99 protein-coding genes and 10 pseudogenes (1 of these 109 running past the window's edge) are annotated in these 113,352 nt (G+C 66.8%); 54 read left to right on the top strand and 55 right to left on the bottom strand.

Features of this window, described 5'->3' with window-relative positions:
* The 7 genes from DL544_RS11690 to DL544_RS11660 all read left to right on the top strand — a co-directional run.
* A protein-coding gene (locus DL544_RS11690) for a Slam-dependent surface lipoprotein (protein ID WP_065186511.1) crosses the window boundary here: on the top strand, positions 1–481 show its 3' portion. Its footprint begins 284 nt before the window's first position; the window shows 481 of its 765 coding nt (coding positions 285–765); its start codon lies beyond the left edge, outside the window; it ends in the stop codon at positions 479–481.
* A 90-nt stretch (positions 482–571) separates the two neighbouring features.
* Complete coding sequence (locus DL544_RS11685) at positions 572–2,026, top strand: surface lipoprotein assembly modifier (RefSeq protein WP_065186510.1); 1,455 nt, start codon at positions 572–574, stop codon at positions 2,024–2,026.
* Positions 2,027–2,162: 136 nt separating this feature from the next.
* Complete coding sequence (locus tag DL544_RS11680) at positions 2,163–2,567, top strand: response regulator (RefSeq protein ID WP_005416747.1); 405 nt, start codon at positions 2,163–2,165, stop codon at positions 2,565–2,567.
* A 9-nt stretch (positions 2,568–2,576) separates the two neighbouring features.
* Positions 2,577–4,163 carry a sensor histidine kinase gene (locus DL544_RS11675; protein ID WP_065177687.1) on the top strand — a complete coding sequence of 529 codons (1,587 nt, stop codon included), beginning with the start codon at positions 2,577–2,579 and terminating at the stop codon, positions 4,161–4,163.
* 70 nt (positions 4,164–4,233) lie between these two features.
* A complete protein-coding gene (locus DL544_RS11670) occupies positions 4,234–4,575 on the top strand; it encodes a type II toxin-antitoxin system prevent-host-death family antitoxin (RefSeq protein WP_065177688.1) in 342 nt (113 codons plus the stop codon).
* 3 nt (positions 4,576–4,578) lie between these two features.
* Complete coding sequence (locus tag DL544_RS11665; RefSeq protein WP_065196383.1) at positions 4,579–5,205, top strand: ATPase; 627 nt, start codon at positions 4,579–4,581, stop codon at positions 5,203–5,205.
* Between the two features lie 63 nt (positions 5,206–5,268).
* Entirely contained in the window at positions 5,269–5,886 is a 618-nt protein-coding gene (locus tag DL544_RS11660; protein WP_065186509.1) for a hypothetical protein, read from the top strand.
* 84 nt (positions 5,887–5,970) lie between these two features.
* On the opposite strand, the gene proP is transcribed toward DL544_RS11660, so the two are convergent.
* Positions 5,971–7,458 (bottom strand): glycine betaine/L-proline transporter ProP, encoded by a 1,488-nt coding sequence (gene proP / locus DL544_RS11655; protein ID WP_139727176.1) that lies wholly within the window; start codon positions 7,456–7,458, stop codon positions 5,971–5,973.
* Positions 7,459–8,026: 568 nt separating this feature from the next.
* Here proP and DL544_RS11650 point away from each other — a divergent pair.
* Together DL544_RS11650 and DL544_RS11645 are read left to right on the top strand one after the other, a co-directional pair.
* A complete protein-coding gene (locus DL544_RS11650; protein ID WP_139727175.1) occupies positions 8,027–8,446 on the top strand; it encodes a host attachment family protein in 420 nt (139 codons plus the stop codon).
* A gap of 5 nt (positions 8,447–8,451) precedes the next feature.
* Complete coding sequence (locus tag DL544_RS11645; RefSeq protein ID WP_065186506.1) at positions 8,452–8,775, top strand: thioredoxin family protein; 324 nt, start codon at positions 8,452–8,454, stop codon at positions 8,773–8,775.
* 59 nt (positions 8,776–8,834) lie between these two features.
* Here DL544_RS11645 and DL544_RS11640 read toward each other — a convergent pair whose 3' ends face one another.
* Complete coding sequence (locus DL544_RS11640) at positions 8,835–9,080, bottom strand: hypothetical protein (RefSeq protein WP_065177694.1); 246 nt, start codon at positions 9,078–9,080, stop codon at positions 8,835–8,837.
* Between the two features lie 460 nt (positions 9,081–9,540).
* On the opposite strand from DL544_RS11640, the gene DL544_RS11635 reads away from it, so the two are divergent.
* On the top strand, positions 9,541–11,892 hold the full coding sequence (locus DL544_RS11635) for a GH92 family glycosyl hydrolase (RefSeq protein WP_139727174.1): 2,352 nt from the start codon (positions 9,541–9,543) through the stop codon (positions 11,890–11,892).
* A 143-nt stretch (positions 11,893–12,035) separates the two neighbouring features.
* Here the strand turns inward: DL544_RS11635 and DL544_RS11630 are convergent, their stop codons facing one another.
* Entirely contained in the window at positions 12,036–13,409 is a 1,374-nt protein-coding gene (locus DL544_RS11630; RefSeq protein ID WP_095377509.1) for a sensor histidine kinase, read from the bottom strand.
* Positions 13,402–14,076 carry a response regulator gene (locus DL544_RS11625; RefSeq protein WP_065177697.1) on the bottom strand — a complete coding sequence of 225 codons (675 nt, stop codon included), beginning with the start codon at positions 14,074–14,076 and terminating at the stop codon, positions 13,402–13,404. Before DL544_RS11625 ends, DL544_RS11630 begins: the two co-directional genes overlap by 8 nt.
* Positions 14,077–14,138: 62 nt before the next feature.
* Here DL544_RS11625 and DL544_RS11620 point away from each other — a divergent pair, with 62 nt between their 5' ends.
* The 3 genes and pseudogenes from DL544_RS11620 (at position 14,139) to DL544_RS11610 (ending at position 19,628) form a co-directional block, all read left to right on the top strand.
* The gene (locus DL544_RS11620; protein ID WP_065177698.1) at positions 14,139–15,386 is read left to right on the top strand and encodes a TolC family protein; all 1,248 of its coding nucleotides are present in this window, start codon (positions 14,139–14,141) and stop codon (positions 15,384–15,386) included.
* Positions 15,383–16,554: pseudogene (locus DL544_RS22475) on the top strand (efflux RND transporter periplasmic adaptor subunit). Before DL544_RS11620 ends, DL544_RS22475 begins: the two are co-directional and overlap by 4 nt.
* On the top strand, positions 16,551–19,628 hold the full coding sequence (locus DL544_RS11610) for an efflux RND transporter permease subunit (protein WP_139727173.1): 3,078 nt from the start codon (positions 16,551–16,553) through the stop codon (positions 19,626–19,628). The pseudogene DL544_RS22475 and the gene DL544_RS11610 overlap by 4 nt, the downstream one beginning before the upstream one ends.
* Before the next feature lie 165 nt (positions 19,629–19,793).
* Here the strand turns inward: DL544_RS11610 and DL544_RS11605 are convergent, their stop codons facing one another.
* Complete coding sequence (locus DL544_RS11605) at positions 19,794–20,537, bottom strand: SDR family oxidoreductase (RefSeq protein ID WP_139727172.1); 744 nt, start codon at positions 20,535–20,537, stop codon at positions 19,794–19,796.
* A gap of 106 nt (positions 20,538–20,643) precedes the next feature.
* Between DL544_RS11605 and DL544_RS11600 the strand changes: the two genes are divergently transcribed.
* Positions 20,644–21,597: a LysR family transcriptional regulator gene (locus DL544_RS11600; RefSeq protein ID WP_139727171.1), complete on the top strand. Its 954-nt coding sequence runs from the start codon at positions 20,644–20,646 to the stop codon at positions 21,595–21,597.
* A 19-nt stretch (positions 21,598–21,616) separates the two neighbouring features.
* Here the strand turns inward: DL544_RS11600 and DL544_RS11595 are convergent, their stop codons facing one another.
* From DL544_RS11595 to dkgB, 4 genes and pseudogenes are all read right to left on the bottom strand, one after another.
* Complete coding sequence (locus DL544_RS11595; RefSeq protein ID WP_065177703.1) at positions 21,617–21,940, bottom strand: MoaF-related domain-containing protein; 324 nt, start codon at positions 21,938–21,940, stop codon at positions 21,617–21,619.
* The gene (locus tag DL544_RS11590) at positions 21,937–22,875 is read right to left on the bottom strand and encodes a cyclase family protein (RefSeq protein ID WP_111176457.1); all 939 of its coding nucleotides are present in this window, start codon (positions 22,873–22,875) and stop codon (positions 21,937–21,939) included. The genes DL544_RS11595 and DL544_RS11590 overlap by 4 nt, the downstream gene beginning before the upstream one ends.
* Positions 22,876–22,894: 19 nt before the next feature.
* Entirely contained in the window at positions 22,895–23,869 is a 975-nt protein-coding gene (locus tag DL544_RS11585) for a TIGR03571 family LLM class oxidoreductase (RefSeq protein WP_139727170.1), read from the bottom strand.
* 11 nt (positions 23,870–23,880) lie between these two features.
* Positions 23,881–24,684, bottom strand: a pseudogene (dkgB, locus tag DL544_RS11580) (2,5-didehydrogluconate reductase DkgB).
* A gap of 117 nt (positions 24,685–24,801) precedes the next feature.
* On the opposite strand from dkgB, the gene DL544_RS11575 reads away from it, so the two are divergent.
* Positions 24,802–25,704 (top strand): LysR family transcriptional regulator, encoded by a 903-nt coding sequence (locus DL544_RS11575; RefSeq protein ID WP_139727169.1) that lies wholly within the window; start codon positions 24,802–24,804, stop codon positions 25,702–25,704.
* A gap of 175 nt (positions 25,705–25,879) precedes the next feature.
* On the opposite strand, the gene DL544_RS11570 is transcribed toward DL544_RS11575, so the two are convergent.
* On the bottom strand, positions 25,880–26,353 hold the full coding sequence (locus DL544_RS11570) for a MerC domain-containing protein (protein ID WP_005416722.1): 474 nt from the start codon (positions 26,351–26,353) through the stop codon (positions 25,880–25,882).
* Between the two features lie 32 nt (positions 26,354–26,385).
* On the opposite strand from DL544_RS11570, the gene DL544_RS11565 reads away from it, so the two are divergent.
* From DL544_RS11565 to DL544_RS11530, 8 genes and pseudogenes are all read left to right on the top strand, one after another.
* The gene (locus tag DL544_RS11565; protein ID WP_095377519.1) at positions 26,386–26,919 is read left to right on the top strand and encodes a ZrgA family zinc uptake protein; all 534 of its coding nucleotides are present in this window, start codon (positions 26,386–26,388) and stop codon (positions 26,917–26,919) included.
* Positions 26,916–27,611 carry an ATP-binding cassette domain-containing protein gene (locus DL544_RS11560; protein WP_139727168.1) on the top strand — a complete coding sequence of 232 codons (696 nt, stop codon included), beginning with the start codon at positions 26,916–26,918 and terminating at the stop codon, positions 27,609–27,611. The genes DL544_RS11565 and DL544_RS11560 overlap by 4 nt, the downstream gene beginning before the upstream one ends.
* On the top strand, positions 27,604–28,857 hold the full coding sequence (locus DL544_RS11555; RefSeq protein ID WP_139727167.1) for an ABC transporter permease: 1,254 nt from the start codon (positions 27,604–27,606) through the stop codon (positions 28,855–28,857). Before DL544_RS11560 ends, DL544_RS11555 begins: the two co-directional genes overlap by 8 nt.
* A gap of 2 nt (positions 28,858–28,859) precedes the next feature.
* Positions 28,860–29,411 (top strand): DUF3299 domain-containing protein, encoded by a 552-nt coding sequence (locus tag DL544_RS11550; RefSeq protein ID WP_139727166.1) that lies wholly within the window; start codon positions 28,860–28,862, stop codon positions 29,409–29,411.
* Entirely contained in the window at positions 29,401–30,021 is a 621-nt protein-coding gene (locus tag DL544_RS11545; RefSeq protein ID WP_065177710.1) for a DUF3299 domain-containing protein, read from the top strand. Before DL544_RS11550 ends, DL544_RS11545 begins: the two co-directional genes overlap by 11 nt.
* Positions 30,021–30,763: pseudogene (locus DL544_RS11540) on the top strand (hypothetical protein). Before DL544_RS11545 ends, DL544_RS11540 begins: the two are co-directional and overlap by 1 nt.
* Before the next feature lie 150 nt (positions 30,764–30,913).
* Positions 30,914–32,446, top strand: a complete 1,533-nt coding sequence (locus DL544_RS11535) for an MFS transporter (RefSeq protein WP_065186497.1) — start codon at positions 30,914–30,916, stop codon at positions 32,444–32,446.
* Between the two features lie 4 nt (positions 32,447–32,450).
* Complete coding sequence (locus DL544_RS11530; RefSeq protein WP_065177713.1) at positions 32,451–33,008, top strand: TetR/AcrR family transcriptional regulator; 558 nt, start codon at positions 32,451–32,453, stop codon at positions 33,006–33,008.
* A gap of 251 nt (positions 33,009–33,259) precedes the next feature.
* Here the strand turns inward: DL544_RS11530 and DL544_RS11525 are convergent, their stop codons facing one another.
* Positions 33,260–34,141 carry an AraC family transcriptional regulator gene (locus DL544_RS11525; RefSeq protein ID WP_139727165.1) on the bottom strand — a complete coding sequence of 294 codons (882 nt, stop codon included), beginning with the start codon at positions 34,139–34,141 and terminating at the stop codon, positions 33,260–33,262.
* A 106-nt stretch (positions 34,142–34,247) separates the two neighbouring features.
* Between DL544_RS11525 and DL544_RS11520 the strand changes: the two genes are divergently transcribed.
* Positions 34,248–34,784, top strand: a complete 537-nt coding sequence (locus DL544_RS11520; RefSeq protein ID WP_065177715.1) for a carboxymuconolactone decarboxylase family protein — start codon at positions 34,248–34,250, stop codon at positions 34,782–34,784.
* 55 nt (positions 34,785–34,839) lie between these two features.
* On the opposite strand, the gene DL544_RS11515 is transcribed toward DL544_RS11520, so the two are convergent.
* A complete protein-coding gene (locus DL544_RS11515) occupies positions 34,840–35,838 on the bottom strand; it encodes a TraB/GumN family protein (protein WP_164229117.1) in 999 nt (332 codons plus the stop codon).
* Positions 35,839–36,042: 204 nt separating this feature from the next.
* Complete coding sequence (fdhD, locus tag DL544_RS11510; RefSeq protein ID WP_139727164.1) at positions 36,043–36,882, bottom strand: formate dehydrogenase accessory sulfurtransferase FdhD; 840 nt, start codon at positions 36,880–36,882, stop codon at positions 36,043–36,045.
* 244 nt (positions 36,883–37,126) lie between these two features.
* Between fdhD and DL544_RS11505 the strand changes: the two genes are divergently transcribed.
* From DL544_RS11505 to DL544_RS11495, 3 genes are all read left to right on the top strand, one after another.
* Positions 37,127–39,412, top strand: coding sequence for an FdhF/YdeP family oxidoreductase (locus DL544_RS11505; RefSeq protein ID WP_065186494.1), 2,286 nt, complete (start codon positions 37,127–37,129; stop codon positions 39,410–39,412).
* Between the two features lie 25 nt (positions 39,413–39,437).
* Positions 39,438–39,779: a hypothetical protein gene (locus DL544_RS11500; RefSeq protein ID WP_065177793.1), complete on the top strand. Its 342-nt coding sequence runs from the start codon at positions 39,438–39,440 to the stop codon at positions 39,777–39,779.
* A 114-nt stretch (positions 39,780–39,893) separates the two neighbouring features.
* Positions 39,894–40,433, top strand: a complete 540-nt coding sequence (locus DL544_RS11495; protein WP_081275831.1) for a DUF411 domain-containing protein — start codon at positions 39,894–39,896, stop codon at positions 40,431–40,433.
* A 116-nt stretch (positions 40,434–40,549) separates the two neighbouring features.
* Here the strand turns inward: DL544_RS11495 and blaL1 are convergent, their stop codons facing one another.
* Positions 40,550–41,419, bottom strand: coding sequence for a L1 family subclass B3 metallo-beta-lactamase (blaL1, locus tag DL544_RS11490; protein ID WP_065186493.1), 870 nt, complete (start codon positions 41,417–41,419; stop codon positions 40,550–40,552).
* 203 nt (positions 41,420–41,622) lie between these two features.
* Between blaL1 and DL544_RS11485 the strand changes: the two genes are divergently transcribed.
* Together DL544_RS11485 and DL544_RS11480 are read left to right on the top strand one after the other, a co-directional pair.
* Positions 41,623–41,889 carry a hypothetical protein gene (locus tag DL544_RS11485; RefSeq protein ID WP_005416705.1) on the top strand — a complete coding sequence of 89 codons (267 nt, stop codon included), beginning with the start codon at positions 41,623–41,625 and terminating at the stop codon, positions 41,887–41,889.
* 9 nt (positions 41,890–41,898) lie between these two features.
* Entirely contained in the window at positions 41,899–43,077 is a 1,179-nt protein-coding gene (locus tag DL544_RS11480; RefSeq protein WP_139727163.1) for a low temperature requirement protein A, read from the top strand.
* On the opposite strand, the gene DL544_RS11475 is transcribed toward DL544_RS11480, so the two are convergent.
* The 3 genes from DL544_RS11475 to DL544_RS11465 are packed head-to-tail and all read right to left on the bottom strand — an operon-like array spanning position 43,074 to position 47,221.
* Positions 43,074–44,507, bottom strand: a complete 1,434-nt coding sequence (locus DL544_RS11475) for a hypothetical protein (protein WP_139727162.1) — start codon at positions 44,505–44,507, stop codon at positions 43,074–43,076. The genes DL544_RS11480 and DL544_RS11475 overlap by 4 nt on opposite strands.
* A 16-nt stretch (positions 44,508–44,523) precedes the next feature.
* Positions 44,524–46,011, bottom strand: a complete 1,488-nt coding sequence (locus DL544_RS11470) for a DUF6384 family protein (protein ID WP_139727161.1) — start codon at positions 46,009–46,011, stop codon at positions 44,524–44,526.
* Positions 46,012–46,024: 13 nt separating this feature from the next.
* Positions 46,025–47,221 (bottom strand): cell surface protein, encoded by a 1,197-nt coding sequence (locus DL544_RS11465; protein WP_139727160.1) that lies wholly within the window; start codon positions 47,219–47,221, stop codon positions 46,025–46,027.
* Positions 47,222–47,467: 246 nt separating this feature from the next.
* Between DL544_RS11465 and DL544_RS11460 the strand changes: the two genes are divergently transcribed.
* Together DL544_RS11460 and DL544_RS11455 are read left to right on the top strand one after the other, a co-directional pair.
* On the top strand, positions 47,468–47,959 hold the full coding sequence (locus tag DL544_RS11460) for an EamA family transporter (protein ID WP_255312937.1): 492 nt from the start codon (positions 47,468–47,470) through the stop codon (positions 47,957–47,959).
* A gap of 31 nt (positions 47,960–47,990) precedes the next feature.
* A complete protein-coding gene (locus tag DL544_RS11455) occupies positions 47,991–48,383 on the top strand; it encodes a DUF3224 domain-containing protein (protein ID WP_065177726.1) in 393 nt (130 codons plus the stop codon).
* On the opposite strand, the gene DL544_RS11450 is transcribed toward DL544_RS11455, so the two are convergent.
* The 8 genes and pseudogenes from DL544_RS11450 to pip form a co-directional block, all read right to left on the bottom strand.
* Positions 48,380–48,892 (bottom strand): DUF1697 domain-containing protein, encoded by a 513-nt coding sequence (locus DL544_RS11450; protein ID WP_139727158.1) that lies wholly within the window; start codon positions 48,890–48,892, stop codon positions 48,380–48,382. The genes DL544_RS11455 and DL544_RS11450 overlap by 4 nt on opposite strands.
* A complete protein-coding gene (locus tag DL544_RS11445; protein WP_065186490.1) occupies positions 48,889–49,530 on the bottom strand; it encodes a response regulator transcription factor in 642 nt (213 codons plus the stop codon). The genes DL544_RS11450 and DL544_RS11445 overlap by 4 nt, the downstream gene beginning before the upstream one ends.
* Positions 49,523–50,578 (bottom strand): sensor histidine kinase, encoded by a 1,056-nt coding sequence (locus DL544_RS11440; protein WP_138951462.1) that lies wholly within the window; start codon positions 50,576–50,578, stop codon positions 49,523–49,525. The genes DL544_RS11445 and DL544_RS11440 overlap by 8 nt, the downstream gene beginning before the upstream one ends.
* Before the next feature lie 162 nt (positions 50,579–50,740).
* Positions 50,741–51,476, bottom strand: a pseudogene (locus DL544_RS11435) (MgtC/SapB family protein).
* A gap of 31 nt (positions 51,477–51,507) precedes the next feature.
* Positions 51,508–54,267, bottom strand: a complete 2,760-nt coding sequence (gene mgtA / locus DL544_RS11430) for a magnesium-translocating P-type ATPase (RefSeq protein ID WP_139727157.1) — start codon at positions 54,265–54,267, stop codon at positions 51,508–51,510.
* Positions 54,268–54,331: 64 nt separating this feature from the next.
* Positions 54,332–54,631: a hypothetical protein gene (locus DL544_RS11425; protein ID WP_005416698.1), complete on the bottom strand. Its 300-nt coding sequence runs from the start codon at positions 54,629–54,631 to the stop codon at positions 54,332–54,334.
* 291 nt (positions 54,632–54,922) lie between these two features.
* Positions 54,923–55,222 carry an EF-hand domain-containing protein gene (locus DL544_RS11420; protein ID WP_065177732.1) on the bottom strand — a complete coding sequence of 100 codons (300 nt, stop codon included), beginning with the start codon at positions 55,220–55,222 and terminating at the stop codon, positions 54,923–54,925.
* 206 nt (positions 55,223–55,428) lie between these two features.
* A complete protein-coding gene (gene pip, locus DL544_RS11415; protein WP_065177733.1) occupies positions 55,429–56,376 on the bottom strand; it encodes a prolyl aminopeptidase in 948 nt (315 codons plus the stop codon).
* 114 nt (positions 56,377–56,490) lie between these two features.
* On the opposite strand from pip, the gene DL544_RS11410 reads away from it, so the two are divergent.
* Both DL544_RS11410 and DL544_RS11405 read left to right on the top strand, forming a co-directional pair.
* Entirely contained in the window at positions 56,491–57,156 is a 666-nt protein-coding gene (locus DL544_RS11410; protein ID WP_139727156.1) for a TraX family protein, read from the top strand.
* A 460-nt stretch (positions 57,157–57,616) separates the two neighbouring features.
* On the top strand, positions 57,617–57,988 hold the full coding sequence (locus DL544_RS11405) for a hypothetical protein (RefSeq protein WP_139727155.1): 372 nt from the start codon (positions 57,617–57,619) through the stop codon (positions 57,986–57,988).
* Positions 57,989–58,067: 79 nt separating this feature from the next.
* Here the strand turns inward: DL544_RS11405 and DL544_RS11400 are convergent, their stop codons facing one another.
* The gene (locus tag DL544_RS11400; RefSeq protein WP_139727154.1) at positions 58,068–59,456 is read right to left on the bottom strand and encodes a phosphatase PAP2 family protein; all 1,389 of its coding nucleotides are present in this window, start codon (positions 59,454–59,456) and stop codon (positions 58,068–58,070) included.
* Positions 59,457–59,829: 373 nt separating this feature from the next.
* Here DL544_RS11400 and DL544_RS11395 point away from each other — a divergent pair, with 373 nt between their 5' ends.
* Positions 59,830–62,490: an autotransporter family protein gene (locus tag DL544_RS11395; RefSeq protein ID WP_176556921.1), complete on the top strand. Its 2,661-nt coding sequence runs from the start codon at positions 59,830–59,832 to the stop codon at positions 62,488–62,490.
* Between the two features lie 190 nt (positions 62,491–62,680).
* Positions 62,681–66,184, top strand: a complete 3,504-nt coding sequence (locus DL544_RS11390; RefSeq protein WP_235648672.1) for an autotransporter outer membrane beta-barrel domain-containing protein — start codon at positions 62,681–62,683, stop codon at positions 66,182–66,184.
* A 121-nt stretch (positions 66,185–66,305) separates the two neighbouring features.
* Here DL544_RS11390 and DL544_RS11385 read toward each other — a convergent pair whose 3' ends face one another.
* Positions 66,306–68,501 carry a TonB-dependent receptor gene (locus DL544_RS11385; protein WP_139727152.1) on the bottom strand — a complete coding sequence of 732 codons (2,196 nt, stop codon included), beginning with the start codon at positions 68,499–68,501 and terminating at the stop codon, positions 66,306–66,308.
* 254 nt (positions 68,502–68,755) lie between these two features.
* Here DL544_RS11385 and DL544_RS11380 point away from each other — a divergent pair, with 254 nt between their 5' ends.
* The 3 genes from DL544_RS11380 (at position 68,756) to DL544_RS11370 (ending at position 71,299) form a co-directional block, all read left to right on the top strand.
* Complete coding sequence (locus tag DL544_RS11380; protein WP_139727151.1) at positions 68,756–69,349, top strand: TetR/AcrR family transcriptional regulator; 594 nt, start codon at positions 68,756–68,758, stop codon at positions 69,347–69,349.
* 139 nt (positions 69,350–69,488) lie between these two features.
* Positions 69,489–70,115, top strand: coding sequence for a signal peptidase I (gene lepB, locus DL544_RS11375; protein ID WP_139727150.1), 627 nt, complete (start codon positions 69,489–69,491; stop codon positions 70,113–70,115).
* A 71-nt stretch (positions 70,116–70,186) separates the two neighbouring features.
* Complete coding sequence (locus DL544_RS11370) at positions 70,187–71,299, top strand: DNA glycosylase AlkZ-like family protein (RefSeq protein WP_235646138.1); 1,113 nt, start codon at positions 70,187–70,189, stop codon at positions 71,297–71,299.
* A gap of 128 nt (positions 71,300–71,427) precedes the next feature.
* Here DL544_RS11370 and DL544_RS11365 read toward each other — a convergent pair whose 3' ends face one another.
* The 5 genes from DL544_RS11365 to DL544_RS21915 all read right to left on the bottom strand — a co-directional run bounded on the left by DL544_RS11365 (position 71,428) and on the right by DL544_RS21915 (position 74,949).
* A complete protein-coding gene (locus DL544_RS11365; RefSeq protein WP_139727149.1) occupies positions 71,428–72,354 on the bottom strand; it encodes an ABC transporter six-transmembrane domain-containing protein in 927 nt (308 codons plus the stop codon).
* A 191-nt stretch (positions 72,355–72,545) separates the two neighbouring features.
* Complete coding sequence (locus tag DL544_RS11360; protein WP_005416672.1) at positions 72,546–73,622, bottom strand: ATP-binding protein; 1,077 nt, start codon at positions 73,620–73,622, stop codon at positions 72,546–72,548.
* Between the two features lie 3 nt (positions 73,623–73,625).
* The gene (locus DL544_RS11355) at positions 73,626–74,387 is read right to left on the bottom strand and encodes a response regulator (protein WP_176556920.1); all 762 of its coding nucleotides are present in this window, start codon (positions 74,385–74,387) and stop codon (positions 73,626–73,628) included.
* Complete coding sequence (locus DL544_RS21920; protein ID WP_255312936.1) at positions 74,384–74,515, bottom strand: hypothetical protein; 132 nt, start codon at positions 74,513–74,515, stop codon at positions 74,384–74,386. The genes DL544_RS11355 and DL544_RS21920 overlap by 4 nt, the downstream gene beginning before the upstream one ends.
* A complete protein-coding gene (locus tag DL544_RS21915) occupies positions 74,503–74,949 on the bottom strand; it encodes a hypothetical protein (protein WP_255312935.1) in 447 nt (148 codons plus the stop codon). The genes DL544_RS21920 and DL544_RS21915 overlap by 13 nt, the downstream gene beginning before the upstream one ends.
* A 237-nt stretch (positions 74,950–75,186) precedes the next feature.
* Between DL544_RS21915 and DL544_RS11345 the strand changes: the two genes are divergently transcribed.
* The 3 genes from DL544_RS11345 to xth all read left to right on the top strand — a co-directional run bounded on the left by DL544_RS11345 (position 75,187) and on the right by xth (position 79,329).
* Positions 75,187–76,368 (top strand): efflux RND transporter periplasmic adaptor subunit, encoded by a 1,182-nt coding sequence (locus tag DL544_RS11345; RefSeq protein ID WP_139727148.1) that lies wholly within the window; start codon positions 75,187–75,189, stop codon positions 76,366–76,368.
* 2 nt (positions 76,369–76,370) lie between these two features.
* Positions 76,371–78,314, top strand: coding sequence for a MacB family efflux pump subunit (locus DL544_RS11340; protein ID WP_139727147.1), 1,944 nt, complete (start codon positions 76,371–76,373; stop codon positions 78,312–78,314).
* 223 nt (positions 78,315–78,537) lie between these two features.
* Positions 78,538–79,329: an exodeoxyribonuclease III gene (gene xth / locus DL544_RS11335; RefSeq protein ID WP_139727146.1), complete on the top strand. Its 792-nt coding sequence runs from the start codon at positions 78,538–78,540 to the stop codon at positions 79,327–79,329.
* Here xth and DL544_RS22470 read toward each other — a convergent pair.
* The 13 genes and pseudogenes from DL544_RS22470 to DL544_RS22465 all read right to left on the bottom strand — a co-directional run bounded on the left by DL544_RS22470 (position 79,330) and on the right by DL544_RS22465 (position 91,983).
* Positions 79,330–81,049, bottom strand: a pseudogene (locus DL544_RS22470) (sensor domain-containing diguanylate cyclase).
* A gap of 115 nt (positions 81,050–81,164) precedes the next feature.
* Positions 81,165–81,791, bottom strand: coding sequence for a DNA-3-methyladenine glycosylase (locus tag DL544_RS11325; RefSeq protein WP_095377542.1), 627 nt, complete (start codon positions 81,789–81,791; stop codon positions 81,165–81,167).
* Between the two features lie 72 nt (positions 81,792–81,863).
* On the bottom strand, positions 81,864–82,823 hold the full coding sequence (locus DL544_RS11320; protein ID WP_095377543.1) for a cation diffusion facilitator family transporter: 960 nt from the start codon (positions 82,821–82,823) through the stop codon (positions 81,864–81,866).
* A 69-nt stretch (positions 82,824–82,892) separates the two neighbouring features.
* Positions 82,893–83,477: an AprI/Inh family metalloprotease inhibitor gene (locus DL544_RS11315; protein ID WP_095377544.1), complete on the bottom strand. Its 585-nt coding sequence runs from the start codon at positions 83,475–83,477 to the stop codon at positions 82,893–82,895.
* A gap of 189 nt (positions 83,478–83,666) precedes the next feature.
* Positions 83,667–83,924: a hypothetical protein gene (locus tag DL544_RS11310; RefSeq protein WP_005416661.1), complete on the bottom strand. Its 258-nt coding sequence runs from the start codon at positions 83,922–83,924 to the stop codon at positions 83,667–83,669.
* On the bottom strand, positions 83,921–85,273 hold the full coding sequence (locus DL544_RS11305; protein WP_095377545.1) for a hypothetical protein: 1,353 nt from the start codon (positions 85,271–85,273) through the stop codon (positions 83,921–83,923). Before DL544_RS11305 ends, DL544_RS11310 begins: the two co-directional genes overlap by 4 nt.
* 20 nt (positions 85,274–85,293) lie before the next feature.
* The gene (locus DL544_RS11300) at positions 85,294–86,433 is read right to left on the bottom strand and encodes an SPFH domain-containing protein (RefSeq protein ID WP_139727145.1); all 1,140 of its coding nucleotides are present in this window, start codon (positions 86,431–86,433) and stop codon (positions 85,294–85,296) included.
* A 138-nt stretch (positions 86,434–86,571) separates the two neighbouring features.
* Positions 86,572–87,864 (bottom strand): transporter, encoded by a 1,293-nt coding sequence (locus DL544_RS11295; RefSeq protein ID WP_065196332.1) that lies wholly within the window; start codon positions 87,862–87,864, stop codon positions 86,572–86,574.
* A gap of 49 nt (positions 87,865–87,913) precedes the next feature.
* Entirely contained in the window at positions 87,914–88,663 is a 750-nt protein-coding gene (locus DL544_RS11290) for a hypothetical protein (RefSeq protein ID WP_139727144.1), read from the bottom strand.
* A 13-nt stretch (positions 88,664–88,676) separates the two neighbouring features.
* A complete protein-coding gene (locus DL544_RS11285) occupies positions 88,677–89,381 on the bottom strand; it encodes a C39 family peptidase (RefSeq protein WP_069138471.1) in 705 nt (234 codons plus the stop codon).
* A gap of 99 nt (positions 89,382–89,480) precedes the next feature.
* A pseudogene (locus DL544_RS11280) lies at positions 89,481–90,796 on the bottom strand (adhesin).
* 43 nt (positions 90,797–90,839) lie between these two features.
* Positions 90,840–91,457, bottom strand: a complete 618-nt coding sequence (locus DL544_RS11275; protein WP_095377550.1) for a hypothetical protein — start codon at positions 91,455–91,457, stop codon at positions 90,840–90,842.
* Positions 91,454–91,983: pseudogene (locus tag DL544_RS22465) on the bottom strand (hypothetical protein). The gene DL544_RS11275 and the pseudogene DL544_RS22465 overlap by 4 nt, the downstream one beginning before the upstream one ends.
* Before the next feature lie 397 nt (positions 91,984–92,380).
* Here DL544_RS22465 and DL544_RS11265 point away from each other — a divergent pair.
* On the top strand, positions 92,381–93,736 hold the full coding sequence (locus DL544_RS11265; RefSeq protein WP_139727143.1) for a sigma-54 interaction domain-containing protein: 1,356 nt from the start codon (positions 92,381–92,383) through the stop codon (positions 93,734–93,736).
* A 7-nt stretch (positions 93,737–93,743) separates the two neighbouring features.
* Here DL544_RS11265 and DL544_RS11260 read toward each other — a convergent pair whose 3' ends face one another.
* Both DL544_RS11260 and DL544_RS11255 read right to left on the bottom strand, forming a co-directional pair.
* Complete coding sequence (locus tag DL544_RS11260; RefSeq protein ID WP_139727142.1) at positions 93,744–94,625, bottom strand: TolB family protein; 882 nt, start codon at positions 94,623–94,625, stop codon at positions 93,744–93,746.
* Positions 94,622–95,662: a hypothetical protein gene (locus tag DL544_RS11255; RefSeq protein ID WP_139727141.1), complete on the bottom strand. Its 1,041-nt coding sequence runs from the start codon at positions 95,660–95,662 to the stop codon at positions 94,622–94,624. Before DL544_RS11255 ends, DL544_RS11260 begins: the two co-directional genes overlap by 4 nt.
* Before the next feature lie 91 nt (positions 95,663–95,753).
* Between DL544_RS11255 and DL544_RS11250 the strand changes: the two genes are divergently transcribed.
* Genes DL544_RS11250 through DL544_RS11235 form a run of 4 tightly spaced genes read left to right on the top strand, consistent with a single transcriptional unit; the run spans position 95,754 to position 97,801 of the window.
* Positions 95,754–96,680, top strand: coding sequence for a LysR substrate-binding domain-containing protein (locus tag DL544_RS11250; protein WP_139727140.1), 927 nt, complete (start codon positions 95,754–95,756; stop codon positions 96,678–96,680).
* Entirely contained in the window at positions 96,677–97,138 is a 462-nt protein-coding gene (locus DL544_RS11245) for a helix-turn-helix domain-containing protein (RefSeq protein WP_095377555.1), read from the top strand. Before DL544_RS11250 ends, DL544_RS11245 begins: the two co-directional genes overlap by 4 nt.
* 10 nt (positions 97,139–97,148) lie before the next feature.
* Complete coding sequence (locus DL544_RS11240; protein WP_065186428.1) at positions 97,149–97,574, top strand: VOC family protein; 426 nt, start codon at positions 97,149–97,151, stop codon at positions 97,572–97,574.
* Positions 97,571–97,801 (top strand): hypothetical protein, encoded by a 231-nt coding sequence (locus DL544_RS11235; RefSeq protein ID WP_139727139.1) that lies wholly within the window; start codon positions 97,571–97,573, stop codon positions 97,799–97,801. The genes DL544_RS11240 and DL544_RS11235 overlap by 4 nt, the downstream gene beginning before the upstream one ends.
* Before the next feature lie 7 nt (positions 97,802–97,808).
* On the opposite strand, the gene DL544_RS11230 is transcribed toward DL544_RS11235, so the two are convergent.
* The gene (locus DL544_RS11230) at positions 97,809–98,504 is read right to left on the bottom strand and encodes an HAD family hydrolase (protein WP_139727138.1); all 696 of its coding nucleotides are present in this window, start codon (positions 98,502–98,504) and stop codon (positions 97,809–97,811) included.
* 140 nt (positions 98,505–98,644) lie between these two features.
* On the opposite strand from DL544_RS11230, the gene DL544_RS11225 reads away from it, so the two are divergent.
* Positions 98,645–99,106, top strand: a complete 462-nt coding sequence (locus tag DL544_RS11225) for a hypothetical protein (protein ID WP_231109113.1) — start codon at positions 98,645–98,647, stop codon at positions 99,104–99,106.
* 18 nt (positions 99,107–99,124) lie between these two features.
* Here the strand turns inward: DL544_RS11225 and DL544_RS11220 are convergent.
* Positions 99,125–99,864: pseudogene (locus DL544_RS11220) on the bottom strand (DNA/RNA non-specific endonuclease).
* A gap of 311 nt (positions 99,865–100,175) precedes the next feature.
* Complete coding sequence (locus DL544_RS11215) at positions 100,176–101,330, bottom strand: hypothetical protein (protein ID WP_255312932.1); 1,155 nt, start codon at positions 101,328–101,330, stop codon at positions 100,176–100,178.
* 18 nt (positions 101,331–101,348) lie between these two features.
* Here DL544_RS11215 and DL544_RS11210 point away from each other — a divergent pair.
* Positions 101,349–102,922: pseudogene (locus DL544_RS11210) on the top strand (S15 peptidase family protein).
* Positions 102,923–103,066: 144 nt separating this feature from the next.
* Here DL544_RS11210 and DL544_RS11205 read toward each other — a convergent pair.
* Entirely contained in the window at positions 103,067–104,911 is a 1,845-nt protein-coding gene (locus DL544_RS11205; RefSeq protein WP_139727137.1) for a hypothetical protein, read from the bottom strand.
* Positions 104,912–104,959: 48 nt separating this feature from the next.
* Positions 104,960–105,823, bottom strand: coding sequence for an NUDIX domain-containing protein (locus DL544_RS11200; protein ID WP_197703075.1), 864 nt, complete (start codon positions 105,821–105,823; stop codon positions 104,960–104,962).
* 330 nt (positions 105,824–106,153) lie between these two features.
* Between DL544_RS11200 and DL544_RS22460 the strand changes: the two are divergent.
* From DL544_RS22460 to DL544_RS11180, 4 genes and pseudogenes are all read left to right on the top strand, one after another.
* Positions 106,154–106,285, top strand: a pseudogene (locus DL544_RS22460) (extracellular catalytic domain type 1 short-chain-length polyhydroxyalkanoate depolymerase); the annotation flags it as partial.
* Positions 106,286–106,450: 165 nt separating this feature from the next.
* Positions 106,451–107,059, top strand: a complete 609-nt coding sequence (locus DL544_RS11190) for a hypothetical protein (RefSeq protein WP_139727136.1) — start codon at positions 106,451–106,453, stop codon at positions 107,057–107,059.
* Between the two features lie 173 nt (positions 107,060–107,232).
* On the top strand, positions 107,233–108,036 hold the full coding sequence (locus tag DL544_RS11185; RefSeq protein WP_139728112.1) for a S1 family peptidase: 804 nt from the start codon (positions 107,233–107,235) through the stop codon (positions 108,034–108,036).
* A gap of 78 nt (positions 108,037–108,114) precedes the next feature.
* Positions 108,115–108,750, top strand: a complete 636-nt coding sequence (locus DL544_RS11180) for a hypothetical protein (RefSeq protein ID WP_065186419.1) — start codon at positions 108,115–108,117, stop codon at positions 108,748–108,750.
* Here DL544_RS11180 and DL544_RS11175 read toward each other — a convergent pair.
* The 3 genes from DL544_RS11175 to msuE are packed head-to-tail and all read right to left on the bottom strand — an operon-like array spanning position 108,707 to position 111,407.
* Complete coding sequence (locus tag DL544_RS11175; protein ID WP_139727135.1) at positions 108,707–109,741, bottom strand: methionine synthase; 1,035 nt, start codon at positions 109,739–109,741, stop codon at positions 108,707–108,709. The two genes, DL544_RS11180 and DL544_RS11175, sit on opposite strands and share 44 nt — an antisense overlap.
* 39 nt (positions 109,742–109,780) lie before the next feature.
* Positions 109,781–110,758, bottom strand: coding sequence for a DUF1852 domain-containing protein (locus tag DL544_RS11170; protein ID WP_139727134.1), 978 nt, complete (start codon positions 110,756–110,758; stop codon positions 109,781–109,783).
* A gap of 55 nt (positions 110,759–110,813) precedes the next feature.
* The gene (msuE, locus tag DL544_RS11165) at positions 110,814–111,407 is read right to left on the bottom strand and encodes an FMN reductase (protein WP_139727133.1); all 594 of its coding nucleotides are present in this window, start codon (positions 111,405–111,407) and stop codon (positions 110,814–110,816) included.
* A gap of 75 nt (positions 111,408–111,482) precedes the next feature.
* Between msuE and DL544_RS11160 the strand changes: the two genes are divergently transcribed.
* The gene (locus DL544_RS11160; protein WP_139727132.1) at positions 111,483–112,397 is read left to right on the top strand and encodes a LysR family transcriptional regulator; all 915 of its coding nucleotides are present in this window, start codon (positions 111,483–111,485) and stop codon (positions 112,395–112,397) included.
* The gene (locus DL544_RS11155) at positions 112,397–113,281 is read left to right on the top strand and encodes a methylenetetrahydrofolate reductase (RefSeq protein WP_139727131.1); all 885 of its coding nucleotides are present in this window, start codon (positions 112,397–112,399) and stop codon (positions 113,279–113,281) included. The genes DL544_RS11160 and DL544_RS11155 overlap by 1 nt, the downstream gene beginning before the upstream one ends.
* Positions 113,282–113,352 lie beyond the last annotated feature (71 nt).

Below are 113,352 nucleotides of genomic sequence, written 5' to 3'. Positions count from 1 at the left end.
GATCACCGGCACCCCGGGCAATCATGCCGGCATGGGCCACTTCAACTTCGTCAAGGTGGGCAGTGGCGATGTCTGGTTCGGTGAATGGTCCAAGGATGGCGCCGCAGGCGGCTTCAACAATCGCCAGGTGTACTTCGCTGGCGACCGTGCGGGCACCACGTTGCCCAGCGGCACCGCCACGTACGCGGTGGCTGGCCTGAACAAGTTCAACGGCAGCAACCTGCTCAGCGGCACCTTCGCCGCGAACTTCGGTACCGGCAAGCTGACCGGCGGCCTGACCGGTGGTGGCCAGACTCTGGCGATCAGCGCCAACATCAACAGCGCCGATGCGTCCTTCGCCGGCACCGCTGTGGCCAACGGTTCGGTCACCGGCAACAGCCAGGGCCAGTTCTTCGGCGCCAACGCCGCCACCCTGGCCGGTATCGCTACGTTCGCCGGCAACAGCCAGTACGACACCGCCTTCGGCGGCAGCAAGAACTGATTGCCACGCCCTTGACGGGGCAGGGCAGGGACAAGCCGCGATCCGCCAGTCCCTGCTTCGGCCCGCTGCATGCACCGCCACGGATCGACCATGCGCCACCCCATTTCCCTTGTGTTCCTGCTGCTTGTTGCCGCCGACGTGCGCGCCCAGCAGGACGATCTGCGCCGCGTGCTCGAACAGGGCAGTGAACTGCGCCACCAGCAGCAGGACCAGCAGCGCCTGCAGCAGGCCGAATCGCAACGGCCGACGCTCACCATCGATGGCCAGACCGTGCGGGTGGAGCGCACCGTCGATGATCTCGGCCAGGCCCTCTACCTGTCATTGCAGCATCAGCAGTGGCCGGCCGCTGCGGCGTTCCTGGCCGAATACCTCGAGCTTCCGGGGCACGATCCGCTGCTGCGCCACTACGCGCAGGGTGCGTTGGCCCGCGTGGCCGGTGACCATCCGCGCGCTGCACAGGAGTACGAAGCGCTGCTGGCAGCGCAGCCGGACTTCCTGCCCGCCCGCCTTGAACTGGCGCGCGTCTATGCCGAAGACCAGCGCGACCGCGAGGCGGTGGCATTGTTCGGTGCAATCAAGGCCGGTATCGACAGCAACGATCCGGCCACCGCGGGTGTGCGCGCACGCGTGGACAGCTATCTGGACGCGTTGCAGGCACGCGGGCGCTGGAAGGGTGCGGTCGCCGCGGGGCCTGCATGGAGCGACAACATCAACCGCAGTTCGGCCAGCCGCACCTGCCTGTTCGGTGTCGGCGACACCTGCCTGATCGAACGCACGCTGCCCGAAGCGCAGCGCGCCACCGGCCTGGACTACGACGCCAGCCTGGAACGGCGCTGGGCGTTGGCAGGCCATCATGGCCTGTACGTGCGTGGGCTGGCGTTCGGCCAGGCCTGGCGTGGCTACAGCGCATACAACGAGCTCAACGCCAGCGTGCAGGCCGGCTACAGCTGGCGCAGTGCACGGCACACCCTGCAGCTGGCGCCGAGCCATGACTACCAGGCGCTGGGCAACCACGCCCTGCAGGGCGGCAGTGGTGTGCACGGCGAATGGCAGTACGCCCTGGACGCGCGCAGCCTGCTCAAGCTGGAGGCCGACTGGAAACGCCAGCGCTACCGGCAGCCGGGCCTGGCCGACAACTACGATGGCGAACTGGCCGCGCTGTATGCCACCTGGTTCCGCGCGCTCAACCCGCGCTGGACCCTGTTCGCGGGCGTGGACCTGACCGACAGCAGCGCAGCCGACCCGGCCAACGGCTACCGCCAGCACGGCCTGCGGCTGGGCGCGGCACGGCAGTGGAGTGGCACCACGGCCACGGTGTTCGTGTCGTTGCGTCACCGTGACTATGGTGCCTGGAGTCCTTTGCTGGAGGCGCGCAGGCAGGACGACGAACAGAACCTGATCGCCATCGTGCGCAGCGAGCGGCTGGCGGTGGGCGGGCTGGTGCCCAGCCTGAGCCTGCGCTACGCCTGCATCGACAGCAACGTCGGTTGGCTGTACAGCCATGACCGCAGCCTGCTCAGCCTGAAATGGGAGCGTGCGTTCTGAACGCACCGCTGCCATGCCGGAGTGAATGCGCCGCGGCTGCGATCTTCATCGATCATCACGCGCCCTTGTAGCCCGGTTCGCGCATCCTACGGCCGTTGCGGCGGAGGTGGGCCGCGTGTATCGAGGAGCGCCGGTCGTGCTGGAAGCGGGCAACAAACCAGAAGGCCTGAAAGGGTTGAGAGTACTGGTGGCGGAAGATGAATTCGCCATCGCGATGTTCCTGGTGGACTACCTGGAGCTGAAGGGCGCGCAGGTGGTGGGGCCGGCCGGGGATCTGCAGGCACTCGGCCGGCTGCTGGATGACAACCCCATCGATGTGGCCCTGCTGGACATCAACCTGGGCGGTGAACAGGTGTATCCGCTGGCCGACCGGCTGGCCGAAGCGGGTACGCCGTTCATGCTGACCTCTGGCTACGATGACAACCTGCCCAGCCGCTTCGCGGATGCGCCACGCTGCACCAAGCCCTATCACATCGAGGCCCTGGTCCAGCAGCTGGCGGGACTGGTGGCGACGCCGCAGGCCCCTGCGGGCATCGCCTGATTGCGCGGCATGTCGCGCCACACCGAAGGCCTCCGGGCCGTTGAGCGCCCGGCGGGCATGCCGCCGTCGCTGCAGGCGCATGCGCGCCATGACGGCATGGCCGCCCGTATTGCCCGGCACGACTGGTCAGGCACGCCACTGGGTGCGATCGAGCAATGGCCGCCGCACCTGCGCGCCACCGTCGACCTGATGCTTGCGCACGGCTTTCCGATGATCGTGCTGTGGGGCGAGCAGCTGGTGCAGCTCTACAACGATGGCTATGCCGAGATCCTGGCTGACAAGCATCCTGGCGGACTGGGCCAGCCGACGCGCGAGTGCTGGCCCGAGGTCTGGCACATCAACGGCCCGATCTACCAGCGTGTGTGGCAGGGCGAGACCATCACCTATGAGGACAAGCTCTATCCGCTGGCGCGGCGTGGGCGCTTGGAGGATGTCTGGTTCACCATCACCTACAGCCCCATACGCGGGGAGGACGGGTGCATCAACGGCGTGCTGGTGACCATGTTCGAAACGACCGCTGCGCACGTCGCGCAGGCGGCCCGCGAACGCGAGGAACAGAAGCGCCGTGAGAGCGACCGCCGGTTGGCGCTGGCCTTTAAGGTGCTGCCGGTGGGTGTCTGCATTGTCGACGCCGACGGCAACCTGCAGCTGTCCAACGACCAGATGCGGACCTATCTTCCCACCGGCAAGGTGCCCTCCACGGATCGCCCCAACCACTATCGGTGGCAGGGGGTGCATCCCGATGGCTCGCGCATCGAACCCCACGATTTCGCCATCGCCCGCGCCCTGCGGGGGGAGACGATGGTCCCGGGCCTGGAGTTCCAGTTCATCCATGACGACGGGCGCGCGCGCTGGACACGCGTCGCCGCCGCACCGCTGCGTGATGCCGATGGCGCGGTGAGTGGCGTGTTCGCGATCGCAGTGGACATCGACGATCTCAAGCGTGCCACCGAGCGCCAGTCGGTGCTGCTGGCCGAACTGCAGCATCGGGTGCGCAACATCATGTCGACCATCCATGCCATTGCCTGGCGGACCCGCGTATCGGTCGGCAGCGTGGACGAGTATGCCGAGCGCCTGTGCGCGCGGCTGATGTCACTGGCGCGCACGCAGAGCCTGTTGACCCGCGGCGCCAATGTAGGGGTCTGCCTGCGCGGCATGCTCGAGGAGGAGATCGCGGCGCAGGCACCGGCGGCCGCCGCCTGTCACCTGCAGGGCGAGGATGTGCTGTTGCCACCGAAGGCGGCCGAAGTACTGTCGCTGGCCATCCATGAGCTGGCCGCCAATGCGCTCCGGCACGGCGCGTTGGCCCACGAGGACGGGCGGGTCGATGTCTGCTGGCACCTGCAGGTGCAGGACGGGCAGCCGTGGCTGGGCCTGCACTGGTGCGAGCGCCATGCCGAGGTGGAGGGGTGGGAGATGCCACGCCAGCGTGGCCTGGGCCGGGTCCTGATCGAGCAGCGGGTGCCCTATGAACTGGCCGGCAGCGGCGAGCTGCGCTTTACCCCGCAAGGCCTGGATGCCTGGATCCGCTTCCCGCTGCGCGATCGCGACAGCCTGCTGCAGACCGACGCCCCGGACACCGGGCTGCCTGGGTAAAAGGGCATTTATCTCCAATTTGGCCAAATTGGGTATAGTGGTTCCCATCCGCCCCGCCTGGAGCCGTGCCATGACCCTGCCGCTGGATCTGCCTGGCCTCGAAAAGGCCCCGGCCTCGTCGGTGAAGACCCGCGGCTGGCCGAGCCTGATGCGCACCGTGCGCGAAAAGCAGGCGCTGGTCATCACCAACCACAATCACCCGGAAGCGGTGATCGTGGACATCCGCACCTACCAGGAACTGCTGGCCAAGGCCGCTGGCGGCGATGCCGGTGAGCGCAACGAGGAACTGCAGCGCCTGCGCAACGAGTTCGACCAGACCCTGGCCGGGCTGCAGCGCGGTGAAGGGCTGGGCAAGGTGCTGGGCCAGCCGATCCGGCGCGGCCGCAAGGTCACCCTCGGCCGCCCGCTCTGATCGATGGGACGCATCCTGGCGCTGGCCGGTGTCAATGGCGCCGGCAAGAGTTCGCTGCTGGGCACCTGGCTGGACGCCGAAGGGCTGAGCTGGTTCAACCCGGACGCGTTCACCCGTCGCCTGGTCGACGCCGGCTGGTCGCTGCCGGAGGCCAACGCCGAGGCATGGCAGGAAGGCACCCGCCGCCTGCGCCAGACCATGGCCGATGGCACCGACTTCGCCTTCGAGACGACGCTCGGCGGCAACACCATTGCGCGCCTGCTGCGTGAGGCCTGCGAACGGCATCAGGTGGCGATCTGGTTCTGTGGGCTGGCCGATGTTGAGCTGCATATCGCCCGTGTTGCTGCGCGGGTGGCCGCCGGTGGCCATGACATTCCAGTCGAGAAGATCCGCGCGCGTTTCGATTCCGCGCGCGCGAACCTGCTGGAGCTGCTGCCGCACCTGGCCGAGTTGCACGTCTACGACAACAGCGCACCGGCCGACGCGCAGGGTTGCGTGGTGCCGCTGCCGGTATTGGCCATGGCTGCAGGCGAACTGCAGTACCCGATTGCCGTAGCCGACCTGCTGCACACGCCCGGCTGGGCCAAGCCCATCGTGATGCGTGCAATGGAATCGAACACCCCGCGCTAGATCCACGCCATGCGGGGATGCCTTGGCTGTGGTTAGACTGGCCGCACACCCAAGGAGGATGACATGCACGGACCTGCGATGTTCCGCTCCGCTTCGACCTGCCTGGCGCTTGCTGCGCTGGCGCTGTCCAGCCTGACGGCGATGGCCGCGCCGGCCGCGTCCAAGCGGGTGGTGGCGCCGCCCAGCCTGGTACAGGCGTATCGGGCCGCCGAAGCCAATCTGCGGCTGATTCCCGGCGATGACATTGAATCCGAGTTCCGTCCGGTGTGGACCGCTGTTGCCGATCTCGATGGCGATGGCCGTGCCGAGGTCGTGTATTTCTACACGTCCACCTACACCGGCGGCAGCTTCGCGCAGAGCAATGTGGTGGCGGTGATGACGGCGCTGACAGCGAACGATCCGCGTGGCCAGGAGAACCCGAAGAGCCTGTCGCCGGTGGAGGCAGAGGACTATGCCGCCATCCGCAGGTATGGCTATGGCGATGATGCCGGCATCCAGATTCCGGGCGCGGTGCAGTCGATCCGAATCGAAGGCAACCGGATCATCGTTGCCTTCACCGTTACCGCAGGCGCAACGGTCTGCGAAATTCCCCGCGATTTCCGCCACGTCTGTCCGCCGGACGGAAACTACACCTGGACGCTGCGTTGGACGCCGGGGAAGCTGACCCGCATCAAGACGTAGCGCCATGCAGCGCCGGGCGTATCCACCCGGCGCCACTTGGCCCATCGATCCACGCCATGCGTGGATCGCATTCTGCACCCGGCCTCAGGCAGGCTTCACCTGCTCGGGCTCGGCAACATCCGGCAGCGGCGGCAAGGTCGGGTCCACCGTCACCGGCACATCGCTCTTCAACAGCGCGGCCGCTTCCTTGTCGCTGCCGACGGCCGGCGGTGAACCGCGCAGCGGCAGGCCGGCGGTTTCCTTCACGAACAGCATGGTCACCAGGCCGATCACCGCCGCGCCCATCAGGTAATAGGCCGGCACCAGCGGGTCGCCGGTACGCTCCACCAGCCACGCGGTCACCAGCGGCGTGGTGCCACCGAACAGCGACACCGACACATTGAAGGCGATCGACAGCGCGCTGTAGCGCACCGGGGTGTAGAACAGCGCCGGCAGCGTGGACGGCATCGAGCTGGTGAAGCACACGAGCGCCAGCCCCAGCAGCATCAGGCCCAGGAAGATCAGTCCGTCATTGCCGCTGCCCACCAGCAGCAGGCAGGGCACCGCCAACACCAGCAGCGCGATGCAGGCGCCAATGATCATCGGCCGGCGGCCCAGCCGGTCACTGAACAATCCGCCGACGATGTTCAGCGGCATCATCACCAGCATCACGATGATGATCAGCAGCAGGCCCTTGCTCTCGGCATAGCCCATGGTGACGCTGAGGTAGCTGGGCATGTAGGTCAGCAGCATGTAGTCGGTCACGTTGAACACCAGTACCAGGCCCATGCACACCAGCAGCTGGCGGCCATGCACCTGGAACAGCGCGCCCAGCCCGGGCCGGTCGTGCTCGCGCTTCTCGGCTTCCTCGGCGAAGGCGCGGAACGCCGGGGTTTCCTCCAGCTTCATGCGCATGTACAGGCCGAGCAGGCCCAGCGGGCCGGCCACCAGGAACGGAATGCGCCAGCCCCAGTCCAGCATCTGTTCGCTGCTCAACACCATGTGCAGCGCGGTCACGGTACCGGCGCCGGCGATATAGCCGCCCAGCGTGCCGAACTCCAGCCAGCTGCCCATCAGGCCGCGGTTGCGGTCGGTGGAGTATTCGGCGATGAAGGTCGCCGCGCCGCCATATTCACCGCCGGTGGAAAAGCCCTGCACCACGCGTGCGAGCAGCAACAGCACCGGTGCCCAGATGCCGATGCGCTCGTAGGCGGGAATCAGGCCGATCGAAAAGGTGCCCAGCGCCATCAGGACCATGGTGAACGCCAGCACTTTCTGGCGGCCGTAGCGATCACCCAGCGGGCCGAACACCAGGCCGCCCAGCGGCCGTACCAGGAACGCTACGGTGAACGTGGCGAACGCGGCGATCACCTGCGCGGTGGGATTGCTGGAGGGGAAGAACACCTGGCCGATGGTGACCGCCAGATAGCCGTAGACACCGAAGTCGAACCACTCCATGGCATTGCCAAGTGCGGCCGCGCCGACGGCGCGCTTGAGCATGGGCTTGTCGACGACGGTGATCTCATCGACCTTCAGGTGGCGGCGGCGTTTGAACCAGCCGAAGTGGGCGTGTGCATCGGGGGTGTCCTGCATGGGGCTCCCTTGTAAGTGGAAGAGGTGAATAGACGGTGGGCTAGGTCCCGGAAATCGGAAACGGCGATGCAGGCGCAGGTGGCGCAGGGGCATCGGTGAGTGGCGTGGGGGCCGGGGAATGTGTGCAGGCACGACGCCACGCGCACGGCAACGCACCGCCGCAACGGCGGAAACGCAGCAACAGGATCACTGCGGTCGCGCAGTCAGCGGCCGGAGGTCACAGCAGCGTAGGGAGGGCAGGCCAGAGCGCCTGCGGGCGTCATCCGCCAGGATCCAGCGCGAGGCGGTGGAAGGGCAGGGCGGGAGCCATCGTGGCAAGCGAAGCGCCGGTCGGCAGTGCTTTCCACGTAACAGGTGCGCCCGTCACGTAGTGGGTCATGTCGATCATCCGTTCATCATAACGGCATCGGCGTGAGCATGCAGAGAAGCGGCCTGATCTGCACGCTGTGTTCCATCACGCCTGTTCATCCGCGCAGCGTGCAATGACATGCGTTGAACGAACTCTGGCCGCAGCGCTCACGCAACGCTGTCTACGGTAGCGCTGAACGCAATCGAGAAGGAGCATCGCATGACCCGTCGCATTCCCGAAGGTACGCTGATCATCGTCGCCGATGGTGGTTCGGCCCGCGTGTTCACCAACGTCGGCAACGAACATCAACTGGCGTTGAAGCAGGAAGGCGAACTGCGCCTGCAGGACATCAGCGAGCAGGGTGTCTCCGGGCAGGGGCCGGCGGCCGGTGCGGTGCCGAAAGACATGTCCATTTCGCAGCTCAACGAGGCGACGTTCGCCAAGCAGGTGGCGGAGCAGTTGAACGAAGATGCGCTCAACAACCGCTTTGCACACCTGGTGCTGGTGGCAGACCCCACCACCCTGGGCCGTATCCGCCCGCTGCTGCACAAGGAGGTCCAGGCCCGCCTGCTGGGCGACATTGCCAAGGACCTGACAAACGCCCCGCTGGCGGATATCCAGAAAGCGTTGGCGGCGTAACCGGCATGCCGTTCATGCGTGACTACCTGGCGGCGGAGCCCGCTGGCGCGGACGTGGACGCGCAGGCGGGCTGGCTGCTGCTCGAGTTCGGTGCACCCTGGTGTGGTCACTGCCAGGCCGCGCAGCCCGCACTCCAGGCGTTTGTCGACGCCCACGATCCGGTGCATTGGAAGATCGAGGATGGCAAGGGAAAGCCGCTGGGGCGTGCTTTCAAGGTAAAACTGTGGCCCACCGTGGTGCTGTTGCATGACGGCCAGGAGGTGGCGCGGGTGGTGAGGCCGATCGACAGCGCCGACCTCGCCACCTTGCAGGGCGCATTGCCGGGCTGAGGGCAGCAATCGCTGCGTGCGGTGCGCACGGCGCCGAGCAGGTTCGGCTGCGTCGCGGTCTAGTGATAGGTCACCTTTTCCGCTTCCGCACGCGGCTTCTGCAGCAACGACCGACCATGCTGGCTCAGCATGACCATCGCGTCGGCGATCTCTTTGGCGTTGTAGCCCATCGGTGCGGGTGGCTTCGGCTCGGGGCCGTACTGCTCACCGATGAGGATGGCCATGCCTTCGGCACTGTTGAGGGCATGTTCGATACGCTGGAACAGCGATTCCATGGCCGGGCTGAGCGGACGCGTGTGTTTCATGCGGAAACTCCTTGGGAAGCGAGGGCCACCGCAAGGGTGGCGGGCGATGCGTGCTTGGAACTCCCGGAAGGAACAGAGAATACCGGAGGGCCTGACGGCCACACGCAGCGCCCGCCGCAGTTACGACGAGCTATCTCTGTCCTTCTTTTCGGGGTTCCAATCCCGGCAGCGGGATGTCCGCTGCGGCGCCATTCTGGGCAGATCGAGGCGCTGCGCACCAATTGATGGTTCGTCTCGCTTTGTCCCGCTCCGAAGGCGCGGTCTTTCAGAAGTGCATGTGTGGACATCCACTGCCGTATTGGCACCGATCTGGAAGCGGGAAGCCGGAAGCCTATGAGGCGATTCGTCGTCCGGCCATGCAATTATGTGCAAATCATCGTGCCGGTTCCGGCGGCCGCACTGCAGCATGCGACAGGGCAGGGCCGGTGCTACTCTCTGACCACCACCTGAATCGATCCAAATGCCGATGCCCACGCTGGACCGTCGTCTCCTGATCGCTGTCGCCGCCACGGCGATGTTCGCTTCCGGCCTGGCCAGTGCGGCCCCAGCCAGAACCGCCGCCGACAAGGCATACGCCTCGGTCGATCCGTTCATCGGCACCGGTGGCGAGGGCCACACCTACCCCGGCGCCACGGTGCCGTTCGGCATGGTCCAGCTCAGCCCGGACACGCGTATCCAGCCGCGTGAAAAGGCCTATGGCTGGGCGGCGGGCTACCGCTATGACGACAGCAGCATCGTCGGTTTCTCGCATACGCATTTTTCCGGCACCGGTCATTCGGACCTGGGTGACGTCCTGCTGATGCCGTTCACCGGCAATCCCGGGCTGGAGCGCGGCGATCCGGAGAAGCCGCGCAGCGGTTACGCCTCACGGTTCCGCCACGCTGACGAGAAGGCCGAGCCGGGCTACTACGCAGTCACCCTGGATGACTACAAGGTGCGTGCCGAGCTGACCACCAGTGCGCGCGTGGGCGTGCATCGCTACGCCTTCCCCAAGGGCACCGACGCCAAGGTGCTGCTGGACATGCGTACCAGCATGTACGACTACCCGGGCAAGGTGCTGTGGTCGCGGGTGCGGGTGCGCGCCGATGGCACGGTGACCGGCTTCCGCGAAACCCGGGGCTGGGCGCCGGGCCGCCAGCTGTACTTTGCGATGCGCTTCTCACGCCCGCTGGCCGGGCATGAGCTGCACAACACCGAGCAGGACATCGTCTACAAGGGCTTTCCGCCGCCGGGCGAAAAGGACCCGGCACAGCGCGCCCAGATCGAGGGTCGTCAGCTGGTTGGTACGTTCGCTTTCGGCAAGCTCGATGCACCGCTGGTGGTGAAGGTGGCGATCTCGCCGGTCAGTGAAGCCGGTGCCATCGCCAACCTCGACGCGGAAGTGGCCGACTTCGATTTCGACCGCGTGCGTGCACAGGCGAAGCAGGAGTGGACGCAGGCACTGTCCGTGCTGGACATTGACGCGCCGGAACATGCGCGGCGCAGTGCCTATACCGCGCTGTACCACACGATGCTGGGGCCGACGCTGTTCATGGATGCCGATGGCCAGTACCGCGGCGCGGACAATGCCGTGCACAAGGCCGATGGCTTCACGCACTATTCGACGTTCTCGCTGTGGGACACCTACCGCGCGCTGCACCCGCTGCTGACCTTGGTGCAGCCGGGAAAGCGCAACAGCGACTTCATCAACTCCATGCTGGCCCACCACGAGCACAGCCCCTACGGCATGCTGCCGGTGTGGTCGTTCCACGGCCTGGAGGACTGGTGCATGATCGGCTACCACGCCGTGCCGGTGATCGCCGATGCCTACGTGAAGGGCATTCGTGGCTTCGATGCGGACAAGGCTTTGAACGCGATGGTCGAGACCGCGAACTACGGCCCGTATGATGGCATCGCGCAGTACCGCGAGCTGGGCTATGTGCCGATCGACGAGGAAGGTGAAGCGGCCAGCAAGACGCTGGAGTACGCCTTCGACGACTGGACCATCGCACGCATGGCGCAGGCCATGGGCAAGGCCGATATCGCGGCGACCTTCGACAAGCGCGCAGGCAACTGGCGCAATGCCTTCGACAAGGACACCGGCTTCATGCGCGCGCGCAAGCGCGATGGCAGCTTCCGCACGCCGTTCGACCCCAGCGCCAGCGGCTACGGCACCGACTACACCGAAGGCAACGCCTGGCAGTACTCGTGGTACGTGCCGCAGGACGTCGCCGGCCTGGCCGCCGCGCACGGGGGCAGCGACAAGCTGCTCGCGCGCCTGGACGAGGTGTTCAACGCCAAGGTGGATCCATCGATCTTCGAGCACATGGAAGACATCACCGGCCTGATCGGCTGGTATGCGCACGGCAACGAGCCCAGCCACCACGTGGCCTACCTGTATTCGTATGCCGGCCAGCCGTGGCGCACGCAGGCGCGGCTGAAGCAGATCATGGATACCCAGTATGCCGACCGTCCCGATGGCCTGGCCGGCAATGATGACGTTGGCCAGATGTCGGCTTGGTATGTGTTCACCGCGCTGGGCTTCTACCCAGTGGCGCCGGGCTCGGGCGAGTACATCCTGGGCCGTCCGTTCCTGCCGAAGACCGCGATGCGTCTTCCGAACGGCAAGACGTTCACCATCGTGGCCGAGGGTCTGGATGACAAGCACACCTATGTGGGCAGCGTGACGTTGAATGGCAAGCCGCTGCAGCGTGCCTTCCTGCGCCACGACGAGATCCTGGCCGGTGGCGAACTGCGCTTCAGCATGCAGGCCGAGCCGAACAAGGACTGGCCGGGGCAGGGCGCGCAGGCGCCGTATTCGATGAGCCGGTGATGCGCACGTGGTAGGTACCGACCTTGGTCGGCACGCTTCACGGGTGACCTGATACCTGTAGAGCCGAGCCCATGCTCGGCTCAGGCACCGTGCCAAAAGCAGCCGAGCATGGGCTCGGCTCTACAAGGGCAATTCGACAAAGGTCAACGAAACCGCAACCCCACCCGCGCACCGCCGATCGGGGCGGTATCAATCATCAAGGTCGCGCCATGTCGCTGCGCGATCTCGGCCACAATCGCCAGCCCCAGCCCGCAACCGTCGCCCTCGCTGCTGGCCCGGTAGAAGCGTTCTGTGACGCGCGCGCGTTCGGCTTCGGCGATGCCGGCGCCGTCATCGTCCACCCATACCTGCACGCCGTCGGTTCCCTGCCGAACGCCGAGGGTGATGACTCCGGGCGTGGCGCCATAGCGCAGCGCGTTGTCCAGCAGGTTGCCCAGCGCCTCGCGCAGCAACTGCGCATCGCCCTGTAGCTGCACGCCGTCGTCGGGTCCGTCGTAACCCAGGTCCACGCCCGCCACCAATGCGCGGTCGGCATAGCGCTCGACCACGCCACGCGCCAGCGCGGCCAGATCCAGAGGCTGCAGCGGCAGTGCGCTGCCCTGTGGATCTTCCGAGCGGCTGAGCATCAGCAGCTGGTTGACCAGGTGCTGCAGCCGTGCCAGCCCGGCCAGCGTGCCGGACAACGCCAGTTGCTGGGCCTGCGGATCCTGGTGGCGGAGTGAGCTCTCCAGCTCCACCTGCATTGCCGCCAGCGGCGTGCGCAGCTGGTGCGCGGCATTGCTGACGAAGCGCCGTTGCGCGGCCTGCATGGCGTCCAGTCGTTGCAACAGCGCGTTGTAGGCCTCCACCGCCGGCCACAGCTCGCGTGGCGCCTCCTGCGCGGGTTCCAGGGGCGCCAGTGGGTCCGGGCGGGGGCTGGCCAAGCGCCGCGCCACCTGGTTGGCATGGCGTGCGGCCGCGCCGGTCCCGGACCAGGCCAGCCACGCGGCAAGCGTGAGGATCGCAGCCTGGAACGGGATGCTGGTCAGCAGCAGCTTGCGCTCCAGCCGGTGGCGCTTGCGCAGCGTCTCGGCTACGCGCAGCCGGATATCGTGGCCCGGTCCGGCACTGACGAGGACTTCGACCATGCGCACCGGCTGCCCGCGCAGGCGCGCATCGTAATAAACCGCGTCGTCGCTTGATGCGGCGGTGGCCGGGCGCGGCAGCGCTTCGGCCAAGTCGCCATACAAGCGTCCACCCGCAGCATCGACCACTTCGCCATGCACTTCGTCGGCGGTGTCCCAGCTGAACATACGTGACACCGCGGGCGTGATCTCGATTGATGCATGACCCTCCTGTACCGTCACCAGCTCGGACAGGGACATCGCCGAGTCCAGCAGCCAGCGGTCATAGACCTGACCGGCGTAGAAGCGCGCCAGCGCGAAGGAACCCACCGCGCTGCACATCAGCAGCACCAGCAGCGGCAGCCACAGGCGGCGCAGCAGCAGGCTCCGCAGGCTGTGCACGCGCTCAGTCACCGCTGGCCTCCAGGCGATAACCCAGGCCACGCAGCATGCGGATGCCGACGCCGGCACGCGCGTGTTCCAGCTTGCGGCGCAGGCGACTGACATGCACTTCGATCACCGACAAGCTGGCCTCGTGGTCCCAGCTGTACAAAGCGTCGAACAGGCGCTGCTTGGTGACGGTGCGGCCGGGATGCTGCATCAGTGCTTCGACCAGCGACAGCTCGCGGGCGGTCAGTTCGATGCGCTGGCCGTCCACCTGCGCCTCATTGCGGATGCTGTCGAAGCACAAACGGCCCAACCGCTTCTGCGCCGGTGCGTCGCTGCGGCGACGCGACAGCGCACGCAGGCGGGCTTCCAGTTCCCCCAGTGCAAATGGCTTGGCGAGATAGTCGTCGCCACCCCGGTCGAGGCCGAGGATGCGGTCCTCCACGCCATCGCGCGCCGTGAGGATCAGCACCGGCAGGGTGACACCGTCGTTGCGCAGGCGCGAGAGCAGGTCGAGGCCATCGACGTCGGGCAATGAAAGGTCGAGCACCATCACGTCATATGGCGCGCTGGCCAGTGCAGCGGGTGCATGCAGCCCGCGCGAGAGGTGGTCGCACAGATGACCCGCGCCCTGCAGGGCACGGATCAGTCCATCGGCCAGGGCGGCGTCGTCTTCGATCAGCAGGATTCGCATTGCAAGCTTCGTGCAAGGTTGGGGCAAGTTTGGCGCAAGTGCGTCACCTTACCGTGACGCGCATGAACTTCTTCCCTTGCCTTGCGGCTGTGTTGGCCGCCCTCCTGTGCGCACCTGCGGCGTCGGCACTTTCCCTGCAGGAGGCGCAGCGCGCCATGGAAGCACACAACCCGGACCTGCGTGTGGCGGCACTGGCGCTGCGTGGCGTGCAGGGCGACGCGCAGACGGCGGCGCTGCGTCCAGCGACCGAGCTGTCGATCGGCACCAGCAAGCTCAGCCCCAGGCACGGCGTCGGCCCGGGCCGCTGGCAGGACAAGCGGATGGACAGCACCGTGGGCCTGGGCTGGACCTGGGAACGCGGTGGCAAGCGCGCGTTGCGTATCCGCCAGGCCGATGCGCTGCTGGAGGTGGCCGGGCTGGAGATGCTCGATGCGCGGCGTCGCCAGCAGGTGGCGCTGCATGAGGCCTACTTCGGCCTGAAGCGCGCGCAGGAGCGGGTGCAGATTGCCGAGGCCAACCGCCAGAGTTCGGCCGAACAGATGGCGGCAGCCGACAAGCAGGTTGCCACCGGGGCGATGGCGCCGGTCGACCGCGCGCGGCTGGCGGTGGACGACCTGGCGGTGGCCGACGCGGCGCGCGAGGCGGCCCTGGATCTGCGCGATGCACGGCATGCGCTGGGCCTCCTGCTCGGGCGTGACGACAGCGGTGACCTCAGCGCCGATGATCCCTGGCCGGACCTCGCAGGCGTTGCCGCAACGCGCGCGTTCGATCCGCAGCAGCGTGCCGATCTGCGCGCAGCGCGTTCGCGCCTGGCCGCGGCCGATGCCGGTGTAGCACTGGCGCGCAGCGAGCGCCATCGCGATGTCCAGCTGGGTGTGGAAGCCGAACGCGAGCCGACCGACATCAGCGGTGTGACCTGGGGCGTGTCGTTGACCATTCCACTCGGTGGCCCATCGCGTGCACGCGGCGCGATGCAGCGTGCCGAGGCCGACCGTGATAGTGCGGCGCTGGAACTGCAGGTGCTGCAGCGCGAAGCGCGCGCCGAACTTGACCTGCTGCAGGCCAGCGCGCAGTCCGCCGCGCAGCGCCGCAGCGACTACGAAGGACTGCAGTCCGACGCTGCGCGCAAGGCGGTACAGGGCATCGAACTGGCCTACCGGCGCGGCGCCGCCAGCCTGACCGATCTGCTGGATGCGCGCCGCAGCTGGCGCGAATTCGAAGCCGCGCTGATCGAAGCGCGTGCCGACCATGCCATTGCCCTGGCGCGCTGGGAAGCGGCCACATCCGTTGTTGAAGGAGAGTCCCGATGAAGTCCACCGTCGCCCGTCGCCTGCGTGCGCGACATGCCGTGCTGCCGGCCCTGCTGGTGCTGGCCCTGCTGGGCGGCTGCGGCCGCGAACCGGCGTCGTATACCGAGGACGCGCCGCAGGTCAGTGCCGGCCAGATCCAGTTTCCAGCCGGCAGCCGCCAGCTGGACGTGCTGCGCAGCGAGGCGGTGACCGCCGGCGCCAGCGCCAGCCTGCAGCTGCCGGGCCGGGTGGCCTGGGACGAGACACGCTCCAGTGCACTGCGCACGCCGTTGCCGGGTCAGGTGGCGCGCATCGAGGCGCAGCCGGGGCAGAGAGTGAAGGCAGGGCAGGTGATCGCCTGGATCACCTCGCCGGAGTTCGGCCAGGCCCAGGCCGAGGGCGCGCGTGGCCGTGCCGAACTGCAGCAGGCACGCAAGGAGCTGGAGCGCACCCGCGAGCTGCACGCCGCGGGAGTGGCGTCGGGCCGTGAACTGGATGAAGCCGAAGCGAGCTTTGCCGGCAGCCAGGCCGATCATGCGCGCGCGACTGCATTCGCCCGGGCCTATGGCAATGGCCAGCGCGTGGACCAGCGCCTGCCGCTGCGCGCCCCATCGATGGCGTGCTGGTGGAGCGGCGGATGAACCCGGGCATGTCGGTCAGTCCCGACAGCGAGCAGCCATTGGCAGTGATCGGCGATCCGGACCGCCTGTGGCTGCTGCTGGATGTTCCTGAAAGCCTGGCAGGGCGGTTGAAGGCCGGCATGCAGGTGAGCGTGCCCGGCGCCGATGGACAGCCGCTGCAGGCGACGCTGCAGCACGTGGATGACTTCATCGACAGCGAACGCCGGGTGGTGCAGGCGCGTGCCGAGCTGGACAACCGCGCACGTGGCTTCAAGGCCGGGCAGTACGTGCGCGCCCAGGTGGCGTTGCCGTCCGAGGGCGGTGTCTCGCTGCCCGACGCCGCGGTGTTGCTGATCGACGGAAAGCAGGTGGTGTTCGTGGAGGAAGGCAAGGGCCGCTTCGTGCGCCACGCGGTGCACGCCGAGGAGCTGGGTGACGGCCGCCTGTGGGTGCGTGAAGGCCTGGCGCCGGGCAGCAGAGTGGCCGTCGAGGGTGGCCTGCTGCTGCAACAGCTGGTGGACAGCGCGCCGGCAGCCGCCAGCACCGGCACGGGGCGCGCCGCGCCATGATCGATCGCCTGATTGCCTATTGCCTGCGCCAGCCGCTGATGGTGATGCTGGCGCTGCTGCTGTTCATCGGCGCTGGCATCGCCGCGTTCCGCGTGCTGCCGGTGGAAGCCTTCCCGGATGTGTCCGACACCCAGGTGACGGTGGTGTCGCTGCACCCGGGCCGTGCCGCCGAAGAGGTCGAGCGCGAGGTGACGATGCCGCTGGAAGTGGCGCTGTCTGGCATTCCGCATTCGGTGCGGGTGTTCTCGCACACCCAGTTCGGCCTGTCGATGATCATCCTGACCTTCGACGACAAGGCCGATGACTACTTCGCACGCCAGCAGGTGCTGGAGCGCCTGCAGGGCGTGGAGCTGCCAGAAGGGGTGACCCCGGAGCTGGAGGCGATGAGCTCGGCGGTGGGCGAGATCTACCGCTATGTGCTGAAAGGCCCGCACCTGACCCCGACCCAGCTGCGCACCGTGCAGGAATGGACGATGGAGCGTAGCCTGCGCACCGTTCCTGGAGTGGCCGATGTGATCAGCTTCGGTGGCTTTGCGCGCACCTTCCAGGTCAAACCGGATTTGGACAAGCTGCGTGACCGCGGCATCAGCCTCGGTGAGTTCGCCGAGGCGCTGGAGAAGGGGAGTTCGAACGCGGGCGGCGGCTATGTGGAACGCGGCCAGCAGCAGTTCCTGATCCGCGGCGTCGGTCTGATGCGTTCGCCGGCCGACATCGGCAACGTGGTGGTCGCGCAGCGCAGTGGCACGCCGATCCTGGTGCGCGACCTGGCCGGCATCGCCGATACCGGCCTGCCCCGGCAGGGCCTGGTCGGCCAGGATGACAATGACGATGCGGTGTTCGGCATGGTGCTGATGCGCAAGGGCGAGAACCCGTCCGACGTGCTCGACGCCCTGCACGCGCGCATCGCCGAGATCGAAGCGAACCAGCTACCGGCCGGGGTCAGCATCGAGCCGTTCTACGACCGCTCGTGGCTGGTCTCAACCACGCTGAAAACCGTGTTCCGCAACCTGCTTGAAGGCGCGGTGCTGGTGTTCCTGGTGCTGTGGTTGTTCCTGTACAACGCCCGCGCCGCGCTGATCGTGGCGGCGATGATGCCGCTGGCCCTGCTGTCGACCTTCCTTGGCCTGCATCTGTGGGGCGTACCGGCCAACCTGTTGTCGCTGGGTGCGATGGACTTCGGCATCATCATCGATGGCGCGGTGATCGTGACCGAACACATCGTGTCGCGGCTGTCGAAGCTGCCGCCGAACGCTGACAGGAAGACGCGCTTCTCTACCGTACTCTCGGCAGCCTCCGAAGTGGGGCGCCCAACGTTCTTCTCGATGCTGATCATCATCGCCGCACACATCCCGATCTTCACCCTGCAGCGCCAGGAGGGCCGAATGTTCGCGCCGATGGCGTACTCGGTGACCTCGGCGTTGATCGGTGCGTTGATCCTCGCACTGACCGTGGTGCCACTGTTCTGCTACTGGTGGCTGCGCCGCGACCGCATGCGCGATGGCAATCCGCTGATGGACCGCCTGACCGGCTGGTACAAGCCGATCCTGGAGCGTGCATTGGCCCGCCCGCGTGCGGTGGTACTGACCGCAGTTGCGCTGCTGGTCGGCACGCTGGCATTGGGCACCCGGTTGGGTTCGGAGTTCCTGCCCGAGCTGGACGAAGGCTCGATCTGGTTGACCGCCACGCTCGACCCGAGCACCAGCCTGGCCGAGGCGCAGCAGCAGTCGCGGCGCATCCGTGAGCTGGTCGGCACTTTCCCGCAGGTATCGACCGTGGTGGCCAAGTTGGGGCGCCCGGAAGACGGATCCGATGCCAAGGGCGCCAACCAGATCGAGGCGCTGGTGGCGTTGAAGCCTGAGAAGGAATGGCCGAAGGGCGTGGACAAGCGCCAGCTGGTGAGCGATCTGCAGCGCACCTTGGAGCAGCGGATTCCCGGGCCGGAGTTCTCGATCTCGCAGCCGGTGCGCGACAACATCCTGGAGAGCATCTCGCAGATCAAGGGCCAGGTGGTGATCAAGGTCAGCGGCTCGGACCTGGATGTACTGAACCAGCACGCGCAGGCGATCCTGGGGCAGGTGCGTGGCGTGGAGGGCGTAGAGAGTGCCTTCATTGATCGTGACGGCTCATTGCCGCAGCTGCAGATCGAGATCGACCGCGATCGTGCGGCACGCTATGGACTGAATGTGCGCGACATCGACGAGGTGATCGAGACCGCACTGGGCGGGCGCCAGGTTGGTGAACTGTGGGAAGGTGACCGCAGGTTCCCGATCACGCTGCGCCTGGACGACGCCGACCGTGACCTGCAACGGTTGCGCACGGTGCCGGTGGGCATTGGCGATGGCCACACCGTGACGCTGTCCGACGTGGCCGAGTTCCGCATGGCCAGTGGCGCGATCAACATCTCGCGTGAGAACGCACAGCGGGTGAAGGCGGTGAGCATCTTCATCGCCGGCCGCGACATGGGCAGCGTGGTGGCCGACATGCGCAAGCGCGTGGACGCCAGCGTGCAGCTGCCGGACGGCTACCGGCTGGAGTGGTCTGGCGAGTTCGAGAACCAGCAGCGTGCGATGGAGCGGCTGGGCTGGGTGATTCCGCTGTCGGTGCTGATCATCTTCGTGCTGCTGTTCGATGCCTTCAAGGACATCAGCAGCGCTGCGCTGATCCTGGCCAACGTGCCACTGGCAATGATCGGCGGCATCCTGGCCCTGTGGCTCACTGGCATCGCGCTGTCAGTGTCGGCGGCGATCGGTTTCATCGCGTTGTTCGGGCAAGCAGTGCTGAACGGGGTGGTGATGCTCAGTCGCTTCGCCCAGCTGCGCGAGCAGGGCATGGACCTGCTGCAGGCGGTGGTACAGGGTTCGCTGCAGCGCCTGCGCACGGTGCTGATGACCGCACTACTGGCGATGTTCGGCCTGCTGCCGATGGCCACCTCGCATGCGATCGGTGCTGAGACCCAGAAGCCGCTGGCGGTGGTGGTGATCGGTGGTCTGCTGTCGGCGATGCTGCTGACCCTGCTGGTGCTGCCGACACTGTACTACTGGGTGCATCGCCGCCGCGAGGCGCGCATCGCCTGACCTACCTGTAGAGCCGAGCCCACGCTCGGCTGCTTCTGGCCTTCGCGCGAAGAGCAGCCGAGCATGGGCTCGGCTCTACACCGGCTTCGCGTCCTGCGTGGATTCGATCAACCGCCACGGGTTCCCAAGCAGATCCACGCCATGCGTGGATGCCGTCCGCGCGACCTAGACCATCCCACCGTTGGCGCGCAGCACCTGGCCGTTGATCCATCCGCCATCGGCACTGGCCAGGAACGCCACCGCGCCGGCGATGTCTTCCGGCGTACCCAGCCGCTCCAGAGGATTCATCTTCGCCAACCGCTCGATCAGTTCCGGTGACTTGCCGTCCAGGAACAGGTCGGTGGCGGTCGGGCCCGGCGCCACCGCGTTGACGGTGATGTTGCGCCCGCGCAGCTCCTTGCTGAGGATCGCGCCCATCGTTTCCACCGCCGCCTTGCTGGCCGCGTACACGCTGTAGTTCTCCAGCCGGATGCCGACCACGCTGGTGGACAGGGTGATCAACCGGCCACCGTCGCGCACCCGTCGTGCACTTTCGCGCAGCACATTGAAGGCGCCCTTGAGGTTGATGCCGATCACCCGATCGAACAGGGCGTCGTCGGTGTCGGCCAGCGGCGCCAGCTGCAGTACGCCCGCGCTGTTGACCACCACGTCGATGCCGCCGAAGCGGGCTTCGATGGCATCGAACAGCTGCCGCACTGCCTGCGGATCGGCGACATCGGCCTGCAGCGCGATGGCCTGCGCGCCGGCTGCGTTGAGTTCGGCCGGCAGCGCTTCGGCGTCGTCGCGGCGCCCTGCATAGTTGATGGCGACAGCGTGGCCATCGGCGGCGAGCCGGCGGGAAATGGCGGCGCCGATGCCACGGGAGCCGCCGGTGACCAGAGCGACAGGGCGGGCGGGGGAGAGGGTCATGGTGGCTTCCAGTGGGGCACGCCGGAGTGGCGCAGAGCCATCTTCGCGACATTGCCCGTTCGGATAATCCTGCATAATCCGCCAACATCATCCGGATCACCGAACAATGGATCGCTTCACGGCCATGCGCGCCTTCGTCCGTATCGTCGAGCGCCGCAGCTTCACCCGGGCCTCCGATGACCTCGGCCTGCCACGGGCCACGGTGACCGACGCGATCAAGGCACTGGAACAGCGGCTGGGCGTGCGCCTGCTGCACCGGACCACGCGGCGGGTGGTGCCAACACTGGAAGGCGAGGCCTTCTATGGCCGTTGCCTGCGCCTGATCGCCGACATGGACGATGCCGAGGCCGCCTTCCGTGACGTGCCGCCACGCGGCCCGCTGCGCATTGAAGTGCATGGCACGCTGGGCCGGCACCTGCTGTTCCCGCACTTGCCGGAATTCCTGCAGCGCTACCCCGAGATCGAACTGGAGGTCAGCGAAGGCGACCGCTATGTCGATCTGCTGCGCGAAGGCGTGGATGCGGCGTTGCGGGTCGGGACGCTGGCCGACAGCGATCTGGCGGCGCGCCGGTTGACGATGCTGCGCGAGGTGACGGTCGCCTCGCCTGGCTACGTGCAGGCCAGGGGCGTGCCGGGCAGCATCGATGCCCTGCAGGACGGCCACCAGATGGTCGGCTTCCGCTCCAGCGCCAGCGGCCAGCTGATTCCGCTGGAGTTCCAGCAGGGCGGGCAGGTGCGCTACCTGCCGCTGCCGGCGCGGGTGCGTGTGTCGGGTGCGGATGCGTTCCTCGGCGCTGCGCTGGCGGGCCTGGGCATCATCCAGGCACCGCGCTACCGGATGGACCCGTATATCGCGCGCCGGCAGCTGGTGGAGCTGCTGCCGGAGGCGCCGCCGACGCCGAGTCCGTTGAGCCTGGTCTACCCGCGCAATCGCACGCCGTCGCCCCGGTTTCGGGTGTTCATCGACTGGGTGGCCGGAGTGTTCGACTCGTTCGAGGATGCCGGCCAGCGGCCGGCTCTACCGACACAGTACGCGAAGCTGTCCGACCGGAGGGGGTAGTGCCGGCCGCTGGCCGGCATCACAGCGCTGCCAACGGCCCCTGCATGCGATGGAAGCTGCCATCGGTGGCGGTGAACCAGGCCAGCGAACGCCCGCCCACGAAATCGTCGACATGCACGACCGTAGCGCCATCGGCTTCCTGCCACGAAATGGCATAGACCCCGTCGCTGATCCGCTGCCACTCGCAGGCGGCTTCGCCCTGCGCACCGGCATGGGCGCCGGAGACGATGGCGTACTGCACGTGGCGGCCATCGGCGCTGTAGACATTGTCGGCGGCCAGGCCGTCATAGCTGACGCGGAAGCGGCGGCCGGCGAACACGGGAAGGTCAGCGGCGGTGTTCATCGGATCGCCACCGGGTTGATGTTCACCTGGGTCGAGCCGACGTACAGCGGCTGGCCGAGCACGAACAGGAATTCCCAGGCCTTGTCGCGCACCAGCGCCCGGCTGTCGATCAGCTCCAGGTTGTAGATGCCGCGCTTGGCCAGCATGTACTGGTTGATCGGAAACTCCTCGGCACCGTCCGGGTTCGGGTAGACCTCCGAGGCCCAGGTGTCGCCACCGAAGGCGACGATGCCCTGGTCGGCCAGCCACTTCGCCGCCTCCATGCCGATGCCCGGTTCCACTTCCAGGAACTGTTTGTCGTCCTTGCCGATCAGTTCCAGCCAGCCGGTGTTGAACAGCACCACGTCGCCCTTGCGCAGGCTCAGGCCCTGCTTCTTCAGCACGGCCTGGATGTCGGCCACGGTGAACTCGGTGCCACCGGGCACGATCGCCTTGCCGTAGTACGCGGTCATGTCCAGCACGACGCCGCGGGTGACCATTGGCGGCACCTTCTCGACGCCGAGCTTGCGCACACCGTCCACGGTGACGAAGTCGGCGGCCTTGTTGCCGTTGTAGTAGACGTTGTCGATGCCGATATGGCCGATACCGTTGAGCTGGGTGCCAACGCCGGTCCAGGCGTTCACCAGTTCATCGTTGAAGGTGAACCTGTTGGGGCCCAGCGATTTGCCGGCCTGCTGGCCGACCTGAACGTTGTACAGGCGGAAGCTGCGGTGGCGGAACGCGGGCAGGTTCTTGTCCACCGGCACCGCCAGCGGATAGGTCTTGCCGGTCCTGACCAGCGAGACCGCGTGCTTGACCACGTCCGCGGTCAGCAGGTTGGCCGCGCCGATCTCGTCGTCGGCGCCGTAGGCGGAGGGATACCAGTCCTCGGCGGTGGCCTGGAAGGACAGCGGCAGGGTGGCCAGCGCAAGCGCGGCCAGGGTCTTCATCTTCATGGCAAAGCTCCGGTAACTGTCAGGCCGTCGCGGCGGCGGCAAGCGGGGCATGCGGCGCAGCGGCGCCGGCATGGGCCGGGAAGTGCGGCAGCACGTACTCGGCGATTTCGTGGAAGGTTTCGGCCAACGGCCGTTCATTGCGGCGGAACTGCAGGCCGATGTGGTCGACACCGGCTGCCTGCATGGCGTGCAGCTCGGCCAAAAGGGCGTTGCGGCCGCCACGCAGGCCGAAGCGCCAGCGCTGCAAGGGGGCATCAGCATCGGCCACCAGGTCCAGGTGGATGAAGCTGGCATACGGCTTGTTGCCGGCCACGGCGCGCCAGGCCGCCACGCGCTGCGCATGGTCCTGTGGCGTGCCCGGGTAGGCCAGGCAACCCTCCATGTGCTGGCCGATCCATGCCGGTTGCTGCTGGGCCAGGCCGGCCACGAACAACGGCAGGGCCGTGCCACCTGCGGGCAGCACGTCCAAGCCCTGCGGCAGGTGCGCAGCGGCGCCTTCGCGCAGCAGTGCGATCTGCTCGCGGAAGCGGCGGCCACGGCTGTCGAAGTCGCGGCCGAACAGCGGGTACTCCACCGGGCGGTCGCCACTGGCTACGCCCAGCAGCAGGCGGTCGCCGCTGAGCCGCTGCACGCTGCGCGCCGACTTCAGGGTCAGCAACGGCTCCCGGATCGGCAACACCACCGCACCGGTGCCCAGCAGGATGTGCTCGGTGATGCCGGCCAGGTAGCCGAGGTAACTGAATACCTCGAACACCTGCGCCGCATCACCGAAGGCCGGGTCGTACACCGGCACGTCGCGTACCCAGAGCGCACGGAAGCCGAGGCGGTCGGCCAGCCGTGCCAGTTCCGCATGGCGCTGCAGGTCCGGTTCGCCGGGCAGGCGTCGCGCGGCGCGTCGTGCCTGTTCGCCCAGCGGCGTCCAGTCATTGTCCAGCGGTGCCTCGATGCCGATGCTGAAGCCACCGGCCTGCAGACGCGTCAACGCACTGCCCATGGCGAGGCGCCTCAGTCCCAGTCCGGGGCCAGGCCCGGCGGATCGACTTCGCGGCCGTTGCGGTCAAGCGCGGCGATCGCGGCCATGTCATCGGCATCCAGGTGCAGGTCCTGGGCGAGCAGGTTGCTGGCCAGGTTCTCGCGCTTGGTCGAGGACGGAATGACCGAGTAACCCCGCTGCAGGGCCCACGCCAGCGCGACCTGGGCCACGGTGGCCTGGTGCTTGTCGGCGATGCCGGCCAGCACCGGGTCCTTCAGCACCTTGCCGTAGGCCAGGGTCATGTAGGAGGTGACCGCGATGCCCTGCTCCTGCAGGAAGGCGGTCAGCGCCGGGTTCTGCAGGTAGGGGCTCAGTTCGATCTGGTTGGTGGCGATCTCGCCGGTGCCGACCACCTCGATGGCCTGCCGTGTCAGTTCGATGTTGAAGTTGGACACACCGATCTGGCGGGTCAGGCCCAGCGTCTTGGCTTCAGCCAGTGCGGTCATGTATTCGCGCAGCTCAACGCCATTGCCCGGCGCCGGCCAGTGGATCAGCAGCAGGTCGACGTACTCGGTGCGCAGCTTGGCCAGGCTGTCGCGCAGGCTCGGGACCAGTTTGTCGGCAGCGTAGTTGTCGACCCAGATCTTGGTGGTCAGGAACAGCTAGTCGCGTGGCACGCCGGATTCGGCGATGGCCTGGCCGACCTCGGCTTCGTTGCCGTAGATCTGCGCCGTGTCGACGGCACGGTAGCCGACGTCAAGCGCGTTGCGTACCGAGTCGATGACGGTCTGGCCGCTCAGGCGGAAGGTGCCGACGCCAAAGGAAGGAACGCTCATGATGGACTCCAGGGATTTCGTTGCGAGCCGGCGGCTCGGGACAGGGCGAAGTGTGGGCGCTTTACATTTGTTGATTAAGCCGTGTATATGGGAAATGCTTTTGCGGCGAGGTAAATAATGAAAACCACCCTGGATGAGCTGAAGGCCTTCGTGGCGGTGGTCGATGGTGGCTCCATCACGGCGGCGGCCGAGGCGCTGGAGCTGACCATCTCGGCCACCAGCCGCACCCTGGCGCGGCTGGAAGACAAGCTGCAGACCACCCTGCTGCGGCGGACCACGCGGCGGCTGGAACTGACCGAGGAGGGCGCGGCGTTCCTGGAGTACGCGCGCACGATCCTGGCCACGGTGGACGAGGCCGAGGAACAGATGGCGGCGCGGCGGCTGCAGCCGGTCGGGCGCCTGCGCGTGGACGCGGCCACGCCGTTCATGCTGCACGTGATCGTGCCGCTGCTGGAGGGCTTCCGTGATCGCTACCCGCAGGTGGAGCTGGAGTTGAATTCCAACGAGGGCATCACCGACCTGATCGAAAAGCGCACCGATGTGGCGTTCCGCATCGGCGTGCTGCGCGATTCCACCCTGCATGCGCGACCGATCGGTCACAGCCGCATCCGCGTGGTGGCCAGCCCCGAGTACCTGCGACGGCACGGCACGCCGACGCGCGTGGAGCAGTTGCGCGAGCACGACCTGCTGGGTTTTACCCAGCCCAGTTCGTTGAACGAATGGCCACTACACGATGCCGATGGCGGGCCTTTCGTGATCGAGCCGGCGATCGCTTCATCCAGCGGCGAGACGCTGCGGCAGATGGCGGTGGCCGGGTTGGGCATCGCCTGCCTGTCCGACTTCCTGACCCGTCAGGACCGGCGTGATGGCCGCCTGGTGCAGCTGTTGGCCAGGCAGACGCAGGAGGCGCGGCAGCCAATCAACGCGGTGTACTACCGCAACACCGCGCTGGCTGCGCGCATCACCTGCTTCGTCGACCATGTGACGCAGACGCTGGGGCAGCGTCCGTTTGACGAATAAGGAGGGGTAGAGCCGGCCGCTGGCCGGCTGCCGGGAGTGCATCAGTAGATCCACGCCATGCGTGGATGGTGTTTTCCGTCCGGCCAGCGGCCGGCACTACCGTTGGCTGTGTTGCATGTTTCAGTAGATCCACGCCATGCGTGGATGGCGTGTTCCAACCGACCCGCAGCCGGTGTTAGCGGTTGTGCAGCGCCCGCCGATTGCCGATGTGTGCTGCCGCCAGCATCATGCCGCCGCACGCGGTGGTGACGCCATGCCAGAGCAGTGATTCCTTCAGCGGCAGGTACAGCGAGGCTGACAGTAGAAGGATCGCGCCGACGCACGCCAGCCGCAGAGGCCGCCCGCGCCCGTGCCGGTGCAGCCCGGCCGAGGTGCTCGCCAAGGCCAGCGACGAGGCCAGCAGCGCGAACAGCCATTCCCAGCGCGACATCATCAGCAGCACGGTCATCGCGCCATGGCCGGGGTGCTGGAACGAACGCAGCGCCATCATCGCTGCCGGCACGAAGGCCAGCAGCAGGGGCAGGGCGATGCAATGGGCGGCGCAGGCCAGGGACAGCCAGGCACCGGCAAGATCGAAGCGGGGGTGCCAGCGTGCCGAAGTTGGCGGCTGGGCCAGGGCCCTTGCGGGCGTCGTGGGGATGTGGTCCATAATGTTACATAGTAACACTTGGAGTGTCCCCCATGAAGCTTTCTGCTGCTCTTTTCCTGCTGCTGGCCGCCAGCGCCGCGCAGGCCCACGATATCCGCCAGCACGCACCGCACGTGCACGGCCAGGCCAGCGTCGATGTTGCGCTTGACCAGCAGACGCTGGAATTCGCCCTGCAGGCCCCCGGCATCGGCATCCTTGATTTCGAGCGGCCGCCGGCCAATGCGGCCGAGCAGTCCGCGCTGGCGCGTGCGACTGCGCTGCTGCAGGGCGGCAGCTGGGTCACCTTGCCTACCGCCGCGGGCTGCCGCCTTTCAGGCAACGATGCCAAGGCCGAGGGATTCGATGCGACGGCTGCCGCACCGCCATCAGGTCAGCATCGGCACGCGGGGTTCAGCGCAACGCTGCAGTACCACTGCGCCAAGCCTGCCGAGCTGCGGGCCATTGTCGTGCGCCTGCCCGCATTGTTCCCGGGCCTGCACGAAGTAATCGTCAACAGTGCCACCGCCCATGGCCAGAACCGCAGCGTGCTGACCCCGGACAACCTGCGCGTGGTGCTGGCTCCGTGAGCATGCGACCGGTGATCGCGCTGGATGGCGTGCAGTTCGGCTACGGCCGGCAGCTGGTGCTGGACGTGCCGCGGCTGTGGATCGAGCAGGGCAGCAGCGTGCTGCTGCGCGGGATCAGTGGCGGTGGCAAGAGCACGCTGCTGGGCCTGCTCGCGGGCGTGCTGCTGCCCTGCAAGGGCAGCATCGAGGTCGCCGGTCACGCGCTGCAGGCGATGCGTGGTGCCGCGCGGGACCGCTTCCGCGCCGACCACCTGGGTGTGATCTTCCAGCAGTTCAACCTGCTGCCGTTCCTCACCGTGCGCGACAACATCGCACTGGGCCTGCGCTTCTCGCGCCTGCGCAGCGCACGCATCAGTGGCCCGTTGGATGCCGAGATCGCCCGTCTGCTGCAGGCCCTGCAGCTGGACCCGGCGCTGATGCAGCGGCGCGCAGGCACGCTCAGTGTCGGCCAGCAACAACGCGTGGCGGCAGCACGCGCCCTGATCGGTCGTCCGGCATTGCTGCTGGCCGATGAGCCCACCTCGGCGCTTGACCGCGACGCGGCAACCGCGTTCCTGAAGCTGATGTCCGCGCAGTGCCAGGCGGCCGGCACCACAGTGCTGGTGGTCAGTCATGACGACAGCCTGCAGCCCTTGTTCGACCGCGCCATTTCACTGTCCGAGATCAACCAGGCGGGTGCCGGCCATGCTTGAGCTTGCCTGGGCGAGCCTGCGCAGCCGTGCGTTGAGCGTGGGCCTGACCGTGCTGGTCATCACCCTCAGCGTGGTGTTGCTGCTGGGCGTCGAACGTGTGCGCATGCAGGCACACGAAGGCTTCGCCAGCACGGTGTCGGGCACCGACCTGATCGTCGGTGCGCGTTCGGGGCCGGTGAACCTGCTGCTGTACTCGGTGTTCCATATCGGCGACCCGACCAACAACGTGTCCTGGCAGTCCTACCAGGAGCTGTCCGCGTTGCCGCAGGTGAAGTGGGCGGTGCCGTTGTCGCTGGGCGATTCCTGGCGCGGCTACCGCGTGGTCGGTACCAGCGATGGCTATTTCGAGCACTGCCGCTACGGCGCCGGGCACGCGCTTGCGTTTGCGAGCGGACGGCCGTTCGATGACCTGTATGACGTGGTGATCGGCGCGGAGGTGGCACAGGCACAGAAGGTTGGTCTCGGTGACCAGATCGTGCTGGCGCATGGCACCGGCGCGGTCACCCTGGCCACGCATGCCGACAAGCCGTTCCGTGTTGCCGGCATCCTGCAGCGCACCGGCACGCCGGTGGATTCGTCGCTGCTGGTCTCGCTGGCGGCCATCGAGGCGATCCACGTCGACTGGCGCTCGGGCGTGCGGCTGCGCAGCCAGCGCGTCAGCGCCGAGCAGGCGCGTCATCTGGATCTGACCCCGACCAGCATCACCGCCTTCATGCTCGGCCTGAACTCGCGCATTGCCACGTTTTCGGTGCAGCGCAGGATCAACGAGTATCCCGACGAGGCGATGCTGGCGATCCTGCCCGGCGTCACGCTGCAGCAGTTGTGGCAGTCGCTGGGCATGGCCGAACGGGCGCTGCAGCTGATCAGCGCGATGGTGGTGGCACTCGGCATGGTCTCGCTGGTGACGCTGCTGGTCTCGACCCTGCAGGAGCGGCGGCGCGAGATGGCGATCCTGCGTGCCACCGGAGCACGGCCGGGTTACATCGCTGCCCTGCTGGTGGTGGAGGCGGTGGCGACCAGCGCGGTGGCCTGCGCGCTGGCGCTGGTGCTTCTGGTTGCCGCCAGCATTGCCGGGCGCGGCTGGGCGCTGGCCAACTTTGGCCTGTCGATCACCCATGTCTGGCCGGACGGCCGCGAGCTGGCCTGGGTGGCAGGCGTGCTGGCGATCAGCGCTGTGGCCGGGCTGGTGCCGGCGTTGCTGGCCTACCGGCGCACGCTGGCCGATGGCCTGTCGCCGGGAGGCTGAGCATGCGCTGGATGCTGTCGCTGCCGATGTTGTTGGCCCTGGCCGCCTGCGAGCGGCCGGTGGATACCGGTGTGCAGGCCTTGCCACCCTCGCCGGTTGTCGACCGCGCTGACGCTGCGGATGCGGCAGAGCAGGAACTGGACTGGTTGCAGATGATGCCGAAGGACGAGCTGGCCGCGCTGGAGCGGGGCGAGGGCCCGGAGGTCGAGCACAACGGCAACCGGCGCATGCCGCAGTTCGGTACGTTCCGTACGGTGGATACGGTGCTGCAGCGACCGGTTCGCCTGCCGGGTTACGTGGTACCGCTGGCCAACGCGCAGGACGGGCGGCTGACTGAATTCCTGTTCGTGCCGTACTACGGCGCCTGCATCCACGTGCCACCCCCGCCGCCGAACCAGATCGTGCACGTGGTGCTGCCACGCCCGATCGACATGCCCGACATGTACTCGCCGTTCTTCCTGGCCGGCACACTGCGTGCCGAACGGTTGGATGACGATCTGGCCGGTTCGGCCTACACCATGCGTGATGCACAGCTGAGGCCCTATGAACCGTAGCCACCTGCTGCTCATGCTGGGATGCCTGTGGCTGGCGGGCTGTACGGCGCCGGGCAGCGACGCCGTGGTGGTCACGCCGCAGGACAGAGCGGCACCCTCGGCCACGGGCGAAGCCCCCATCGACCGTTGGGACGCGTTGCGGCCCGACGAAGTGACCTACCAGCGACCGCCCCCTCAGATCGGCCTGTCACGCAATGGGATGGAGGGCGTGGGTGGCCTGATCGACGACACCGGCTCGGGCACGCCGCCGGGGCAGGAGATCGACCATTCCAGCCCGGATCGCGCCAAGCAGTTCGGCTCTTCGCGGGTGGTCGATGCTGTCGATGGTCGCGCGGTGGATCTGGATGGCTACGTGGTGCCGCTCGGCACCAACGATGCAGGATTGGTGGATGAACTGCTGTTCGTGCCGTTCTACGGCGCGTGCATCCACGTGCCGCCGCCGCCACCGAACCAGATCATCCACGTGACCCTGGCCACGCCGATCGCGCTGGGCGATCTGTGGGATCCGTACCGGCTTGCCGGCCGCCTGCAGGTGAAGCGTTTCGACGCGGACATCGCCAGCGCGTCCTACGATGCCGCGGCGGCCACGCTGACGGCGATCCGCAACTGATGCGCAGGCGATGGATCATGGCTGCCGGGGTGCTGCTGGGCGCGGGGTGCTGCTGTGGTGGCAGCGGCAGCGCGCACCCATCGCGCCGCCTGCGGTCGCGTTTCCGGCGCCGACGTCCAATGCCAGCCAGCGCATCGAACAGCGCCTGGGTGACGACCACGCATTCCGCAACGACGTGCTGTTCCTGCTCGCGGCAACATTGCGCGACCGCTGCCAGCCGGCGCAGGCGGGAGTGTTGGCGCGCATGGCCAATCGTGCATCGCTGCCTGTGCTGGCGGCAGTCAGCGCGGTGACCCAGCAGGATCCATCGCTGGACCGGCCGATCTACCAGTACATCCAGCATCGCGCCGACGCGACGCCGTGCGGGCAGACGCTGCAGATGCCGTTGGCCGGTGGACGCCGCATGGCCGTGGACATCGAACAGTACGCGCGCACGTTCCCGGACAGCTACTTCGACCCGCAACGCAGCAGCGAACCGCGGGATTTCGGCGGGCTTTCGTTGCAGCAGCGCGCCGGCAATGCCTGCAACAGCGTGGTGTACTCGGTGTTGCCTTTGGGCGGCACCGATTGGCGGTGCAGCAGCCTGCGCGCACAGGCCCGTGCGCGGGTGCGCGGGCTGTGCGAGGACGAACTGCGGCGCCAGCATGGCGGAACTAGCGGGGAACTGGACATGGCTGTGGGGAAGGGCATGCAGGCGGCGGTGGTATCGGCGGTTGCCGCGCTGCCGGAAGACTGTCGGTGATGATCCCTGACACCGGGCACGACCCGGCATGAGGGCACGACAACATGAACATTGCCCGGGCCCCAATCTGAATCGGCGGCGCTGTTTTCATAACTATACAGGACATCCTGTATAGTTATGGCCGTTTTCCGCTCCCCATCAGGTTTCCCCATGGCTTTGTCCCAGCCCCTGGCCGGTGCTCCGGCCCTGTCGCGTGCCCGTCGCTGGGCGCTGTTGTTTACCGTCGCCGCCGGCCTGCTGCTGGTCACGCTCGACAACTCAGTGCTCTACACCGCACTGCCTACGCTGACCGAGGAACTCTCGGCCAGTGCCGGCCAGGCGCTGTGGATCGTCAACGCCTATCCGCTGGTGATGGCCGGCCTGCTGCTGGGTGCGGGCACGCTGGGCGACCGCATCGGTCATCGCCGCATGTTCCTGATCGGCCTGGTGGTGTTCGGCGTCGCCTCGCTGGCCGCGGCGTTCGCCGACACCGCAGCTCAGCTGATTGCCGCACGAGCCCTCCTGGCAGTCGGTGCCGCAGCGATGATGCCAGCCACGTTGGCGCTGATCGGCCTGAGCTTCCACGAAGAGCGCGAACGCAACATCGCCATCGCCATTTGGGGTTCGGTGGCCATCGTCGGTGCGGCGCTCGGGCCGATCATCGGCGGCTGGCTGCTGCAGCACTTCTGGTGGGGCTCGGTGTTCCTGATCAACGTGCCGGTGGTGGTGGTCGCGTTCGTGGCCACGCTGCTGCTGGCGCCGGAAGGACAGCGTGACACCTCGCGGCCATGGGACCTTGTGTCCTCGGTGCTGGCATTGGCCGCACTGTCCGGCGTGGTGCTGGCGATCAAGTCGCTGATCGCTACGCCGCCGTCGTACGCGCTGGGCGCAGGCGCGCTGCTGTTGGCCGTCATCAGCGGTGCGGCGTTCGCGCGCCGCCAGCAACAGCTGCCGTACCCGCTGCTGGACTTTGCGATTTTCCGCAATCCTGCGTTCCTGGCCGGCACGCTGTCGGCAGTGTTCACCCTGTTCGCGATGGCCGGCCTGCAGCTGGTCACCACCCAGCGCTTCCAGCTGGTGGCAGGCTTCACGCCGCTGCAGGCGGGTCTGCTGGTCTCGGTGGCGGCAATGGGCAGCCTTCCGAGCGCGCTTCTGGGCGGCAGCATCCTGCACCGGGTGGGCCTGCGCCCGCTGATCTGTGGTGGCCTGGCCGCAGGTGCGCTGGGCGTCGGCATGGTGGCGTTCGGCTTCCCGCACGGCCTTGGCTGGGTGGTGGCTGGTATGGCCATCACCGGCTTCGGCATGGGCTCGGCCATCTCGGTGGCATCCACCGCCATCCTCAACAATGTGCCGGCACACCGCGCAGGCATGGCCTCGTCGGTCGAAGAGGTATCCTACGAATTCGGTGGCCTGCTGGCGGTGGCGATGCTGGGCAGCTTGAGCGCGGCGATGTACAGCGCGTTCCTGCCGGTCTCGGCCGATATGCCGGTGCTTGCCCGCGAGGGTTTCACCCAGGCGCTGCATGTCGCGCGCGAGAGCGGGCAGGGTGAGTGGTTCGCACTGGCTGCGGCCGCGTATGACCGTGGCTACCAGATCGTGCTGCTGGTGATCACGACGGTATTGGCAGTGGGCGCGGCGATCATCGCGCGCCTGCTGCGCGGCCGCATCGGCGGCCGCGAGGGCGCGGCCGATCGCGTAAAATGAAACGATGAGAACCAGCAAACGCGACCGCATCCTCGACGCCGCCGTCAACGTGATCAATCGTGATGGCGTGCGAGCGGTGACCTTCGAGTCGGTGGCGGCCGAGGCCAAGCTGACCCGCGGCGGCCTGCTGTACCACTTCCCGTCGCGCGAGGCACTGCTGCGCGGCATCGACGAGCACCTGGTGCAGGCCTGGGAGTCGTCGATGGAAACGCTGCTGGGCAAGCGTGCGGACGAAGCCTCGGCGCTGGAGCGTTACCAGACCTTCGTGCGCGTCTCGGCGCAGAGCGCTACCCGTGCCGAGCTGATGTTCATGCTCGAATCGGCCGACCCGGACGCCGATGAGCGCCCGTGGGGCCCGGCGGTACGCCGCTGGGCGCCGTTGCCGCCGTCGGCCGGGCTGAATGACCCGGCCGCGCTCGACAATTTCGTAGCACGGCTGGCCGCCGACGGCCTGTGGATCTACGAGGCGATGTACGAAGGGCAGCTGGATGAAGGCGTGCGCGCCCAGGTGGCCGAGCGCATCGCCGGGCTGCTGGCGAAGTCTGACGGCACGTCCCGTTGAGCGGCCGGTCGGCGCGCAGACATCGCCCGTGGTAGAGCCGACCGCTGGTCGGCTGCCCTTCGGTCAGGCCATGAAAATGCCGCTTCGATCGTCCGTGGTAGAGCCGACCGCTGGTCGGCTGCTCTTCGGTCAGATCACGAAAATGCCACATCGGTAGAGTCGATCGTTAGTCGACTGCCCTTCGGTCGGACAACGAACATCCCGCGCGTCGCGCGATAGTCGACCAGCGGCCGACTCTACCCCCTCACCCTTTACCCAGCCTGGGCGGCGCTCGCGGCCAACCAGGCCCTGGGCGACGCCCCCAACCGCTTGCGGAACGCCTTCGACAACGACGCGGTATCGGCAAACCCCACCTCGACCGCCACCTGCTTGACTGCCACGCCGGCCCGCAGCTGCGCGCAGGCCAGGCTCAGCCGCCAGTCCAGCAGATAGGCGGCCGGCGTCGCCTTCATCACCTCCTTGAACACTGCCGCGAATGCGCTGCGCGACATGCCGGCGATCGCGGCCATACGGGGCAGCGTCCATTCGTCCTGCGGTGCCTGGTGCATCGCCACCAGCGTGCGTGCCAGCCTCGCGTCGGACAGCCCGCGCATCAGTCCATGACTGACACCCGCTGCATCCGGGTGGTCGACCACCCAGCGCAGGATCTGGATCAGCGCCACCTCGAACAGGCGATTGGTCAGCAGCCGTGAACCACAGCGCTGGCGATCGGCCTCGGCAAACAGCAGCTGCAGGGTTTCATCCAGTTCGCCGATCGCGGCCAGTGGCACCACCATCACCGGCGGCAGCGACTGCACGATCGGATTACGCGCGCCGCCATCGAAATCCAGCGTGGCGCAGGTGAAATCCGGGCCTTCCAGCGGTGCATTGAAGAACACATGGTGCAGCGGTTGCGGATACAGCAGCAGGCTGGGTGTGTCGATCTTCAACCGGGGCAGCGCGATATCGCCGTCGGGATGACGGACCTCCATTTCACCCTGGCGCAGGATGTGCAGGAAGGCACGACCGGGCTGCGGCTCGAAGACATGGCGCCCGCACAGCGGACCACTGTGGAACAGCGCGGCCTGCACCCGGAAGCGCTCCAGCAGGGAGGAGAGACGGTCGGGTGGGGAGGTGTCGGTGGGCGTGCTCATGGATGAATGGACAACATGTGTGGCTGATTGCGCCTGAAGCGTCCAGCGAGTCTACCTAGGATGAGCGGGTCGTCCAATCCCGGGCGCTTTCCCAAGGAGATCCACCATGTCCCGTGTCCCCCTGATCGATGCCGCCAACACCACCGCCGACCGCCAGGCCCTGCTGGGTCAGGTCCACGCCGCTTTCGGCGCCACCCCGGCCATGTTCCGCGCCGTGGCCAACTCGCCAGCCGCCCTGCAGAGCATGTGGGGTTCGTTCGGCGCGCTGGGCGGCGGTCGCCTGTCGCCGCTGCTGGGCGAGCAGATCGCCGTGGCCATCGCCAACCGCAACGCCTGCGAGTACTGCCTGGCCGCGCACACGGCATTGGGCCGCAAGGCCGGCGCCAGCAGCGAGCAGATGACCGCCGCGCAGATCGGCCAGTCCAGCGACCCGGCCACTGCGGCGGCGCTCGACTTCGCGTTGAAGGTGGTCGAGCAGCGTGCGCAGATCGCCGACGGCGACGTGCAGGCGCTGCGCGCGGCTGGCTTCGATGATGAGCAGATCGTGGAGATCCTCGCGCATGTGGCGCTCAACCTGTTCACCAACTACGTCAACGTGGCGTTCGACGTGCCGGTGGACTTCCCGAAGGTCGCGCTGCGCTGAGTGCAATTGCTCCGGCAGCAGAGTGCTGCCCGGACTCAGGCCCGCAGCTCAGTGGCTACGCCGGCTGGAAGCTGAAACCGCGTTCGCGCAGCGCTCTGATGTAGCCGTTCCCGTCGAACGCATCTGCAATATCGAGCATCGCAAGCGTGGTTGATCTTCCCGCAGTTACGGCTTCCACTGCGCTGAGCCAGGCCTCGCGTCGAAGCGTGTCCAGCTCGTTGCTGCCAGTCGCTGTCACGTGCATATCCATAGGCACGTCATGCCCACCCATGCCAAGGGCATCGCCATGCGCCCAGGCCTTGGACTGAACACGGGCGGTATCGTGAAGGCGACGGAGTCGTTCGACCTGCACCGCAAACCGTGTCGTGTCATCCAGTGCAGGATGCGGTTTGCCGCAGTCGTCAGCTGCCGCGATGTCGATAGCCAGTTCAGTGCGCGGCACGAAGTAGCGGGCTCCACCCGCGCGTCCTATCCTGCGCAGCTCCTTGCAGAATGCCTTCGGCGACTCCAGCTGATGCCTGGCCATGACGGCCTTGCGCAGCGCTCTGGCCGCGAAGTGGGGACGCAGGCGTTCCAGCTCGATTGGATCGATTCCGCACTCATTCAATGCCGCTTGCCATTCTGCATGGACGTCCGCCGGCAGAACATCCTTCAGGGTCAGGTTGTCGGGATTGTGGTGGATGGTTTCGGCTTCAGACACCGCACGGGCCAGTGTGAACAACGCGCTCAGTCCCGAGCCCTCCCATCTGCCGGTGATGTCCACCTTCGGCCGGCCCAGAATGGTGTGCGCAACCGCGGCAATGCGTCCTGCTTCGCCCGTCACGCATCGCATCGATCCGGGTAGCGCGGTGGGGACGGGCAGGATCCACAGGTGGGCCTCTTCACGCCTTGCCTGCCAGAGCGCCGGACCTTCTGCACGGATCGTGGGGGGAGGCAGGGCATCCGTTACCTTGGTTCCGCGGCTTCCGGAAGCCGGCGCACCTGCCAACGTACGGTGCACGGAAACATCAAGGGAAACCGACAGCAGTGAACGTGGTTGCCGGGCAGCCGACATGGGAACTCCAGAAAGGACCATGATGAGTGTCCTCGATGGTGCGTGGCGCGCCGATTGCTGGCTATCGAACTACGACGATTTCGCCTTGGCTGGGCGAGGGGCCCGGAAGCCGTTGCGGTAGAGTCGACAGTTAATCGACTGCTCGTCCTTCAGGTGCCCGGAAACCTCGCGCCACGAGTGATAGTCGACCCTACGCAGCGGAGATTACCGGTCGTCCGCCTGCAACCGGTCCGGATGGGTATACACATTGAACCCGCTCTCCCGCGCGAACCCGACCAGGCACAGGCCGGCACTGCGGGCCAGGTCGATCGCCAGCGCGGTCGGTGCCGAGACTGCAGCCAGTACGCTGGCACCGGCGCGCACCGCCTTGCTGACCATTTCGTAGCTGGCCCGGCTGGAAATCACCAGCAGGCTGCCTTCGATGGCGTGTTCGTTGTGGTGCAGCGCACCGATCAGCTTGTCCAGTGCATTGTGGCGTCCGACATCCTCCCGCACCCAGCCGATGCGTCCACTGGCATCGGCCCAGGCCGCGGCGTGGGTGGAGCCGCTTGCCGCATTCATCGGCTGGTGCTGCGTCAGCGTGGCCAGCGCGCGCTGCAGAGCGGCGGGCGAGTAGCTGCGTCGCTCGCGGATCTGCGGCAGTGGGCGCAGCACTTCTTCCAGCTGGCGCGTGCCGCACAGGCCACAGCCACCACGACCGGGCAGCAGGCGTCCATTGGACGGGTCCAGGTCGGCACCGGGTGCCTCCTCAGCCACGGTCATCTGTAACCCGATGCCTTCCAGCTGCGGGCGGATCTCGATCGACAGCAGCTGCGAGGGGGTGTCGATCAGGCCTTCGCTGAGCGAGAAGCCGAGCGCGAAGTCTTCCAGGTCGCACGGTGTGGCCATCATCACCGCAAAGGCGGCGCCGTTGTAGCGCAGCGCCACCGGCACTTCTTCGGCCACCACATCGACCTGCTGCTGTTGCCCCTCGTTGCGCCAGCGCTGCAGCGGGCGTTGGGCGGTGCCGGCAGGTGGGGTGTGCGGCGGGATCGAATCAGGCATGCAGCGCGTCCGGACAAGGGAGAAACGCGGGCGGGCCACCGCCTGCGGTTTCGAGGATAGCGCAGTGGTCGCGCGCAGACGCGGCTGTAACCGTTGCCATGGCAGGTTGTGCTGAAAACCGCCTGTACCCTCTGGCGAAGCCGCGCAGGCCGTGCTTGACTGTGCGGCTGGTCGTGCCATTGACTGCGCCGCCGGACCGCGTTGTGCCGATTGTTGCTGCGTTCCTTCCGTAAGGTTCCCGAACATGTCCGAGCAGAAACCGCCGCGTTACAAGCCCTACAACCAGCCTGCCGGCGGCTGGGGTGCCGCCGGTGCCACCGCCAAGGTGCTGCTGCAGCAGAGTGTGATCGGCAAGGGGTCGAAGGCGCTGCTGGCGATGAACCAGCCCGGTGGCTTCAAGTGCCCCAGCTGCGCGTTCCCCGATGCCGACGAACGCAGGAAGCTGGAGTTCTGCGAGAACGGCGCGAAGGCACTGGCCTGGGAGGCTACGGAGTTCCGGGCCGGCCGCGAGTTGTTCGCCCGCCACACCGTCACGGAGCTGATGGCGCAGACCGACTACTGGTTGGAGATGCAGGGCCGGCTGACCGAGCCGATGCGCTACGACGCAGCCACCGACCACTACGTGCCGTGCAGCTGGGACGATGCCTTTGCACTGATCGGTCGCCACCTGCAGGCGCTGGACAGCCCACACCAGGCCGAGTTCTACACCTCCGGGCGCACGCCCAACGAAGCGGCGTTCCTGTATTCGATCTTCGTGCGCGAGTTTGGTACCAACAACTTCCCGGACTGCTCGAACATGTGCCACGAGCCGACCAGCCGCGGGCTGCCGCCGGCCATCGGGGTGGGCAAGGGCACCATCGTGCTGCAGGATTTCGAGCACGCCGAGGCGATCTTCGTGATCGGCCAGAACACCGGCACCAATTCACCGCGGATGATGAGCAACCTGGTCGATGCGCGCAAACGCGGCATCCCGATTGTGGCGGTCAATCCGATGCCCGAGCGCGCGCTGATCCGCTTTGCCGAGCCGCAGGACGTGGTGCAGATGGCCACGTTCGGTTCGACCGAGATCACCAGCGAGTTCGTGCACATCCGCATCGGCGGCGACCTGGCCCTGATCAAGGGCATGATGAAGGTGATGTTCGAGCGCGAGGCGCAGGGCGAGCGCGTGCTCGACCATGATTTCCTGTCAGAACACACAGTGGGCCTGGAGGCGCTGCGCGAGGATGTGTTGGCGCAGGACTGGGACCAGATCGTGCAGGTATCCGGCATCTCGCAGGCGCAGATACACCGCTGTGCGGAGATCTACATCCGCTCCAAGGCCACCGTGATCTGCTACGGCATGGGCCTGACCCAGCATCAGTACGGCTCGCGCCTGCTGCAGCAGGTCGCCAACCTGCTGATGCTGCGTGGCAACTTCGGCAAGCCCGGTGCTGGCATAGGGCCGATCCGTGGTCATTCCAATGTGCAGGGCGACCGCACCGTCGGCATCGACGAGAAGCCCAAGCCGGCCTACCTGGACCGCGTGCAGCAGGTGTTCGGCTTCGATCCGCCGCGTGAGCATGGCCACCATGTGGTCGAGTCCATCGAGGCGATGCTGGACGGCAGCGCCAAGGTGTTCATCGGCCTGGGGGGCAACTTCATCCATGCGGTGCCCGATACGCCTCGCGCGTATGAAGCGATGCGTGGGCTGGACCTGACCGTGGGCATCGCCACCAAGCTCAATCGAGGTCATCTGGTTCATGGCCGCGATGCGCTGATCCTGCCGGTAGTGGCGCGCTCGGAGCGCATCGTCACGCCGGCCGGCGAGCAGTTCGTCACCATCGAAGACGCGATGTCGAACGTGACCGCCTCGCGCGGCGTGCTCGAACCGGTCAGCACGGAGGTGCTGCCCGAGGTCGAGATCGTCTGCCGCATGGCGATGGCTGCGCTGCCGCACAGCAAGGTCGACTGGGCGCGCTGCATGCACGACTATGCACCTATTCGCGAACTCATCGCTGCCGTGTACCCGGAGATCTACACCGGCTTCAACGCGCGCATCCAGCAGCCGCACGGTTTCCATCTGGACATTCCGCCGCGCCGCCGCGTGTGGCCCACGCCCAATGGCAAGGCCAACATCCTGGTGATGCCCGGCCTGGACGTGGACGATCCGGTGCACGATCCGGACATGTTGCGGTTGGCCACCGTGCGCTCGCATGATCAGTACAACACCACCATCTACAGCTACAATGATCGCTATCGCGGCGTGTACAACGATCGCATGGTGCTGTTCATGAACATCGAGGACCGGCTGGCGCGCGGTCTGGAGAAGGAGGCGCTGGTCAGCCTGGAGACGATCAGCCGCGATGGCGTGCAGCGGCGCGTCGAGGGCCTGACCGTACTGGACTACCCGATGCCGCGCGGCGCGCTGGCCGGGTACTACCCGGAACTGAACCCGTTGTTGCCACTGGACTACTACGACCGCATCAGCGGCACGCCCGCTGCCAAGTCGATTCCGGTGCGGATGAGTGCAATGGCGGCGGCGACTGCGTGACACGCGCATCGGCTATCATCGGCAGGTGAACCTGCCTGGCCTGCTGCTGCGATGGATGCTGCTTGTCGCCCTGGTGCTGAATGCACCGGCGCTCGCGCTTGCCTCATCTTCGTACAGCGGGTCGGCCAACCAGGATCACTGCGCTGCACCGCACTCGGCCGCGATGGCGGCAGCCGGCTGCTGCGATGATGCGGCCCCGGCGGCCTGCCAGAGTGGTGAGTGTGAATGCCCGCCGGCCTGCCTTGGCATGCTGGCCATGTCGAGCGGTATGCCCGCCTCGCCGTGGCGCGAGGCGCCGGTAGCCGCCAGTACCCGGCAACGCGCACCGCCGCCGATGCCGGACCCGTTGCGGCCCCCTATCGCGTGATTCCCTGCAGGCCTCAAGCGCCTGCCGTAGTTGCTCGACTTTTCTCGACTCTGCCTGTGCCTTCGATGCGCGGGCGACGGGCCGCGTTGCCCGCCTCTGCAAAGGAATCACGCAATGAACCGTACTCTCTCCCTCGGCCTGCTGCTGGGTACCGTGTTGGCCACGACCGCCTGTGCACGTGCCGCCGAAGAATCCGCCGCCGCACCGATCGCCAGCGCAGCACCGGTGGCACCGATCCAGGCCAGCCCGGCCAAGGTCGATCCGGCCTTGCCGGTGGCCATCGTGCACAAGACCGCCAGCTGCGGCTGCTGTGGCATCTGGGTCGACCACCTGAAGGCCGCCGGCTTCCAGGTGGAGGTGCATGACACCGACGACATGAACCCGATCAAGGTTCGCCTGGGCGTGCCGGTCGGCAAGGCGTCCTGCCATACCGCTGAGATCGGCGGGTATGTGGTCGAGGGCCACGTTCCGGCCGAGGACATCAAGCGCCTGCTGGCCGAACGCCCGGCCGCGCGCGGGCTGGTGCTGCCCGGCATGCCGGCCGGTTCGCCGGGCATGGAAATGCCGGATGGCTACGTGCAGCCGTACACCGTCGAGCTGGTGCGCACCGACGGCAGCACCGAGCCGTTCGCCCAGCACGGACAGGGTGGCTGATGGACGGCGGGTGCCGGTCGTTCTGACCGGCACTCTTCGACGCATCCTGTGTAGAGCCGAGCCCACGCTCGGCTGTGTTTGGCCGGCAAGCCGAGCATGGGCTCGGCTCTACGGGATCAGCGTGCTGCGGCCGTTTCCTTGGCCAACTGCGCGTCGAACTTCTTCTCGGCCGCATCCGCGTAGGCCTTGCAGTTCAGTGCCTTGTCGCTGGCCTTGCTGCCAGCGGCATAGTTCCAGTTGCTGGCGCCCGGATGCGGGGTCAGCAACAGGTCGCAGGGCAGGCCGCGCACCGTAGCGAAGCTGCGCCGGTAGTCCTCGACCAGGTGGGGATAGCGGGCGTTGCCCTGCAGCTGGTAGCCCGGCGCACTCAGGCTGTCGGCGTAGGCGATGCGCACCGGCTTGCCATCGCGGGTATCGGTCCAGGTCCAGGCGGTGCTGCCCGGGGTGTGCCCCGGCATGAAGTGTGCAGTGAACGCGATGCCACCCACCGTGACCACTTCGCCATCCATGATGATGCGGTCGGTGCTGGCCGGCGGAAAGGTGATGCTGTCGCCAAAGTGCAGGTCGTTGCTGCCGCCGCGCGCCAGCAGCACCGCTGATTCGGCGTTGGCTACCACCATCGCACCGGTACGGCGCTTCAGTTCTGCCACCGGGCCCGCATGGTCGGCATGCGCATGGCTGAGCAGGATCAAGCGCAGGTCCTGCGGCGCCACGTCGCGCACCTTCATGTTGCTGATGAGGTGGCTGGCCATCTGCGGCATGCCGCCGTCGAGCAGCACCGCGCCGTCGGCGGTCTGCACCAGTAGCGCGGTCAGGTCCTCAGTGCCGATCTGCCAGGTATGGTCGGCGATCTGCAGCGGCGCCATCGGCTGCAGCCAGGATGGGTCTACGGTGTAGGCCTGCAGCTGTGGCAGCGGTGTGTCGGCGGCAGTGACATCAAAGGCAAGTGTGGCAGTCAGGGCAAGGGTCGTCAGGCAACGGCGCATGGCGGAGAGGGGTCTGGATAGGGTCGGATGAAGCTAGCACGTACCCTGGACGGCCCGTTTCGCGAATAACTCATGGCTGCCATAAGGTTCGCCGCAGCCGATGCCGGGATTGTTCGCTTGCTCTGGACTGTGAATCCATCTCCACGGGCTGTTGCGCACAATCGGCCGGGGCTAGCCTGTTCCCAGGCTCAAGGAGGTGGACCATGCATGTGCTCATGGTGATGCTCGGCGGCGTGCTCCTGCTGGGCGTGTTCCTGCTGTTTGGCCGTCTCTGGAGCGTGGGCACCTCGCAGCTGCCCACGGCACTGATCGCCTTCATCGCTACCTGGCTGCTGGTGGCCGTGGCCAACATGTGGGTGGGGGTCAGCAAGGCCGGTTACGCGGTACGCGAGGAGTTGCCGATCCTGTTGCTGGTGTTTGCCGCGCCGGCGTTGCTGGCCGGTTTCCTGTACTGGCGCCTGGCGCGCTGAAGGAGTTCCATGCGTACCCGACTGCGCTTGCCCGCGCTGCGCCACCGCGACGGCCACCATGCCCGCGTGACCTACGAAGAACTGTTCTTCGATCTGGTCTACGTATTCGCGGTCACCCAGCTCAGCCACCATCTGCTGCACCACCTGGACCTGGCCGGTGTACTGCAGACGCTGGTGCTGTGGTTCGCGGTCTGGCTCGGCTGGCAGTACGCGTGCTGGGTCAGCAACTGGTTCGACCCGGAGGTGCCGCGCATCCGCGGCCTGCTGTTCGCCACCATGCTGCTGGCGTTGTTGATGTCCTCGTCCATTCCCGAGGCGTTTGCCGATCGTGCGTGGATCTTCGCCGGGGCGTACGCCACGATGCAGGTCGGACGCACCGCGTTCGTGCTGCTGGAGGTCGGCCGGAGCCATCCGTTGGCACCGAACTTCCGCCGCATGCTGGCCTGGGTCAGCGTGTCGGCCTGCTTCTGGCTGGCCGGCGCGGCGGCCGAGGGCAACCTCCGCCTGGCATTGTGGGCGGTGGCGGTGGCCTGCGAATACATCTCGCCGATGTTCGGCTTCGCGTTCCCGGGCATGGGCCGTTCGCACACCCGCGACTGGACCATCGAGGGCGGACACCTGGCCGAACGCTGCCAGCTGTTCGTCATCGTCGCACTGGGCGAGACGTTGCTGGCAACCGGGGGCGTGCTCAGCGACGTCGAGCATTGGAGCCTGGAAGTGGTTTCAGCGGTGTTGGCCACCTTCGCCGGCACGATTGCCATGTGGTGGCTGTACTTCGGCATCTCCAGCCGCGATGCCACAGAGGCCATCACCCACGCCGAAGACCCCGGGCGGATGGGCGCCAACTTCCACTACGTGCATGCATTGCTGATCGCCGGCATCATCGCCACGGCGGTGGGCAATGATCTGGTCATGGACCATCCGGGGGTGGCCGTCACCCCGGTTTACGTGACCGTGATGGTGGCAGGCCCGCTGATCTATCTGCTGGGCAGTGCCCTGTACAAGCGCGTGGTCTATGGGCACGCGCCGCGCTCGCATCTGCTGGGCGCTGCCGCGCTGCTGGTGCTGTGCCTGGTGTTGCCATGGACGCACCTGCTGGCCGCCGGATGGCTGACCAGCCTGGTGCTGCTGGGCGTGGGCGTGCTGGATGCGCGGCTGAAGCGGCGCACCCGGTCGTTGCCGGGCTAGAACCCGCCGCCGGTCTTGAAGCCACCGCCGCCGCTGATACCGCCGCCGCTGTGGAAGCTGCTGCCGCTGGAACTGGAACCGGAACTGGAGCTTGAGCTGGAACTCGAACGCGAGCTTGACCTCGAGCTGGAACTGCTGGAACCGCCCGAAAGCAGGTCGAACAGGCTGCCAGAGGAGCGGGTGGTGCTTTGGCCGCGGGTGGTGCTGAAGAAGGATGCGGCGACGGTGGCCGGCGCGGCGGACCGGTAGCTCGGCGCCTCGTAGGCCTGGCGTTCGATGTCTGCTGCTGCCTGGTAGCTCCTGCGCGCAGCCTGCAGGCTGTCCAGGCGCTTCTTCAGCACGGCCATTTCACGGGTGTGCTCAGCCACCATGCCGTCGATCTCGCCCAGGCGCAGGCGACTGCCATGGATGCGTTCGAGCACGGCATCGTCCTCGCCGGAGGCGGTGGCGGCGACGCGGCGGTACAGGTCGTCCATGCTCTTGGCAGACAGCGTGCGCGCCAGCGCGGTGAGCAGGGCGCCGCCTTCGGCATCGGTCCAGCTGCGGAAGCCATCGATCTGTGCCTGCTTGGCATCCACGGTCTGCCGATGCAGCTGCTCGGCCAACAGTGCCTGCGCCACTGCGCTCTGTGCCGCCTGCAGTTGCTGGCGCAGCGGGTCGCCACCGGCATGGGCGAGAGCGGCGTCGCGGGCCTGCTGTACCGGCTGGCGGGCCGCCTCGATGTCGGCACGGGCCTGTCCGGCATGTTCCTGCAGATAGGGCGGAAGCTCCACCAGCGTGGCGTACTCGCGGCGGGCACGGTCGAAGCCGCACAGCTCGGCCAACCAGCCATCGACGGTGCGCACCAGCGGCCAACCGCGATAGGCCGTGCTGCCGAAGCCGCGTCGATGCAGGTACATGAAGATCGGGTCGGCCTGGTAGGCGCCGGCCTTGGCGTCACGCTCCGACTGCGCGGAGGCGGCCATCCGCTCCACCGTGGCAGCGCGCGCCACGGCCAGCTGCAGATCGTCCTGCAGGGCCCTGTAGGTGGGTTCCGCTTGCAGCGCGGTGTCCACCTGATCCTGCAGGGCCTGCCAGCGTCCACCGGCGGCGTCGCGCGCGGTAACGGCCTCCTGCGACCGCTGCTGCAGCGACTGCTCGATGTCCAGCAGCGCCTGCAGTTCGTCGGCCAGCACCGCCGCTTTGCGGTCACGGCGCTGCAGATCGGCGCTGGACTGCTGCAGCAGGTCCCGGGCCAGCATCGGCGGCGCATCGGTAGCGGCCTCGGCCTGCAGGCGGGCCAAGGTGTTGAAGTCGTCGCGGACCCCGCCGTGCAGCGCTTCCTGTTCCTTGATCAGTTCCCGGCACTGGTCGCCACGCGCGGCCAGTTGTGCCTGCACCTGGCCGATATCGGCTTCGACATCAGCAATGGCCTCGTTCAGATCTCTCATGTCAGTTCCTTACCCATCACCATTCGGTGATGTAGCCGCCGGTGGTGGGCATGCGGAACCGCGGCGACAGGCTGCCGCGCGGCTTGCTGCCGATCTGGTCGTCTTCGATGATGCCGTTGTCCTGCTTGTCGGCGGCAACGCGGTTGTAGGTGGCCTCGGGCACGCGCACGGCGAACAGCGAGGTCCATTCGTCCTTGCCGGTTTCCTCGTTGCGGATCAGCAGTTCGGTGGCCTTGCCGGCCTCGTCCAGTGCTTCGGTCACCAGGTAGTAATTGCGGCCACCGTTGGCCTTTTCGTTGTAGCGCCAGACGCCGGTGCGTTCATCGTCGCGGTTGACGATGCGGTAGACCAGGGTCTGCGACAGCAGCGCCACCAGCTGGCTGGCCTCGTCCAGGGCCGGCCCGGCTTCGGCCAGCGTCTCGACCCGGATCAGGCGGGCGGCCTGCTCCAGCGCACGCTCGAAGCGCTTGCGGTCTTCGCCGGTGACGCCGGTGGCGAGGCCATCGGCCTTGAGCTGGGCCAGGCGCTCGCTGAGCGCGGCCAGTTTGTCGGCGCTGCCGATCAGGTCCTTCAGGGTCGCTACCGCCTGCCCGGCTGCGGCGATGTCGCCCGCGCGCAGTGCCACGTCGCCGCCGGTGTAGGCGCGTGCGCGCACCTGCTCGGCATCCGGCGCGAGGCGTGCTGCCTTTGCAGCGGCGTTGGTGGTATCCAGCAGCTCGCTGGCCTCGATCGCCTGGCCGAGGGTGTTCACCCGCTCGGTCAGCGGAGGCAGGGTGTCCTTGGCCTGCGCCAGCAGTTGCGCCGCTGCCAGTCGGTGCTGTTCCACCTGCGCGGCCGCCTGCTCGCCGGTGGCGCTGCCACCGCTGCTGAGCCGGGTGAGCTTGTCTTTGCGCACAAGGGTCGGCAGCGTTGCCATCGCGGCGGGAACGTCGGCAAAGCGCCGCTGTGCTTCGGCCAGCGCGGTCTGTGCACCTTCGGTCAGCGGCTGCAGGCGCTCGCCGCTGGCGGTGGCACGTGGCAGCAGTCCCTGCAGGGCCTGTTCCTGTGAGGCCAGCAGGGCGCGCGCTGCGGCAGCCTCCCGTTGCTGCGCGGCCACCTTGTCGTTCAGCAGCTGCACGTTCTTCTGCACGTTGCTCTCGTGCACGAACGCGCCGAAGCTGCGCGCCATCACCAGCAGGACACCGAGCATCAGCAGCACCAGGGCTACCATCAGCGCCCATTTCAGCAGCCGGCTGCGGTCGATCCAGCGCCGCGCCAGCCAGGCCTTCCAGCCTCGCGGCGCGGTGTAGAGGTAGCGCTGCTCACGCTGGGCCTGGATGCCGGCCTCGAGGATCTCGTCGGAGACCTCGATGCCCTGCGAGCGGTACAACTCAAGCAGGCGCTGCTTCAGCGTCGCCTTGTCATGGCCGCTGTCGGCCAGCGCCTTCATTTCGGCATTGCGGTAACGCAGCTGGTCGACCACATCCATGGTCAGCAGCGCATCCTGCAGCTCGGCAGGGGCCATCGTCGCACTCACCTCAGCGCGACTCCGGGCTCGGCGGTGCCTGCAGCAGGGCAGCGAAACGCTGCTTGCCCTGTTCGACATACTCGGCGATCTCCGCCGAATCGCGCGTGGCCTGTCCACGCAGCTGCTCGATCTCCTGCAGCGAGGTCTCCTGGAAGCGCACCACCGCATCGACCAGCTTGCGCACCGAATCGACGCCGATGGTGGCGCCGTAGCCGGCCTTCAGGCCCTCGTGCAGCACGTCGTCGCCAATGTTGGCCACCGCTTCCAGGCCCTTTGAGGTGCCCTCGGTCATCGCATTGAGCGCCTGCGTGGACTCATGCAGGCCCATCTGCGTGGTGAATGCCAGGTTCAAGGCGGTGAAGCTGGTCTCATTGGTGGAGAAGAACACCACCGAGCGCTCGTTGACGCGGCGCTTGACCTCATGCGACTGGTGCACGCGCAGCATGATCGCCTCGGAGGTGGCGTAGTTCACCTGCAGGTTCTCGGCCAGGTCCTTGGCCAGCTGGTAGCGCGACTCCTCGGCCTGGTTGTTGCGCAGGGCCTCGTCGCGGGCCATGACCAGGCGGCCGGTGTCGGCGGCATCGGCGGACGGGTCGGCCGATTCCACGCGCTGCTGCGCCTGCTTCAGCGCCTCGCGCGCATCGGCCAGCGCCTGCTCCTGCAGCTTCAACAGCTCATGGGCCTGGATCTCGGCATCCTTGATCGACAGGCGGAAGTCGCCGTACATCTCCAGCACTCGCGACTCACGCTGCAGCTGCTCGGCCGAATCGCGGCTGACGTCCAGGAACGTACGGCGGATCTTCTCGAACCGACTCGGAATGTCGCCGCGGGTGACCTTCATCCACAGGTTCTGCAGGCGCTCGCCCATGTCGATCTTGCCGTCACGCACCTGCTCGACCATGGTGCTGGCGTCATCACGGATGCTGTCGAAGGCGCGGATGATCTCGGTATAGCGGTCGGACACCTTGGCCGAGCTGATTTCATCACGCATCACGGCATTGAAATGGCCGGACTGCTGCAGCACGCGGGCAATGGCCACCACGCGGCCCTGGTCGAGGGTGGACAGCTGCGAGACCAGCGCGATGGCCGGTGCGTTGTTGTCCTGGGGGGCGGCCAGGCCCAGGCTGCGCAGCGTGGCCATGGCGCGGTCGAGGTACTTGATCGGCGCGGTGGCGGCCGGCGTGGCAAGGAGGGTGTTCTCGGGCATTTCGACGGCTCCGGTCAGGGCAAGCGATGAGGAACCTGCCATGCGGAACGGGCAGGTTGCTGCGAAACGAAGGGGAGGGGAAGCAGCAGCCGTGCGGTGCACGGCAGGCGGGCCCGGTCAAGGGACGACGGCCCGGCAAGGGCGAGGGTGGTGTCCTGTTCACGCATGGCGCATTCCCTGCAGATCGCCCCCCTGGCGATTCCTCACCCATTGTAGCGGTGGTGATGGGCAGGTGAAGCCCCACCGATGGCAGGGTGGAGTAGCGTTGGCGCACGCTCATCCGTTCCGGCAAGCGAGGGCTTCGTGCAGAACGTACCGCAGTGGTTGATATGGGCTGGACTGTCTGCCGCCTTCGCGGCGATGACCGCGCTGTTCGCCAAAGTCGGCGTCAAGGGCGTCGACTCGGACCTGGCCATGGCCATCCGCACCCTGGTGGTGGCAGCGGTAGTCCTGCCGCTGGTGGTGGTCACCGGCAAATGGTCCAACCCGTTGCTGCTGCCGGGGCGCACCCGGCTGTTCCTGGTGCTGTCGGCGCTGGCCACCGGAGCGTCGTGGCTGTTCTACTTCCGCGCATTGCAGAGCGGTGAGCTTGCCAAGGTGGCGGTGGTGGACAAGTTCAGCGTGGTACTGGTGATCGTGCTGGCCTATCTTCTGCTGGGCGAGCGGCCCAGCCTGCGGGAGTGGAGCGGCATCGGCCTGGTGCTGACCGGGGTGATCGTGCTGGCCACGAAGAAGTAGCAGCGTTCAAGCGACCAGAGGGGAGAGCAGGATGCAGGGTGAAGCACACGGTACGTTTGAAGTGGATCTGCGAGCGATCGGTGGCAATGACGGCCCGATCGCGGTGATGTCGATCAACAAGACCTTTGCCGGCGACCTGCACGGCAGCAGCGTCGGCCAGATGCTGGCCTTCCGCACACCGGTGCAGGGCTCGGCCGGCTACGTGGCGATGGAGCGGGTGACGGCCACGCTGGCCGGGCGCCACGGCGCGTTCACCCTGCAGCACAATGGGTTGATGACCCGTGGCACGCCACAGCTGAGCGTGGTGGTGGTGCCTGATTCCGGCAGTGACGGCTTGCTGGGCCTGGTCGGCACGCTGGAGATCACCATCAGCGAGGGTCGCCATGACTACCGGCTCCTGTACAGCCTGCCGGAAGAGCGCTAGCGCAGTTCCGCTGCCATCGCCGCGAGCCGGGCGACGGTGTTGAGATTGCGTGCCGTGCCCTGTGCCGAACCGGGAATACGCAAGCGCGAGTCGGCCATGCCGGCACCGTAGTGGATGAAGATCTCGCGCGTGCCGAGTGCGAGCTGTTCATCGCGCCGGCCGGTCACGCCGTCCAGCGGATCGGCAGGCAGGCTGCCGTCGAGGAACAGCGCGACCACACGGTTGCCGGTGGCCTGCGCAAACGGGTTGCGTGCCACCACGCCTACGATCTCGTTGGCCGAGCGCACCAGCACGCCCACCGGCTTGCCGGCGTACGCCTGCAGCCGTTGGGCGAGGGCCTCCCGTACGGTGGATTCATCAAGCCCGCTGCGGAACACCACATTGCCGCTGGCGATGTAGGTGCGGACATCGGCGAAGCCTGCGTCCTCGCACATCGCCAGTTCGCGCATCGGCAGCTTGCCGGTGCCGCCGACGTTGACCGCGCGCAGCAGCGCGACGTGGACGTTCATGGCGTACCCGCCTGCAGGCGGTCGTACATGCGCACCAGGTCAACCAGGGTGCGTGCGCCCATCTTGCGCATCACCTGCGCACGGCGCACCTTCACCGTGATCTCGCTGACGCCCAGGTCGCCGGCGATCTGCTTGTTGAGGCGGCCGCGCACCACGCCATCGACCACCTCGCGCTCGCCGGCATTGAGGGTGTCCCAGCGCAGCTGCAGCGCGCCGAGTGCCTCGCCCTCGCGGCGGCGCTGGCGGTCGATCTCGATGCCCTTGTGGATGGCATCGAGCAGTTCCTGATCACGGAAGGGCTTGGTGAGGAATTCGATGGCGCCGTCCTTGATCGCGTTGACGCCCATCGCGATGTCGCCGTGGCCGGTGATGAACACCACCGGCAGCTGCAGGCCGTGGCTGCCCATCGTGCGATGGAATTCAAGACCGCTCTGGCCGGGCATGCGCACGTCCAGCACGAGACATGCCGGTGCGTCTTCCAGCGCGTGTTCGAGGAAGGCCTGGGTGGAGGCGAAGGCCCGCACCTGCAGGCCCATCGAGGCCAGCAGGTCTTCCAGTGCCGCGCGCACCGACGGATCGTCGTCGACCACATAGACGATGGGTGCCGGATCGGGGTTGGCGGCAGTGGGCTTACGCATGGTGGGCGTCCGTGGCAATGGGCAGGTCGAACACAAAGCAGGCACCGCCGCCTGCCGGTCGTTCGGCACGGATCTGGCCGTCGTTGGCTTCGATCATCGAGCGGCTCAGGCTGAGACCCAGCCCCAGACCGTGCGACTTGGTGGTCCAGAAGGCATCGAAGACGCGTTCGGGATGGTCGGCGGGCAGGCCGACACCGCGATCACGGACGCTGAGGCTGACCCGCTGGCCGTCGCGCCGGGTCAGCAGGGACAAGCGCCGGTCGGCGGTGGGCACGGTCTCCATCGCGTCCACCGCATTGAGGATCAGGTTGCCGATCACCTGCTGCACCTGCACGCGGTCGGCCTGCACCGGTGGCAGTTCGGCGTCCAGCAGCAGCGCCACGGCCACGCCATGCCGGTCCAGCTCGCTGCGCGACAGCGCCAGCATTTCCTCCACCGCCTCGTTCAGATCGAAGGCGCGTCGCTGCGGTGCCGCGCCCTGGGTCAGGCCGCGGATGCGGGCGATCACGTCACCGGCACGATGTGCATCGGCCAGGATGCGGGCCACGGTCTGCCGGGCCTTGTCCACGTTCGGTGGGTCCTGCGCGAGCCAACGCTGGCAGGCTTCGGCGCTGCTGGCGATGGCCGCCAGCGGCTGGTTCACTTCATGCGCGATGGAGGTGGTGAGCTCGCCCACGGTGGAGGCGCGCGCCACGCGCAGCAGGCGGCCCTGTGCTTCCTGCACGGCGGCCTTGGCCGCTTCCATGTTCAGGGCAAGGTAGGTGGTGATGCCGATCACCAGCATGCCAATGACCGAATTGACCAGGCCGATGCGATAGGTGCCGAAGCGGGTCAGGAAGAAGCTCAGCCCGGTCAGCGCGATGCAGGTAATGGCCAGGGTGATCAACCCGCGTGCGCCCAGCACGCGCGATGCGGCCAGGATGACCGCCGCGTAGAAGCAGGCAGCGGCAACTGCGTAATCGGTGACGGTGTCGATCAGGAAGATCGCCGCCATCACGACGATCAGGGCCAGCAGCACCAGTGGGCGGCGGGGCGACAGCGATGGCATCGGGGAAGCTCCCTGGCGTGGGGTGAAAGGATAGCAAAGCCGCCATCGGTGGATACCGGCCTTGGTCGGCACCGGTCAAAGCGATGCCTGGTAGTGCCGGCCGCTGGCCGGCATCTGCAGGGTGCTTCCGGAGATCATCAGGTTGCCGGCCAGCCGCCGGCACTACTCCTCCAGGCTGGCGTTCCAGAACCCCTGCAGCACGCCGGGCGTGGTCGCCAGCGTCGCCAGTACCGCATCCAGTTCGCCGGCATCCACCGTGGTGGCATACAGCACCGCTTCGATTTCCACGTCGCGCTCGCCGAACGGGCGCTGGTCCACCGCGCACCGGGTACTGCGCCTGCTCAAGCAGCAGCAACAGCTGGTCCAGTACCTCGGCCTGCTGCTCGCGCTGGCAGACCACGTTGATCGCATAGGTTGCCTCGCTGAACGCTTCCGGCAGCGGCTGCCGCTGGATGCGGTTCACCACCGGCCGCAGCAGGGTGTTGGCGGCCAGCACGAACACCGCGGCAAGCACTGCTTCGGGCAGCAGCTTGATACCGGCACATGCTCCCACCGCCGCCGATCCCCACAGGGTGGCGGCGGTGTTCAGGCCGGACACTTGCGCGCCGTCCTTCATGATCGCGCCGGCACCAAGGAAGCCGACGCCGGAGATCACATAGGCCACCACATGCAGCGGTGACGGTGGACCGCCGTACAGGTCATGGAAGCGCACGGCCAGATCGACGAACACCGCCGCTCCCACCGCCACCAGCGTGTTGGTACGCAGGCCCGCGGTGCGTTGCCGCAGCTGGCGTTCCAGGCCGATGACCGTGCCCAGCACGAACGCCACCGACAGGCTGATCAGCGAGCTGAGCGTGGCACCGGCGTCGAACGCCGGCAGGTTCGGATTGATGTCCATTGTGTTTCTCCCTGGACAAAGCGGCGGGCGCTTACTGCCAGCCGTAACGACGGATGTAGAACCGCTTCAGCGCAGTGGTCAGCACCGCGTAGCCGAACAGGATCGCCACCAGGAACGGCCAGTAGCCGGCCGGCAGCGCCTGCAGCTTGAAGTAGCCGGCCAGCGGGCTCATCGGCAGGGCCACGCCAATGGCCATGATCAGGCCGGTCATCAGCAGCAGTGGCGGCGCGGCGATGCTCTGCAGGAACGGCAGCTTCGGCGTGCGGATCATGTGCACGATCAGGGTCTGGGTCAGCAGGCCGACCACGAACCAGCCGGACTGGAACAGGCCCTGGTCGGCCGGCGTGCGTGCATCGAACACGTACCACATCAGCGCGAAGCAGCTCAGGTCGAAGATCGAGCTGATCGGCCCGAAGAACACCATGAAGCGGCCGATGTCCGCCGGGTTCCACTTCAGCGGCTTGCGCACCAGCTCCTCGTCCACGTTGTCGAACGGAATGGCGATCTGCGAGATGTCGTACAGCAGGTTCTGCACCAGCAGCTGCAGCGGCAGCATCGGCAGGAACGGCAGGAAGGCCGAGGCCACCAGCACCGAGAACACATTGCCGAAGTTGGAGCTGGCGGTCATGCGGATGTACTTCAGCATGTTGTTGAACGTGCGCCGGCCCTGGATGACGCCTTCCTCCAGCACCATCAGGTTCTTTTCCAGCAGGATGATGTCGGCGGCCTCCTTGGCGATGTCCACCGCACTGTCCACGCTGATGCCGATATCGGCTGCGCGCAGCGCCGGTGCATCATTGATGCCGTCGCCGAGGAAGCCGACCACCTTGCCCTGAGCACGCAGCTCGCGCACCAGGCGCTCCTTGTGCAGCGGCGTCAGCCGGGCGAACACGCAATGGTGGTGCAGCGCCCGCGACAGCGCGCCGTCATCCATGCGCTCGATCTGCGGCCCGGTCAGGATGGTGTCGGCGTCCAGCCCCACCTGCGCGCAGACACGCGCGGTCACCAGTTCGTTGTCGCCGGTGAAGACCTTGACCTCCACGCCATGCGCGGCAAGCGCCTGCAGCGCCTGCGCGGCCGATTCCTTCGGCGGGTCGAGGAACGCCACGTAGCCGATCAGGGTCAGGCTACATTCGTCGGCCTGCGAATAGGTGGTCTGGCTGGCAGCGGTCTCCTTCATCGCCACCGCCACCACGCGCAGGCCCTGCTCGTTCAGTTCCTCGGTGGTCTGCCGCACGCGGGCCAGGCGGTGCTCGTCCAGTGGCATGTCCTGGCCGTTCTCGCGCACGGTGCTGCACACCGCCAGCATTTCTTCCACTGCCCCCTTGCAGATCAGCTCATGATGGTCCTCGCGCTCGGAGACCACCACCGACATGCGGCGGCGCTCGAAGTCGAACGGAATCTCGTCCACCTTGTGGTAGTCCTGCGACAGCCGCAGCGAGCTCTGCAGCTCCACGTGCTCCAGCACCGCGCGATCCAGAAGGTTGATCAGCCCGGTCTGGAAGTGGCTGTTGAGATAGGCGAACTTCAGTACGTCTTCCGAATCGTGGCCGAACACATCGGTGTGACGCTCCAGTGCGATCCTGTCTTGGGTGAGGGTGCCGGTCTTGTCGGTGCACAGGACTTCCATCGCGCCGAAGTTCTGGATCGCATCCAGGCGCTTGACGATCACCTTGCGCCGCGACAGCAGCACCGCACCCTTGGCCAGGGTGGAGGTGACGATCATCGGCAGCATTTCCGGCGTCAGGCCCACCGCCACCGACAGCGCGAACAGAAACGCCTCGGTCCAGTCACCCTTGGTCCAGCCGTTGATCAGCAGCACGAACGGCACCATCACCAGCGCGAAGCGGATCAGCAGCCAGCTGACACTGTTGACGCCGGCCTGGAATGCGGTCGGCGCACGGTCGGTGGCGGTGCTGCGCTGGGCCAACGTGCCGAAGTAGGTGCGGTTGCCGGTGGCCAGCACAATGGCGGTGGCGGTGCCGGACACCACATTGGTACCCATGAACAGCAGGTTGTGCTGCTCCAGCAGACCGGCCAGGCCGTCGCCCGGGTGCGCGAACTTCTCTACCGGCAGCGATTCGCCGGTCATCGCGGCCTGGGCGACGAACAGGTCCTTGGCATTCAGCACGCGGCAATCGGCCGGAATCATGTCGCCTGCCGACAGCACGATGTGGTCGCCGGGCACCAGTTCACGGATCGGCAGGTCCAGCAGGCGTGCAGGGCGACGGCTGTGCAGGCGCGCGCCGAAGTACTGGTCTGCCACATCCGCAGCCTCGGTGCCGGGATTGCGGCGCAGCACGCGCGCAGTGTTGCCGACCAGTGCCTTCAGCCGCTCGGCGGCACGGTTCGAACGCCCCTCCTGTACGAAGCGGATGAGCGTGGACAGCAATACCATCGCACCGATCACCACGGTGGCCTTGATGTCCTCGGTCAGCCAGGACACCGCCGCCAGCACGGTCAGCAGCAGGTTGAACGGATTGCGGTAGCACTGCCACAGATGGCGCCACCACGGCAGCGGCTTTTCGTGATCCACCTCGTTGGGACCGAGCGTGGCCAGCCGCTCCTCGGCCTCATGCGGGCTGAGGCCGTCGGCGTGCGATTCCAGCGTCGCCAGCAGCTCGGCTTCCTCCTGCTGGGCGAGGGTGACCAGGCCGGTGGTGAGCGCGAACGGCGCTGCTTCGGCGCTGCCCGGGCCGAACCCGGCTTCGGGCATCGCACGGCGACGGAACAGGTTGCCTGCGCGACGGCTGCGCAGGAAGGCGTTGAACCAGGCGTTGAGCAGGCTCATGGGACTCTCCTCGAATGTCAGAGCCGGCCGCGGCCGGAACACGAACGGAACAGTTGGAACAAGGTCAGGCGTGGCGCATCGCCAGCACCGCCGGTGACCATGGCTGCATGTGCAGCCGCTGGCTGCCACCGATGCACAGCGGCTTCATCGCATCGCGCAGGGGATAGGGCAGATGACGCAGCACAGTGATGCGCTCGCTGATCGGCAGCAGCGACAAGGCGTCGGCCACCACGCGCGGCGAACCGAGCGACAGCGAACGGGCAAACATGACCGGGCCGTATTGCAGCAGCTGGCTGCGCAGGGCGGCAACATCGCGCTCGCCGATCAGGCGGCGCAGGGTGATGTAGAGGATCTTGTAGGACATGGGGGATCTCCAGGCAGGCGGCGCCTGGCGGTCCCCCGTCACTCAGGCAGGCAGGGACCGGCGGGCAGGCGCCAGGAACAGGCAACAGGCGGTGATCCGGGGTGCGGCGCACCCGGCAGGGTCGGGGTCCATCTGCGTCTCCATGAGGGGAAGTTGGCAGCCAGGGTTGCCCTGGCCAGTGGTGCTATTGTCCGCCCCTGAATGGGACAGGCCTAGAGACTCGTGGGTTAGCCCGGCTATACCTTGGTATAGCCGGGCATGCACAGCGCCAATCGAGGGTTCAGTGATGGATCAATGCGAAGCGCTGGTCTGCTTGCACACGTCGTACTCGCCACGGGTCAACGTCTTGTCACGGTCGGTATCGCAGGCATGCAGCCGTTCGGCCCAGTCCGGTGCTACCGCATCGACTTCCGCCAGGGTGACGATGCCGTCCTTGTCCTTGTCCAGCGATTCGTAGGCAGGGATGAGCCTTACTTCTGTCACGTCCTCGGCGGCGGTGGCCTTGCTGGCCTCCTGGGGATTGGAACAGGCGCCCAGCAGCAGGCCCGCGGATAGCGAGAGAGCGATGGGAAGGCAGCGATAACCGGTCATGGCGTGCTCCTGGGGAAAGGGCGAACCACCGGTGCGGTGGTCACCGCCGGATCTTCTGCGCGGAGCTGTAAGCGGGCTGCGAAGAATGGGGCCGTGGACCGTTGCCGGTGGGTCGCCATTCACCTGGCCGCGCAGCAGCGATTGCGCGGAGTCGAAGCTACCCTCGAACGGTGGGATGCCGGCCAGCGGCCGGCACTACCATCTGCTCAGAAACGGTCGGCAAAGGCGTCCGTGGCCCGCACCAGCGCATCCACCGTGGCCGGCTCGTTCGCGCTGTGGCCGGAGGTCACCATCTCCAGCCGGGCTTCCGGCCAGGCCTTGGCCAGATCCCACGCACTGCGCGGCGGGCAGATGATGTCGTAGCGCCCCTGCACGATCACGCAGGGCAGGTGGCGGATGTGATCGATATCGCGCAGCAGCTGGTCCGGCTCCAGGAAGATGCTGTTGCGGAAGTAATGCGCTTCAATGCGGGCCTTTGCCAATGTGTCCAGCGGGTCGTCGGTGGATTGCGCATCCACGTCGTGCTGCAGGGTGGCCGCGTTGTCCTCCCAGCCCAGCCAGGCCTGCGCGGCTTCGATCCGGATCGCCACATCCGGGCTGTCCATGCGGCTCCAGTAGGCTGCGATCATGTCGCCGCGCTCGGCTTCCGGAATGTAGGCCTCATAGCGGTCCCAGCGCTCCGGGAAGATCCAGCGCGCACCGCCGTTGGCTTCGGCGAACCAGCGGTTTTCCATTTCGCGGCCGAGGAATACGCCGCGCACGATCAGGCCGGTGGCGCGCTCGGGATGTGCCTGTGCGTAGGCCAGTGACAGGGTCGACCCCCAGGAGCCGCCATAGACCAGCCAACGCTCGATGCCCAGGTGCTCACGCACCTTCTCGATGTCGGCCACCAGGTCCTGCGTGGTGTTGTCGCGCAGCTCGCCGAACGGGGTGGAGCGGCCGCTGCCACGCTGGTCGATCAACACAATGCGGTAGCGTGCCGGATCGAAGAAACGGCGATGGGTGGGTGAAATGCCCGCGCCTGGGCCGCCGTGCAGGTACACCACCGGAATGCCGTCCGGTGTGCCGCACTCTTCGACATGCAGCGTGTGCAGATCGCTCACCGGAAGGGTGAACTCGCGGTAGGGTTCGATGGCGGGGTACAGGGTACGCATGGCAGGTGTCTCACAAGCTGGGGCGGCCAGCATAGCGCCGCCACCTGCGGGCTGCAGCGACGGACTCCTGCGCGGCGCTGGAAATGGGTTGGCCGATGCGCATAAGCTTCCGCGATGCAAGCGACCACGACCGGGACGTCAACCTTCAACTTCACCCTTGGCAGCGGCGCGCGCGAGCTGCTGAAGTGGATCGCACTGCTGGCCATGACCGGTGATCACGTGGCCAAGGTGGTCTTTGGCGGCTACGTACCGGTGGTCAGCGAACTGGGGCGCATTGCCTTCCCGCTGTTCGCGCTGGTGATGGCCTGCAACCTGGCCCAGCCCGGGGCCGACCTGCGCAAGTCGATGCGTCGGCTCGCGCTGTGGGGGCTGATCGCGCAGCCAGTGCACGCATTCGCGTTTGGTTCCTGGCTGCCGCTCAACATCCTGCTGACCTTTGCCCTGGCTGCGGTGGCCGTTCATGCGCTGGCGAACCATCGGCCCGTTCAGCTGTTGCTGGCTGCCGGCGTGCTGCCGATGTTCGTGGATTACCAGTGGGCGGGTGTCGGCTGCGTGCTGCTGGGATGGATCGCGTTCCGGCATCGCGCGTGGTGGCTGCTGCTGGTCGGGCTCGCAGCGGTGTGCTGGGCGAACCACAACGGCTGGGCATTGCTGGCCGTACCGGTGGTGCTGCTGGCCGCGCGGGTGACATGGCCACTGCCGCGCTGGCGGTGGGTGTTCTACGGGTACTACGTGGGACATCTGGCGGTGCTGGCGTTGATTGCACATCTGCTTGCGTAATGTCGGAACTGGCGTGTCGCGCGTCTTGAAAGCCGGATGCGGTCAAGGAACGCATGGTGCCGATGCAGGTGAAGCCAGGCGCCATCGGCATGGTGCAAGTTGTTGAATTTCGGCTCGATTGTCGATATGCGACAATGCTGCCACTGCGTGAACGTTGCTGTCTTTGCACGTGGGTTGTTGGCGCCTGCCACCCCGTTGTGCACATGATGGGGTGCCGCCGGAAAAGGGTGGCCGGGGCCTGGAAACCCCGTTGGTCGCGTGTAGTTTGCGCACGCCAGCCGGCGCCGCTTTGTGCGGTGCCGGCTGGCAATTCGCCCGTGCTTTATGGCGGGCGGTGCGTGGAGGTGGGCGATAGCCCACCTGCCGGTTAGTGCTTACGCGACCGCCGGATTTCCAGCCACGTACCGTCCGCCGCCTTTGTTAAGGGCGGTGGCACCGTAGCCTTGTACGGAGACTTGCCATGAACCCTTCGGACATTCCCCCTCTGCGCACCCAGTACGCCCCGGCCAACGCCGATGAAGGCGAGGAAGCGAGCGCAACGCCCGACCCCAACAACCTGATCGCGCTGCTGCACCAGATCGGCCGCGGCGTGGCCGCGGACGGCCAGCCTTGGCCCGAGCGTCACCAGCTGCCGGGCCGTTGCCTGGCGCTGGCCGACAGCGATGGCGCCCTGGCCGGCCTGCGCATCATCAACGAGATCCTGCTGGCCGCCGAGCGCGCCCGCCAGAACGGCGGCCCGGAGCACTACGTGGGCGACCGCGTGATGGAAGGGCTGAAGCTGGCCGTGCTGGCGCTGACCAACCACGCCATCTTCCGGCTGCACCCCGAGTAGATCCACGCCATGCGCGGATGCTGTTCATATAGAGCCGGACAAAACGCAGCCGAGCATGGCTCGGCGCCATGCGTGGACGCTACCGCGGGTACCTCAGCGGCCACCACGCGGCAGCCGCACTGGCACCCCACGCCACCCACGCGCCCAGCCCCACGTAGTCCAGCGCCTGCAGGCCGGCCGCAAGCACGAACGGTTCGGCGCGCTGTGCCATCGGCAGGCATACGCCACCCAGCACCAGCAGGCCGGCCAGCAGCCATGCTGCCGAGCCCATCGACGCTCGCTCCCGGGTTGCACGCGGCAGCACCGCGCAGGCGGCTGCTACGCAGAACGGCAATAGCAGCGGCAGGGCCTGCCAGGCCACACCCACGGCCAGGCTGACGCAGGCAATGGCAGCCCAGCAGATCCGCTCGCGCACCGCCGGGTGTTCGTGGCGTGCCAGCGATGTCCCCAGCGCATGGATTCCCGCCGCGATCGCACTACCCAACAGCAACCCTGCAGCAACATCGCTCCAATAGTGAACCCCCAGCCAGACCCGGGCCATTCCAGCGATCACCCCGGCCAGCAGCGCGATACCCAGCACTGCCGAGCGTTTGAACCTTCCGGTGATGTGTTGGCGTGCCAACAACCACAGCGCGACCAGCACGAAGAAGCAGGTGGCGCTGGTGGTGTGTCCGCTGGGCAGGGAAGGGCCGGCGGCACCGGCCAGGCTGAGCGTGGCGTCGAAGCTGAAGGGGCGTGGCACCGGTGCGAAGACCTTGATGCTCTGCACGGCCAGCGTGACCACCATCAACGCCATCAGCATCAGGCGGGATGCCTGCGCGCCGAACGCAACCCACAACACGGGCATTGCCAGCAGATAGAACCAGAATTCGCCCAGGACGTTGCCAATCATCGCCAGCCCGCGCACCGGCCACTGCTGGGTGCGCTGCACGCAATCCAGTTCCGCTTGGCGGAAGGCCGAGGCGGCCCCGAAGCGCGCGACGGGGCGTACTTCACTCTCGGCTACTGCGTGCAGCCGCTGATACGCGCGCTCCAACTGCTGCGGGAAACGCGTGCGCAGTGTACGCACCTCGTCGCGGCTGACCCAGCGCGCCTGGATGATCTCCCGCCCGAGGTGCGGCGCATCCAGCACATTCACCGCATTGCCGTGCACCTGGACGGGTTCGAGGGCACGGCAGGCGAATACATGCACACCCAACTTGTCGTCCAGCAGGTCGGTGGTGGCGACGGCAAGCCCGGTTTCTTCCAGCGCTTCGCGGGCAGCGGTCTGTTGCGGCAATTCACCGTGTTCTGCCGTTCCGCCAGGCAGCTGCCAGCGCGAGGTGACATCCTGCACCAGCAGCAGGCGCTCACCCGAGCGCATGACACAGATCGAGGCGGCGGTTGCCAGCGAGGGTACGAGAAGGAGTGTTGCGAGCAGCACATGTCGCAACGACGTGGTGAACGAAGGAAAGGCTGGAAGGCGCATGGCACCACCGCGTGAGGAGGGTCACGCCGATGGTGGAGTCCGGCCGGGAAGGACACTATCGGATTCGTACGAACCCGACAGTGCGCTTTTGTAGATCTACGCCCTGCGTGGATGCCTATCGCGGATTGCCTGACGATCCGTAGAGCCGTGCCCGCGCTCGGCTCCTCGGACCAGACGGAACCTTGCATGGCTCAGCGCTACAGGAACAGCGCTGTGCGGGCGTACTGCGAGAAAAGACAATCGCGATGGCGCATGTCTTGTTTGGCTGGTTGCAGCTTTCGTACTGCGGATGGATTTGCAACAAGTTGCATGGCATTCGGTGGCGTACGGGGCGAAAGTTCCTGCCTATACCACCTTTCGATTCCTGGACGCCATGAACAACCTCACCCGACAGCCTCTGGCGGCAGCATTGATGCTGGCCCTGGTTCTACCCGCAGCATCGGTTGCCGCCGCTCCTCCCGGCGTGCCCTGCCCGAGCATTCCGCGCCCGGCTGATCCGGGTGATCCTGCTGTAGAGGTGTCCTACCTGTGTGGCGTTGAAATCGCCGCCCACGATCTCTGGTTCGATCGGTCGCTGGAGGTCTACGACGCCACCGTGATCGGCAGTCGCGATCGCTGGCCAGGCGTGGAGATGGATATCAATCAGCGTGGTTATCTGGTGATGGAAGACAGCCTGGTCGAGACTGCAGGGACGATGTCCGACGCCTTGGTGATGACCAGCAACCATGTGGACGGCGCAAGGATCAGCCGGTCGCACCTGCGGACCTCCGGCGAGGCTTCGACGGGGCTGTACGTAGGCAATATTTCGCCGGACGCGTCAGGATTCATCGCCAAGGCGAATACGACCACCGTGATCGACAGCTCGATCTTCACGCAGGGCCAGGATAGTGCGGGCGTCGCGCTCAATCCCAGTGCGTGGCTGCAGCTGCGCAACGTGGACATCGCGACCCAGGGTGACAGGGCGTTCGGCCTCTGGAACTATCGATCGGATGTGGCCATGCAGGGCGGCAGCATTCGCACAGCGGGGGAAGACAGTACGGGGCTCTACGTCGAGTCGGGTCACATTGGTTTCGGAGGCCCGTCGTACGCCTACGTGGGTCGTGCCCAGCTGTACGGTGTGCAGGTTCGCGTTGAGGGCAATGGTAGCAATGGCATCGTTGCAGGCTATCGCGGCGCTGACGCGGGCCGTGCAGGCATGGGCGCCGAACTGATGCTGCAGGACAGCCAGGTACAGGCGCTGCAGGGCGATGCAGTGCGCTTCCTCGATGGCGATGCCAATCGATTGGAGATGGTCAACAGCGTGGCAGAGGGCAGCGACGCGGCGCTGCGCATGGCGGTTGGGCATGGTCAGGTGCGGGTGAACCTGCACGCATCCAAGCTGCTTGGCGGAGGGGCTGCGGCGATCGTCCTGGAGGCACCCGATACCCGGGTGCAGCTGCGCGCGCAGGCGGGCAGCGTACTGGCGAACGAGCGCGGAGCACTGTTCGATATCGGCCGCTTCGCCGAGGCCGATGTCCAGGTGCACGGCAGCCTGATGCAAGGGTGCGCCCGCGTCGCCGATGTTGGCCGGCTCGATGTCGCATTGCGCGAGCGCAGCATCTGGCAGGTGGACGGCAACGCCATGGTCGATCAGTTGAGTGTGCAACGCAGCGAAGTGTCGCTGGCCAACGGCCATGCAGGCGATCGCTTCGTCGTGCGCGGGGATTTGACCCTTGACGAAGGTCACCTGCGCCTGGATACGGTGCTGGGCGGGGACGCCGCAGCCAGTGATCGCTTCGACGTCCAGGGCGATTTCCTGGGCAACGGTACGGTCTCGGTGGTCGGCGTTGGCGACGGGGCCGCAACCGACAAGGGAATCCCTTTGATCACCGTGGGCGGGCAGTCGCTGGCGACGCTGGCCCTGTCCGGTCGTGCGGTCGGCGGCATGTATGAGTACTTCCTGCATCACGATGGCGCCGATGGTGACTGGTACCTGCGCTCGCAGTTGTCCGCCGTTGACCCATGCGATGACGATCCGACGCTACCCGGCTGCGGTGCGGATCCAGTTCCCGATCCCGACCCCGACCCGGCACCGGAGCCGGGCCCTGATCCAACCCCGGAAGTTCCATCACTGCCTGACCCGGCAGGCGTGCTGCGACCGGAAGCGGGTGCCTATCTGGCCAACCGGTGGGTGCGACAGGCGCTGCTGCAGCCACGCCAGCCTCTGGCCACGAATGAGGGAACGCAGGGCGTACGCGGGTGGACCCATGTCGAGAGCGGCCAGGCACAGCTGCCGGGACTGGTCGATCAGCTGCAGCAGTCCGCGCAGTGGAACAGCCTGCAGCTGGGCGCCGACCTGGGCGTGTTCGACGCCGGGCGTGGCCGCGCTGGCGTGCTGCTGTCGTCCGGGCGTGCCGATGCGCAGTCGCGCTCGTCCCTGACCGGCTATGCCGCCCGCGGCCGGGTGCAGTCCAATGCCCTCGGCGTGTACGCCGGTTGGCAGGGTGAGGCCGCTTATGTGGATGCTGCAGTTGTGCATGCCCGCTTCCGCAATCGCGTGCAGGGTGATGCGCTGGCGCCAGAGCACTACCGGTCGCGCGCACGCCAGGCATCGCTTCAGGCCGGCTACCGCCTGCCGCTGGGCACGCTTGGCGGCACCGCGTTGACCTTGCAACCGGATGTACAGATCGTCCAGTTCCGCGATCGCGGCAACCTGCACGTGGAGACAACCGGCACCTCGATCGCACATCCAACCAGTACCGCGTGGTCACGGCGTCTGGGGTTGCGCCTGGAGGGGCAGGGTGCCGGAGGACAGGGCGCAGTGGTCAATCCATGGCTGGCCGTCCACGGGTATCGCGATACTGGCCGATCCGAGCTCGGTTTCGGCAACGAGACAATCCCCGGTATTGCACCGCGCAGCCGCTACGAAATGGGAGGTGGGGTACGCATCCAGTTCCGGAGCGGCCTGTCCGCCTGGGGCGGCCTCAACGTCTCGCGTGGTGATCACGGCTACCGCCAGACGAGCGCACAGCTGGGCGTGGCACGGCGCTGGTAGTACAGCATCGATGTAGCGCCGGGCCTACGCCCGGCGGCGTTCCTGGCCGCCAGCGCGGGTCTGCAATGCGGGCCGCGCAACGCCAGATGAACTCACCGACCCCTGTACTGCCTGATTGCAACAAGTTGCATGGATGAGCTCTGCGACAGAAAGGACCATTTGCGACATTACCTTTCGTTGGAGCGCTTTCATGTGTCGCAATCATCGTGTCGTCCCCTCTTTGGGACTGCTTGCTGGCGTGCTCGCCGGCTTCCCGGTGCTGGCGCAGCAGGTCATCGCCGATGGCAATGAGCAGACGCCTGCAGCCGGTGACTATCGGGCCTACAGCAGTGACGCTGCGCCGGTATTCCACGCGCTCAACGGCGGTTCGATCATTCCCCTAGGAGCGGTGAATCTCTACCAGTGGGGCGACGACGTTCCAGCCGTCCGGGTCGAAGGCTCGGGAAGCCGCGTCGCGCTGGAAGGGGGCAGTATCTTCTCTGGGGGGAGCGGCGCGCCCGGCATCTCTGTTGGCACGGGAGGATACGCGCGTCTTTCTGGCGTGCATCTGGAAACCCGCTCTTCGAAGGCCGTGGCGGTCGATGGTGAAGGGAGCCGGATCGTGATCGAGGGCGGCAGCATCCAGACCAACGGCAGCGATGCACACGGCATTTCCGCGAGGTCAGCGGCATCGGTGCATGTCTCGAACATGGACATTTCGGTGGGAGGTTGGCGAAGCACCGGAGTTTCGGTGGACGGAGGGGACGTCATCCTCGAGAACGTCGGTATCACGACGGCCGAAAGCAGTGGCGCTGGTATCTCGGTACAGGACGGCAGCCTGCAGATGCGGGGCGGGAAGATCACCTCGAACAACGACACGGCCTTCGTAGCGACCGGTGGGACGTCGCTGCTGGAGGGGGTGCAGGTGGACCTGCAGGGGAGTTCGCGCACCGGCATCCTGGCCACGGGAACATCGGAGGTCGTGCTGCGGAATGTCCGCATCGTTGAACAACCGGCTGCACCGGGGGCGTTTTCCGAACCCGATGGCATCGTCGTGCGCGAAAGCGCACGGGTGGCGCTGCATGGCGTTGAGATTGTCTTGAGTGACCAGGAGAAATTCTTCAATCCGGCGGGCCTGTCGCTGGCCGACGGAGGGATGGCACAGGTCTACGCCAGCCGGATTCATGCTGGAGGCGGCACGGCGGCACGTATCTACAAGGGGCAGCTGGATATCGCCGGCAGCGAGCTGAGCGGGGTCATCGCGTTGGACCTCAACAGTGGCATGGGCACGGTATCCGGCAGCCAGCTGAGCGCTACCTACACAGCGGTCCAGGTCCGCGGCGAGGGAAGCCAGCTCACCCTTGGAAACAGCATTGTTTCTTCCAGCGGGAGCGATGCAGCATCGATAACCGGTACTGACCATACCGTCCTGGTCGGCGAGAGCCGGCTTGAGGCTGCTGCAGGCGTAGAAGGCGCCAGATCCGGCACAGGCCTCTCCATCACCGGAGAGCGCAATACGGCCAAGGTTGAATCGAGTTTCATCAGTGGCGGGAACGGTATTCGCTCGTCGGGCAACAACGCGCTGGAGGTGCGCGGTTCCAGCCTCAGCGCGCTGGCCGATTCCGGTGTGGCCCTGTGGTTGGAAGGTGGAAAGGCCACGGTCCACGAGAGTGCGTTGCAGGCATCGGGCCACGGAGCAACGGCCCTCCTGGCTGATGGCAGCCGTGTCGGCGCAACGCCTCCCACGGTAGACATGGTGGGTTCCTGGATCACGACCGAGGGCGACCAGGCTTCGGCGGTGGTTGCGCGACAGGGCGGTACTATCCGTTTGGACGGCTCGGTGGTGCGTACCACCGGTACAGACGCGACCGGCGTGATGGCCGGTGGCACCGGCGACGTTGTGCTGCACGACACCCACGTATTGACCGAAGGCGAGGGCTCGTGGGCGACAGTGGTCAACGATGGCGGCCGCCTGCAGATCGATGGCGGATCGCTGGTAAGCCAGCAGCACGGCGGCGCCTGGATCCGTTCCACGCGTGATGCCGGACTGGCGCTGGGCAAGGGCGCGGTGCTGTACGGTGGCAACGGCATCGCCGTGCAGCTGGATGCGGCCGTGGCCGGTCGCTTCGACGTGGCCTTGGCGGAGGGCGCGCGGATGCAGGGCGACATCGTCATTAATCCCGACGATCTGGCGGCGGGCCGGGTGCCGCAGTCGGAACTGCACGTGCACTTGACGGAGGGCTCGCTGTGGGTGGGCCGCTCGGATCGGTTGCACGGCGTCTCGCTGGACAGTGGCAGCCAATGGACGTTGACCGGCGATACTGCGGTCGAATCGCTGCAGGTCAACGGCAGTGGCCTTGCACTGTCCGACGGGCGCGGTTTCAACACGTTGACCGTGGCCGGTGATCTGGATACGACCGCTGCGACGTTCCTGTTCAACGGTGCATTGCAGGGGGACGATTCGGCCATCGACCGCCTTTACGTGCATGGCGACGCGCGGGGCGATGCGCAGGTGGTGGTAAACAACGTCGGTGGCCTCGGTGCGCAAACGCTGGACGGGATCGAACTGATCCGGGTTGATGGCGCGTCGCTGGCCCGCTACACGCTGGCCGGACGTGCCGTGGCCGGTACGTATGAGTACTTCCTGCACAAGGGTGGTGTGGCTGGTGGCGAGGGCAACTGGTACCTGCGTTCCGAACTGCCGACGACGCCCGACCCGTGCCAGGTCGATCCGTCGCTGCCGGGCTGTGCGCCGATTGACCCGATCGATCCGGTTGACCCCATCACTCCGCCTCGGCTGCTGCGCCCGGAAGCCGGTGCGTACTTGGCAAACCAGTCGGCAGCCATCAACATGTTTTCCCATCGTATGAACGACCGCATCGGTACCGTCCCGCTGGATGAAGGCCGTGCCGCGTGGGCGCTCGTGGGCCGGCAGCAGGCGGACTTCAGCGCGGTCGGCGGTCAGCTGTCGATCGATGGCAACACCTCGGTGCTGCAGATCGGCAGTGACCTTGTTCGCCGAGGCAACGCTGCATTCGGCGTGATGTTGAGTACGGGGCGTGCCGACAGCAGCGCAGTGTCCGATCTGACCGGCTACAGCGCCAAGGGTCGGGTGCGTGGCAGCGCGCTAGGTGTGTACGGCACCTGGTTGCAGGCGGCTGACGGCACGCAGGGTGCATACATCGATGCGGCCCTGCAGTACGGCCGTTTCGATAACCGCGTGCAGGGCGTGGGCCTGGCGCCGGAGCACTACGACTCCCGCATGGCCAGTGCGTCGCTGGAGACCGGCTACACCTTCAACGTGTGGCAGGGCAACGCCAGCGCGCTGTACGTGCAGCCGCAGCTGCAGCTGGGCCATGTCGATTTCCGCGCTGATCGCCACGTGGAGAGCAATGGCACGGTGATTGACCATGCCGATGCCGGTGGCCTGAGCGGGCGCCTGGGCGTGCGCGTGTTTGGTCATGCGACTGCAGCGGGCAACACGGTGCAGCCCTACCTCAGCGTAAACTGGCTGCGTGACAGCGGCGCCAGCACGTTGCAGTTCAACGGTGACACGCCGGGTGCGGACGTGCCGCGCAACCGCTACGAGGTGCAGGCCGGTGCCGAGCTGAAGCTGGGCCAGCGCTGGGGTGCGTGGGGTGGCGTGAGCGTGCAGCGCGGTGACCGCGGCTATCGGAACGTGGGTGGCCAAGTGGGCTTGCGCATGGCCTGGTAGGTGAGCCTGCATCGGGGTCTCATCCTCTTGGCTCGGCAACGGAATCCGGCCCCAACTTCTGCTGTGGAGCCGAGCCTATGCTCGGCTCCACATTAGATCCACGCCATGCGTGGATGCCTTCTCAGAAATCCATCGTTGCCGACAGCAGCACCGTCCTCGGTGCACCCAGTGCCAGGCTGGACAATAACGGCATGCCCCAATAAGACTTGTTGGTCACGTTGTTCACGGTGGCCCGCAGCGCAAGGGGCCGCCCGGCTAGCGTGGTGCTGTAGCGCGCGCCCACGTCGAACAACGTGCGCCCCGGCACCGACAGGCGGTTGTCGGCACTGATGTACTGCTTCGACATCGACGTGGCATTACCTGTCAGGGTCAGGCCTTCCAGCGCAGGCACATCCCACTCCACGCCCAGCTTGGCCTGCCGCTGCGCCACGGCGGTGGCGATGCGTCCTTCATTCACGCCGCCTGCCGTGCGGGTCAGCTTCGGCTGCACGTAGGCCACGCCACCCAGCAGACGCACGCCGTCGATGGGTGTGCCGAAGAAGCCCCATTCCACACCGCGGTTACGTTGCTCGCCGCCAAACGAGAAGATATTCGTGACCGGGTCGGTGTAGCTGCTCGGCCGCTTGATCTCGTACACGCTGAAGGTGTGCGCGAAGCGGCCCAGGTCCAGCTTCAGGCCCAGCTCCTTCTGCCTGGTGCGGAACGGTGCGAACACTTCACCGGCATTGGCAGCGGTCATCGGCGCGGTGGCGCCCTGGCTGAGGCCTTCGATGTAGTTGGTGTAGAGGGAGACCGTGTCGGTCGCCTTCACCAGCAGCGCCGCTGCCGGGGTAGTGGCGCTCTCGTCGTAGCGTGAGGTGCGTGCACCCGTGGCCACGTTGAAGGTCTCGCTGACCACCTGCTGGCGGCGCACACCCAGCGTCAGCTGCACACGTTCATCGGCAAAGGACAAGGTGTCGGCGAAGCCGATGCTGTCCAGCCGCAGTTCGGTATGCGAGATGTGTGGTGCTACGAACGGCGCGGCCGGGCCCCACACCGGGTTGTACAGGTTGGTGGTCCAGTCCCAGCCCGGCACGCTGCGGCGGCCGTAGTCGTTCTGGGTATGCTGATAGTGGGTCACGTTGGCGGCCCATTGGTGGCCCACGCTGCCGGTACGGAAGCTGCCGCGCAGGCCGGCGTCACCGGATTGCTTCTTGATGTCGAACGCGAGCTGGCCGATCACGGTGGTGAAGTCACCCGCCGGGTTGAGGATCTGCGCGCTGATCGAGCCGTTGTAGCGGTAGTCGGTCCTGCTGGTGCCGTACGCGAGGTAGGCCATCAGGCTATCGTTGATGTCCAGTTCGCCGCGCAGCATCGCGCCCTTGTCCTGGCTGTCCACGTAGGCCCAGTCCGGGTTGATCAGCGTATCGCCACGCGGCGGCCGCGGAATGGCGACGCCGGGCGCCAGGCCGACGCCACGTGCAGGGCCATCAACACGGTCATCGGCGCTGTACAGATCGGCCGACAGCCGCGCACGCTCGCCGCGCCAGTCCAGTGCCAGCGAACCGAGCTGCACCTTCTTGCGCTGCTTGCCGACCGCGCCATCGCCATCACGGTACGCGCCGTTGAAGCGGATGCCGAACTGTTTGTCGGCGCCGAGCCGACGGCCCATGTCCACATGGGTGCCGAACTGCGCATCGGAGGCGAAGTTGGCGCTGACCCGCAACAGCGGCTGCTCGCCAGCGCGCTTGGGCACCAGGTTCACCGCGCCGCCCACCGAGCCGCCCGGCGGCATGCCATTGAGCAGCGCGGAGGGGCCTTTCAGCACCTCGATGCGTTCGAACATCTCCGGCGAGGTACGGTAGTACGGCGCCATGCCGCTGAGGCCGTTGAAGGTGGTGTCGCTGGTGCTGGAGGCGAAGCCGCGGATCGCGTAGTTCTCGCTCCATGCGCCGGTGACGCCGTTGCTGAAGACGGTGGGGTCGGTGGCGGCGATGACGTCGGTCAGGTCCTTGGCCTGGCGGTCGCGGATGAAGGACTCGGTATAGCTGACCGTACTGAACGGCGTGTCCATGAAATCCTTGTCGCCGAGCAGGCCGATACGGCCGCCGGCGGCCACCTGACCGCCGGCATAGTCTGCGGTGACCCGGCGCTGTTCCTGCACCTGCACCGAGGGCAGGGTGGACGGCGCGGTTTCGGCCAGCGCGGCGCACGATGCCATCAGGCCAAGCGCGAGCGCCGATGCGCGGTAGCGCCGGGCCAGGCCGTGTGGGAGTGGCTGGCTGCAGGACGCGGCGGCAGCTCGGGTTTGTGGAGAGGAGAAGGGGTACACGGTCATGCCAGAGTCCTGTGAATCGCGAGGGCGAGCGCGCCTGGCGCGCTGCCTTCGGCAAGCACGGGAAGAGCGCGCAGCGCAGGGTTGTCGGCTGGGTGGGGACCTGGCGGGAAGTGAGCCTGGGGCTCGGTTCGGGCGGCGCCATGAGTGCGAACCAGACGCATTCCGAATTAGTTGAGTAAATTAAACTAAATAGACCGAAGCGGACAAGAGGGTCCCTTTGCTGGCACCCTCGGCAGGGTATGAACACGCACCGTATGAGCCCGCACCCCGATCCAACGGCGCCGACCCGTGGCCGCCCGCCCACCATCACCCCCGAGCGCCTGGCCGACATCGGCATCCGCCTGGGCCTGCCCAACCTGACCATGGCCAACGTGGCCGCCGAACTGGCGGTGACCCAGGCCGCGCTGTACAAGCGCGTGGCCAACCTGGAGGCGCTGAAGCGCCTGGTGGCCGAGGCGGTGTTCCAGCGCTGGCAGATTCCGCGCGCCTCGGCCGATGCGGCGGGCGGCCTGCAGGGCTATCTGATGGTGTTCGTGGAATCGTTGTGCGAGGTGGTGAAGGCGCATCCCGGGCTGCCGCCGTACCTGCTGCGGCGCACGGTGGCGACCGCGCCGATGCTGGAGAAGATCGCCTCCCACCAGGCGCACGTGGCCGAAGTCTTCGGCCTGCCGATGGACAAGGCACGCTGGCTGCTGGCCACAATCGCGTTCTACTGCATCGCCGGCGCCGACACCATCTACGCGATTGCGGATGACGAAGAGGGCCAGGTGATCACCGAGTTCAAGCAGGGCATGCGGGCGCTGGTGATCGGGTCGTTGCAGATGCTGGATGCGGACGGCGCGCTGTAACGTCGAGCCAGGCCGGACAGCCCTCCGGATGGGCACTTCATGCGCCCAGGGAGGACATCTGGAATTTGTCCTATGCATGGCCCAGAGCCGTACGTCTAGGCTGGGGGCTGGACCCTTCCATCATCTTCCGGAGCCCTCAATGCATGCCCCTTCCCGCGCGCCGTTGCCCCAGCGAGCGCTGCTGTGGCTGAAGAAGCAGGCTTTGCCGCTGCTGATGCTGCTGAGCCTGTTCCTGGCTGCACGCGACACCTTGGCAAATCACTACGTGGTGCCAACCGGTTCAATGCAGCCGACCCTGCAGCCGGGTGATCGTGTGGTTGTCGACATGCGGGCGCACGGCCTGCGCCTGCCTTTCACCGGGCTGAAGCTGATGGGCGACAACGTGCCGCAACGCGGGGAGGTGGTGGTGTTCGCTTCCCCGGCCGATGGCGTGCGCATGATCAAGCGCGTGGTCGCAGTAGCCGGGGACCGCGTGCGCTTGCAGGAGGGACGATTGACCATCAATGGCCAGCCTTTGCAGATGACTGCCATGACTGACGTGGAACGGTTCGGCAAGCGGCAGGCCCGACTGGATCTAACGCATGGCGGAGGCCCGGACATTGCCGATCTGCGGGTACCTGCCGGCAAGGTGCTGGTGCTGGGCGATCACCGTGGCAACAGCCTGGACGGCCGCTTCTTCGGCTGGGTCGATGCGGACCGGATCTACGGCCGCGCCGTGGCGGTGTACTTTCGCCGCGGTGAAGGCGTGGTCTGGCAGCGCCTGTAGTTGGGCCCGGTGAAGTGTCCGGGTGCGATGAGCGCTAGCCCTCGGGGGAATTGCCGTGTTCCCATCCACGCATGGCGTGGATCTACAATGCGGCCATGCCAGCTACGCCCACCCTCGATGACCTTCGCCGCTATGCAGTGGCGCGCACCCTGTTCAGGCCGACCACGCTGCTGACCGCGATTCGGCGGTTGGGCTTCGTGCAGGCCGACCCGATCCGGGCACCGGCACGCGCGCAGGACCTGACCCTGCGGCACCGTGTGAAGGACTACCGCTCAGGCGATCTTGAGCGGCGCTACAGCCGCTTGCCGGTGGAAGAGGACTGCTTGGTGAACTACGGCTTCCTGCCGCGCGAGCATCTGGCGTTGATGCACCCGCGCGCTCCCAAGCGCGAGTGGGACGCCGAGACCCATCGCCGCGCTGCCGAGGTGCTGGCGTTCGTGCGAGAGCGCGGCAGTGTGCACCCCCGCGAGGTTGACCAGGCGTTTGCGCATGGCCGGGTGACCAACTACTGGGGCGGCACCAGCAATGCCAGCACGCACCTGCTGGACGGCATGCACTACCGCGGCCTGCTGCGCGTACAGCGGCGCGACAGTGGCACCCGCATCTATGCAGTGGCCGCGCATGCCGAGCCAGATGCCAGCGAACAAGCGCAGGTTGAGCGCGCGGCCGCGCTGATCGACCTGGTGGTGCGCAAGTACGCGCCGCTGCCATCGGCCAGCCTGACCTATCTGGTGCGCCTGCTGGGCTATGGTGCACCGCATCTGGCCGAGCAGACCCGCAAGGCACTGGCGCTGGCCAAGCAGCAGCTGGCCAGCTGCACGCTGGAGGGCACCACCTGGTACTGGCCGGCGGACGAGAATCCGCGTTCGCGCAGGCACGCGCCAGACGATCAGGTGCGCCTGCTGGCGCCGTTCGACCCGGTGGTGTGGGACCGGCGCCGTTTCGAGTTGCTGTGGGATTGGGTCTACAGGTTCGAAGCGTACACGCCTGCGCCGAAACGCCAGTACGGCTACTACGCACTGCCGGTGTTGTGGCACGACCAGGTGGTGGGCTGGGCCAATCTCAGCGTGCGCGAGGGTGAGTTGGTGTCCAGCGTGGGCTATGCCGGCAAGTCGCTGGCCCGCGACAAGGTGTTTCGTGGCGCGCTTGAAGACGAACTGCAGCGAATGGCAGCTTTTCTGTAGAGCCGAGCCATGCTCGGCTGTTCTTCGCGCGGGCCAGAAAATCGAAGCAACGTTCATCGCTCCTGTCAGCCGCCAACCTTGGTTGGCGCTGGCTTCCACCGGTACCCACCAAGGTGGGCATCTACCGGTCAAGCGGCGTCCTTGCGCTCCGCATCCTCCATGCCGGGGCTGACGCGGCGGCCGATGTCCTTCAACCGTGCCAGCTGATCCACCATCGACGGTGCATCATCCAGGCTGCCGACGAACGTCCACAGGTAGGTCATCACCGCGTACACATGGCCCGGGGTAACTCCGTCGGTGGTGGCAAGGCGGCCGATGGTCAGCGCGAACAATGCCGCAGCAGCCAGCCCGATCACCACATAGGCGCCGGCTTCGCGATCGGACAGCAGGATGCGCAGGCGCGACAGCGTGGTGTAGTGGCGGCGCAGTACCGAGGGGCTGACCCGGTCGACCAGGCGGATCTCGTGTTCCAGGCGGTTGTTCAGCCGGCCATGCAATTGCTCGTTGCGGCGTGCGAACGACGGCAGTACCAGCAGGGCCCCGAGCAGGGTGACCAGGCCAGCGGCACCGACCATCGGTTCGATCGCCAGCAGCATGGCCACCGCACCGAACATGGATGCCAGCGCGGTGGCGATGATCGGGACGTGCTTTTCAAAGAAGTCGACGAACTCGCGTGCCAGCACCACGCGTGCCGCCGAGGTGGACGTGGCCTGGCCCAGGCGGCGCTGTGCCTGCACCACGCTCACTGCCAGATCGGCATAGATGCGGGTGAAGGTGCGGGTATCGACCGCTCGACGGGCGGCGCCGACCAACCAGAACAACAGCACCACGCCGGCATAGGAAACGGCATGGCCGATGTTGCCGCTGATGATCGCGTCCACCGCGAAGCCGGCGAACAACGGATAGGCCAGCAGCAGGGTGTTCTCCAGCGCCACCAGCGAGAACGTGCCGGTGAGCTGCCAGGGATAGGTGCGCCGGATCGCCTTCAGAGTGGCGGCCGCACTCTGCTGCCCGATGCTGCCGGCGGCTGCCGCTGGATCGTTGGGGTGTTTCATGGGATGCCTGGGTGGGTCGGGGACAGGGCAGGGGACGGATGCCTGCCATCTCCCGGGTTGCGCCCAGTATCTGCGGCCCTTTGGAGCGGGCATGGAGGATCGATGGAGATTGCGTGGAGAAACCGGCGCCGTTCAGCGAAGCGAATGCCCATCAAAGGTGGGCCGCTACCAGGGCAGCGTCTGCCGCGTCCTCAACGACGCGCATGCACCGGCCAACGGAGCTCGAACGCGCTGCCGCCGCGTTCGGTCGGGCGGCACTGCGCCGTTCCGTGATGGGCCACGGCAATCGCCCGCACCACGGCCAGGCCTAGGCCGGAGCCTCCGCTCTGTCGCGATCGCGAGACATCGGTGCGCTGGAACGCCTCGAAGATGCTGTCGCGAAGCTCGTCGGGCACGCCGGGGCCGCCGTCTTCCACTGTCACGGTGCAATGGCCTTCGGCCAGCGTGACACGAACCCGCAGTGGGCAGGGGACGGCATGGCGTCGTGCGTTTTCCAGCAGCGCCAGCACCGCCTGGCGGATGCGGGCCGGATCGCAGTCCGCCAGTGACGGCCGTGCCTCCAGGGTCACCGAAAACCCGCTTTCGGCCAGTGCGTCGGACATTGCTTCCACCACCGCGGCCACCTGCACGCTGACGTCGCTGCGCTGCAGGCGCAGATCAAGGTGACCGCTCTCGGCCAGGCTGACCACGCGCAGGTCTTCGATGATGCGGGTGAGTCCTTCGAGCTGGGTGAGCATGCTGTTGAACTGCTCGGGGCCCGGCTCGAACACACCCTCGGCAATACCCTGCAGGCGGCCGCGCAGGATGGTCATCGGCGTGCGCAGTTCGTGCGCGATCGCCGCGTTCCAGAACACACGGTTCTCGGACATCCGGCTGAGCCGTTCGGCCATCGAGTTGAAATCACTGACCAGCGTGGCCGCTTCGGCCATCGTGGTGTTGCCGCCACGTGCACGCGCTTCCAGATCCCCGCTGGCCACCCGGCGCAGGCTCTCGGCCACCGAGTTCAACGGGGTGATGATGCGCCGGGTCAGGCGCGAGGCGACCAGCGTGGCAAAGATGACCACCACGGTGGCGGTCAAGCCGATCCACAGCCATTCCAGCCCGGACGGCATGATCGTTTCCGGCGCGTCGTACCAGCGCGGATAGAACACCTCCAGCAGGTAATAGAACAGGTAGAAGCCACTGATCGAGAGCACCGTCGAACACAACGAGGCGACCGTGATGGAGAGGGTGATCTGGCGGCCGATGCTCTTGCCTTTGGGATTCATCGATCAGTCCAGGAAACGGTAGCCGACGCCACGGATGGTGGCGGGAATGCCGATCACGCCCACCTCTTCAAGCTTGCGCCGCAGCTTGCTGACGTGGCTGTCGACGGTACGTTCCTGCGCATCACCTTCGGGCAGGCAGGCATGCAGCAGGTCCGCGCGCGCATGCACCTGGCGCGGCGCGCGCGCCATATGCACCAGCAGCCGGAACTCGGTGAGGGTGACGCTCAGTGCGTGCACCTGCTCGCCGGTGCGCACCGTCACCTCGTGGCTGCGCAGATCGATCTCGAACGGCCCCTGGCGGATCAACCCGTTGGGTTCTTCGGCGGCGGTGGGGGCACTGCGGCGCAGCACGGCCTGGATGCGTGCAACGATCTCAGCGGGATTGAATGGTTTGGCCACGTAGTCGTCGGCACCCACGCGCAGGCCGGTCAGCCTGTCTACGTCCTGGTCGAGCGCGGTGAGCATGATCACTGGCGTGTTGCCGCGCCGCCGCAGTTCGCTTAATACCTGCCAGCCATCGAGCCTGGGCATCTGCACGTCCAGCAGCACCAGGTCCGGGCGCAGCTGGCGATGGCTGGCGAGCGCCGCCTCGCCGTCGGCGGCGCGTGCGCTGCGCAGGCCGGAACGGGCCAGGTAGGCACCGAGGATATCGGCGATTTCGCCTTCATCTTCGGCAATCAGGACCAGGGGCGCGGGTCGGCTACGGAGTTCATGTCTCATTGCGTGCTGCAGGTTCGAGGGCAGGGCGGGAAGGGGCTGGGTCATCGGCGGCGCTCCATGGCCTGTGCTTCCTCGTTGGCTGCCCAGGCCAGTGTGGCCAGCACCAGCGTGCGCTGCAGGCTGGGTTCCACCGCAGCCGCGCCGCGCAGCTGCTGCTGCATCAGGGTGGACACCGCCGAGGGTAGCTTGCTCCAGCGCGAGGCCATGGGGTGGCGTCCACCCGGGCCTGCAGCCGTGCAGCCATGCGCGCGATGGTGTGCAGGCGCACTGCCAGCAGGGCGGCCACCACGGTGGTGGCAAGGGCAAGCAGCAGATGCAGGTTGACGTTGGCGGCCGGGTGCATTGCCGCCCAGACCGCCAGGCCGATCAAGGCCAGCGATGCGAGGGACCCGGTGCGGCGGGTGCGGCCGGGCCCATCACTGCCGAACCCCACCAGTGCGGCGGCCCCGAAGCCGGCCAGCAATGGCAGGCCCGGATACGGCGCGACCCACATCCACGTGCTGGTCGATGCCAGCACCAGTGCTATCAACCATGGCGAAGGCGCACACCATGCCAGGTAGGCACGGCGCACATCGATGGGTGGCAGGTCCGGGTAGGAAAGGGACACGGCAAACAGGCGGTCGGCGAGGCCGACGAGGCTAGCGACCGTTGATGGAGATTCGGTCGAGATTGTGTCGAGATTGCGTGGACGCGGAGCTATCGCGTTCAGGCGTGGCGCTGGTGCCTGAACGGCCGCGGCGCCTCCATGCAATCTCCACGGTGGCTCCAAGAAACGTCCATCAGTGTCTTCCAGACTGCGGCTCCGGCGGTCGCATTGGGTGACTGCCCGCAACCGGGCGTTTCGATGAGCAACCGCAGGACCTGGATGATTGCTGCCGCCGTGGCCACGTTGGCCGCCGGTGCTGGATGGTGGACGTTTGCAGGCGGCGATGATGCCGCGCTGATCACCGCGCCGGCAAGGGTGGCGGATCTGGAGAAGACCGTACAGGCGGTCGGCCGGGTCCATCCGAAGGAGCTGGTGGCGGTGGGCGCGCAGGTGTCCGGCCAGGTCAAGCGCCTTCATGTGGTGCTGGGCCAGCGCGTGCGGGCCGGCGATCTGATCGCCGAGGTCGATTCACAACCGCAGCGGATCGCGCTGCGAAGCGCCGAGGCGGCCACCAATACGCTGCGTGCCCAGCATGCGGCCAGCCTGGCGCGCTATGCGCAGGCCAGTCGTGCTTACCAGCGCCAGTCGCAGCTGGTGGCATCGCGCCTGGTGTCGCAGGAAGGCTTCGAAGCCGCGCGCGTGGCACGCGATGCGGCGCGTTCGGAGGTGGCCTCGTTGCAGGCGCAGATCGACCAGGCTGTGACCCAGGTCGAAACTGCACGGATCAATCTGGGCTATACCCGCATCGTCTCGCCCAGCGACGGCTACATCGTGGCCATCGTCACCAAGGCCGGGCAGACGTTGAACTCGATGCAGACCACGCCAACCATCGTGATGCTGGCGCAGATGGATACGATGACCGTGCGTGCCGAGATCGCCGAGGCGGATGTGGAACTGGTCGCACCTGGCCTGCCGTTGTGGTTCTCGACGCTGGGGCCGAGCGGGCGCCGTTATGAATCCCATCTGCAGCAGCTGGAGCCAGCGCCGACCTCGATTGCCGAGGCCGCTTCCGGCAATGCGGGCGGCTCTGCGCAGACGCCGAAAGCGGTGTACTACGCCGGGCTGTTCGATGTAGCCAATCCTGGCCTGAAGCTGAAGCCTTCGATGACGGTGAAAGTGACCCTGCAGCTGGCGCGGGTCGCCAACGCGCTGCAGGTGCCATTGACGGCACTGGCCGAGCCGGATGACAAGGATGGCAACCGCGGCACCGTGCGCGTGGTCGATGCCAAGGGCCGCGCTGAGGAACGTGCGGTGACGACCGGCCTGCGCACCGCCACCGCCGTGCAGATCCTGTCTGGCCTGAAAGCGGGCGATAACGTGGTGGTTGGCCAGGCGCCCAGCGGTGGCGACGCCGAACCCGCCAGCCTGCTGGGGATGTGAGCATGGCCCATGCACTGCTGGAACTGGAGGGCGTATCGCGCGCCTATCGCTCGGCCGCCGGCGAGGTGGTGGTGCTGAAGGAGGTCTCGCTGCGCATCAACGCCGGCGAGTTCATCGCCATCATTGGCCCCTCGGGTTCGGGCAAGTCCACGCTGATGAACATCCTGGGCTGCCTGGACCGGCCGACCGAGGGCAGCTATCGCGTGAACGGCGAGGCCACCGAACAGATGGCGCCGGACGCCCTGGCACGCCTGCGCCGTGAGCATTTCGGCTTCATCTTCCAGCGCTACAACCTGATGGAGAACCTGAGTGCCACCGAGAACGTAGCGCTGCCGGCAGTCTATGCGGGCGTGGACGCACAGACGCGCACTGCGCGCGCACGCACGCTGCTGGAAGCGCTGGGGCTGGGCGAACGCACCGGGAACCGGCCGGGTCAGCTGTCCGGTGGCCAGCAGCAGCGCGTGTCCATTGCCCGCTCGCTGATGAACGGCGGCGCGATCGTGCTGGCCGACGAGCCGACCGGTGCGCTCGATCACGCCAGTGGCCAGCAGGTGATGGCCGAGCTGAAGCGCCTGCACGCGCAGGGCCACACGGTGATCCTGGTGACGCATGATGCGGCGATCGCCGCCAACGCGGCGCGGGTGATCGAGATCGCCGACGGCCGGATGGTGGCCGACCGCGCCGAGCCGGGATTGCTGGCTGCGGCCGCAGGATGCGGGACCGAACGCGGCACGTCGCCGGTCGCCGAGCGCCGCGCACGCAGGGACGCGGTCCGCGAAGCGGCACGCATGGCCGCGCGTTCGATGCTGGCCCATCGCCTGCGCACGCTGTTGACCATGCTCGGCATCATCATCGGCGTGGCCGCGGTGGTGACCGTGGTTGCGCTGGGCAAGGGCGCACAAGCGCAGGTTGAATCCCAGATCAACGCGCTGGGCGCCAGCACCCTGGAGATCTTCCCGGGCGCAGATTTCGGTGACCCGCGCTCGGCGGAAGTCGAAACGCTGGTGGTGGCCGACGCGGACCATCTTGCGGCGTTGAGTTATGTGGACAGCGCCAGTCCGAACCTGACGGGATCGGTGGCGGCACTGCAGGGCAGCCGTCGTGCCAACACCCAGGTGCTGGGCGTAGGGGCCGACATGCCGCGCGTGCGGGGGCTGCGGCTGAAGGCCGGCCGCTTCTTCACCGACGCCGAAGTCGATGCGCACCGCGCAGTGGGCGTGGTCGACCAGAAGGCGGCGAAGGCGCTGTTCACTGGCAATCCCATCGGCAGCACGGTGCTGCTGGGTGGCATGCCGGTCGAGGTGATCGGCGCGGTCGGTCCCAATGCGTTCGCCGGTGGTGCAACCCCCACGGTCTACGTGCCGTACACCTCGGCGGCTTCCCGGCTGCTGGGCAGCCAACGCCTGGAGAGCATCACCGTGCGCGTACGCGACAACGTACCCACCAATGCCGCCGAAGCCTCGCTGGGCGTCGAGCTGGAGCGCCTGCATGGCCGTCGTGACTTCTTCATCTACAACGCCGACCAGATCCGCAAGGCGGTGATGAAGTCCAGCCAGACCCTGGCCGCGTTGGTTTCGGCGATCGCGGCGGTGGCGCTGGTGGTGGGCGGCGTAGGCGTGATGAACATCATGCTGGTGTCGGTGAAGGAGCGCGTACGCGAGATTGGCGTGCGACTGGCGGTGGGGGCGCGGCAGAACGACATCCTGCGCCAGTTCCTGATCGAGGCGGTGCTGATCTGCCTGTTCGGCGGTGTGCTGGGGGTGTTGCTCGCGTTCGCTGTGGGTGCGCTGTCGAGCCTGTTGTCGCTGGGCGTGCCGTTCCTGTTCTCGCCGGGGCCGGTGCTCGCCGCACTGGCGTGCTCTTCGGCCATCGGGCTGGGCTTTGGCTACTTTCCGGCACGCACTGCCGCGCAGCTGGACCCGATCCAGGCATTGGCGGCGGAGTAGGGGCGCACCCGGTGACATCGTAGCCGCCATCACGGCCGGCGTTGCGGTAGAACGGCAGCAGCCACAGGTGGCTGATGCCGGGTTCACGGTGACCAGCCTGCTGCGCGGCAAGGCAGCGGTCGGTGAACCGGATGGCACCGCATCATTACGCGGCATCCACGGTCCTTGGATGCCTGGGCGCGCACACTGAACGCTCACCCGATGCGCCGAGGAGACTTCCCGCATGGCCCGTCGCAAGATGCTTCGCATTGCCACGTTCAACGTCAACGGCATCGGCACACGCCTGCCGCAGCTGTTGGACTGGCTGCACAGGGAATCGCCGGATGTGGTTGCCCTGCAGGAACTGAAGGCGACCGACGCCGCGTTTCCGGCTTCGGCATTGGAAGAGGCTGGCTACGGCGCGCTCTGGCAGGGCGAGGCGCGGTGGAACGGCGTGGCGCTGCTGGCACGAGGGACCACGCCGGTCGAGAGCCGCCGCCGATTGCCGGGCGAGCCCAAGGACACCCAGAGCCGCTACCTGGAGGCGGCGGCGCATGGCATTGTGGTGGGTGCACTCTACCTGCCCAACGGCAACCCGCAGCCCGGGCCCAGGTTCGACTACAAGCTACGCTGGATGGAGCGCCTGATCCGGCATGCGCGCAGCCTGGTCGAGCTGCCGCACCCTGCGCTGCTGCTGGGTGATTTCAACGTGATTCCCACCGACGCCGACGTCTACGAGCCCAAGGCCTGGCGCCGCGATGCGCTGTTCCAGCCAGAGGTGCGCGAGGCCTTTGAACGACTGCTGGCGCAGGGCTGGACCGATGCGTTGCGGGAGGTGCACGGCGACGCCACGATCTACACCTTCTGGGATTATTTCCGCCAGCATGCCGAGCGCGACCGTGGGTTACGCATCGATCATCTGCTGTTGAACCCCGTACTGGCGGAGCGACTGAAGGACGCTGGCGTCGACCGCTGGGTACGCCTGCAGGAAAAGGCCAGCGACCACGCGCCGGCCTGGGTGACGGTAAGCGCGTGATCAACGCGCGGCTGGGTCCTCGCGTCGCTCGCGGCGTACCCGTGCGCGGGTGCGGTACAGGCGGCTGTCCGCTTTCTGGATGGTGTCGGCCACCGGCTCGCCGGGCGTGTTGATGGCCGCACCCATCGAGAACGCGCTGGGCGCGAGCGCGGCGTGGTCCTGGTACCAATGCTCCAGTTCGCTCAACCGGCCGTCGGCAGGCGCGACCAGTACCACCATGAATTCGTCGCCGCCCAGTCGTACCACCGTCTCATCTTTGCCCAGCGGTGAGCGCAGGAACGTCGCGAACTCGACCAGGACGGCGTCGCCACGCCGGTGGCCCTGAGTGTCGTTGATGTGCTTGAAGTGGTCCAGGTCGAACATCACGCATGCCCAGCGCTCGTCAATGAGTTCATCCAGCCGGTGCAGGTAGCGCCGGTTGTAGCACTGGGTGAGGGGATCCTTGAAGGACATTTCGCGCAGCTGCTGCTCCTGCATCCGCAGCGCGGTGACGTCCTGAGCATGTCCCAGCACGTAGGGCGGGCTGGCTTCGTTGTCGAGCACGTTGTGATACGCCCAGTAGTGGCGCGTTCCGTCCGCGGCGATCAGCTCGATCACACCAGCGTCGGTGTGGTTTGCCTGGATTCGAGCGAGGTAGGCATTGAAGCCCGCGCGTTTTTCCGGCGGCATCAGGTCACACAGGCTGCGCCCGATCATCTGGCTTTCTTCGAAACCCAGCGATTGCACGGCCGCCGGATTCACCGAGGTCAATGTTCCGTCCAGCGTGTGGGTGCAGATCAGGCCCAGGCTGTAGTGGAACAATCGGCGGTAACGGGTTTCGCTCGCTTCCAGCGCGTCCAGCGCGGCTCGTTCGTCCGTGATGTCCTGGATCGCCCCGACCAGGCGCGGGTGGCCGTCGACCTGTTGCCGGCTGCCGACCACGCGGGTCCAGATCGCGCGCCCGTCGGCCGTGGTCATCGGCAGCTGCACTTCCCAGGACGTGCCTTCGTCGATGCAACGCTGCACTGCTGCCCGGATGATGTTTGCGGCTGTCTTCGCGATAGAACGACAGCGCGGTGTCGAGCGTCGGTTCAAAGTTGCCGCGCACGCCGTGCAACTGCTTGGTCTCGCGGGTCCAGCGCACTTCGTTGGTGACCAGGTCCATCTCCCAGCCGCCCACCCGGGCGGCACGGTTGGTGCGCTCCAGGAAGTCCTCGCTGCGTTTCAGCTCACGATGCAGCGCCTTGGCCTGGCCCACCTGCGCCATCAGCGTGCTGCGCTGCTCCAGCACCTGGGTGGTGACCCGGGCAAGGTGCACCATCAGCTCGCGCTGGGACGGAGACAGCACGCCGGGCATCGGATCGAGCAGGCACAGCGTGCCGATACGTGCCCCGTGCGCCGAGCCCAGAGGGATGCCAGCGTAGTGCCGGATGCGCGGCCCACCCGTCACCAGTGGATTGGTGGAAAAACGCGGGTCCTGGCGCGCATCGGGTATCTCGAACAGCTCGTCCTGGCGTATGGCATGGGTGCAGAAGGAAATTTCGCGGGCCGTTTCGCTGACGCCTTCAAGGCCGATGTTGGCCTTGAACCACTGGCGGTCTTCGGCCACCACGCTGATCAGGCCCATGGTCATGCCGGTTGCGGCGCGGGCGGCGGCGACGATGGCATCGAACACCGGCTCCGGGGGCGTATCCAACAGGTGCAGTCGTTCGATTTCGAGCAGTCGTTCGGCTTCGTCCATGGCGCTTTTCAGGGCTGGGTGGCGAGGGCGGTTGCGGCGGCTGTCTGAGACCACGGTAATGCATGCGGCGTTATGTATCGCCATGGCAGGGTGATGCCGGCGTGACGCATCGCGGTCAGAGTTTGCGGGGCCCGCGCGAGGGCCGCACTGAAACGTGACGGTGGTGGCGAACATGCCAGCGCCAGGGGAAGTCCACCGCGCGGGTGATGCCGATGCGGGGCCCGATCACCGGATCTGCCGGAGGCGGCACGCCATCGCTGGCGATGACAATGCCGTGGCTGCCTGTCACCAGATCGGCGCCGTCGAAACTGCGGTCCAGCCCGAAGGCCTGCGAGAGCTTGCCGGGGCCGCTGGCCAGATCGTGGTCGCGGCGTGCGGCGGGACGCCGCGCCCGCATCTGGTCCAGCCCCTCGAGAGGTTCGATGGCGCGAAGCAGTACGGCGACGCCTTCGCCGATCTCTCCGCAGACAACGTTGCTGCCCCAGTGCATACCGTACGTGAAGTAGACATAGAGATGGCCCGCCTCACCGAACATGCTGACCGTGCGCGGCGTTGCCCCGCGATAAGAGTGCGCGGCCGGATCGTCGCTGCCGGCATAGGCTTCAACCTCGACGATGCGGCCGACGCGACCATCGTTGCGCACCAGCAGCTTGTTGAGCAGCTCCGGGGCGAGCTCGGTTGGCGGGCGCCGGTAGAAGCCGCGCGGGAGGCTCTGCAGGGAAACGGGCAACCAGTCCGGCACGAGAGTGGCAGGTTCGGGCGAGAGAGCTTGGCACTGTGGCACTGGCGAGGTGAAACGTGCGCAGACGCCACGTCATTCCGGTGCAGGCGGAGCGGCCAGTGCCGCGCGGCGGGAGGCATAGATCTCGGGCGTCTGCGGCTTGATGAACAGTGCCACCAGTTCCGGATGCTCGCGCTTCACCGCCATTTCGATGCGGGTGATGCAGGCTTCGATCTGCGGGGTCCGCCGATCGTCCTCGAACTCGGCGCTGAGCATGGCCACCACCTGTTCCGGGCCCATCTGCATGGTGGTCACCCCGTTCGCGCGGCGCAGATCCGGATCGGTTTCGGCCACCGCCATGATCCGCTCGGCTACTGCCGGATGTGCAGGCTCTCCGACCAGCAGGCCCTTGGTTTCACGGGCCAGGAGGAAGGCGGTGGCGGCCAGCACGCCGGCGATGCAAAGGGAGGCGACCCCATCAAGCACCGGCATGTCCAGCACCTGCGCGGCCACCAGGCCGATCAACGCGAAGCCCAGCCCGAGCAATGCAGCGCTGTCTTCCAGCAGTACGGTGAAGGTGGAAGGATCCTTGCTGCGGCGGAAGGCTTCGAAGTAGCCAAGCTTGCCTTTGGTACGCCGGAACTCGCGCAGCGCCACCCACCAGGAAGCACCCTCGAACAGGATGGAAATGCCCAGCACGCTGTAGCTCAACGCATGGTTGGTGGCCGGCTCCGGCCGGCGGATGTGCTGGATGCCCTCGTAGGCCGAGACGCCGGCACCAGCGGCGAACACCAGCAGGGCGACGATGAAGCTCCAGAAGTACAGCTCGCGGCCATAGCCGAAGGGATGTACCGGGTCCGGCGCCTTGCCGGCGCGGCGCAGGCCGTACAGCAGCAGGAGTTCATTCAATGTGTCGACCAGAGAATGCACGCCTTCGCTGAGCATGGCCGAGCTGCCGGAGATGCCGGCAGCGACGAACTTGGCGATGGCAATGGCGAGGTTACCCGCGAGGGCGGCATAGATGACCAGACGGGAACCGGTGGGAGCGGACATTTCGGCGGCGGGGCGGGGCGGACGCCTGATCTTCCCGATCAGCGCGTGCCCATTGCGTGCACGGCGCGATCAGTGCCCCTTGGGATTGAGGTACAAACGCGCCCCATCCGATTCACGGTAGCCCGTCCAGCGCCCACCGCCTGACGCGCGGAAGCGCCCGAACACGGTGTTGCTGGTGTCGGTAAGCAGCAGCTGATTGCCCGACAGTACCCAACGGTTGGCCGAGAAGAAGCCATCCGGGCAGCCGGCGGGCACGTAAGCACTGTAGCCGCCGAACCACTCGATACTCTTCAGCTCGATGGAGCAGGTGTTGCCGTTCTCCTGGCCCAGCGTCCAGCTGCCGAACAGATCGCTGTCGCGCACATCGCGGCCGCCACGGTGGCGGTCGTGGCCCCAGTCGTCGTTGTCGTCGTGGAAACCGAAGCCCACGTCGATCTCTTTGCTTTCGCTGCGTGACCCGGACTGCGAGCTGCCGCTGGTGGTGGCCTGGGTGGTCACCGCGCCACTGCTCTGGGTTTGGGTGCTGCTGGATTGCGTGGTCTGGTCGGTGTGGGTGATCTGTTCGCCGAAGCCGAACGAGGCGTCCTGAGCCAGGGCGGGCAGGGCCAGGCAGCACAACGCGGACAGGCAGGTACGGGCGAGCACGGCAGCCATTGCAGCATCCTCGGGAGGGTGAACCGCGCGAGTATCGAACCGGTGGGGCGGGAGACGGTGTGAGGGTGTGCGCTGGCGCAGCCCAGCGAAGGGAAGTGCCGGCCGCTGGCCGGCTCCCACTTGGCGCCCAGAAACCGAAGGAATGCCGGCCAGCGGCCGGCACTTCCCGCAGCCAGGCATCGCCTGGCGCTACTGATCCGGCTTCACCCTTGCCACCCGTTTCCGGTACTCATACACGTTGTCACCGCGGATACGCTTGTCCTCGGTGCCGGTGATCCGGCCGACCTGCTGGTCCGAGCCGGTGACCGGTTTGGCCTCGATCTCGGTCTCATGTTCGAAGGAGTGCGATTTGTCGGTGTTGCGGTAATAGCGGTACAGCGCCCAGTACAGCGCGGTTGCGCCGGCTGGACCTGCCGCCAACAGCCAGAGGCCACTGTCGTCGCTCATGTCGATGCCACCAGGAAGGCAATTGCGAGGGCTTCAATGACGGTGCCGGTGGCCAGGGCCGCCAGCAGCATCTTCCATTGCTGCACGGGCACGCTGCCCATGGTTTCGCCGGTACGGCCGTTCACTGCGATGTAGTGCAGCATGCCGCCGTTCTTTCCGGGCTGGTGATACGAGTACAGCCACACCGGCAGGTACATCGACACCCAGCGCGTTCCATGCACCTCCAGCTGCTCCTGTTCCCAACGCACGCCACGGTTGTAGCGCCTCACCGAACCTTCCACCTGCGCGCGGGCGATCGACAGCAGCTGGTCTTCCAGCCGCGGCCGCAGCTTCTCCACGTCCAGGTTGCGCTTCTCAGAGGTGAAGCCGGCCAGGTATGAGGCGTTCCATTTCATCGCGTTCTTGGTGTCGAACGGCAAGATGGTGTTGATGATGTTGTTGGTGTTGGCGCGGGTATCCAGATTGCCGCGCTCGGCCGAGGATTCCAGGGGCAGGTCATCAACCGTGAAATCCACTTGGCGTTCGACCTGGTAGACATCTGCGTCGTACAGGGTGCGTTTGTTCTTCTCGCTGCCGACCGTGTATTGCCGGGTCTGGATCTCGCCCTTGCCGGCCACGGCCGCGCTGACATTGCTGTCCACGATCATGTAGGGCAGGAACACGCCCACCACGTTTTCCGGGGTGAACTGCTCCTTGAACGCCTTCAGCGCGAACATGCGGCGCTTGTCGACGAACTGGCGGATGCGCGCGACCGCATCGTCCTTCTTGATGTGGAAGGGCAGCACCGCATCGGGCACCGCACCATTGCTGATCTGTTCGTTGACGCCGAAGACGTGGCGGCACCAGTGGCAGCGCGCCGTCATCGTGCTTTCGGTATTGACCGTGACTTCGGCACCGCAGCCCGTGCACTTGAACGTCATCAGCGCCGAGGTGTCGGCGTCGATGTCACGCGCGCCGGAGGCGATGACCGTACCGCGCAGCTGGTCGATGGCCTCGCCCAGCCCGAATTCCTCCTCGACGCGCGCGCCATGCCATTCGTGACGGCAGTACAGGCAGACGAGGATATCGGTGCCGGCCTTGGGCCGGATGTCGGTGGCGCCGCACTTCGGGCAGCGGTTAAGGCCGTCCTTCAGCTCGCTGGCTGAGGTATCGATGGCTACAGGATCGGGCGCTTCCACTTCATCGCGGATGGCCTGGGGCAGCTTCGAGGTGTCCAGCGGGAAGCTGCCGGGCAGGGGAGGGACGTCCTGCGGCGAACCGGGCCCATCCAACGACGCCGCCGGCAAGGGCGGCGGCGTCGCGGGCGCGGATCCGGGCAGCGGCGGTGGGCCGTTTCGGGGATCGGACATGTTCGTTGTGCGTCCTGCTGTTACAGGCCCAGTGCCTTTGCTTTCAGGGCGTCGTAGTCGCCCTGGGTGATCAGGCCCAGGTCCAGCATTTCCTTGGCCTTCTTCAGCTTGGCCACCGGATCGTCGGCAGCCGGCGTGACCGGCTGCTGCATGCCGCCGACACCGAACATGCCCGAGGCCATGCCGACACCGACCAGGCCAGCCGCACCGCCGTTCTCGCCGGCCGCCTGGATGCCCTGGGCGACGCTCGCCTGCAGGTTGGAATTACCGCGCGAGCCGGACAGCGCATCTGCGCGCTGGACGGTCTTCAGCAGTTCGCGGGTGTTGGCGTCGTACTCGATCGAGACAATGGCGGTCTTGACGATGGCCAGGCCGCGATCGGACTTCCACTGGTAGCCCTGCTCGACGGCGGCCGACAGGCTCTGTGCAAAGCCCAGCGAGTCCTGCTGCAGCTTGGTGATGCGGTTGCCCTTGCCCGGATCGTTCGTGTACAGGCTGAAGGCCGGTGCCAGCGAACCGACCACTTCATTGAACAGCTGGCTGGCGGCGGCGTTGTCCAGGTCGGTGAAGTCGAACACCTGGCCCGGCTGCAGGTAGCTGGCCGGCACGAAGTTCTTCACGAACAGGATCGGGTCGACGATCTTCAGCGTGTACGAGCCGCGCGTGACCGCGCCCACCTGGGTATTGAGGAAGCCATCGTCCCAGTAGATTTCCGACTGGGTACCGAAGCGGTTGTCCGGCAGCTCCTTCAGCGAGACGAAATAAGCCGCCTGCTGCGAACCGGGCTGGCCGCCGAACTTGAAGCGTTCCCAGCTCTGCTTGATGAAGGTGCTGACCAGACCGTCGCCGTCGAAGATCGACTGCGAGTTGGGATCGTCCGAACGCCACTCGTAGCCGCCCGGTTCGGCGACGAACGCGGTGATCGCGCCGTCCTGGAACAGCAGCAGGCCGTAGCCCTCCGGCACGATGATCTTCGAGCCGTTGGTGATGATGTTGGACGAGCCACTGGTGTTGGAGCCGCGGCCGGCGTTGGTGCCGCGCGGCACCGCGGCGAACAGGGCCGCCGTCGAGGGCAGGCCTGTGGGCACGGTGTAGAAGTCCTTCCACTGGTCGGCCAGCACACCACCGACTGCACCCTTCACCGCCTGTACCAGACCCATGTCCAACTCCCTGTGATTCGAGGGCAGGCACCATGCCTGCCGAGCTGGACTGAATATAGCAGCGGGCAGGGACCGCTGTGGTGCCGGAAGATGAATCCAGGCCCTGCCCGGGGCGCAGAGCCGTGCCTGGCGCTGTCTCTACAACATGTACGGGATCTTGAAGGCGAGAGTGAAGTCCGGTGCATCCGGGGTCAGCCCGATGCCGAGCAGGGTCACCAGTGTGGTGTGCTGGTTGAGCGCGTAGGTCACGCCCAGATTCAGTGATGCCGCGTTGGCGTCGCTGCCGATCACTTTCATCCACTTCCCGCCTTGGAAACGGGTGGAAGCGCGGGCGCTGATGCGGTCGCTGAAGGACAGGCTGAGACTGGTGCGCTCGTTGAACGCAAAGGCCACGCCAGCGCCGAAGTAGACCGCGCCGCCGAGCTTCACGTCACCCGGGTTGACCGTGTCGGGGTTGCTGTCGATGTCGCTGAAACCACGCGGGAACGAATGCACATAGCCGACGTTGGCGAACAGGATCGCCGGATCGGCGGTCTTGACCATCGACAGGCCCACATTGGCCTGCCACACGCCATTGCCGGTGGGCTGTTCCCTGGGTACGGCGAAGCGGATGTAGTCATCGTCGTCTCGCTCGATCACCTTCCAGTCCAGACCGTAAGGTGCGCGCCCGGTAGGGGCGGTCACGCCGGCAGTGAGAACGGTCTCCGGGCGCCAGCCGCGTTCGCCGAACAAGCGGTAATTCGCACTCAGGCCGATATCGCCCAGCCCGTTGCCATTGGTTTCTTCCTGCGCGATCGCGGCCGCCGCACCGCCGGCGCCGCCCTTCTGGTAGACGGTGCGCCGCGCCAGGTAAGGCACGTCCAGGTTGAGCGTCAGGTTCGGGCTGACACCCCAACGTGCGGCCAGGTTGTAGGTGAGCGAATCGGATTCAACGTTCTCGATGGCGATGTTGCCGAGGAAGATCGCGTCCAGCGCCAGGAAACCATTGAGGGTGAGCTGCTTGCGGTCATAGCGGGCGTAGGTGAGGCTGTTCTCGACGGTGAAGCGGCGCGAGAACAGCGCCGACTGCTGTTGTTTCACATCATCCACGCTGCGCCGCGATTCCTGCTTCGCCTGCTGTGCCTCGGCGGCGGTACTGGCGTAGCCTTCGCCACCCGACGAAGTCTGTAGAGTCGCGCCACGCTCGACTGCCGTAGCCGTAGACAGGGCCATCGGGCCAACCTTCCCACTCAGCCGCGCCTGCATGGCCTGCACCTGCATGTCCAGTTCGCGCAGCCGCCGCACTTCCTGCGCATAGTTGGATTTGAGCTGCTCCAGCTGGTTGGCCAGTGCCTGCACGTCGGCGCCATCGTCCGCCGCGGGTGGCGCGGCGAAGGCGGTGCCCGCCAGCGCCGCCAGCGCCAACGGTGTGATCCTCATCAGGGTGTGCATGTTCGTGTCCTGCGTTGTGGAACGCTTCCCCCAACGCCGTGCCGTGGTGCTACCGGCCCGGCCCCATGCCGCGGTTCATCGCAATCGCCTGGGCCACGTTCTGGCTCAACGGCAGGTTGCCGCCCGCGGTATCCCGCACCAGCTCCAGCCGCAGCTGGTTGCTGGCGATCTGGCCGTCACCGTTCAGGGCGATGCCCTGGCCGACGCTGCCGTTGCGTATCCATTGCTGGACCAGGCCCTGGCCATCCACCTGCAACTGCAGGCGTGCCTGGTTGCCGTCCAGCACCGCGGAGGCCGAGACGCCTGCACCCTGCGCACTGAGCGAATGGGCACCGTCATACGAACGGGTCGGCACCGTGCCGTTGCGCACCACCAGCGTGGTCGCATTGCGGGCGACGTTGCCATCGCCGGCCACCTGCACGCTCTGCACCAGGCCGCTGGCGTTGGCCAGGCCACTGCTGTCGATGTGGCGACCCTGCGTGTCAGGCAGCGGCGCGTCTGCGGCGGTCACGTGCACGCTGGGCTGGAAGCTCAATTTCGGGCTGCCGCCGCCGCGGAAGTCCATGCCCAGGGTCAACGCACCCTGCAGCACGCTTCCGTTGCTGGCCTGCCACTGCGAGACCATCGTCACTCCGAACCAGGCCACGGTATTGCCACCTACGGTGTAGCGGCCGCGCATCAGGTTCAGTTCGGGATCCGGAATTTCCTTCAGGCCACGCCCGGGCGCCGCGTCCGCTGCCTGCAGGGGCAGGGCGGGGCAGGCCAGCAGCAGGGCCATCAACAGTCGGTGGCGGAACATGGCGGAACCTCCTTCAGAACAGGTCGGCGTGGCTGAAGCCGAAGTCGACCAGTTCGGCATCGGTGATCGGCCCCTGTCGCGCGTAGAGCGCGCGGGCACTGGGTCGTTCGCTGGGTTGCAGCAGGACTGTGTTGCGATCGAAATCGCTGCCGATCACCACGAATACGGCGCGCGATGGCCACGCAGCGAGGAATTCAGGCAGCGCCAGGCTGCGGTTGCCAAGGATGGGATCAGCCACCTCGACCACACCGCCGCGCACCTGCTTGAGCACCACGAAGTGGCGGAAGCCGCGCACGTCCATCAGCACAAGGCCGGGAACGCGAAGCGTGCGCAGGCGTGCCTCATCGATGCGATAGCCGCGCCCACGCATGCCCAGCGATTCCACATAGCGCTTGATGTCGAGCAGTGAAAAACCGCGCTCTGCCACCAGCGCCGGGTCGGACACCCCCATCATCCCTTCGATCACCGTCGCCTCGTCGGTGTCCAGGTGGTAGGCATGGCGCAGGATGGTCGCCAGTGCGGCCGCTCCGCAGCTGTAATCGGTGTGCTGGCGTACCACGTTGCGGTAGCGCCGTTCCTGCATGCTCTCCACCTTCTGCTGCAGCAGCGCGCCATTGGGCAGTACGCCGGCGAAGCCGACGTCGCCCGCCCGCGCGGACGCGCCGCCCAGCAACAGCAGGCAGGCCAGCAGGCGTATCGAGAGACGGTGGCCGAACATCGCATTCTCCGGCAGCAAGGGGGAGCTCCTGTCCCAAGGGGGAGGAGGAACAGGAGCTCCCGGGAACCCGGCCGTTGGCGGACGGCCGGGGTGTTGCGCTTACTCGCCGCTGCCACCACCGCCGCCGGTGCTGGGCTGGGCGACTGCCAGGGCCAGGCTGTTGGCCTGCAGGTTGCCGGTGCCCGCGGCCACGTTCACGCCGATGTTGCCCGAGGCGCCGGAGAAGGCGCTGCCCGACAAGGCTGAGGTGTTGGTCGCGTTGACGTTCACCCAGCGCGTGGTGCTGACCGTGCCGCTGAGGCTGGCATACAGGTCGGCCACGCCCAGTTCGACGAACTGGCTGGTGCCACTCTCACGCGTATCGAAGCCCAGGCCACCCACCCCGGCCGGTTGGGGTTCATCGTGGCGTTCTGGATTTCGTCGTCCAGGTCGATGTGGCCGGTGCTGCTGCCACCCGGGTGTGGCAGCTCGCCACTCCAGGTATCCAGATAGTAGTTGGCCATCTGGTAGGCGTTGCCGGTACCGCGGTAGGTGCCGGCGCCATAGGCCAGGGTCAGGCCGCTGACGCCGCCACGCATGTCGACCTGCACGGTATCGGTGTAGGACTGCACGAAGCCGGCGTTGCTGACCGTGTTGCCGGTGGAGACCTGGTTGGAGCTGATGCTCGACTGCGCCACTGCGGTGGTCGCGACCGAGGCGGCGAGCGCATTCTTCTGCTCGTTGTTGTTGCCCGAGGCGATGTTCACGCCGATGTTGCCGGACGCACCGCCGAAGGCATTGCCACTGAGACCCGCGGCATTGGTGACGCCGGAGTTCATGGTGGCGTTGCCGAAGCCGGCCTGGTTGACGAACACCTCGGCGTCGGCCATGCCGAAGCTGAAGGACGCGTCGGCGGCGGACAACGAGGCGGCATTGTCCTGGGCGTTGTTGTCGCCCGATACCACGTTGAAGCCCAGGTTGCCGGAGGCACCTGCACCCACGCTGTCACCGATGGAGGCACTGTTGGTGATCAGGCTGTTGCTGGTGGCGTTGTTGCTGATCGACTGGCGGTTGTCGATCACGGCAATGGCCGCAGAATCGAGGTCGATGTCGCCGGTGATGTTCGGGTCGCCGGAGAAATTGATGTCGGTGCTCAGTCGCAGGTCCTTCTCCAGGTTCACGTCGACGCCGTGGTTGTTCTTTTCCTTGCGTTCGTCGGCCTGGATGGTGCTGTGCTTCTGCACATTGACGTTGACGGTGCGGTTGCGCACGTCGTTGTCGGTGTGGTTGTGCGTCTCGTTGCGGGTTTCGCTGACGGTGTGGGTGTGGTTGATGTTCGCGTTGGCGTTCTGGTTGTCCCAGCCATTGGCCGCAGCGGCGGTCGAGGCAGTGGCAATCGCCATGGCGAGCATGGTCCGTTTGACGGTCGCTTTCATGGTGCCCTCTCTCTCATCGGGTGGTGCATCGGTTGGGTGGTTGTCACGGGCGGTCCTGCACGACCAGGCCGAGTACATTGGCCGTGTCATTGCCGCTGCCCGCGATCTGATTGAGTTGCAGGACCCCGTCGAATCCCCGCAGCGCGGTGCTGGTGACACCGGCGCTGCGGGTGCCCGCCGCGACGCCGCGACCGGCGTCGTCCCGCCCCCCTGCCAACGCGGAACCCTCGGCGGCCAAGGCCGTATCGTCGGTTTCGCGTATGCCCTGTCGGGCCAGCGTCGCGCTGACGACGTTGAGCGTCGTGTTGGCGATGCCGCTGGCCTGGTTGATGGATGCGATGCCGCTGGCACCGGCCAGCGCCTTGCCATCGATGACGGCAGTGGCGTGCATCGGTGCACCCAGCACGCGGTTGCCACCGCGCAGTTGTCGGTTGCCGATCGAGACGTCGGCATGTTCGCCCGTGGCGATGCCGCGCAGGTTGGCCTGCAGATTGAGGTCGCCGGCCGCCTGGTTGACCGCGATGGCGCCGTTCGCGCCGGCCAGTGCACGGCCGTCGATGCGGGCAACGTCGAGGTAGGCGAGCATGCCGCTGTAGTCATCGGCCTGCGCGATCAACGGCGTGGCAGGCAGGATCAGCAGCAGCCAGTGCGCCCGCCTCACTTGCCACCTGCCGGGGCCATGCCCTGCAGCGGGAACTGGCCGAGCGCGCCGCGCACGGTCTCGCCGATGCCGCGGGTACTGTTGCCGACCGCGCCGAGCGGCCCGCTCATGGCGCCACCGAGACTGCTGCCGACCATGCCGTCACCGTTGCGGCCGAGCGTACCGCGCAATGCCTGCTGCGTCACACGTTCGACCGTGGTGCCTGCGGGTGCGGTGGCTGTGGCGGCCTGACCTGCCCCCATGTCTGCGTAGTCCTCATCGCTCAGCTCGTCCATCCCGTTTGCCGGGGCACCCGCACCGAGGGCCGCCGCGATCTCGCGCTGGGTTTCGGGTCGGCGATCAGCGCCATGCCGGGCGGCGCCATGCGATAGGCCGGGCGTGCGGACACATCACGCAACAGGACGATTTCGCCCGGTTGAGCCTTCACGCCCTGGCGTGCACCGGAGGCAGAGGCGCTCGCGCCAACCGACAGCAGGGCCACAGCCAGCGTTGCCAGCAGGCCGCGAATGGGGGTGATGCCGTCCATGCCGATCTCCCGTGGTGGGTGCGGCGGAAGCACGCATCAACCGTGCCAACCCTGCAAGGCTTGGCTGCCCTGGCGCCAGGCGCTGGCAGGCGCAGGGGGCTGCTGCCGCGCTGTTACAGCGGCGTCGGAAAAATGTTGGGATCGCGCTGTACCACGCGCCGCAGGGCAAGGCGGGCGCCCGACTGTCACACGGGTGTTACAGGTGCCGTCGCGGACTGTAACGATGCCGCTTCAGCCGGTGGTCTCTTGACGCGGCGCTTATTGCGCCGCCGTTTAGCGCAGCGCTAGGATCCGCCCATCAAAGGCCGCTGCGGTGGCCGTAGAGGGTCCCGGCGGAGGGCGGCACGCCGGTGATTGCCTGACAGTCCGCCGACGGTGTCCGGATGCTGGGGGAAGCATGGCGGCGGTCCCGGAGGCTTCTACATCACGTTGCGTGCTCTGGTTCGGCGAGCCGCTGGCGAACGAGCGCAGCGCGCTGGCGGCCGCAGGCTGGTACGTGCGCCGCATCCATCCCGACCCGGCGATGGCGATCGGGCTGCGCGGGCGTGATCGGCTGGTCGCTGTGCTGGATCTTCGCCATCTGGATACGCCCGCGCTGCAGTTGCTGGCGCCATGGATCGAACAGCACGTGCATCTGCCCTGGCTTGCGGTGCTGCCACCCGGCGCAGGGCCCACGCCTGCAGCGTGGCTGCCCTTGCTGCAGCGTTGCATCTCGCGGTTCACGCTGCCTTTCGGCCTGCAGGACCTGGTGGCTGCGATGCGCCAGCAGTTCGACGCGGATGATCCTTCTGCCAGCGAGGTATGCGGCGGCCAGGGACCACGCGCACTGATCGGCGAGAGTACTGCGTTGCATGCGGTGCGCACCGTGCTGCACAAGTTCGCGCCGGTCGAACTGCCGGTGCTGGTCACCGGCGAAACCGGTACCGGCAAGGAGCTGGCGGCTCACGCGCTGCATGCGTTGTCTGGCCGTGCGGGCAAGCCGTTCATCGCGATCAACTGCGGTGCCATTCCGGCCAGCCTGGTGCAGTCGGAGCTGTTCGGCCACGAGCGTGGCTCGTTCACCGGCGCCGACAAGCGCCAGATAGGCGTATTCGAAGCCGCACACGGCGGCACCGTGTTCCTCGACGAGGTGGGCGACCTGCCGGCGGAGGCGCAGACCAGCCTGCTGCGCGTGCTGCAGGAAGGCACCTTCGAGCGCGTCGGCAGCAGCCAGCCGTTGCGGGCCGACGTGCGTGTACTCGCGGCCACCCACGTCGAACTGGAGCACGCGGTGGCGCAGGGGCAGTTCCGCAGCGATCTTTACTATCGGCTCAATGTGCTGCGCCTGCTGATGCCGCCCTTGCGCGAGCGTGGCGCCGATGTGCAGCTGCTGGCCGAGCACTTCCTGCGCTGCTTCCGCCTGCGCCACAGCGTGCGTGCACGTGGCTTTGCGCCCGCTGCGCTGCAGGCGATGCGGCGCTTCGGTTGGCCCGGCAACGTGCGTGAACTGCTCAACCGGGTGCAGCGGGCGGCGATCATGGCCGAAGGCGAGCTGATCAACGAGCGTGACCTTGAACTGGGTGGGGCCGAGCATGCGCCGCCGGGCGCGATGCTGCAGGATGCCCGCGGCCAGGCCGAGCGCGATGTGCTGCTGCAGACCCTGCGCCAGACCGGCTACAACGTCTCCGAGTGCGCACGGCAGATGCAGATCTCGCGGGTGACCGTGTATCGGCTGTGCCGCAAGCATCGTCTGGAACTGCCGACGCAGCGTTGAGTGCGGATCATGGTTCGCCCGAACGGTAGCGGATGCGGTACAGGTCCAACCCCGCACCGTCTGCGCGCCGCGCCGAATAGGTCAAAGTGTCAGGTTGCGAGCCATCCAGCATCGCACCGTAGCTGTCGCCGGAGGCTTCGTTCACCGGGGAGGGCAATGCATGGCCCGCGTCATAACGGCCTCCACGCTCGTAGGCAATGAACTGGCGGACCGGTGCAGTGGCGAAGTCCAGGGCGCGGGCAAACACCACCGTTCGGCCGTCGCCGAGGAAAGTGGCATCGAACTCCTGCGCGGCGGTATTGATGCCACCGACCAGCGGCCGCGCCAGCTGCGCCACGCCGCCGATCATCGTGGCGCTGTAGAGGTCATGGCCGCCGGCACCGCCCGCGCGATCGCTGGAGAACAACAGCGTACGACCGTCCGGCGAGAGCATCGGTGCGAACTCGTCGGCCGCACTGTTCACCGCGGGGCCCAGATTCTCCGGTTCGCCGAATCGACCGTCGCGTCCAATGCTGACCCGGTACAGATCGTCGCCGCCCTGGCCGCCTGCGCGGTCCGAGCAGAAATACACGACGCGCCCATCTGCGGAGAACGCGGGATCGAAGTCTCGTCCCGGCGTGTTGAACGAGACCGGCGTCGCCGGCCGCCAGCGCTGCCCATCGTGGCGGGAGACCCAGATGTCATACCCGCCCGGACCGCCGGGACGGTTGCGGCTGAACCACAGCGCGGTGTTTCCGTCCGGGCTCAGGGTCAGTCGAATCTCGTCGTACTGCGTGGATGCAACGCCCGGCGCAAAGCGTTCAGCGGAGCCGACGATCTGCAGCACGCTTGAGGGAGTCGCGGGGGGCGACGCAGCAACCAGCAGCATCACGGCCAGCCGCGCTTTCATGCCTGCCGCTCGAAGTCGCTGACCCAGTTGGTTTCCCAGCTGCGCCCGCCATCGGTCGATGCCGCCTGTTCCCAGCGCGCCGAGCGCGGGGTAATGCGTGACCAGATCACCCGCGTCTGGATTGATCGACCGTCGTGCTGGTCTTCGCCGAAGAAGCGGCCGACGCCGGCCTCGAAACCACCGCGCAGCGGCGCGCCGATCCGGGTCGGCTCCCGGCCATCCAGCCACCAGATCAGCCAATGCCGCTCAGCGGCGTTCCAGGCGCGGATACCCATGCCGCGCAGCGGTGCTCCCGGCACGTCCATCAGGTTGTCGCCCACGTTGCCGAATCCTCCCAGTACCGGCCAGTTGTGCAGGGTGCCGTTGAACGCGTCCCACGCATCACTGCCTGCCAGCCGAGCGCGCAGGCGACGATGGCGCACGTTCCAATGGCCCACCAGGAAATCGAAATCGCGCGGTGCATCCGGCAGCTTCGGAAGCGGAGAGGGGGCTGCCGCAGTGCGGCGGAACCAGTTGCGCCAGTTCACTTCCCAGCGCGCGCCGGCATCGTCGGAGAACGCCTGCTCCCACCACGGCTCCTCGCCATGGATGTCATGCCAGCGGAACCAGACGTCGATGGGGCGTCCCTTGAAGTGATCACGACCACGGAAGCTGCCGCCATCGCCTTCGAAGACGCCGCGCACGGGCGCTTCGATATGGGCAGGGTTGCGTCCATCGATCCACCAGATCGACCACGTGGAAGACACCGGATCAAACGCACGCACGCCCAGGCCCCTGTAGGGACCCGAAGGCAGCGCCATGACGTTGTCATCGATGGTGCCGAGTCCGCCCAGGGTGAGCCAGACCGCGCTGGCGCCGCTGAAGGCTTCCCAGCGGGTATCGCCCAGCAGGCGCTCCTTCAGCCGTTGGTGCCGGACCCGCCAGTTGCCCTGCAACCATTTCCAGTCTTCGCTGTGGCTGGACAGGGGCCGCCCCGAGGGTAGGGCGCTTGAGGCTGCCACTGCGGCCAAGGTGGCCAGGAACTGCCGTCGATCCATGTGCGTGACCCCTTGCCGGAAGTGCCTCCATCGTTGCGGGTGCGAGGGGGATTGACCACGCAGATATCCGGGCTCAGGCTAAGCCAGACTTATGGTGACCCAACGCCAGCTTCCATCGCTTGCCGCCATCCGCGCCTTCGAAGCGGCGGCGCGGCTGGGCAGTTTCGCCCGTGCTGCCGAGGAGCTCGACACCAGTGCGGCATCGGTGAGTTACCACGTGCGCCGGCTGGAGGCCCAGACCGGTACCTGCCTGTTCCTGCGCCATGCACAGCATGTGGAGCTGACGGAAGCGGGTGCCAGCGTCGCGCAGGAGGCCACCCGGGCCTTCGACGCGCTTCGTGCCAGTTTCATGCGTGCCGCTGACATGGATGCGGCGCGATTGCGTCTGTCCGTATTGCCCACGCTGGGCACCAGCTGGTTGACGCCGCGGCTGGGCAGCTTTCGTGCCCGCCATCGGAACATCGTGCTGGAACTGGACCTGTCGGCAGAGCCCCAGGACCTGGCCGCCGGGCGTTTCGATGCCGCCATCCGCAATGGGCATGGCGGGTGGCCCGGGCTGCAGGCCACGCCCCTGTTCCCCAGCATTTTCACCCCGTTGTGCGCGCCAGCGCTGCTGCCGGCGGCAGACGGGCTCGGTCGCCGGGCGTTGGACGTTCCGCTGCTCGGCAGGCCCGACTGGTGGGCACTGTGGTTCTCCGCACATGGCGCGGTTCCGCCGCCGGCCGCAGAGAGCTTCATCACCCCCTTTGCGGTAGAGCATCTGGACGTGGGCGCGGCCATTGCCGGGCAGGGCATCGCCATTGCTTCGCCAATCCTGTTCCAGGCCGAACTGGACAGCGGGCGCCTGGTGCAGGCACATCCCGGTGTGGCCAGCGACGGGCGGGGTTTCTGGTTCGTCGCACCGACGGCGCGCAGCCGGTGCGCCAAGGTCATTGCATTCGGTGACTGGCTGGGCGAGCAGGCCGCGCAGGCCAGGCATGCGGCGCGACACCATCTGGCGCGCACGGTGGCGGCATGAACCAGAGCCCCGAACTGCTGCGACGCCTGCTGCGTGCCAAGGACCGGATGGACCATGCCAGCCACGAGGACTGGCCGGTGGCCCGCCTGGCCGAAGTGAGTGCCGTATCCGCGGCGCATTTCGCGCGTTCGTTCAAGCAGGCATTCGGGCTGCCGCCGCACCGCTACCTGCTCAGCCGTCGCATCGAACGGGCCGTGGCGTTGTTGCGTGACACCGACCTGCCGGTCACCGAGATCGCCGCGCAGACCGGCTGGAGCAGCCTGGGCACCTTCGGCCGCATCTTCCGTGACATCACCGGCGACAGCCCGGGCAACGTGCGCGCACGCGAGCGCGCTGGCCAGGTGACCCCGGCCAGCGTGCCGGAATGCCATGCGCGTGCCGCGCAGCGACCGGACCTGAACATCGCAGTTTTGGAGAAGCGCCGTCGCCAGGCGGTTGCTAACGTGGACCCCACCTGAGGGAGGTCCCATGACAAACACTGTGAACACGGTCGGCCTGTATGTGCGCGACCAGGATGAGGCACTCGCGTTCTACGTCGGCATGCTCGGTTTCGAAGTGCACACCGATGTGCGCAATGGCAGCTACCGTTGGCTGACGGTACGCAGCCCCGGCCAGGACGGATTCCAGCTGGGGCTGTTCGTTCCGGGCCCGCCCACCCACGATGCGGCCACCGCGCAGGCGCTGCAGCAGCTGGTGGCCAAGGGCGCCATGCCGCCGCTGGTACTGGCCGTGGACGATTGCCAGGCGTGCTATACGCGATGGCGGGCGCAGGGCGTGGAGTTCACCCAGGAGCCGGTCGAACGCTATGGCGCCATCGATGCCGGATTCCGTGACCCGTCCGGCAATGGCTGGAAGATGATCGAAGCCCGATCCGAAGCGAGGCGCCGTCAATGAGCCGGGGTGGCTGGGCGCGGCCCGTGCATCGCTGGACCTCGATCGTCTTCACCCTGGCGGTGATCGCCAATTTCGCCGCTCGCGGGCTGGGGCAGGGCGAGCCGGCAGCGTGGATCACCTATTCGCCGCTGCTGCCATTGTTCCTGCAGCTGTTCACTGGCCTGTACCTGTCCGTGCTCCATTACACCGGGAAACGCCGCAGCGCCGCACTGGGCGCTGCAGGCTGAGGCCGCCTCAGGCGGCAGCGTCGGCGGCGTAGGCCGCCAGCAATGCCGGCAGCTGGTCCATGCGCTGGAAGATCACCTTCGCACCCGCAGCGCGCAGGGCCTCCGGCGTGCTGTGGTGCGGGCCGCCCTCGCTGAAGCCAAACACGGTGGCACCCGCCGCCACGCCGGCGGTCGCGCCGGTCACGGTGTCTTCAATGACCGCGCAGCGCTTCGGATCCACACCCAGCGCGGCAGCGGCCGCCAGGTAGACGTCCGGGTGCGGCTTGGTGCTCGGCATGTCCTGGCCGCTGTAGACGTGGTCGCCGAAGGCATCGAGGATGCCGACCTTGCCCAGCTGCAGTTTCACCTTGATCAGGTCGGCACCGGACGCGCAGGCAATGCGGCCACCGGTCGCTATGGCGATCGCACGCACGGCCTCGGGCGCCCCCTGGATCGCCTCAAGGTCCTGCTCCAGCGCACGATTGCGCTGCTGGCGGAATTCCTCCAGCCACTGCTCGGTGAACGGCTTGCCGGTGCGCTCTGCGATCAGCCCGGCCAGATGGGCCACGGATTGGCCCAGGAAGACCTCGCCCGCCTGCGCCGGGGTCAGCGGCCAGCCGCGTGCGGTCAGCATTTCCGAGAGCACGCGGGCCACCAGCGGCTCGGAATCGACCAGTACGCCGTCGCAGTCGAACAGTACGGCATCGAAGGGGAAACGGGACATCTACTACTCCGGGAACAGCCAAAGGGGCGAAGCGCCCGCCATTTTCCCATAGCGGGACGGGCAGGGCACGCCGGCCACAGGAACGCTAGACTGCCGGGCCACCCCACCCAGCGCCTGCACGGGAATACCCCTTGAACCGAGTGCGATCCCAGGCCCGGCACCATCACCTCATCAGTGCCGGCATCGCCGGCGCGGTGACGCTGGCCGGCAGCTGCCTGCTCCCCGTCCTGGTGTTGCTGCTGCCTGCGGGATTCTCGCCAGGCGAGTTCATCATGCCCGTTGCCGACGGCGCCGCGCAGTTGCGGAGTGCGGGGCTGCTCCTGCTGGCGGCCTGCGCACTGGCCACGTTTGCCGGCCTATGGGCCAGCGCGCCGTCGCCAGAACCCGCATCGACGGCGCGCAGGATGGTGGTGTCGCTGATCCTGCTTGCCACGACGCTGCTGATCAGCCTGGCCAGCATGGCCTACCTGATGCGAACGCTGTCCAGTGGGACGCCAACGACAGGGCACGGGCTTGTCGCTGCTACCGTCGTCGGCGCCGTAGTGCAGTTCCTGTTTGCCAGAGTGCTGGCGTCACGATGGCTGCGTGTACAGGCATCGTGACGTTCCTCTGCCCGCCGCTCAGCCCAGGTCACACCCTGCAGGCTGTGGCCAGGTGGTGGCCGGCAGCATGCTTTTCAGCGAGGCCGGTGCGTTGATCGCCACATAGCTGGCGCCCAGCAGCTCCTCCAGATCGGCAATCGTCACCAGGTAGTTGTCCAGGCTGCCGAGGTTGGCCTCGTTGGGAATGATCCAGCTGATCGCCTTGGCGGTTCCGGTGTCCGGGTCACGGGTGATGATCGTCTTCCAGAAGAACTCCGGGTCGGGATGCCATGGCTGGCGAGGAAGTAATCGTTGGCGGCGTCGCCGTAGACCACACCACCGTAGACGTCCACCGGTGCGATGTCGCGGTAGCACTCGGCCACGTTTTCGGCCTTCACCCAGATGCCCTGGTTGAAGCTGGACACCTGCGGCACGATGTTGGTCATGTAGTTGGCGCGACGGATGTAGGTCGCGTCGTAGTCCATGTGGTTGGACGTGACCAGATGGCCACGGTCATAGCCCGATCTGATGCTGGCGTAGGACGCGGTGCTGGTCTGGCCCAGGCAGCCGGCCGGCAGGTCCGGGTCCTTGTAGAAGCTGGACGGCCGTGCGGCCGAACCGGTATCGGCGGTAAGCGTGTACTCGTAGCGGGTGGCGCTGTGGATGCTGCAGTCGTAGGTCAGCACGAAGCCGCCCTTGTTGAGGGTGACCACCTGGGCCTGTGCAGCACCGGCAAAAGCACTGAGTACGATGGCAAAGACAAAGCCTGCAAGGCGCATTTCGATTCTCCAGCAGAAGATTCAGGGCGCAGCCGCCCGTCACGACCTGGCCGGGGCGAGGACATGCGGAGATGCTGCGGAGACGGATGCTGCGGATTGCGGTGGAGCCTGGCCGCGTTGTTGGGCCATCAGCCCTGCGGTGTCATAAGCGTCACAAGCTGGCGCCTTGTGGTCAATGACGAAAGGGCGAAGCTGTGATCATGCGCAAGCACTGGTGATATGTCAGATCACGCGGCGCGTGGATGACACGCGCGCGTGCTAGGCGCCTGGCAGGCCTGCCAGCTGCGCGCCAGGGCCTGCGGCGGCGGGCGCTACAGGAATGCTTCCTGTTCTTCGTCCGGCGCCAGGCATGCGGCCTTGCTTTGCTCGGTCGAGCTCGCAATGGCCGCCTCGTCGAAACCGCTGCGGCTCAACCACAAACGATTCCAGCGGACCAGTGCGTCGCTGTCGCGTGCCAGGCAGGCATAGCGGACGATCGATTCCAGGTTGTCGATGGTCGGGTACTGCTGAGCGATTTCGTCCAGTCCCTGGCGCATCAGCGGCCAATCAGGCTTCGCCGCGCGGAAGTGATCGGGCGAATACTCGGTGGCCGACCAGTACAGCCGTGCGTAGCGCATGGCCCGCTTCTTCTTTGGTGCGCTGGCCATCGAGTGCCGCGCGAAGGCTTCCATCTTCTGCGCGCTGCCGCCCCAGGCCGGCGTGAAGTACTCCATGGCAATGAGGTGCAGTGGTTCGTAGTCGGGGAAGGCCTTCGCTGCTCGATCAACGAGCGCCAGCATTTCGTCGTCATCCGCGCTTTCGCGCAGCGCGATCAGCACGTTCATCTCGTGCCAGAACGGGTCGCCGCCGGCAACATCCTCATGCGATTGCAGGTAGGCCCGCGAAACCGCGTTGTACTCATGGAACTGTGCCCAGTCTTCGTCGTTGACGGTGTTGGCGTATCCGTTGCCGCGGTAGCTCCAGGCCAGGTTGAGTGGAATCCGTGCGGTGATCAGGTGGGCCGCCGCAGACTTCGGCGCGTGCTGAACCCAGCGCGCCGCCCATGCAGACCAGTCGTTCCAGGCTTGAACGTCCTGCCGCGACGTGCCGATTGCACGCGACATGCAGATGTAGAAACGGCCGAGCCGGGATTGGCCGGCGGCGTTGAGCTCGCCCTTGCGGAAACGCGCGGCCATCGCGTCGAGTGCCGCAAAGTCGTCGTTGGCCATCAGCCGCGCAATCTCCGCGCAGTCGTTGGCGGGTTCGGGGGCATCTTCTGCCAACACTGAAGGGGCGAACAGGCAGGCAACGCTGGAGAGCGTGCCTGCGACGAGCATCCTGTGCATCGGGGGCGTCCTTGCTTTGATGGGAGACTGCGGAGGGCCCGCAGTGCCTCGAAGCATAGCAAGGCGCGCTTTGCGGCATGTTGCGTCGCAAGGTGCCAGCCACCATTCGCACTGGTACGGTCCGACCCGTTGCACCACCACCGACGGGGAGAGACAACGATGCGCAAGGTTCTGCTGCTGTTGATCCTGCTGACCGGGCTGGCGCCCACGGCCCTGGCGACCACGGTCAAGACCACTCATCGCACCATCCCCAGCTGGGATGGCACGCCCCTCGGGGCCTTCGTCATCGAACCCCAGGAGGCCGGCAGTGGCCGCTATCCGCTGCTGGTGATGCCCAGCAGCTGGGCAGTGCCCAGCGTGGAGTACGTGGGCGTGGCACAGTCGCTGGCGCAGCGCGGCTATGTGGTCATCAGCTACAGCTCGCGCGGCTTCTGGGAGTCGGGCGGCAGCATCGACATCGCCGGGCCGGCCACGGTCGAGGACGTCAGTGCACTGATTGACTGGGCGCTGGACAACACCCGTGCCGACCCCTCACGAATCGGTGTATCGGGCATCTCCTATGGGGCCGGCACCAGCCTGCTGGCGGCAGCACGCGACCCGCGCATCAAGGCCGTTGCCGCGTTGAGCGGCTGGGCCGACCTGCAGGCGTCGCTCTACAGCCATGACACGCCCAGCGCGCAAGGTATTGCCCTGCTGGTGGCAGCCGGCCTGGCGACTGGCCGCCCCGGGGCGGAGCTGGCCACCATCAACGGCAATGTGCTGGTCGGCAACTACCAGGGGGCGGTGGACTCGCTGCTGCCGGTGGCGGCACAGCGCAGCCCGGCCAGCAGCCTTGATGAGATCAATGCCAACCAACCCGCGGTATTCCTCGCCAACGCCTTCAACGACAGCCTGTTTCCGCCGGGCCAGCTGGTCGACTTCTTCACCCGCCTGAAGGGACCCAAGCAGTTGCAGCTGCGCCATGGCGACCACGCCCTCAACGAAGCCTTCGGTGCGCTCGGCATTCCCAATGAGGTCTATGCCACGGTGGGCGACTGGTTCGACCACTACCTCAAGGGCGTCGCCAATGGCATCGATCGCCAGCCGGCGGTGCAGTTGAAGTCGCAGAAGGGCAGCTGGAGCCGTTATCCGGACTGGCAGGCCACCTCTACCGGCGCCGTAAGCTACGGGCTGACCGCGCCGACCGGGCTTCTGCTGCCCACCGGAGGGCTGGCCGAGAGCGGTGGCGGCACCGGTTGGAACTACCGGATCGGCAGCGGCCTGCTGACTGCCGCCAACTCCGGCGTGGTGATGGCGTCCGGCGCGCTGCAGATGTTCAACCTGCCGCCCGGTGCCTATGTACCATTCGTTGGCCGCAACGCCGCAGGCGTCTGGCAGGGCCCGATCTACTGGAGTGCACGCCGCCTGGATGGCGCACCGGAAGTGCGGTTGACGGTGACGCCCACTCGCGCCAACACCACGCTGTATGCCTACCTGTATGCCGAGGATATGCTGGGCAACGGCCAGCTGATCAGCCACAAGCCGTACACCCTGCGCGGTGCCACGCCCGGCCAGCCGAGAACCATCGATCTTCGCCTGGAAGCCAGCAGCTGGAACCTCCCGACCGGCAGCCGGCTGACCCTGGTGGTCGATACCGTGGACCTGCGCTATGCGGGCATCAGCCAGCTGGGGGGGCGGTGACCTTCAGCTCGCCGGCCAACGCGCCTTCGGTGCTGAAGGTGCCGCTGCATTGATTCAAAGCCACACGGCCTTCGCTCGACGCCATGCCGGGCGAAGGCGTTTCCCGGTGGATCAGTTGCTCCGCACCTGTGCTGCGGCGGAGTGTGCGCGATCGATGCGATCCAGGTGCAGGGCAGGGGGGGCGCGGCTCACTCCCCCTACGGCAGCAACACTCGGATCATCTCGTGCTGCCTGGACAGGTTCGCCCGTTGCACGAAACCCTGGATGATCGAGGCCGCCACCTTGCGCTGGTTGTCCATGTCCAGCAACGGTGCGATGGCCTGTCCGGAACCATGGGGGCTGTCGTGGAATGGGCAATCGATCGGGCCTGCAGTGGTCAACGTCAGGATTGCCTTGGCCACGCGCGCCGACGGCGAATGCGGCGCATCGAAGATCACCAGCGTCCGCTCGTAGCTGACACCTGTGGCGCGTACGGTCGAGTGCAGGGAATCCTCGATGGTCATGTGCGCGCCGAGATCCTGGGCAAGCGCAAGGAAGCAGTTGGCCGCCGTCGCCTTGCGCAGCGTTGCAGGGTCGGTGCGGATGATCATCGCGCAGTCGACGCCGGAGATCGGCACCTGGGTGACATCCAGGTACGGGTTCTGTGCCAGTGTCCCGATCAAGGCGAGATCGTCGCTGTAGCCGCACGAAGCGGCAGGTGCACCCAGGCGTTGCAGCAGCGCTGCGACCCGTTGCACGCCCCATTGCCGCCCGTGCGCCAGACGCTGCGCGTGGGTGGCCGACAGCGCGCCGTGATCGAATCCCGAGGCTGACGCCTGCATGCGCGCCTTGACCATACGCATGCAGGCATCGACCTGCTGCATGCAGTCCGTGTCATCGGCGAACACCGGCGCCGCCGCGATGCCATCGATCACCCGGCCGAACGTCGCCAGGTCGCCCTGCTGGTCGCGGTACCAGTCGTGGATGCGCTGCACGTTGCGGCGACGTTTCTGCAGCTTGTCCGCGCCTGGCCAGCCGGGATAGGCAGCGATCTCGCACAGCATGGTCAGGCCTTCCCACAGGTGGTACTCCATGCTGGGCAGGGGCAGCCGCCAGCGCTCTTCAGAACCGGCATCCTCGGCAATCACCAGGTGGTTGCGGAGGATGTCCGACCACACTGTCACGGTCTCCACGGTATCGCGGCGCGGCGTGGTGACATCGATCAGTTCCATCAGGATCGGCCGCGGCGTCACCGGGTCATCGCCGGCAGGCGCCTTCGGATCCTTCACCCATCGCGCGTGCCAGGTATAGCCCATGCGATACAGCACGAACGGTTTGATGCCGTCGTTGAGGATGATGCCGGGTGGCGGCGGAGGGACAGGCGGCGGCTGCACGGGCTGCGGCAACGGTGGCTGCGGAGGGGGCAGCACGGACGGGCTTGTTACCGGCGCGGACGTGCCGATGCCCTTCAATGGCTCGCTGGTGAACAGATGCAGGCCCGCGCGGTCACGTTCGTACACCTTCCGGAACGTCTGCGGGTTGTCACATGTCACCAGGCACTGCTGGCCGGGCGGCACATGGATGTCCACCGATGCAAGATCCACCACCTGGCCGGCCAGCGGATTCTGGTTGGGTGGGAAGACGCTGATCTCCAGCGCGATGTTGAGGCCGGCACCCTGCATCACGTCGATCACGATGTCTTCAACACCGCCGTGCAGGGCGTCCTGTGCCGGGATCGGGATCCAGGGGTTGATCACCACCTGCGTGTCCCAGTCGGGCCTGCCGAAATCGAACAGCGTCGGCGGCGGGTCTGCCGGGCGTTCAAGCAGTGCGTCCAGCGCATTGCCGCCCTTTACGTAGAAGAACATCAACGGCTCACCGGGTTTCAGGCTGTAATCCCGCCGTACCTTGCTGGACAGGCTGCGCAGCTGGTCCTTGATGTCGGCCAGGGCCTTCACCACGACCGAGCGGACGTCGGGATACACCTGCGCGTTGTTGATCTGCGCGGTGAGCTGCTTGCTGATGTGGCGCCGGGCCTCGCGTTCGGGCGTGCTCTCTTTCATGGTGGGCCTCGCTGGGGTGCAGGGGCGGGCAGGGGGCGAAGGGCCCTCTCAGCTGGAAGACAGCGATGCGGCCATCGCGGCGTACCAGTCAATCGACTGGCTGTAGGGCCTGGACATCTGCTGCAGCATGGTGGCGAAATCCTGCGTGCTGGGTGGCGTGACCGCCGCGCGTGCGCCCAGGTAGTTGCCAAGATCGGCGGCCGCCACCAGCTGTGCATGATCGATTTCCCAATCGGTCACCTCACTGGCGGTCGGGCGCATCACACTGGGCCTTGCCCGCACGTTGGCGCAGACTGCATCGGCGATGTTCTGCAGATCCCGGGCAACCGTCCTGAAGCGGACCAATGCATAGCGTCGATTAGGCTTGAGCAGATCCCGCGGGAAGTTGACGGTGTCGAGGGAGATGCCGGTTTCCTCCATGAACTCCCGGCGGGCAGCATCTTCCTCGGTCTCGTTGTCATGCCTGCGGCCGCCAGGGAGCGTCCATTGCCCAGCCTGGTTGACGACAACCATGGGAACCTGCGCCGCCCATGCGCGGGTGTCCCGGGCCAGGTTCTGTGCCGTCAGCAGCGCGGGCCCCCATGAATCCGGCGAGAACACCGGCAACGTGTTTGCCAGGTTCCTGATGCGCTCTGGCAGCGTGGATTGACGGAACAATCTGCGGGTGAGGTGGGTGACAGCAGATCCAACCTGGTCCGGATTCGGCGGTGACGCCTGCATCGCCTGGACGGCATTGCTGAGATTCACCAGGATGCTCTGGCCTTGGGTCGTCTCTGCGTAGCCGGCGGATGTGGCAGCGACCTGGGCACTCTGGAGCAACGCAAGCGCAGGCTGCCAGTCCTCGTCCCGCGGCAATGCGGGTGATGCGGCGACTGTCAGGGCAGCGTCCAGTGCTTCTGCAGTCAGCACCATCACCGAATTGGACGCCCACCAGTTGTTGATGACCCGCTTGCGGGTGATCAGGTAATGGGTTCCGTTCCAGAGCGCAGCATAGACCTGGGGCATGATTCAGTCCTCCATCAAGCGCGGGGCGGGCGCGGTGGATCCACTGTAGAAGCGGGAGGCGAGGGAGAATCGGCGGTAGCGATGATGTATGCGGTGGAACCGACGGAGCAGGAGGGCAGGGGGCGTTGATTTCCCCGCATTGGTGCCAAGCCCGTGGCCGCCCGGGCGTCAACGACTCCCGGCGCCTTCCTCCGGGTCATGCAGTCCACGCAGCTTCTTCCTGCCACGGACAGATGCGCCTACACGGTCGATACCTATGCCCACGGCGGCAGGACGCTGGTGCAGCACTATGTGGTGCAGGGGATGGGGCATGCATGGAGCGGCAGCCAGTCGGACCTGCCGTTCACCGATCCCAAGGGGCCGGATGCAGGCGCAGGTCAGTTGCGCAGAACCATGCACGCCACCGCCCCACGAACCGCCTCGCAGGGCGGTCGCAGGGCTCAAGAAGTACTGCCGATGGTCGCTAATGCGCAGGGGGGGGCATGGTGCCCGCTCGATTGGGCACTTCTCGCCCACATATAAGGATGTAGTTCTGTGAGAGTTATTGTTGTTCTGGCGCTGGCGTTGTCCATCAGTGGGTGCGGGATGCTTCCGAAGAAGGAAACGCCCGAGCAGGCGGTGGCGGCATCCCGCTTCTATCCCGGGAAATCGATCGACCAGGTCAGGGCTGCTTCAATCGAGGTCTTGAACCTGCTGGCGCCCGGAAAGATGGAATTCGATGCTGGCGCGCCCGGTATCGCGGCGAAGCGCACCTATGGGTATGTCGAACGCCGCATGGGCTACCAGGGCACCATGACGACGTTCTACAACGTCAACATGACGGCGGTCAGCTGGTACACCGTTGCGCTTTCTGAAGAGGCCGGTGGTACGCGGGCCCGGTTTGCGCTGCAGACGCGTGCCGACGATCAGGGTTCGTACTGGGCCAACCCTGCTGTCCCGGCCATTCACAGCAGCTTCCGTCACGATCTTCCGCTGGACGGACGCCAGGGCACGGCCGATCTGAAGCTGTTCCATGATCGCGTCGAGCATGTGCTGGGGCTGCGTCCGAACTGGGTGTCATGCGGCGAAGTGAAGGAGCCAGGCAAGGTTCTTGAGCTCTGCGATCGCAGCGGCATCAGCGACGTCGGTCCGATCCGGTCCTGACCGCTCCCGGGCCGCTCCTGTGTTGATGCGCAGGGCGGCTCGTGCAGCATCGTGGGTTTCATGGCCCGATTCTGCCGCTTCATCGACCCGTGCCAGGGTCTGGTCGTACGACATCCCCATGCTGGATATGTTCGGCTAGGCTGGTCTGATCGAAGACGAGGATGAAGGTCATCATGAACCGCTGGATTCTCCTGGCATTGGCCACGCTCCCGTTCGCTGCCGGTGCCGTGGTCATCCGCGATGATGTTGACGATGCCAGGTACCAGATCGACGCATCGGTGTTCCCGGCACTGGCGGACATGCCAGGCGAGGGGCACGGCGTCCTGATCGCACCGCGCTGGGTGCTGACCGCAGCGCATGCCGCACCGATGGAGGGGATGGGCGCCACCATCACCCTCGATGGGAAGAGCTACGGCGTCGAGCGTGTCTTCCTGCATCGCGGCTACCGCAGGATGCCCGAGGCGCTGGGCGAGGAAGCCATGGCAACGGGGAGTGCGTCGAAAATCCACGCGTTTCTGGCGGCGTCCGATGACATTGCATTGATCAAACTTGCCGCACCGGTGAGCGATGTTCCGCCGGTCGCACTCTACCGTGGCGCCGACGAGGTCACGCAGGTCGCCGCCCTGATAGGGAAGGGCGCCACCGGCAACGGTGCGACTGGACTGGTACCCGGCGGGTCACATCGTACGACCCTGCGTCGGGCCTGCAACGCGATCACCGGCGGCAACGCGCGTTATCTCTGGTACAGTTTCGATCCGCCTCCGCAGGGCCTTCCCCTTGAAGGCGTGCTCGGCAACGGCGATAGCGGTGGCCCGCTGGTGATCAGGAAAGATGGGGCCTGGCAACTGGTGGGCCTCGGTTCCTGGATCACCGCCGTTCCCGAGCATGCGCTGGAGGCGGGTTTCTACGGGCAGGTGGTCTACAACGTGCGCGTGTCCCGCTACATCGATTGGATCGAAAGCATCATCGATGCGTGACGCGAAACTTCAGTTCTTGTTCCCCTGGCGCGACGGCGCGGAGCAGGCGTAGCGGAAGGAAGCGCGCCTTAACGATTCATGGTCAAGAACAAGCACACGGCGCGGATCTCAGCCGGTGCGACGGGCGCTCGTATCCTTCCCGGCATGAGTTCTCCCTTCGATCTTCCAGAGTTCATGACGGTCACCCGGCCCTCCGGCTGGGTGCAGAGCGGCGAGCGTTGGGACCTGTGGTGGAACGGGCGTTCCGTGGCCAACATCGTGCCGCATGCCGTGCTCGGGTTCCGGGTGTACCTGGACGCACGCAAGATGTCCCAGACCAAGGTGGTGGCCGCCACGAATGTGCGACAGGCCAGGCGCTACGCCGAGCGCTGGTGTGCCGCGCGGCTCTGCCCACAGCTGCGGCTGCGCGAGGCGGTGGCACGACTGGTGGACGTGGTGCCGGAAACAAGCGCTGCGCCGTCGCCCGCACTTTCGCGGGAACAACGGCAGCAGGCCCGCCGCCTGGCCGAGGCCGGGGCGGGTGAGGTGGTACGGATCAAACAGGCACTGGCGCCGCGACAGCCCGCGATGAAGACCCGGCCGGAGCTGCAGGGGCGAGGTGGAGCCTGGTCGATACCCGGGCAGGCTCGGTCAAGCCGGAATTCCAACGGCAATGCCTCCCCGGCCAGGCTTATGCCGAGAGTTCCTCGCGCACGATCCTCGCCCCCGCGCTGAGCGCGCGCAGCTTGCCCCTGGCCACATGGCGCGCCAGCGGCGCCATGCCGCAGTTGGTGCTCGGGTAGAGCTTGTCGGCGTCCACGAACTGCAGCGCCTTGCGCAGGGTGCTGGCTACTTCATCGGCGGTCTCCACCGTGCTGGAGGCCACGTCGATGGCACCCACCATCACTTTCTTGCCGCGCACCAGCTCGATCAGGTCGATCGGCACGTGGGAGTTGTGGCATTCCAGCGAGATGATGTCGAGGTTGGAGGCCTTCAGCTTCGGGAACGACTCCTCGTACTGGCGCCATTCCGACCCCAGGGTCTGCTTCCAGTCGGTGTTGGCCTTGATGCCGTAGCCGTAGCAGATGTGTACCGCCGTCTCGCACTTCAGCCCTTCGATCGCGCGCTCCAGTGCGGCTACGCCCCAATCATTCACTTCGTCGAAGAACACATTGAAGGCCGGTTCATCGAACTGGATGATGTCAACGCCGGCGGCCTCCAGCTCCTTCGCTTCCTCGTTGAGGATCTTCGCGAACTCCCAGGCCAGCTTTTCGCGGCTCTTGTAGTGCGCGTCGTACAGCGTGTCGATCATCGTCATCGGGCCGGGCAGCGCCCACTTGATCGGCTGCGTGGTCTGGCGGCGCAGGAACTTCGCATCCTCGACGAATACCGGCCTGGGGCGGCTCACGGCGCCAACCACGGTCGGCACGCTGGCATCGTAGCGGTTGCGGATGCGCACGGTTTCGCGCTTCTCGAAGTCGACGCCGCTGAGATGCTCGATGAAGGTGGTGACGAAGTGCTGGCGGGTCTGCTCGCCGTCACTGACGATATCAATGCCGGCATGCTGCTGTTCCTGCAGGGACAGGCGCAGGGCGTCCTGCTTGCCCTCGATCAGGCCTTCGTCCTGCAGCTTCCAGGGTGACCAGAGCTTCTCCGGCTCTGCCAGCCAGGAGGGTTTGGGCAGGCTGCCTGCGGTGGAGGTGGGGAGCAGCGTCTTCGTCGGCATCGTGTGGTGTGTCCTGGGGGCGAATGGGAAATCGATGGATCAGCGGGCGGCCCACTGCTCAAGCACGGCGCGGTACGGCTTGATGAAGTGTTCTTCGGTGAACCGGCCCTGCTTGACCGCCAGCTGGCTGCGCTCTTCGCGGTCGTAGACGATGCGGGTGGAGGAGTAGTCCTGGTGCTTCAGGCTGGGCTGGTAGACCTTGCCGGCCACGGAATTGGCGTTGTAGATCTCCGGGCGGTAGATCTTCTGGAAGGCCTCCATCGTGCTGATGGTGCCGATCAGCTCCAGGTTCGAGTAATCGCCCAGCAGGTCGCCCTGGAAGTAGAACGCCAGCGGTGCGACGCTGCCCGGCGGCATGAAATAGCGTACCCGCAGGCCCATCTTGTCGAAGTACTGGTCAGTGGGGGAGAACTCACCCTGGCGGTATTCCACGCCCAGGATCGGGTGATGGTTCTCGGTGCGGTGGTAGGTCCTGCTGCTGGAAACACTGATGCAGATCACCGGCCCCTTGCTGAAGTTGGCGCGGTAGGCGTCCGAGCGCAGGAAGTGCTGGAACAGCTTGCCGTGCAGGTCGCCAAAGCCCTCCGGAAGGCCGAAGGTGGCCTTGCCCTCGTTGCTGGCCGGCAGCACGACGCTGAAGTCGTAGTCGCGCACGTAGGACGAGAAGTTGTTGCCAACGATGCCTTCGGTGCGCGCGCCGGTGTGCGTGTCAACGATGGTCGGCCGCAGCACTTCGATCAACGGGAACGGATCGCTGCCGTCGGCGCCGTCGATGTGCATCTCCACCGAGATGATGTCCAGCTCGACCGCGTAGCGATCGGCGCTTGGGTTGTCCCAATGCGCCAGATCATTGAAGCGGTTGTTGATCATGCTGATCGTGTTGCGCAGGTTCTCCTGCCGGGACGCGCCGCGCGCCAGGTTGGCGAAGTTGGTGGTGATGCGCGTGCCTTCGGCCGGCTGGTAATCCTCGTTGAAGGGGATGCGCGTGATGCTGAAGGTGAAGGCGTCGTTCGTCATGGGCGGCGTTCCGTTTGCGGGGTGACATCCAGATGCAGGTCGGCGGCATCTGGCTTCAAAGGGCTTCGATGGCCTCGGCGGCGGCGACTGGCGCGCGGCGATGGGACAGCGCAAGCAGCGGCATTGCGCGCTGCACCGCCAGTCGTGCGCGCTGGATCAGCGCTTCGTTGTGCACGTGCCCCTCGGTGAAATCGCGGTCGGTGGCATACACGCCCAGGGGCAGGGTGCGGGCCTGGAAGAAGCTGAAGAGCGGCCGCAGCTGGTGATCGATCACCAGTGCATGGCGGTCACTGCCGCCGGTCGCGGCCAGCAGGATGGGGGTATCGACCAGCGCGTCCTGGTCGATGAAGTCGAAGAAGTGCTTGAACAGCCCTGTGTAGGAGCCGCGATAGACCGGCGTGCTCACCACGAGGACATCGGCCCGTTCGACGGCCACCAGCTGGCGCTCGACAACCTCCGGGAGCTGCGAACGCCACAGCGCACCGGCCAGCTGCGGCGCCAGTTCGCCGAGTTCGATCAGCTGCTGTTCGCTGCGCATGTTCTCGCCGATCAGGCCCAGCAGGTGCTCGGCGAGGGTGGCGGCCCGGGAGGGGCGCTGCAGTCCACCGGAAACGGCGACGATACGGAGGGGGCGTTGGGATGAAGGCATGACCCGATCCTAGCCATGCCTTTCCATGACGTAAAATGGTATTACTTCACCTATCCATGAGTGAGATTCATCTTAATGTTGGAGCGGATCCACCTCAGCATCGTGCAGCAGGTCGAGCAGCAGGGCTCGCTCACCGCTGCTGCCGGCGTGCTCAACCTGACCCAGTCGGCGCTCAGCCACAGCATGAAGAAGCTGGAGCAACAGCTGGGTACCGATGTCTGGCTGCGCGAAGGCCGCAGCCTGCGGCTGACCCAGGCCGGGCAATATCTGCTGGCAGTCGCCAACCGGGTGCTGCCGCAGCTGGACCTGGCCGAGGAGCGCCTGCGCCAGTTTGCCCAGGGCGAGCGCGGCGCGCTGCGCATCGGCATGGAATGCCACCCCTGTTACCAGTGGCTGCTGAAGATCGTCTCGCCGTACCTGGCCGCGTGGCCGGACGTGGATGTGGACGTCAAGCAGAAGTTCCAGTTCGGCGGCATCGGCGCGCTGTTCGGCTACGAGATCGACCTGCTGGTCACGCCCGATCCACTGCTGAAGCCGGGCCTGAAGTTCATCCCTGTGTTCGACTACGAGCAGGTGCTGGTGGTGGCCAGCAACCACGCCCTGGCCAAGGTGGACCACGTAAAGCCGCGCCAGCTCAGCCAGGAAGTGCTGATCAGCTACCCGGTGCCGTTCGAGCGCCTGGACATCTACAACCAGTTCCTGCTGCCGGCCGGCATCACCCCGCGGCGCCACAAGGCCATTGAAACCACCGACATCATGATGCAGATGGTGGCCAGCGGCCGCGGCGTGGCTGCCATGCCGCGCTGGCTGGTGGAGGAGTACGCCACGCGCATGGACGTGATGCCCGTACGGCTGGGCGCCAAGGGCATCCCCAAGCAGATCTACCTGGGCGCGCGCGAGGCCGATACCGGTATCGACTACCTGCAGGCCTTCATCGAACTGGCCCGCAACAGCTCGCCGCTTGCCGGCAATGTGGGCGGAGCACGTTGATGCCGGCAGGCCTGTCACTGCGGGCGGACGCCTTCATCAGCGCTTTTTCACTGGAAGTCAGCGAGAAGGCCATGCCCGCGCTGTGCGCCGAGGCTGACCGCATACCGCGCGGCACGATCATCTCCATTCCCTGGCTGGCCAGCGAGGATGACGACGCACGCCTGGCCGCCGCACGCACGGTGCGCGCGCTCGGATTCGAGCCGATGCCGCATCTCTCTGCGCGGCGCGTCGGGTCACGCGCAGCGCTTGAACGCTTCCTGGAGCGTGCCGCCGGCGAAGCCGGGGTCGCGCGTTGCCTGCTGATCGCGGGCGACCTGGCCACGCCCATCGGACCATTTGCAGACAGCGCGTCGATCATCGAGACCGGTCTTCTGGAGCGACACGGTATCAAGGTCGCCGCCATCGGCGGGCATCCGGAAGGCCACCCGGTAATGAGCAGTGACGAACGCTGGCAGGCGCTTCAACACAAATGCCAGCGCATCGAAGCACGCGGCATGGCCCCCTTGATCGTCACCCAGTTCGCGTTCGATGCCGATACCGTGCTGACCTGGCTGGATGCACTGCGCACGCGTGGCATCACCGTTCCGGTGCTGGTCGGTGTGCCGGGTCCGGCCAGCATCACCCGCTTGCTGCGTTATGCGGCGATGTGCGGCGTAGGCGCCAGTGCATCGATGCTCGCCCGGTATGGCATCTCGATCGGCCGCCTGCTCGGAACGGCGGGGCCGGAGGTGTTCGTCGATCGACTGGTGAAGGGGCTGACCAGCGCCCATGGCCCGGTCAGCCCGCATTTCTTCCCGTTCGGCGGTGTTGCGCCGTCGCTGGAGTGGATGGCGCGGTACCGGCGGCGCATTTCCAGTGCCCGCAGCGTAATCCCCGAAGGCTGACAGCTGTCACTGGCTGCAACCCGGGCGGAAGCGAATAGTGAGCGCCAAGGCGAGGGCGCCTCGCCACCACT

Origin of the sequence: Stenotrophomonas sp. pho (genome assembly GCF_006228405.1) — a bacterium.
Lineage (GTDB): Bacteria > Pseudomonadota > Gammaproteobacteria > Xanthomonadales > Xanthomonadaceae > Stenotrophomonas > Stenotrophomonas sepilia.
This window is presented reverse-complemented; position numbering and strand designations above follow the sequence as displayed.

What these genes read in the sequence shown, in the direction of transcription:
- DL544_RS11685 (WP_065186510.1), top strand. Translation starts at nt 572, where the DNA reads ATGCGCCACCCCATTTCCCTTGTGTTCCTGCTGCTTGTTGCCGCCGAC.
- DL544_RS11675 (WP_065177687.1), top strand. Translation starts at nt 2,577, where the DNA reads ATGTCGCGCCACACCGAAGGCCTCCGGGCCGTTGAGCGCCCGGCGGGC.
- DL544_RS11670 (WP_065177688.1), top strand. Translation starts at nt 4,234, where the DNA reads ATGACCCTGCCGCTGGATCTGCCTGGCCTCGAAAAGGCCCCGGCCTCG.
- DL544_RS11665 (WP_065196383.1), top strand. Translation starts at nt 4,579, where the DNA reads ATGGGACGCATCCTGGCGCTGGCCGGTGTCAATGGCGCCGGCAAGAGT.
- DL544_RS11660 (WP_065186509.1), top strand. Translation starts at nt 5,269, where the DNA reads ATGCACGGACCTGCGATGTTCCGCTCCGCTTCGACCTGCCTGGCGCTT.
- proP (WP_139727176.1), bottom strand. Translation starts at nt 7,458, where the DNA reads ATGCAGGACACCCCCGATGCACACGCCCACTTCGGCTGGTTCAAACGC.
- DL544_RS11650 (WP_139727175.1), top strand. Translation starts at nt 8,027, where the DNA reads ATGACCCGTCGCATTCCCGAAGGTACGCTGATCATCGTCGCCGATGGT.
- DL544_RS11645 (WP_065186506.1), top strand. Translation starts at nt 8,452, where the DNA reads ATGCCGTTCATGCGTGACTACCTGGCGGCGGAGCCCGCTGGCGCGGAC.
- DL544_RS11640 (WP_065177694.1), bottom strand. Translation starts at nt 9,080, where the DNA reads ATGAAACACACGCGTCCGCTCAGCCCGGCCATGGAATCGCTGTTCCAG.
- DL544_RS11635 (WP_139727174.1), top strand. Translation starts at nt 9,541, where the DNA reads ATGCCGATGCCCACGCTGGACCGTCGTCTCCTGATCGCTGTCGCCGCC.
- DL544_RS11625 (WP_065177697.1), bottom strand. Translation starts at nt 14,076, where the DNA reads ATGCGAATCCTGCTGATCGAAGACGACGCCGCCCTGGCCGATGGACTG.
- DL544_RS11620 (WP_065177698.1), top strand. Translation starts at nt 14,139, where the DNA reads ATGAACTTCTTCCCTTGCCTTGCGGCTGTGTTGGCCGCCCTCCTGTGC.
- DL544_RS11610 (WP_139727173.1), top strand. Translation starts at nt 16,551, where the DNA reads ATGATCGATCGCCTGATTGCCTATTGCCTGCGCCAGCCGCTGATGGTG.
- DL544_RS11605 (WP_139727172.1), bottom strand. Translation starts at nt 20,537, where the DNA reads ATGACCCTCTCCCCCGCCCGCCCTGTCGCTCTGGTCACCGGCGGCTCC.
- DL544_RS11600 (WP_139727171.1), top strand. Translation starts at nt 20,644, where the DNA reads ATGGATCGCTTCACGGCCATGCGCGCCTTCGTCCGTATCGTCGAGCGC.
- DL544_RS11595 (WP_065177703.1), bottom strand. Translation starts at nt 21,940, where the DNA reads ATGAACACCGCCGCTGACCTTCCCGTGTTCGCCGGCCGCCGCTTCCGC.
- DL544_RS11590 (WP_111176457.1), bottom strand. Translation starts at nt 22,875, where the DNA reads ATGAAGATGAAGACCCTGGCCGCGCTTGCGCTGGCCACCCTGCCGCTG.
- DL544_RS11585 (WP_139727170.1), bottom strand. Translation starts at nt 23,869, where the DNA reads ATGGGCAGTGCGTTGACGCGTCTGCAGGCCGGTGGCTTCAGCATCGGC.
- DL544_RS11575 (WP_139727169.1), top strand. Translation starts at nt 24,802, where the DNA reads ATGAAAACCACCCTGGATGAGCTGAAGGCCTTCGTGGCGGTGGTCGAT.
- DL544_RS11570 (WP_005416722.1), bottom strand. Translation starts at nt 26,353, where the DNA reads ATGGACCACATCCCCACGACGCCCGCAAGGGCCCTGGCCCAGCCGCCA.
- DL544_RS11565 (WP_095377519.1), top strand. Translation starts at nt 26,386, where the DNA reads ATGAAGCTTTCTGCTGCTCTTTTCCTGCTGCTGGCCGCCAGCGCCGCG.
- DL544_RS11555 (WP_139727167.1), top strand. Translation starts at nt 27,604, where the DNA reads ATGCTTGAGCTTGCCTGGGCGAGCCTGCGCAGCCGTGCGTTGAGCGTG.
- DL544_RS11550 (WP_139727166.1), top strand. Translation starts at nt 28,860, where the DNA reads ATGCGCTGGATGCTGTCGCTGCCGATGTTGTTGGCCCTGGCCGCCTGC.
- DL544_RS11545 (WP_065177710.1), top strand. Translation starts at nt 29,401, where the DNA reads ATGAACCGTAGCCACCTGCTGCTCATGCTGGGATGCCTGTGGCTGGCG.
- DL544_RS11535 (WP_065186497.1), top strand. Translation starts at nt 30,914, where the DNA reads ATGGCTTTGTCCCAGCCCCTGGCCGGTGCTCCGGCCCTGTCGCGTGCC.
- DL544_RS11530 (WP_065177713.1), top strand. Translation starts at nt 32,451, where the DNA reads ATGAGAACCAGCAAACGCGACCGCATCCTCGACGCCGCCGTCAACGTG.
- DL544_RS11525 (WP_139727165.1), bottom strand. Translation starts at nt 34,141, where the DNA reads ATGAGCACGCCCACCGACACCTCCCCACCCGACCGTCTCTCCTCCCTG.
- DL544_RS11520 (WP_065177715.1), top strand. Translation starts at nt 34,248, where the DNA reads ATGTCCCGTGTCCCCCTGATCGATGCCGCCAACACCACCGCCGACCGC.
- DL544_RS11515 (WP_164229117.1), bottom strand. Translation starts at nt 35,838, where the DNA reads ATGTCGGCTGCCCGGCAACCACGTTCACTGCTGTCGGTTTCCCTTGAT.
- fdhD (WP_139727164.1), bottom strand. Translation starts at nt 36,882, where the DNA reads ATGCCTGATTCGATCCCGCCGCACACCCCACCTGCCGGCACCGCCCAA.
- DL544_RS11505 (WP_065186494.1), top strand. Translation starts at nt 37,127, where the DNA reads ATGTCCGAGCAGAAACCGCCGCGTTACAAGCCCTACAACCAGCCTGCC.
- DL544_RS11495 (WP_081275831.1), top strand. Translation starts at nt 39,894, where the DNA reads ATGAACCGTACTCTCTCCCTCGGCCTGCTGCTGGGTACCGTGTTGGCC.
- blaL1 (WP_065186493.1), bottom strand. Translation starts at nt 41,419, where the DNA reads ATGCGCCGTTGCCTGACGACCCTTGCCCTGACTGCCACACTTGCCTTT.
- DL544_RS11485 (WP_005416705.1), top strand. Translation starts at nt 41,623, where the DNA reads ATGCATGTGCTCATGGTGATGCTCGGCGGCGTGCTCCTGCTGGGCGTG.
- DL544_RS11480 (WP_139727163.1), top strand. Translation starts at nt 41,899, where the DNA reads ATGCGTACCCGACTGCGCTTGCCCGCGCTGCGCCACCGCGACGGCCAC.
- DL544_RS11475 (WP_139727162.1), bottom strand. Translation starts at nt 44,507, where the DNA reads ATGAGAGATCTGAACGAGGCCATTGCTGATGTCGAAGCCGATATCGGC.
- DL544_RS11470 (WP_139727161.1), bottom strand. Translation starts at nt 46,011, where the DNA reads ATGGCCCCTGCCGAGCTGCAGGATGCGCTGCTGACCATGGATGTGGTC.
- DL544_RS11465 (WP_139727160.1), bottom strand. Translation starts at nt 47,221, where the DNA reads ATGCCCGAGAACACCCTCCTTGCCACGCCGGCCGCCACCGCGCCGATC.
- DL544_RS11460 (WP_255312937.1), top strand. Translation starts at nt 47,468, where the DNA reads ATGGCAGGGTGGAGTAGCGTTGGCGCACGCTCATCCGTTCCGGCAAGC.
- DL544_RS11455 (WP_065177726.1), top strand. Translation starts at nt 47,991, where the DNA reads ATGCAGGGTGAAGCACACGGTACGTTTGAAGTGGATCTGCGAGCGATC.
- DL544_RS11450 (WP_139727158.1), bottom strand. Translation starts at nt 48,892, where the DNA reads ATGAACGTCCACGTCGCGCTGCTGCGCGCGGTCAACGTCGGCGGCACC.
- DL544_RS11445 (WP_065186490.1), bottom strand. Translation starts at nt 49,530, where the DNA reads ATGCGTAAGCCCACTGCCGCCAACCCCGATCCGGCACCCATCGTCTAT.
- DL544_RS11440 (WP_138951462.1), bottom strand. Translation starts at nt 50,578, where the DNA reads ATGCCATCGCTGTCGCCCCGCCGCCCACTGGTGCTGCTGGCCCTGATC.
- mgtA (WP_139727157.1), bottom strand. Translation starts at nt 54,267, where the DNA reads ATGAGCCTGCTCAACGCCTGGTTCAACGCCTTCCTGCGCAGCCGTCGC.
- DL544_RS11425 (WP_005416698.1), bottom strand. Translation starts at nt 54,631, where the DNA reads ATGTCCTACAAGATCCTCTACATCACCCTGCGCCGCCTGATCGGCGAG.
- DL544_RS11420 (WP_065177732.1), bottom strand. Translation starts at nt 55,222, where the DNA reads ATGACCGGTTATCGCTGCCTTCCCATCGCTCTCTCGCTATCCGCGGGC.
- pip (WP_065177733.1), bottom strand. Translation starts at nt 56,376, where the DNA reads ATGCGTACCCTGTACCCCGCCATCGAACCCTACCGCGAGTTCACCCTT.
- DL544_RS11410 (WP_139727156.1), top strand. Translation starts at nt 56,491, where the DNA reads ATGCAAGCGACCACGACCGGGACGTCAACCTTCAACTTCACCCTTGGC.
- DL544_RS11405 (WP_139727155.1), top strand. Translation starts at nt 57,617, where the DNA reads ATGAACCCTTCGGACATTCCCCCTCTGCGCACCCAGTACGCCCCGGCC.
- DL544_RS11400 (WP_139727154.1), bottom strand. Translation starts at nt 59,456, where the DNA reads ATGCGCCTTCCAGCCTTTCCTTCGTTCACCACGTCGTTGCGACATGTG.
- DL544_RS11395 (WP_176556921.1), top strand. Translation starts at nt 59,830, where the DNA reads ATGAACAACCTCACCCGACAGCCTCTGGCGGCAGCATTGATGCTGGCC.
- DL544_RS11390 (WP_235648672.1), top strand. Translation starts at nt 62,681, where the DNA reads ATGTGTCGCAATCATCGTGTCGTCCCCTCTTTGGGACTGCTTGCTGGC.
- DL544_RS11385 (WP_139727152.1), bottom strand. Translation starts at nt 68,501, where the DNA reads ATGACCGTGTACCCCTTCTCCTCTCCACAAACCCGAGCTGCCGCCGCG.
- DL544_RS11380 (WP_139727151.1), top strand. Translation starts at nt 68,756, where the DNA reads ATGAGCCCGCACCCCGATCCAACGGCGCCGACCCGTGGCCGCCCGCCC.
- lepB (WP_139727150.1), top strand. Translation starts at nt 69,489, where the DNA reads ATGCATGCCCCTTCCCGCGCGCCGTTGCCCCAGCGAGCGCTGCTGTGG.
- DL544_RS11370 (WP_235646138.1), top strand. Translation starts at nt 70,187, where the DNA reads ATGGCGTGGATCTACAATGCGGCCATGCCAGCTACGCCCACCCTCGAT.
- DL544_RS11365 (WP_139727149.1), bottom strand. Translation starts at nt 72,354, where the DNA reads ATGAAACACCCCAACGATCCAGCGGCAGCCGCCGGCAGCATCGGGCAG.
- DL544_RS11360 (WP_005416672.1), bottom strand. Translation starts at nt 73,622, where the DNA reads ATGAATCCCAAAGGCAAGAGCATCGGCCGCCAGATCACCCTCTCCATC.
- DL544_RS11355 (WP_176556920.1), bottom strand. Translation starts at nt 74,387, where the DNA reads ATGACCCAGCCCCTTCCCGCCCTGCCCTCGAACCTGCAGCACGCAATG.
- DL544_RS11345 (WP_139727148.1), top strand. Translation starts at nt 75,187, where the DNA reads ATGAGCAACCGCAGGACCTGGATGATTGCTGCCGCCGTGGCCACGTTG.
- DL544_RS11340 (WP_139727147.1), top strand. Translation starts at nt 76,371, where the DNA reads ATGGCCCATGCACTGCTGGAACTGGAGGGCGTATCGCGCGCCTATCGC.
- xth (WP_139727146.1), top strand. Translation starts at nt 78,538, where the DNA reads ATGGCCCGTCGCAAGATGCTTCGCATTGCCACGTTCAACGTCAACGGC.
- DL544_RS11320 (WP_095377543.1), bottom strand. Translation starts at nt 82,823, where the DNA reads ATGTCCGCTCCCACCGGTTCCCGTCTGGTCATCTATGCCGCCCTCGCG.
- DL544_RS11315 (WP_095377544.1), bottom strand. Translation starts at nt 83,477, where the DNA reads ATGGCTGCCGTGCTCGCCCGTACCTGCCTGTCCGCGTTGTGCTGCCTG.
- DL544_RS11310 (WP_005416661.1), bottom strand. Translation starts at nt 83,924, where the DNA reads ATGAGCGACGACAGTGGCCTCTGGCTGTTGGCGGCAGGTCCAGCCGGC.
- DL544_RS11305 (WP_095377545.1), bottom strand. Translation starts at nt 85,273, where the DNA reads ATGTCCGATCCCCGAAACGGCCCACCGCCGCTGCCCGGATCCGCGCCC.
- DL544_RS11300 (WP_139727145.1), bottom strand. Translation starts at nt 86,433, where the DNA reads ATGGGTCTGGTACAGGCGGTGAAGGGTGCAGTCGGTGGTGTGCTGGCC.
- DL544_RS11295 (WP_065196332.1), bottom strand. Translation starts at nt 87,864, where the DNA reads ATGCACACCCTGATGAGGATCACACCGTTGGCGCTGGCGGCGCTGGCG.
- DL544_RS11290 (WP_139727144.1), bottom strand. Translation starts at nt 88,663, where the DNA reads ATGTTCCGCCACCGACTGTTGATGGCCCTGCTGCTGGCCTGCCCCGCC.
- DL544_RS11285 (WP_069138471.1), bottom strand. Translation starts at nt 89,381, where the DNA reads ATGTTCGGCCACCGTCTCTCGATACGCCTGCTGGCCTGCCTGCTGTTG.
- DL544_RS11265 (WP_139727143.1), top strand. Translation starts at nt 92,381, where the DNA reads ATGGCGGCGGTCCCGGAGGCTTCTACATCACGTTGCGTGCTCTGGTTC.
- DL544_RS11260 (WP_139727142.1), bottom strand. Translation starts at nt 94,625, where the DNA reads ATGAAAGCGCGGCTGGCCGTGATGCTGCTGGTTGCTGCGTCGCCCCCC.
- DL544_RS11255 (WP_139727141.1), bottom strand. Translation starts at nt 95,662, where the DNA reads ATGGATCGACGGCAGTTCCTGGCCACCTTGGCCGCAGTGGCAGCCTCA.
- DL544_RS11250 (WP_139727140.1), top strand. Translation starts at nt 95,754, where the DNA reads ATGGTGACCCAACGCCAGCTTCCATCGCTTGCCGCCATCCGCGCCTTC.
- DL544_RS11245 (WP_095377555.1), top strand. Translation starts at nt 96,677, where the DNA reads ATGAACCAGAGCCCCGAACTGCTGCGACGCCTGCTGCGTGCCAAGGAC.
- DL544_RS11240 (WP_065186428.1), top strand. Translation starts at nt 97,149, where the DNA reads ATGACAAACACTGTGAACACGGTCGGCCTGTATGTGCGCGACCAGGAT.
- DL544_RS11235 (WP_139727139.1), top strand. Translation starts at nt 97,571, where the DNA reads ATGAGCCGGGGTGGCTGGGCGCGGCCCGTGCATCGCTGGACCTCGATC.
- DL544_RS11230 (WP_139727138.1), bottom strand. Translation starts at nt 98,504, where the DNA reads ATGTCCCGTTTCCCCTTCGATGCCGTACTGTTCGACTGCGACGGCGTA.
- DL544_RS11205 (WP_139727137.1), bottom strand. Translation starts at nt 104,911, where the DNA reads ATGAAAGAGAGCACGCCCGAACGCGAGGCCCGGCGCCACATCAGCAAG.
- DL544_RS11200 (WP_197703075.1), bottom strand. Translation starts at nt 105,823, where the DNA reads ATGGTGCTGACTGCAGAAGCACTGGACGCTGCCCTGACAGTCGCCGCA.
- DL544_RS11185 (WP_139728112.1), top strand. Translation starts at nt 107,233, where the DNA reads ATGAACCGCTGGATTCTCCTGGCATTGGCCACGCTCCCGTTCGCTGCC.
- DL544_RS11180 (WP_065186419.1), top strand. Translation starts at nt 108,115, where the DNA reads ATGGTCAAGAACAAGCACACGGCGCGGATCTCAGCCGGTGCGACGGGC.
- DL544_RS11175 (WP_139727135.1), bottom strand. Translation starts at nt 109,741, where the DNA reads ATGCCGACGAAGACGCTGCTCCCCACCTCCACCGCAGGCAGCCTGCCC.
- DL544_RS11170 (WP_139727134.1), bottom strand. Translation starts at nt 110,758, where the DNA reads ATGACGAACGACGCCTTCACCTTCAGCATCACGCGCATCCCCTTCAAC.
- msuE (WP_139727133.1), bottom strand. Translation starts at nt 111,407, where the DNA reads ATGCCTTCATCCCAACGCCCCCTCCGTATCGTCGCCGTTTCCGGTGGA.
- DL544_RS11160 (WP_139727132.1), top strand. Translation starts at nt 111,483, where the DNA reads ATGTTGGAGCGGATCCACCTCAGCATCGTGCAGCAGGTCGAGCAGCAG.
- DL544_RS11155 (WP_139727131.1), top strand. Translation starts at nt 112,397, where the DNA reads ATGCCGGCAGGCCTGTCACTGCGGGCGGACGCCTTCATCAGCGCTTTT.